Below are 115,343 nucleotides of genomic sequence, written 5' to 3' on the forward strand. Positions count from 1 at the left end.
AAGTTCTGCTCGATGCGGCTCAGCGAATGCTGCGTGGGGAAGTGTTAGTCAATGGAAATTCGACCAGCACCGCAACCTGAACACGATCGATTAATAGCGGCTCAGCATTTGCTGTATGGCATACAGAGCAACCATGTGCCCCGGATAAAACCAGTAGAACCAGCGGGCGCGTTTGCCCTGCTGACTGCTTGCCATTACGAAGAAGACGGGGGCTGCGATCGCCGGAGCTTGAGCAATTCCCCAACTTGGCTCAACCAGTACCAGCCCAAAATGAAGCAGCAGCCAGGCTGTCCACCAGCGGGCGGTTGGCTCAAAGTATCGAATCAGGGCGATTAGCCCAATGCCATAAAAGCTGTAGTCTACCGGAATTGCGCGTGCTAAAGCGGCTCCCCCAATCCAGCAGGGAATCTGGAGATACGGGTTTAATCTAGCGACTCGCAGGCAAACTAAGCCAATCGCCAGGGTAAACAAAATATTCCACTGGTCGTTTGCACCGTTCAGCAGCACCAGATTGTATAAAGGCTGAGTCAGTACTGCCATCACCAGGAGCCGCAGCAAGTATTTCCAGAAGTTGCGCGTGTGTGCCTCGCCCTGCACCAGCAGCCAGCAAAATAATGGAAAGCTATATCGACCGATAAACCTGAGGACATCCACGCCCGGAAAAAAGACCACGCCGACGTGATCGATCACCATGAGCAGGGCTGCTAGCAGCTTGATTTGATAGTTCGTGAGCGATCGATTCATGGGCGAGGGGTTGCAGTTCCCGGTGCAGGGTGAGCGGTGAAAGGTTGCAGTTGCATGACTGTCCTCTGCGTCACTGTCATCCTACTCGATCGCCCCTGATCAGGCGTTAGCCGTGTACTTTTGCCAGGCAAGCTTTGCGGCTCCCACTATCCCTGCCTGATTGCCCAATTCTGCCGGAAGGAGCCGAAGCGCTGCCCGTGACGAAGGCAAAACCCGCCGTTCCAGCTCTGCCTCGATCGTCGGAAAGAAGAATGCTGCGCTGGCACTCACCCCACCCCCAATAATCACCGCTTGAGGCGTGAGAACATAAACCAGGCTGGCAATTCCCGCACCCAAATCGCGCCCGTATTCCTGCCAGAACTGAATCGCCGATCGATCGCCTGCCGCTGCCCTTGCGCCCAGCTCATCTGGTTCTAGTCCGGTTCGGCGACGAATTGCCCGCACCGAAGTATATTGCTCTAGCGAACCGCGATTGCCGCTATTGCATTCAGGTCCATCGGGGTTTAGCGTAATTAGCCCCAGTTCACCTGCTGCGCCGTCGTGACCCACAAACAGCTTACCGTCCAGAATGATTGCGCCACCCACGCCCGTTCCCAGCGTTAGGATGATGACGTTGTGAAATAATTTGCCTGCTCCCAGCCAGAATTCTCCCAGTCCGGCGCAGTTGGCATCGTTTGCCAGAATTGTGGGACGATCGGTTTTGGCTTCCAGCCAGTCGGCTAAAGGAATATCGCGCCACCCGTCTAGATTAATTGCCACTCGTGCAATGCGTCCGGCTGCGTCTGCGGGTCCGGGTGTGCCCAAGCCGATCGCTATCGCCTCACGACTGGGATCGACAGACTCGATCGCCTCCACTAGTGCCAGCAAAACCGCTTCAGGCGTGGCAGGCTGAGGAGTGGGTACGGTAAGCGACTGAAGACAAGTTCCTTTCCAGTCAAATCTACCGAGTTTAATTGCCGTGCCGCCCAGGTCAATACCGATCACCTGATCTGCTGTGGAAATGTCTGTGGATACGTTCATAGAAGAGTACTATTCCTGACGCGATCGTGGGTCAATCAGTTCGTTTAATCCTTCCCCCAGCAGCGACAAGCCAACCACCAGCAGCGTCAACGCCAGTCCCGGAAACAGAGCCGTCCACCAAATTCCGGTGGGCAGGGCATCTAACGCCTGCTGCAAATCACGCCCCCATTCGGGTATATCTTCGGGCAAGCCCAAGCCCAGGAAGCCTAAGCCGCCCAGCACCAGTACTGCATCTGCCGCATTGAGCGTAAACAGCACCGGAACACTTTGAATCACGTTGAGAAACAAATAGCGCGTCAGCACCCGCCAGGTCGAAGCCCCCATCGATCGGGCTGCTTCAATAAACAGTTCTGTTTTGACGCTAACCGTATGATTTCGCACCACTCGGTAATATTGCGGCACATAGGCAATGCTGAGGGCGATCGCCGCATTCCATACGCCCCGCCCAACCACAAACGCCAGCGTCACCGAGAGCAATAATCCAGGCAGGGTGTAGATTGTATCCATTAAAAATAGCAGTGTGCGATCGAGCCTGCCGCCCAGATAGCCGCTCACCATACCCAATGGCACACCAATGAGCAGACTCAGCAAGGTTGCCAGCACCACCACCTGCAACGCCGCCTGAGTGCCAAACAGCGTTCGCGAAAACACATCATAGCCCTGCCGCGATGTGCCAAACCAATGTGCTGCCGAAGGAGCCTGATGAGTCGGATTTGTCAGCCCTTCTAGTGGGTTTTGCAGCCAGCCCCAGGATTGCAAAAGCGGCGCGAACAAAGCTGCCAAAATAAACGCCAGCGTAATCACCAGCCCGATCGCCATAAGCTGAATCGACAGGCGCGGATACTGGGATAACCGCAGGCCAAAGCGGCGGGATTTGGTTAGAGTCATGACACTTGGCGCGATCCAATCAGGATAGAGAGCAGGAAGATTACCCCTTGGGGGAACTGCGAAGCAACCGCAGTATTCCGTATTGTCCCTTATCTCGCTGCAATTTCTGCTTCGATCTCAATTGCGACAAGACTTTCGATCGCTGTGGTTAGCTGCTAACCGCTTCTTGGCTCGTCTTGACTCGTCTTGATTCGTTCTGCCCTCGCCTGAATAGACGCTAATCAGACTCTAATCCCCACTGAAATCGATCGAATTACAGCTCGTCTGGCGTGTCAGGAGCAACTTCAATGCCTCCCGTTTGGATAACCGTCTGCTAATCGGTGATTAGATCGCTTAAAGAAGAAATTTCTACGCCGATTTGACGACAGGCTTGCTCCAATGACTGTTGAAAGCGAGAAATGTTTTGGCCGTAGCCGCAAAGCTCAGCAGCCACCGTAACGCCCTGCTCTGCGTTTGCTTTAGCGCAGTCAATCAGTTCAATTCCGGTAAGGGGTTGGGATGCAGCCATAGTGACTGAAAGGTAAACAGTTCAAACCAATTTAGCAGGGGCATCTGGGAGCGATCGTCTATCTAGCGCGGCATTTATATCGGCACAAATCTACTGGCACAAAAATCTCCGCACCAAATATCCGCGCAAATCATCACTCGTACCAATATTTGTAAGCCGCATACGCCATCGTGACAACCCCAGTGACGATCGCCGCTTCGTTGACCTGAAACTGCGGGTGATGCAGGGGGTAATTAGTGCGATCGGCAAAGCCAACTCCCAGTCGAAACATTGTGCCAGGCGCGTGGTTCAGATAGAGCGCGAAATCTTCTGCTCCTAGTGACGGCTCCATTAAAAGCTGCACTCGATCGCTGCCCCAAGCTTCTTGAGCGGCGTCCTCGACGATTTTGGTCAGGTAAGGGTCGTTTTGCACCGAGGGAACGCCATGACGGTAGCTTATTTCATATTTTGCTCCGTACGTCTGACACACATGTGACACAATGCCCTCGATCCAGCTCGGTAACGCAGCACTGGTTTCGGGATGAAGCGATCGAACCGTTCCCAGCAAGCGTACCTGATCTGCAATCACATTGGGTGCACGTCCGCCGTTAATTTGTCCGATCGTCAGCACCACGGGACGCAGCGGATTTTGGGTACGGCTGATTGCCTGTTGTAAGCTCGTGATGACTTGAGACGCAATCCAAATCGCATCGATCGCCTCGTGCGGACGCGCCCCATGTCCAGATTCGCCAACAATGGTAATTTCCAGATCGTCTGCTGCCGCCGTGAGTGCGCCATAGCGAATGCCAATCGAACCGCCGGGAATCGTCGGAAATACATGAGTTGCCAGAATCGCGTCAATATCTTCCATCACGCGATCGCGAATCATCCAGCTTGCGCCTTGAGCAGTTTCTTCGGCAGGCTGAAACAAAAAGCGAATCGTGCCGGGAAGCAGTTGCCCAAGCTGGGACAAAATCATCGCCGTGCCCAGTCCCACTGTGGTATGGACATCATGACCGCAGGCGTGCATAATTCCGGGTTGATGGGAAGCAAATTCCAGTCCGGTTCGCTCCTGGATCGGCAGGGCATCCATATCTGCCCGAATTCCCAGCAAACGAGAATCGGTTCCATCTCCGCTTAAGTGACCCACAACGCCCGTTTTGCCGACCAGTTCCTGAACGTGCAGCCCGCAGGAAGACAGAACTCCTGCCGCATAAGCTGCTGTCTGATACTCCTGACCGCTTAGCTCTGGATGGCTATGCAGATGCCGACGAATTTCAATCAAGCGAGGAGCAAGGCGATCGGCGATATCTTTAATCCGGCTAAGCATTGATTCAGGCAGGAGGGTGCTTTTACCTTATGATAAACAGTCTTTTACCCTTTACAGAACTTTACACAGGACTTCACGATGGGGAAACAGCTGTAGACAGTCATCGTTCGAAGGTGCCTCAGGGTGTCCTTAAGAGGCGATCGGCTTTAGCCACGCAAGCATTTCAGAAAAATCGCAGTATGGTCAGTCAGACGTGCTATAAAAACTACAGTAAGTACAGCGATAAAGTGGGAATTAATATAATAAATAACAGTTAAATAACATTTCACTGTGGTGCATTGTCCTGAATCTGAGCGGGCTGAATGGGTCGAGCCTGGTGCTGGTCGGTTCGAATCAAAAGCAGTGCGATCGTCGGACAGGCATTGATTGCTTAATTATTTTGCTGGATTGTTTGTTTGCTGGATTGTTTCTGGATTGCTCTCCCCCAATTTCATAACAGAGGTCAGTTGTCGTGGGAATTGTTGTTGAAAAGGTATCCAAAGGATTCGGTGACTTTCAGGCAGTCACGGAAGTGAGTCTGGAAATCAAAACTGGCTCGCTGGTTGCTCTGCTAGGTCCTTCGGGTTCCGGGAAGTCAACGCTGCTCCGGTTGATCGCAGGTTTGGAAATGCCCGACTCCGGGCGAGTTTTTCTCACAGGTCGGGATGCCACTTACCAAACGGTGCAGGAGCGCAATATTGGCTTTGTGTTCCAGCACTATGCCCTGTTTAAGCATATGACCGTCCGCAAGAATATCGCCTTCGGATTGGAGATTCAAAAGTATCCTAAGGCGAAGATTAAGCATCGCGTTGAAGAATTGCTTGATCTAGTGCAGTTGAGCGGATTGGGCGATCGGTATCCCAGTCAGCTTTCCGGGGGGCAGCGGCAGCGGGTCGCTCTCGCACGGGCACTAGCGGTTGAACCAAAAGTGCTGCTGCTAGATGAGCCGTTTGGCGCACTGGATGCACGGGTGCGAAAGGATCTGCGGGTATGGCTGCGCCGTCTGCACGATGAAGTTCACGTCACAACAGTTTTTGTGACCCACGATCAGGAAGAAGCGATGGAAGTTTCTGATGAAATTGTGGTGATGAACGAGGGCAAAGTTGAGCAGGTTGGTACGCCTGCCCAAATCTACGACCATCCGGCTTCTGCATTTGTCATGAGCTTTATTGGTCCGGTCAACGTGCTGCCCAGCACCTCCCGCATTTTTGCAGCGAACGGCTTTGACTCTCCTCATCCCGAAGTCTTTTTACGTCCTCAAGATGTTTTGATCGACGTGAATCCAAACGGCACTTCTACGCCTGCACGAGTCAGCCGCATTATTCATCTGGGTTGGGAGATTCAGGCAGAGCTAACCCTTGACGATGGACAAGTTGTCACGGCTCACTTGACGCGAGAACGATTTGATGAATTAAACCTTGCTCCCAGTCAGCGCGTGTATGTGAAGCCCAAGGAAGCAAAGGCGTTTCCGCTCTACTACTCAATTTAGTCTGTTTCAGACGTCTGTTTCGGCAAGGTTAGGTGTCAGGGGTTCGGTCCCTTTCTTTGAGGGATGGGGATCGGGCAAGCACTTGCACATCCACCGTTTCTTCTCAAATTCTTCTCAAGCCGCCTCTAAGTGCTGCTGCAATTTTTCTCTTGAAGTTAGTTCCTCTTTCTTTAGCGACCGATAAACTTGCGATTGAGTAATTGGACTTCGCATTGTATAAAGTGTGAGTCAGAGGCTGCGATCGATCTCCCTCAGAGGAACTATTGCATCGCGCCCGACTGAACTCAAGGGAAGGGGAAGGATGATGAAACTTGGATTGTGGCGTTCCATTGGGAGAAACATTTTGCAACTGCGGAGCAATCGCCGCCGCTGGCTTCAATTTGCCGGGCTCTTCACCGTTTGCCTGGTGCTGTCGGTGAGTTGTGGACGGACTCAGCCCGTTGCTTCAACTTCGGCAGGCGACAGTGGCAATGGGCGGGTGACAATGGGCACAACCCTGGAGGTGCGGACGATCGATCCTGCTGATGCCTATGAAACGTTTCCCGGCATTTTGCTTTATAACCTGGGCGATCGGCTTTATACCTACAAATCGGGAACGACTGAGCTAGTGCCTCAGCTTGCGTCTGCCCTGCCCGAAGTCAGCAGTGATGGCTTGACCTACACAATTCCCTTGCGCGAAGGGGTCACGTTCCACGACGGCGAACCGTTTAATGCCGAGGCGATGGCATTTTCAATCCAGCGATTCATCGAGAACGGCGGACGACCTGCCTTCCTGATGTCCGACAGAATTGACACCGTTACTGCAACGGGCACGAATGAACTCACGATCAAACTCAAGCAGCCTTTTGCCGCCTTTCCCGCCATGCTGACTTTTTCGGGGATGACTCCGGTTTCTCCTAAAGCCTATGAGCTTGGCTCCGGCAAATTTAAGCCCGATACGTTTGTGGGCACGGGTCCGTATAAGCTGGCGCAGTTCGGCACAGACTCCGTGCGGTTGGACGTGAACGAAAATTACTGGGGCGACAAACCTGCCAATCAGGGCGTTGATATCCAGGTCATCAGCAGTCCGGCGAACCTGTATAACACCTTTCGCACGGGCGGACTCGATGTTGCCTATCAAACCCTTGACCCCGATCAGATCCGCAGTCTGGTGAGCGAAAAAGATAAAGGCGGCTGGCAGGTGATCGAGGCGGGCACGAATACGATCAACTACATGGTGCTCAACCAGAAAGCCAAACCTCTGGACAACGTGAAAGTGCGGCAGGCGATCGCCGCCCTGATCGATCGCAAGCTGTTAGTCGATCGTGTTTTTCAAGGACAGGCAGAACCCCTCTATAGCCTCGTTCCCAACACATTTCCAGTATCCAAGCCTGTATTTGAGACGCAGTACGGCGACGGCAACTACGAGAAAGCTAAAACGCTGCTGCAAGAAGCCGGAATTACTGAAGCAAATCCGCTCGATTTAGAAATCTGGTATTCCTCAACTTCCACCACGCGCAATCTCATTGCATCGACTCTGAAAGCGGCGATCGAGCAAAACCTGCCCGGACTGGTCAACGTCAAGCTGGACAGCGTTGAGTCCGCCACCCTGTTCGACAACCTTGACAAAGGAACCTATCCTACGGTGCTGCTCGACTGGTATCCCGATTTCTACGATGCTGATACCTTCGTCCAGCCCTTCCTTTCCTGCGACAAAGGCTCTGCGGCGGCGGGCTGTCAGGAAGGTCAAAGCCAGGCTGGAGGCTCTTTCTACTTCAGCGATCGAGCAAACAAACTGGTAGAACAGCAGCGCATCGAACAAGACCCTAAAGCCCGCGACCAGCTCTTGGGGCAGCTTCAGGATCTCTCAGCCACCGACGTGCCCTACATCCCCCTCTGGCAAAGCAAGGACTATGTGTTTGCTAAAGGCAATCTCCAGGGCGTTAGCATTCAGCCGACGCAGCAGTTTTTGCTGTGGCAGATCAAGAAGTAGGTGGGGGGATGAGTACCCAGAGCATGTAAAAAGCTGCATTGATTCCTGGCTCCATCCCTAACTTATTCCCCACTCATCACTCCTCTACCCCTTCACTCCTTTACCCCAAAATGTCCCGCTCCACCGCCCTCCGCACCTACGTCTTCTCCCGCCTGCTGCTCGCGCCGCTCATGATCTGGACGATCACCACGCTGATCTTTCTGCTGCTGCGATCGACTCCTGGTGATCCGATCGATGTGCTGCTAGGTCCGCGTGCTTCGGAAGCGGCTAAGCAAGAACTCAGGACAAACCTGGGATTAGATGCTCCTTTGTGGCTTCAGTATTTGCACTATCTGGGGGATTTGCTGCGGCTGGATCTGGGCACTTCGTTGACCAGCCAGGGTCAGTCGGTCTGGAATATTATTGGGGCACATTTTCCGGCAACGGTGGAGCTAACTTTGTTTAGCATGATTGTTTCGGTCGTGGTTGGGGTAACGATCGGGGCACTGGCAGCCTCAAAGCCGAACACGCCGATCGATGTGGGGGGAAGACTCTTTGGCATTTTTACTTATGCCGTGCCGATGTACTGGTTTGGAATGCTGTTGCAGCTTGTGTTTGCGGTGCAGCTTCAATGGTTTCCGATCGGCACTCGCTTTCCCTTATCAATCCAGCCGCCGCCTGCCCTGACGGGACTTTATACGATCGACAGTCTGCTGAGCGGCAGTTTCGCGCAGTTTTTGACTAGCCTTTATTATCTGACTCTACCAAGTCTGACTTTGGGACTGCTGCTAAGCGGCATTTTTGAGCGCATGGTGCGGGTCAACCTGAAGCAAACGTTGAAGGCAGATTATGTCGAGGCGGCACGAGCAAGGGGCATTCCAGAACGACGAATCGTTGTGGCACACGCGCTAAAAAATGCCATGATTCCGGTGATTACAGTTCTGGGGCTGACCTTTGCTTCTCTGTTGGGCGGCGCGATTTTGACTGAAGTAACTTTCTCATGGCCCGGTCTAGCAAATCGGCTATATGAGGCAATTTCCCAGCGCGATTATCCAGTGGTGCAGGGGGTGATGGTGTTCTTCTCGGTGATTGTGGTGTTTGCTAGTATTGCGATCGACATTATCAATGCCTATATTGATCCCCGCATTCGCTATTAATTGATTGCTGGTTTTAATTTTTTAATTAATTGCTTGTTTAGAATGCGATTTGAATTGCAATTATTGCAATTGAGGCAGTGCGAGTTGAATTCTAACGATCGACTGAACTGCAAGCGGGATGAACAGCGAACCCACCGTGAGAAAACTTGAAATTTCTGCAACAGACGGTTAGCGTGCTTGCAAGTTGCGGTAGGCTGCAGTGTGATATCTTGCCGAGTCGATTTCTGCCTGTTGCGGAACAGCTTGATCGGTTGAATGAGTGGCACCCTGCTGGAGGGGTTCTTGCGAAGCTTCTGAGGAATTTTGTGCAGTTTCGGTGCTCGGAGTTAACCAAACAACCTGCCGCTGATTGGGATCAACCCGATAGCTTTGTTCCTGCATAATGCTGCTCGCCTGCTGCGGGTCAAGCTGGCGATCGAGATCTGCCTGCAAGATATCAACGCGCTGTTGAACTTCTGTGACTTCAGCTTGGAGCTGGCTCAACTCTTCTCGCTGCTGAAGGTTGTAGGGAATCAGCTTTGCTAATGCAATGATTGCAACTCCTGCCAGTAGCCCGTTGACTGCTAGCTTCACCGTAATTTCTGTCACCACCGTCTGATGCGATCGGGGGCGAGGACGCTGCCGCAAACGTGGTTTTACTCGACGCTGAGGTGGGGAGGCAGCAGGTGGCAAAGGTTGAAGTGCATTCATACAACGTCGCTATTTCGTAACAGGAGCAGTTCGATCGATTCTGTCGCTTTAACTCAGTCGCTTTAATTAAGCTAATATGCCCCGCTTGCCACGGGCTCTATCAAAGCTCATAAATCAAAGCCCCATTGAAGCGCGAAATTCTAACAGGGTCAATGCCTTTTGATAGATTTAATCTGAGCTTTATTGGCTAGACATTACTAACCAACCAATCGCCTCTTTTCTCGATCGCTCGACCAGGAGAAATAAAGACAGCAGCCTAACTTTAGCTTAGTTCTAGCACTGATTTCGCCAGGAAAAATATTTTTTTGTTCTTTTTCTTTAAACAGCATTAGCTTGAATAATCTAATACGTTTGAACTACTTGTAATTAATACATTTGCACTAAATTCCAGTGATACTCAAAACACAAAATTATCCACGTACTAAGCATACGTATTACACGGATTAAGTGAAGCACAGGCACTAATTATCAGGTGTGGTTAAGTTTCTGGAGCGATGGCGTTTCTAAATATAAGCAGCTGTTTTAACAAGTTATTCCTGAAACCTAAATTGTCTCTCTCACCTGAATTCCAGCGAGTTTCCCTGATTTGTATCTCAAAGTTTCCCGAAGTTGGGAATTTAGGGAACAATGCAGCCCTTTTGTTTGATGCTTTTCAAGCATCGTGTAGAACATTTTCAGTAAGACATTCATGCAAAACTCAGTAAGACACTTCATGCAAAACAGAGAGCTATCCCAAAGCCTCATCCCGAAATCGAAAAAATCGATCGCAGACGAATGCTCGTAGACAACTCTCTGTTGAAGTTTAGATTGAGCTTAGATTTAACCCGAAGTACCAGTGTGCGCTCCAGGCAGGTTGTTCGGCAAGGTAACGATCGTCTAATCGTCCCTGCTTCCCTGTCCCGTTTACTGTCTTATTAAACTGTTCTGTTTACTTGTACAGTTCAGTGGACAGGCGGAATGCCATCACAGCGGGAATGAGGGCAATAACCAGGGCAACATAGACTTGAGTATCCGATAGTGACATAAGCTAAAGGACTCCTGATATGAAGATTGATGGGATGATCAATGCGAAATTGGCGCGGTTTACGAGTGTAAACGCAGACCAACGCTACATTAATGTCGGCTAAATCACTGCATTTCGGAATGATTTGTCACATGATGTAACAGAAACGAGCGTGTAATCCAGCGCAGTCCAGTGCAACCCATCCCTAACAGCAAACCGTATTAGTAAAATACCCCTCTCTAAAGTGGCAAGCCACGAAAAGATGAGGCATCATCAGTTCTAAATATGTTTGACTTTAATTTCACTCTACCCTCCCGGTTAAATCCTCGCTTGGAAAGTGCTAAACCTACCCGACTTCAGTTTGAGCGTCAGCTAAGGCGTGTGCAGCGAGATGTGCTGCGGATGGGTGCTTTAGTGGAAAATTCCTGCTGGCTGGCACGCAGAGCATTGTTCGATCGTGACCTGGAAGCCGCGCAGCAAATTGCAATTCAGGACAAACAAATCGACCAGCTTTATCGCCAGATCGAGCTGGACTGCGTCAACTTAATGGCACTTCAATCTCCGGTGACGCAAGACCTGCGCCTGCTCAGCGCAATGATGCAGCTTGTGCGCGACTTGGAGCGAATTGGAGACTACGCCGAAGATTTGGGCGAGATTGCAATTAAGCTGTTTCCCTATCCGGTGCATTCCTGTATGGAGCGGGTGAAAGTGATGCTCGATCGCTGTCGGGCAATGCTGGCGATGGGGCTGGCTGCGCTATCTGACCTGGATGCTGAGTCTGGGTTAGATATTAAGATGAAAGATGATGCGGTTGATGATGATTATGCTTCGCTCTACAACCTGCTGGCACACCAGACGGATGTACCCGGCATTATTGAGCCGATCGTGCTGCTGGTGCTGGTGATTCGTCATCTAGAGCGAATGGCAGACCACGCCACTAATATTGGTAAGCGGGTTGCTTATATCGTGACGGGGCAGCGTTAAAAATTCTGCTTTCGCTCTATGTTCCGATTGCAAATTGTGCATAGAATAAAGTTGGTGCAAAAAATTGGTCAAGTTTAGCACTCGCTTCAATTCCCGTTTTGCTTTCCATACTCTACTGATACGCCTCCTGAACGATCTGGCTTTACGGCAACTATGACATCTTGCTAGAGGCATCTTGCTAGAAAGCTGGACGGAGTGTAGCAGTGCAAAGGGAAGATGGCTCGGAAAGCAGTCGGTCTGAATGTGAAACTTCGCGACCCAGGGTTTAGTCGAGAAATGAAATCGATCGAAGCTCACGCAGATGAGTTTTTGAGATTTCCTTCCGGCTGAGCAGGTCGATCGGTACAAAATCAGTGCAGAATCTGTGATTCGCTCTAATGTTCAGAGTGGAGAGCAGTGGTTGAAGCGCAACAGGTAATGGCTGAGCCCTCCAGGAAATTCTGATTTCTGAGCTTGGCGCACCAGACCGAGCTACTAAAACCTGCTGCTTGCTGAACGGTCTATGCAGCTAGCCAGGTTGACCCGGTTAGGGAACCCCCCACCCCATTGAGGATCAGTCGCTACATGGAATTCACAATTGCCGAGCTACTCGCAAACTTTACAGACGATAAGCTGGTTGCGCCGAAAGCACTGGAAAAAAAGCTGAACTGCAAGGATGAAGCGAGCATTCGCAGGCTGCAAATCGTGCTAGATGCTTTAGAACGGGTCGGCATCCTGGTGAAGGATCGGGGCAAATATCGCCGCATTTTTGAAGACGATGTGGTCGAGGGCAAACTGCGCTGCTCTAGTAAAGGTTTTTGCTTCGCGATTCAGGATGTGGAAGGATCGGAAGATATCTACATTCGCGAATCTCACCTGAATAGCGCCTGGAATGGCGATCGCGTTCTGGTGAAAGTTACAAAAGAAGGAACCCGTCGTCGCAGTCCCGAAGGCGAAGTGCGGCTGATTCTCGATCGGGCAAATTCTTCGATTCTGGCGCGGGTGAAACAGGCGGAAGAAAGCTTTCGAGCTACGCCGCTCGACGATCGCCTGCTATTTGAGGTCGAGCTAAAAGCCAACGGCACGAATTTAGAGGAAGCGATCGACCAGTTGGCTCACGTGGAAATTGTGCGCTATCCGCTTGGCTCCCATCCACCGTTAGGCAAGCTTGCGCTGGTGCTGGGCAGTGACGCTCAGGCGGCTTCTGAATATGTGATTGTCTGCTGTAAGCACGATCTGCCGCGTGATTTTCCCGAAGCCGTGCTGCAAGCTGCCAAAGGGTTGCCCAACAAACTGCGAAAAGCGGACTTCAAAGGACGGGTTGATTTGCGCGATCTGCCCACGATTACGATCGACGGCAAAACGGCGGGTCATGCGATCGACGACGCGCTGACGCTGGAGAAAATTGGGGATGACGAGTGGCTGGTCGGCATTCATATCGCCGATATCTCCTACTACATCGAGCCAGACACCGAGCTGGACATCGAAGCGCGACGACGGGGCACCTCGATTTATCTGGGCGATGAAGTGATTCGGATGCTGCCAGAGCGGGTGCATCAATCCTGTTCGCTGGCTCCAGAGCAAGACCGATTGGCAGTTTCGGTGCTGATTCGTGTGAATGGTCAGGGTGAGGTGCAGGAGTTTGAGCTTCAGCCCACCGCGATCCGAGTTGATCATCGGCTCGACTATCAGCAAGTGCAGGCGATCGTGCAGCGGCACGACTCTCCCGAAGCGGCGGCTGCCCGTCCTCCTGCCTATCCGCTCCCACCTTTGGAGGAACTAGAGCCATACCAGGCGGTGTTTGAAATGCTCGATCAGCTCTTTAAGCTGAGCCAGGCGATTCGTGCCCAGCGGCACAACCGGGGTGCGTTTGACCTCAATCTGCCGGAAAAAGTCTTTCCTGATGAGGCAAACCCGGAACTGAGCCAGTTTCTTTCGACCAAGTTTCAGTACGACGACGAAGGGGCACTGGGTGCAATGGTGGTGTCTGCCTTTCTGCCTGCCCGATCGATCGTCACAGAACTGATGCTGTTGGCAAATCAGCTTGTTGCCTCCCACCTGATCGAGCTGCAAGTTCCAGCGATCTACCGGGTTCACCGCACTCCCGATCCTAGCGATGTGCAGGAGTTGCTCAAACTAGTCAGCAATATGGGCATTGATGCTCATCTGGCACAGGAGGACGCAGTACATTCGCGGGACTATCAGCGATTAGTGCAGGAATTTGCCGAATCGAAGACCGAAAAAGTGCTGACCTATCTGCTCCTGTCCACCTTCAAGCCTGCGGTCTACAGCACCATGCCGGGCCCTCACTTTGGCTTGGCACTAGAAAAGGGCTATGCCCACTTCACTTCACCCCTGCGTCGCTACCCGGATCTGCTGGTGCATCGCGTTATCCACGCCATCTTTGAACACGGACGCGATCGACGCACCACGCGATCGAAGGATCGGGTTAACCTGAGAAGCAGTTCGTGCCACGGCAAAATTTCCTGGAACGTATTGCCTACCGACCTTCAGGCAGAGCTGGAAGAAAGATTTGCCGCCGTTGTCGTGCATCTGACCGAGCAGGAAAAGCTGGCGCAGGAAGCCGAAGCCGATCTGGAAGGGCTAAAAAAAGCCGAGTTTATGCAGCAGCATACGGGCAAAGTCTTTCACGGGCTGATTACGGGGGTACAGTCCTACGGTTTCTTTGTGGAAATCGAAGAGCTGCTTGTCGAGGGTCTGGTTCACGTCAGTTCGCTGAAGGATGACTGGTACGAATATCGATCGCGACAGCAAAAGCTCGTCGGTCGCAAAAATCGCAAGCAGTATAAGTTGGGCGATCGCGTCGAAGTGCAGGTCAAGAGCGTGGACTACTATCGTCAGCAGATTGACCTGGTGGCTGTGGGTGGCGGTAGTCAGGCAACCGAAGAAGAACTGGATGAGCCTGTGTCTGCTGAAGAAGCCGAGCTACCGGAAGAAATGCTGGAACTGGAAGCAGAGCTAGAAGAAGCAGAGCTAGAAGAAGCAGAGCTAGAAGAGTAAAAGAGAAAAAAAGAGAACAATAGGGCGCGATCGGGCAGAGGATAAAGCATGGATTATATGAATGACGAGGATAAGCATCCCTGGAAGATTCCTCCTCGAACCGCCTGGAAGTGTCAAGATGAAGAAGTGTAACAACTTCTAATTCCTGTGTCTAATTCTTCGTCTTCTCCATCTCTGCCGCTCATTCTGGGCGTAACGGGTGCTTCGGGCTTAATCTATGCGGTGCGTGCCCTCAAGTTTCTCTTGCAGGCAGATTATGCGATCGAGCTAGTCGCATCCAAATCGACCTACATGGTCTGGCAGGCAGAACACCAGATCCGAATGCCCGTTGAGCCAGTTCAGCAAGAGCAGTTTTGGCGACAGCAGGCAGGGATTGAAACCGGAGGCAAACTGCGCTGTCATCCCTGGGGCGATGTGGGAGCCAATATTGCCAGCGGTTCGTTTCGTACCCTGGGCATGGTGATTTTGCCGTGCAGCATGAGTACCGTGGGCAAGCTGGCAGCCGGACTGAGTGCCGATTTGCTGGAACGTGCCGCCGATGTGCAGCTTAAAGAAGGTCGCAAACTCGTGATTGTGCCGCGTGAAACGCCTTTTAGCCTGATTCACCTGCGAAATCTCACCACGGTTGCCGAAGCCGGAGCCAGAATTGTGCCTGCTATTCCTGCCTGGTATCACCATCCGCAGACGATCGAGGATCTGGTGGATTTTGTGATTGCCCGTGCCCTCGATCAGTTCAACCTAGACTGCGTTCCCCTTAAGCGATGGCAGGGACGCGGTGTGGCAGAAGCCGAACCCATCGACTCTTAATGCAGGGAATTTCCTCAAGAAAGATAGACTTGAGACAAAATCGCTCAGCAAAACCCTGCCCATGATTCGACTCCTGCTCCTGCTTGCTATTCTGGGGAGCCTTGCCCTCTTTGCAGTCCAAAACCTGGCTCCTGTGCCGCTGGTCATTTTGGGAGTCCCGACCCTGGCGATTCCGCTTGCCTTTTGGGTGATTGGGGCGATCGGGGCAGGCGCATTGACAACGATTGTAATGGCAGGCTTAATCGAGCTCTCCCGTCCGGTGAAGCGGGTTGCTGCGGCTCCTCGACCGGAGAATCGTCCGATCGGCGATCGTTTTCGCCGCTTTCGCACCGGAGGATGGTCAGCCGCTTCGACAGAAACAGGGCGATCGACTCCTCGTAAGCCCAGCAATCGCAGCGATGATTGGGACGCGCCAGCACAGGATTCTGCTGCCTGGGATGACTGGGAAGAACCCGCCCCTCGCTCTACCCCCTTCCAAGGCGCACAAACTCCCGCGCGCGATCGAGAAGACCCCGCCTGGCAAGACTGGCAGGGCTATGAAGACGCTCCTCGTCGTCAGCCGCCTCCGGATGCCGAGCCAATCCCCTATCGCAAAGGCTTTGAGCCTCGCACTGAGTTTGAAACTGATCAGCAGCCCATGAGCCGATCGCAATCGGGTTCTGTCTATTCTTACAGCTATCGTCCGCCTGAAGAACCGATCGAAGACGAACCGCCCCCATCGCGCAGCAACAGCGTCTACGATGCCGAGTTTCGAGTGATTACCCCACCGTTTCGCCCTGATCCTGAAGAAGTTTCTCCGCCTCCGCCTTCTCGTGCGGCTAATTCAGATGAGGAAGATTGGGATTTCATTGATGAGGATGAAGGAGACTGGAAGCGGAGACGGTGAGGGAATGAGGGGCTTAGTGCAGGAATGGGATTGGGAAGACTTGACGAATTAGCGTTGATCTCTCTAAGGCTCCCCCACAAACCTTTCACCCTTCCCCATCCGCTTAAAAAACAAGCGACTCACCCTAAACTTCCCGTTCCACAACCCTTGCCCCATTTCTCCACTCCCCCTTATGGAACCCCTTCCCTTCATCCTCTGGCTCCTCTTCATCACGCTCATCTTTGCCTTTGGGCTGGGGTCAATGGTGCGGGCATATCGAGGAAGGGGCAGTTTAGAAATCATTTTTGCAGAAGCGATTTGCCCCACGCCGCCGCCCATCCTGAACGAGGAGGCTGCACTCCAGTTTGAAAAAGGCTGTACTGCCTTTGGGGCGAACCAATATCGCCAGGCGATCGACTGCTTTCGGCGGGCGATTCAGCTTGACCCTGGTTTCGCAGAGGCGTACCATAATCGCGGTCGGGCAACGGCAAATCTGCGTCAGCTTAATGAAGCGATCGGGGATTTACTGCAAGCCAGCGAGCAGTATCTAGCGCAAGACAATGTCGCCGGATTCGATCGGGTGCGGCAAGATCTCGAAACGTTGAAAGCCAGGAGCCAGACCAGCGCAAAGTCCAATGAGTAGACATTTCTCCTCTATCGATCGGTTAAGCTAGTGAAGATGATTTCCCGCGTAAACAATTGCAAAGAGGCGCATGACAACAGCCACTCAAGTCAAAAACGACGTTAAAGATTTATCCCTCGCCCCCTTAGGCAAACAGAGAATCGAGTGGGCAGGGCGCGAAATGCCCGTGCTGAAGCAGATTCAGGAGCGATTTGCCCAGGAAAAGCCTTTTGCCGGAATTCGGCTGGTTGCTTGCTGCCATGTCACCACAGAAACAGCTCACCTGGCGATCGCCCTCAAAAACGGCGGAGCGGATGCGCTGCTGATTGCTAGCAATCCGCTTTCGACGCAGGACGATGTAGCGGCGAGTCTAGTCGTGGATCACGGAATTTCTGTGTTTGCAATCAAAGGGGAAGACAACGCAACCTATCATCGCCATGTGCGGACTGCCCTTGACCATCGCCCCAATATCATCATCGATGACGGCAGTGATGTAGTTGCAACGCTGATCCAGGAACGCCAGGAGCAAATTGCTGACCTGATTGGCACAACCGAGGAAACCACGACGGGAATTGTGCGCCTGCGTGCCATGTTCCGGGACGGGGTTCTTACCTTCCCGGCGATGAACGTCAATGACGCAGACACCAAGCACTTCTTTGACAACCGCTACGGCACAGGTCAATCGACCCTTGATGGCATCGTCCGCGCCACCAATATTCTGCTGGCAGGCAAGACCATTGTAGTGGCAGGCTACGGCTGGTGCGGTAAGGGAACGGCACTGCGGGCGCGAGGGATGGGCGCAAACGTGATCGTGACGGAAATTGACCCGATTAAGGCGATCGAAGCGGTAATGGATGGTTTCCGCGTGATGCCGATGAACGAAGCGGCGGCTCAGGGCGATATCTTTATCACCGTTACGGGCAATAAGCACGTCATTCGCGGTGAGCATTTTGCCGCCATGAAAGATGGGGCGATCGTTTGCAACTCCGGTCACTTTGATATTGAAATCGATCTGAAATCGCTTCAGGAGATGGCAAACGAAGTGAAAGTCGTTCGCAACTTCACAGAAGAGTATCGCCTAAAGAGTGGCAAATCGGTCGTTGTGCTGGGCGAAGGTCGTCTGGTGAACCTGGCAGCCGCTGAAGGGCACCCCAGCGCGGTGATGGATATGAGCTTTGCAAACCAGGCACTTGCCTGCGAATATCTGGTCAAGAACAAGGGCAATCTGGAGCCGGGTCTGCACTCGATTCCGACTGAGGTAGATCAGGAAATTGCACGGCTGAAGCTTCAGGCAATGGGCATCTTGATTGATTCGCTCACGCCAGAACAGACGGAGTACATCAACTCCTGGACGTCCGGAACCTAATTTGTGAATGTGAATCGCTAAACAAGGGGTGGGCAGATTGCCTGCCCTTTTTCATACGATCGCTATCGTCGCACCAAAAAGGAACCTGCTCATGGCTGAATGGATTACGAACACTATGAATTCCCTCGGCTATGTGGGAATCGCGCTGCTCATGTTCCTGGAAAATTTGTTTCCGCCAATTCCGTCTGAGCTAATCATGCCGCTTGCCGGATTCACGGTGGCTCAGGGCAAAATGAGCTTTGTTCCCGCTGTGCTTGCCGGAGTCGTGGGCACGATGGTGGGCGCAATTCCCTGGTATTACCTGGGCAAAATCCTGGGCGAAGAGCGAATCAAAGGCTGGCTCGATCGCCACGGCAAATGGCTGGGCATTTCATCAGAGGAAGTAACTAAATCGCAGCACTGGTTTTATCGCCACGGCACAAAGGCAGTCTTCTTCGGGCGGTTGGTTCCCGGGATTCGTACGCTGATTTCCCTGCCCGCAGGCTTTAGCGAAATGCGACTTGCACCGTTCCTAATTTTTTCAACGCTAGGAACGCTGGCATGGGTATCCCTGCTGACCTTTACCGGATATGTGTTGGGCGATAACTATACGCTCGTCGAGGAGTATTTGGCCCCGGTTTCCAAGATTGCGCTGCTTGTAGTTGCGGTAGGGGCGATCGTCTGGTTTATCCGTTATCGCAAAGCTAAGAAAAGAGCCTGATTTTTAGAATTTCTGCTGGAAATCTGGCTGAGTAATCTGGGCGAGCAATCCCTCACAGGCATCGAGCAGCAAATCAATTACATCGTTAAAGCCTGACTCGCCGCCGTAGTAGGGGTCGGGCACTTCGCGATCGCGGTGATGACGGCAAAAGTCGCACATCAGCTTTACCTTGTCGTGATAGGCTCCTTCTGGATCAAGGGACAAAATATCAGCGTAATTGTCCTTATCCATCGCCAAAATTAAATCAAACTCCTCCAGATCCCGCGGCTTGAACTGGCGAGCGCGTCCTTCCAGCACAATCCCACGTCGGGCAGCAGCAGCCGTCATCCGGCGATCGGGCGAACTACCAATGTGATAGCTCGAAGTGCCAGCCGAGTCACAGATTATCTGCTCCTGAAGCCCCCGCTGCCGAATCAGGTAATTCATGACGTTTTCGGCAGAAGGCGATCGACAGATATTTCCTAGGCAAACAAACAGCAGCTTATACGGCTTTTCAGTCATAGCGAATAAAGCGATCGATCTTGTCTATCATGACGGATTTTGCCAACGCCACACTGGATAGGCAAAAGAAGATAAGCAAATTGACAACCTGCCGCATGATAAACCCCCTCGCCTGTGAATCGGAAAGGGGGTATTTAATGTTGATTCTAAGCAATCAATTTTGGAAAAACTGCCAGAATCAATAGAACTAGATTAAAGCAACCCTATTCGTACAGCCAGGGCGTGATCGTCGGCTGCCAAGAAACCAGTTCTTCGTCCTTGAACCAGAGGCTAATCTCCTGCTGTGCAGTTTCGGGTGCATCAGAGCCGTGAATGATATTCCGTCCGATGCTGACGCCGTAGTCGCCGCGAATCGTACCAGGTTCAGCGTTTAGCGGATTGGTTGCGCCGATCAGTTTACGGGCAGCCGCAATCACACCATCGCCTTCCCAAACCATTGCTACAACTGGACCCGAAGTGATGAACTCGACCAGTCCAGCGAAAAAAGGTCTTTCCCGGTGGACACCGTAATGCTGTTCTGCGAGTTCTCGACTGGGTTTCACAAGCTTTAACCCTACTAAGGTAAAGCCTTTGGTTTCAAAACGACGAATGATGTCGCCAACGATCGCACGCTGCACACCGTCGGGTTTTACAGCAAGAAATGTCCGTTCCAAAGGGTGACTCCTCGTTAATGAACGCTCCAGTTTTCAGATTACCTTAGAAGGTTTCCCGCAACGGAAGATTAGCGTTTTTTCAGATCGCGTGCCATATTACGAAACATATCCATGTCGCCATCTGCCCGACGACGCTCAGTATTTGTGGGAGTTTCAGCTGCTTTAGGAGCCGGAGTAGATGCGCCATTGACCGAGCTATTCGTCGCCCCATTCGCGGTTCCATTTGACCTGGGCTGCATCGGCACAGCTTGACCGTTTTGCATTGCCTTTTGCATTTCCAGTGCGGAAATCGTGCGAATCATTTCATTGTCTTCGCCGACTTTCTTTTTCGAAAACGTACGGCGAATCGATTTTACCGATCGCATATATTCCACATTGCCATAGGTTCTGGCGTCATCGGGTGAGAGATAGTACACACCGGCTTTATTTTGCGGTTGAGGGGCATCGGTTGCAGGTAATTCAACGGCTTCAACCTTCGGCTTAGAACGAAATAAGCCCTTAATAAATCCAATAAATCCTGCCACGGAAAAACTCCTGATTCACGGTTACCAATCATTACATTATCCTAAGCAATATTAAAAATAATCAAGTTTAGTAAGAGACTTTTCGACGCCTCTCCTTACTTCCTCCTACCTCCCCACCAACACCACCATCGCTCGCTCTCCCACGAAAATCTGCTTCGGATTCACGATCGGCGGTTCCGTTCCAGGTTCGTAAATGTCCTGCGGTGATTTCGCAAAGGTATTCACAAACGTATGCCACTTAAAGCCGATCGGCAGTTGGGGTAACTCAAAGGAATGGGGTTCCCAATGCGTGTTCATTGCCACATAAATGAAATCATCGGGTTCAGTGCCGCCTTTGGCATATTTACCGCAGAGCAGAAAGGCGAGCGTGCGGCAGTAATCTGCCCAGTCTGGCTTCCAGGCTTCGACACCGTGCCAGCTAACGTCGGGATAGCCATAGCCCATGTAGTCTTCCCCGGTAAAGAACTGCCGATTTCGCAGCATGGGATGGGCGTGGCGAAAGGCAATGCAGTTTTTCACAAAGCGGAAGAACGACAGATTGCTTTTCAGCAGATTCCAGTTGAGCCAGTTCAGCTCTGAGTCGTGACAGTAGGTGTTGTTGTTGCCCTGCTGCGATCGACCCATTTCATCACCCATCAGAATCATGGGAATGCCCTGGCTCATCATCAGGAGGGCGATCGCGTTTCGCATTTGTCGCTGGCGTAGATTGAGAATATCGGGGTCAGCCGTCACGCCTTCCACACCACAGTTCCAGCTTTCGTTGTCGTTTGCGCCGTCCCGGTTGTTTTCGCCGTTTGCCTCGTTGTGTTTCTCGTTATAAGACACCAAATCTACCAGCGTAAACCCATCATGTGCCGTGATGAAATTCACCGAGCTGTCTACCGTCCCGCCAGATTTCGCGTAGAGATCGGGTGAACCTTGCAGCCGCAGCGCAATCTCCCTGACTCCACCGTCTCCCTTAAGAAACTTTCGCATTGCGTCGCGATATTTGCCGTTCCACTCTTCCCAACGCTGGTGATAGCGCGGAAACGACCCCACCTGGTACAAACCGCCTGCGTCCCATGCTTCCGCGATCAGCTTGCACTTTGCCAGCACTGGATCATAAGCCAGGATTTCTAGCAGCGGCGGATTGATCAGCGGCTCCCCGTTTGGTGCACGTCCCAAAATTGAAGCCAGATCAAACCGAAAGCCGTCGATGTGATATTCCGATGCCCAGTAGCGCAAACAGTCCAGCACAAAGTTTCGCACGACCGGATGGTTGCAGTTGAGCGTGTTGCCGCAGCCGCTGAAGTTGTAATAGCTGCCATCGGGAGCCAACATATAGTAGGTTTTGTTGTCCAGCCCGCGAAACGAAATGGTTGCCCCCTGCTCGTTGCCTTCGGCGGTGTGGTTAAACACGACATCCAGAATCACTTCAATGCCGTGATGGTGCAGCGTTTTAATCAGGTTTTTGAGTTCATTGACTTGCTGACCGGGTACTGAGGCGTAGGCTGCCTTGGGTGCATAAAACCCGATCGTGCTATACCCCCAGTAGTTGAATAATCGTTCGCCTGTCAGCGGATTGAGACGGGGATTATCCAGCTCGTCAAATTCAAAAATCGGCATCAGCTCGACGCAGTTTACCCCCAGATCCTTCAGATGGGGAATCTTCTCGATCAGCCCGGCGTAGGTTCCCCGTTTGTCTGCGGTCACACCCGACGAAGCATGGCGCGTAAACCCCCGGACATGCATTTCATAAATCACCAGATCTTCGGTAGGAATTTCGAGCGGGCGATCGTCTTCCCAGTTAAAATCCTCGGTCGCAATCTGGGCGCGATAGGGATAGAGATCCTGGGTTCGCGGCGTTGCACCCCAGACTCCCCGTCCACCGATCGCCTGAGCGTAGGGGTCAAGTAAAATCTTGCTGAAGTCAAACCGATGCCCTTCTCGCGGAATGTAGGGACCATCGATGCGATAGCCGTATTCCAGATCTTCGTAGTCCAGATCCAGCACGACCATACTCACCACGTTGCCCAGCCGAAACTCTCGCAAAAAGGGAATCTCAGCAAAGGGTTCGGCGGCTCCCTTGTGATACAGCACCAGGGTTGCAGCAGTCGCATGATTTGAGTAAATCGAGAAATTCACCCCGCCGGGGACAACCGATGCTCCAAACGGAAACGCTTTGCCATGACAGAGCTGAAAGCTGCCATAGGTGTAGGTATAGCGAACGCCCATAAACTTTTTCTAAACGTGATGCACGAAAACAGCAGGCACTGATGCGAAGATCGCAGGCTCAATGCTTCGAAACAGGAATTGCCAATTCCAGCCTACCCCTCCACGGATTCAATACTTCTAGGGTAAGGTTGGATGGTGTCTGTGCTGCTTGCCAGACACAAGTTGTATTGCTAATTGTAGTGCTAGTTTTTGAACGACTCGATTTTCGTTTTACGAGGAAGCTGAAGAGGGAACCTATGGCATTCGACTATCCTGAAGACCTGAAATATCGCGACTCGCACGAGTACGCCCGCCTTGATGGGGATGTTGCCACGATCGGCATTACTGCCTTTGCAATCGATCAGCTCGGCGACATCGTATTTCTGGAATTGCCGGAAGTTGGAGATGCACTCACCAAGGGCGAAGCATTTGGTACGGTGGAATCGGTCAAAGCGGTTGAAGATCTGGTTGCTCCAGTTTCAGGAACGGTGCTGGAACGCAATGATCCCCTGCTAGATACCCCAGAGCAACTGTCCGATGATCCCTATGGCGAAGCCTGGATGCTGAAAGTGCGAATCAACGATGCCGCTGAGCTAGAAGATGCAATGACCGCCGACGCATATCGCGCCCAGGTTGAGGGCGAGTAGCTCTCTGGCAGACGGCTCCTGGCTCCCTGCGCTATATTTGTTGCAGAATGTTGCAGAAGCGATCGACCTCACTCATCGGTTTGATGAGCCTTTTGGGCAATCTTCCGCACTGCCAGTTTATTCGCCGCTTGTCTATCCCATTCCCTGCCCTATTCTTTGCTATGTCGTCAGCCTTTTATCGCGACCTCCAATCTGCGTCTGAAATCGAGTCCAACGGCAACATTGCAGCGGAGCCTGCCCCTGCGAAGAATGGGAAAGCCCGTACTGCGCTCCCGGATCTGCCTGCGGACTTCGAGACCCGTCACATTGGACCTCGCGATGCTGAAATTCAGCAAATGCTGGCTCTACTTGGATTTGAGTCGCTGGCTCACCTGATTGCTCAGGCAGTTCCCGCCTCGATTCGGCTGGCGCGTCCGCTGCAAATTGGCAAGCCGCGCAGCGAAGCACAAGCACTGTCAAACCTGAAGACGATCGCTTCTAAAAACAAAATTTTTCGATCATTTATCGGCATGGGCTATGCCAACTGCATCACGCCCCCGGTGATTCAGCGCAACATTCTGGAGAATCCCGGCTGGTACACGCAGTACACTCCCTATCAGCCCGAAATTGCTCAGGGACGCTTGGAAGCTTTGCTCAACTTTCAGACGATGGTGATCGATCTGACCGGGCTGGAAATTGCCAACGCCTCGCTGCTTGATGAAGCGACTGCCGCCGCCGAAGCAATGGCAATGAGCTACGGGCTACACAAAGGCAAAGCGAACGCTTTCTGGGTGTCAGAACTCTGCCATCCGCAGACGATCGATGTTGTAAAAACCCGCGCCCTGCCCCTGGGAATCGAAGTGATTGTGGGCGACCACCGCACCTTTGAATTTAATTCCCCTGACTCCCCCATTTTTGGCGTTCTCTTGCAATATCCGGCGACGGACGGCACAATTTTTGATTATCAGGAATTTGTGAATCGTGCTCACGCAGCCGGGGCACTGGTAACGGTCGCTGCTGATCTTGTCAGCCTCACCCTGCTCAAGCCACCTGGTGAATTTGGTGCCGATATCGCGATCGGCAGCACTCAGCGATTTGGCGTACCGCTAGGCTATGGCGGACCTCACGCTGCTTACTTCGCCACAAAAGAAGCACACAAGCGACAAATTCCCGGTAGACTCGTCGGCGTTTCCAAAGATGCCCTCGGACAACCCGCCCTGCGCTTGGCCCTGCAAACCCGTGAGCAGCACATCCGCCGTGACAAAGCCACCAGCAACATTTGCACTGCTCAGGTTCTCCTCGCCGTTATTGCCGGAATGTATGCCGTCTACCACGGAGCCGAAGGGCTGAAGCAAATCGCCGATCGCATTCACACCCTGACCGCTCACCTCGCTACCCAACTTCAGCAGCAGGGCTACATCGTCAGTGAAACCTTCTTCGATACACTTCGCATCGAAGTTGGCAGTCAGCAAGCTGTCATTTTTCAAAACGCGATCGATCATCAAATCAACCTCCGTAAAATTGGTACAGACGCGATCGGCATTACCCTCGACGAAACCACGACCCCCCAAGACCTCACCGATCTCTTGGCTCTCTTCCCCCCCCTCTCGTCGTCCCTGCATCCCCCCGTCTGCCCGTCTGCTCATTCCCCCATCCCCTCCTCTCTCCCTCGCACTACCCCCTACCTCACCCACCCCGTCTTCAGTGCCTATCGATCGGAAACCGAGATGCTGCGGTATCTCTATCGGCTTCAGTCGAAGGATCTGTCGCTGACCACAGCCATGATTCCACTCGGCTCCTGCACGATGAAGCTCAACGCCACTTCGGAAATGATTCCGATTACCTGGGCAGAGTTTGGACAGATTCATCCGTTTGTGCCGATCGATCAGACAGAGGGCTATCAGATCATGTTTCGGCAATTAGAGCAGTGGCTTTCTGAGATCACAGGATTTGCCGGAATTTCGCTTCAGCCCAATGCCGGGTCGCAGGGGGAATATACCGGGCTGCTGGTGATTCGTCAGTATCATGAGTCGCGCGGCGAAGGACACCGCAAAATTTGTCTGATTCCTGAATCGGCGCATGGAACCAATCCGGCAAGCGCAGTCATGGCAGGCATGAAAGTTGTGCCGATCGCCTGCGACAGCGAAGGCAATATCGATATCGGCGACCTCCGCCAGAAAGCGGAGCAGCATGGGGAAAACCTGGCGGCGTTAATGGTGACGTATCCCTCGACTCACGGTGTTTTTGAGGAAGGCATCCGCGAAATTTGCGAGATTGTCCATGCCCACGGCGGACAGGTTTATATGGACGGGGCGAATATGAACGCGCAGGTTGGGCTGTGTCGTCCAGCAGATTTTGGTGCGGATGTGTGTCACCTGAACCTGCATAAAACCTTTTGTATTCCCCACGGCGGCGGCGGTCCGGGCATGGGTCCGATCGGTGTCCAGACGCATCTGGTTCCCTTTTTGCCAGGGCATGCGGTGGTGGAAATGTTCAGCGACTCCCAGCGCAATCCAATCGGCGCAGTCTCGGCAGCACCCTGGGGCAGCGGTAGCATTTTGCCCATTTCCTGGATGTATATTGCCATGATGGGTGATCGGGGGCTGACCCAGGCTACCGAAGTCGCAATTCTCAACGCGAACTACATTGCAAAGCGGCTGGAGGGTCACTATCCGGTGCTTTACAAAGGCAAGAATGGCTTGGTGGCACACGAGTGCATTCTCGATCTACGCCAGTTCAAGAAATCCGCAGGCATTGAAGTGGATGACCTTGCCAAGCGGCTGATTGACTACGGGTTCCACCCACCGACCGTTTCGTGGCCCGTTGCGGGTACAGTCATGGTCGAACCCACCGAAAGCGAGTCTCTGCAAGAACTCGATCGCTTTTGCGATGCCATGATTGCAATCCGGGAAGAAATTCGCGAAATTGAAGCAGGTCAAGTCGATCGCGACAATAATTTGCTTAAAAACGCGCCTCACACTGCCGCAGCTTTGCTAGTGGATACTTGGGAACGTCCTTATTCGCGGGAACGCGCAGCGTACCCAACTGCCTGGACGAAAGCAAACAAATTCTGGGCAGCAGTGGCGCGAATTGATAATGCCTACGGCGATCGAAACCTGGTTTGTTCTTGCCTGCCTATGGAGGCGTATCAAACTCTTTGATCAGGTCCTTTTTGATCAGGTCCTTTGAAGATCAATTGCCTTAAAAAGAGAGCTTAATCAGTGGTATGAGCAAACGAGGGAAGCGTCGCCTCTTCGCTTTGCTTGGCAACCATTTCAACAATCGCCTGGGGTACAGCTTTAGCTTGAGGGGACAGAACCTGAGGAGACCAAACAATTTTTCTCCTGAGGCGAAGTGCTGCTTTGGAACTACGGAGACTGATCCAAAGGCTAGAGCTAGATTTGCTAATCGTAATCACAATCGCTTCCCGCGGCGAGAGCTGAAGAGCATACTGGTATAGCTTATTGCGATCGTCTGCATTCGCCTTGTAAATTCGGTAAAACAATTCGTTGTTGTATTGCAGCCCGTCATGCAGCTCACCATCCATCAGAAACTTAAAGCACTGCAAGCTCTCCTCGTGCAGCACAGGTGGCAAATTGTTCGGTTGATAGAATGGCACGGCAGTACCCTTGTGAATCGCTTAGCTAGTTCAAATTAATTTCAAATTAGCAATCCTCCAGCGAGGGGAACATCCGCCAAACTTATGATGTTTCACTATCACTTAGTAGATAGGCTAAGCACAATGAATAGTCTGAGTAAAAGGGGGTGTAGGCTTCCTCCTTTTAACTTATTTTTGAGCTTACTCAGAAATATCTATCGCTGCATTCTGCCCTAGCTGCGATAGGAATAGCAGCATCAGTTTTTGTTGAATAAGTCAAGTGTTCGATAGCTGAAAAAACAAAAAAGGAAGCGGGATGGCTTCCTTAAATCGAGATATGTCACTGTTGCTATCTGGGCTAGAACAAGAGAGTAGGAACAGTGTCCTTAGGTAAAAGCTTCAGGCTTATCTGCCTTAGTAAATATCTAAATCAAGAGCTTTAGAGCCGCCCTGCTCAAGCTGAATCAGGATTTTGCCGAGCTGCGACCATACTAGCGCAGCGATCAGCACCGTTAAGGGAAACGCAATTCCGTAGGACAAAGACGTAGGAAAACCAAAAACCGTCATGCCCGCCCCTAGAAACATACAAATTCCAATACAGATCCCCAGGAACGGAATGAACAGTGCCCGTCCCTGAAGATTTGCCAGATTGCGAGTCGATCGATCTTTTGCCCAAGCCTGGACAGACTGTTTAAGAACCGCTTCAAAGGCTGCACCGCAGGCGATGCCGATGAATAGCCCCGCGACCAGCAAAAGGTACGGCGGTTCGTAGGAGAAAAACATTGGCTCCATGAGTTCACTGAGGAAAGGACGAGCAAAACAAAAGGATCGCGACGTAGCAGAAACCAGAATCAGTTCGGAGTATGAACTCAAAGCGATGAGTGGTTAAGGCGCGTTGCACTAGTTGACTGAGCTTTTGACTGAGCTTTTGACTGATGGCTGGGAGGTTTAATCAAAGCTGCAACGGAGGGCAGGAGCGAAGTTGCACCCGCAGCTGACAGATCCGTTAAAGCACCGATCGCTGCATTGAAAAGCTGAGCAGGCTTAATGTCATCTTTGATCAGATTCCAGAGCCGCTGCACTTCTTCGGTATGAAGCCGATCGTTCTCTATAAGGGCGAGAATCAACTGCTGACGCAAATAGTGTCCTTCTTCCGATAACAGGTATTGTAAACCGAGTTGTGCCGTAGGCAGGATATCAAAGTGATCGTCGGAGCGGGCGATCGAAATCAGATTTTCCAGCCGCTGCCACTGAAACTTGCCGTCTTTAAGTAGCACCTCGATCAGTCTGCGCCGCAGAGCAGGGGATTCGCCTGTGAGCAGCCGTCGCGCTATGTAGGGGTATGCTACATCTACAATGCGGAAATCGGGGTTGAGGCTGAGGGCAAGTCCTTCTTGTGTCACCAGCGATCGAATGATCAGTGCAAATTGGGCAGGTAGACGGAACGGATAGTTATACATCAGGGTCGCAAACTGATCCGTAATCGTCTTGAAGTTGAAATCGCGGACATTTTGCCCCAGTGCATTGCCTAGAACTGTTTCCAAAGCCGGGACGATCGGCTGAATATCAGTGTCGGGGGTGAGGAAGCCCAGCTTGACGAAATCTTTTGCCAGTTCTACGTAGTCTTTGTTGATCAAATGCACCACGGCATCAACCAGCGTCTCCTTCATTTCCTGGCTGAGCTGATCCATCATGCCAAAGTCGATGTACGCCATCTGCCCGTCGGCTGTGGCAAACAGGTTACCTGGATGGGGGTCAGCGTGGAAAAAGCCGTACTCGAGAAGCTGCCGCAGTCCAGAAGTGACACCAATTTCAATTAGTGCGTCTTGATCGAGATTGGACTCGCGGATTTTTTGCATATCAGTGAGCTTAAAACCGTTGATCCACTCCAGCGTCAGGACGTGCTGGCTGCTGTATCGCCAGTAGATCGAGGGAACTTTTACTGTGGGATCATCCGCAAAATTGGCGGCAAACTTCTCGGCGTTGCGTCCTTCATTCAGGTAGTCAATTTCTTCAAATAACTTTGTGCCGAACTCATCCACAATCAGGGCGAGATTGTGTCCCAGGTTAAGCGGCAGCAGGGGAGCCAGCCAGCCACTTGCCCAGCGCATCAGATATAGGTCGAGCGTCAGAGTCGGCAGCAAATTGGGACGCTGCACCTTCACTGCCACTTCCTGTCCGGTTTTGAGGCGGGCACGGTAAACTTGTCCCAGACTGGCAGCAGCGATCGGCTGAGGCGTGATCTCTGCATAAATCTCATCGATGGTGCGATCGAGTTCCTGCTCCACAATGGCGAAGGCGATCGGCGTGGGAAAGGGCGGCAACTGGTCTTGCAGCTTAGTGAGTTCGTCGAGAAAATCTTTGCGAACGAGGTCAGGACGGGTGGAGAGAGCCTGACCGACTTTAATATAGGTTGGACCTAAGCGGGTCAAGATGTGCCGGAGCTGCGCTGCCCGCTTAGGCTTATAGGTCTCAGATTGCTGAGTCCAGTCGTCCCACTTTAGCCCTAGCAGGAAGCCAATAAACTGCCAAAGAATTGAAACCGTTCGCCAGATAGCTCGCCACGGACGCAAGCGATAATAGCGTGTAATTGCTGCTGAATCGTAACGCCGCATCTGACTGAATGAAGAGTGAATCACGCCTTGCTATGCCTCTCTGTCGCAAATGGGAAGAGCTTGAGCTGCGAATGCAGCCAAATTGATTCAGATGAATCCTTGGAATCATTGAAAATCAAGCAACTGCCCTGAATGCTTACAGTGAGATTACCGCACGCAGTTCGCCTGATTCGGAATGCTCGATACTGAGGTATTGAATGTTTGGTTCTCTTATCTAATTTTAACAGTCGTATAAGAAACTACAACTAAATGGCGGAAAACTTGCACAGTGATTAACTTTTGCATCGATCGGTCACAGGTTGCGAAATAACGTTCTGTTATCATCGCATATTTCTAGGTAATTGTGCCTAGCTCTTGAGTTCGGGCTGCCTGCTGATTGGCTGTTCTGGCTTCTGCACTGTGCCTCAATATTCCCCAATAATATTTCTCAGTGTAGGTACGATCGCTGAACTTCCTAATTGATCTATCGATCGGTTCCAGCTTGGGCACACCAGCGATCGATGCTGAATGTTAGGCGACAAAGAGAACTAGCAAAGAGAATTAGCCAAGAGTAAAAAGAAAGAGCCTAGACTATTGTTAGGCTCTCCTCAAGTTGCTCATGATTAGGTTGACTGGCGTTGGGTTAACGCAGCTTAAAGGATGTTTGAAAAGCGTCCGATGTCCTGCATTTGCCCCCAGCCCCCAATTTTAGGAAACTTCTGAGCCAACTCTCCGGTTCAAAGTCTCCTAAAGTTGACCGATTTAGGGGGCAGTTTGGTAGCAACTTTTACTGCTCAAACATCTACTGCTCAAGCATCCTCTTAGCTCGCAATTATGCCGCCGTCGTTGCGTGTGATCATCACCGTAGCCGATCGAGGACGGGCATTGCCGCCATCCGGCCAGTGGCTTGTGAACTGAGTCGGGTCAGTGGGGGACTTACTATTTTCGCCTGGATGCTGAATATTGACGAAAATCGCTCTGCCGTCGGGCGATTCAGTGATGCCCGTGATTTCGCAGTCACGCGGACCCACCAGAAAACGACGCAGCACGGTTGGGCTGGCAGACTGGCCCACATAGGTTTTGACCATCTGATCCGCATTCGCGTTGAGAGGCACTGTCTTGTTAGCCACCATTTTTTCGGTTCCGTCTCCGACTGACCCCGGCAACGCAGCCAGCATCATACAGTTGGTGGCATCGGTGTAGTAGCCATCATCCGTTTGAATCCACAGTAAACCCGGGACTGACTCGCTAAACCAGATACCGTCTGGGCTAGAGAAATCATTCTCATTGGTCAGACCGGACAGATTAATATCTGACCCGGCATCGGCTTGCGAACCAAAGAGGTAAACATCCCAGTTAAACGTGGCAGCCGCAGGATTACTGTTAGACTCACGCCAGCGAATAATGTGACCGTTGACATTGCCCTGGGCTGTTTCGTCCTCTTTGGCATCGGCATAGTAGCGAGGATTGGCAGCATCAAGCGGTGTTTTTACCCCCCGACCGCTGCTGCTCGACACACTATTGGTCAGGGTAAAGTAAACCTCCCCGTTGCCTGGGTTGACTCCACCCCACTCCGGGCGATCCATCTTGGTTGCTCCGGCTGCATCAGCGGCAAGGCGGGCATTGATCAACACATCAGCTTCATCAGCAAAGGCATAGTTTGCATCATTGGCAATGTTGGGATTGTTCAGGGTAAGGGGCAACCATTCTCCCGTCCCATCATCGTTAAACTTCGCAACATACAGTGTGCCTGCATCCAGGTACTTATCTCCTGCTGCTATACCACCTGATGCGTCTCGGGGGTCCCACTTGGCAGCAGAAACAAACTTGTAGATGTATTCGTTGCGTGCGTCATCCCCCATATAAAAAACGAGGGGTTGACCCGCAACGACTCTGGCAGACCAGGCTCCCTCGTGAGCCATACGGCCCAGAGCAGTCCGCTTTTTGGGGGTGGCGTTGGGGTTAAACGGGTCAATTTCCACCACCCAGCCGAAGGTATTTGCAACATTGCGAAAATCCTGGTCGGCACTGCTGCCCGTCTTGCTTGCATCCCAGCGACGGTAGAGATCGATGTTATCGGATGCGCCCGCCCGCGACCAGTTGTAGCGACCTGAGGTGTCATTGCTGACGCCGTAGCGTTTAAAGGATGCTAATTCTTTTGCATTCAGGACGGAATCTTCTTCTCGACGATGGAAATACCCCGCCCAGTTTTCCTCGCCGCTGAGGTACGTGCCCCAGGGTGTATAGCCATGACCGCAGTTGTTTAAGGTGCCCCGGGTCTGCTCACCGCTGGGAGAAAATGCGGTAGCCATCATGGGGTTGCGACGGGCAGGACCAGAAATCTCGAAAACACTTGCTGCTGTAATCCGGCGGTTGTATTGCGAATCACGGTTGATCTGATAAGTTGTACCCTGTCTGGCAATCTCAACCACGCTGACGCCATGAGCAGCGACTTCCTTATCAATCTCGATCGGCGGACGAGCTGCGGTACTTTCTGGACCATAATCAGTGGGTCCGTTGGGATGCACAAAGCCCAGGTCTTCGCAGACTTCATGGTTGATGCAAAGCAGAGCACGATCGCTGTTGCTCGGGTCCCAACCATTGCCGTCCTGTCTCAGGCCAAAGTAATGTAAGCCATCATGATGATCGCCTGCCCGCACATCAAAGTCGTTATCAGTTCCGTCATTTTTGTAGGGGGTCACGTTGCTTTTGAGCGGATCGCCTGTAGCAAGTAGAACTTTGGCAGTGTAACCTTCGGGAACCGTGAGGGTGTCAGCGATGTTTTTGGCAACAGGCTTGAAACTCAGGGTAAGACCTGATGCAGCTTTAGCCGCTTGCCCCTGGCGCTTGACCGAATCACCCAGAAATGCCAATCCCATACCGAGCATTGAGGCTGCTGCTAGGGACGAACTGCCCTTCAAAAAGCCCCGTCGCCCTATCCGGGCACGGTCTAAAACCTGACCAAACGAGTCATTTGCAGAAGTGTTATGAATGGCATCATCATCAGCCAAAGCTTTTCTGATGGAAGCGCGAATATCTTGTTTTTTCGCCATAGCAGAGCCAGTTGGAAAAATCTCACATAAGGACACTTGGATATCCTATGCGGCCCAGTCAAAGGGATGATTAACAACCCTTTATCTATTCCTTAAGGGGTAATTCATTCCAACGCAAAGCTAATCGTTTCCCAGCATTTGCAGCTTATACAGGCTGGCATAGAGTCCGTTTTGCTCCAGCAGTTCCTCGTGGCTACCTGACTCGGCTAAGTGCCCCTGTTTCAGCACTAAGATGCGATCGACGCTGCGAATCGTAGACAAACGGTGGGCGATGATAATGGCAGTGCGATCGACCAGCAGTGTTTCGAGTGCCTGCTGAATTCGGGCTTCAGTGACCACGTCCAGATTTGCTGTCGCTTCATCCAGGATGAGAATGCTGGGATTGCGAATTGCGGCTCGCGCGAAAGCAAGGAGCTGTTTTTCGCCTGCGGAGAGGTTTGTGCCACGCTGTCGCAGTTCGGTATCGTAACCCTGGGGTAAACCCTCGATGAAATCCGCCACGTTTGTTTGCGCTGCTGCCTGTCGCACCTGATCGATCGAATAGGATTCCCCCAGCGTGATATTGCCTTTGACATCACCTGCAAACAGAAAGCCGTCCTGCAAGATCACCGCCATGCGACGACGCAGTTCTGCCTGGGGCAAATTGCGAATATCTTCTCCGTCTAACAGAATTCTCCCCTCGCTGACCTCATAAAGGCGACAGAGCAAGCGAATAATTGAGCTTTTCCCGGCTCCGGTGGGTCCGACTAACGCCACTTTTTCGCCCGGACGAATCGTGAAATTAAGGTCGCGCAGCACGTATTCATTCGGCTTGTAGCCAAACCAGACGTGATCAAAACAGATTTCGCTCGGCTGCGGTTTAGAACCATTGGTTGAGCCATCCAATGCCGGATAAATTGCACCGTTGGCTGCACCGTTCACCGAGCCAAAGCCGTTCTCTCGGTGGGGGACTCGCGCCGAATGAGCCGCTCCTGCGTACTGTTTTACCTGCTCTGGGTCGCGAATCTCGATCGGCTCTTCAAAAATATCGCTCACGCGTTCCAGTGCCGTCAGCCCTGCCTGAATCGCGGTGAACCGCTCGGCAAACTGGCGTAAAGGGTCGAACAATCGCTGAGCAAAAAGGATAAATGAGGTGAGAATCCCCAAATCCAGCGTTCTTTGCAGCACCAGTAGACTGCCCAGCCACAGCACCCCCGCGATCGCTGCCAGGGCAACCCATTCTAATGTTGCAGACACGGCAGAGTCATAGAAAATCGTGCGATCGACTTCGACAATGTAGCGTTGATTAATGGCGCGAAACTGCTCGGTATTAAACCGCTCTCGCCGGAAAAGCTGCACCACGTTAATACCGACAATATTCTCTTGCAGCGTGGCATTTAGGGCAGACAGTTCATCTCTAGCGCGGTAGTTTGCCTGCCGAAACTGCTGCTGAAAGTAAATCACCAGTCCCGTGACCGGAACCAAAAACACCATCAGCAACGACGCCAACTGCCACTGAAGCTGAAACGCGACCACAATCAGCACCAGAATCGAAATAAAGTCGCTGATAATCCCGATTGCCCCGGTTGAAAACACATCGCCCAGCGCGTCCACATCGCTTGTTAAGCGCGTAATCAGCCTGCCTACTGGAGTGCGATCGAAAAAGCGAGTTGCCAGCGACGTGACGTGAAAAAACAAATCGTTGCGAAGATTCGCCGTAATCCGCTGCCCTACTTTTTGAATCAAATAGCCCTGAATGCCGCTGAGGGACAACTGCACCACCAGCGTCAGCACGAGCAGCCCGATCAAAATTTGTGCCCCGTCTGCCAGCGATCGCCCTTGCAAAAACCCCATCACGGATTCCCGATTTGCCAACGCCACTGCCTGACCAATAATGATCGGCTGCGCCGCGTTCGCCAGTGCCAGAGGAACCATTAGCAGCAGCGCAAAGCTTAAAAGCCGCCAGTCCCGCCGTACGTAGGGAAACAAAATCTTGAATAACCCTAGATCGGTCGGTCTGGAACCGCGACGAGGATTGGCGATCGAATCAGCAGAAGTCATGCAGTCAGCAGAGAAAAACGATCTTCACTGTAGCTTAAGGCACGAATAGGCAACATGAACTAGAAGAGAGATTACTCTCCACCTCCCCATCTCCTCACTCACTCTGCCACTCCTCTACCCGTACTGCCGATACACATCCCCCGCCGCCCGATGTAGCAGCGAATGCCGATACACCAATGCATTCATGTCTTCCGCATAGCCGCCGCCGATCACACAAGCGACCGGATAGCCCAGCGATAGACAGGTGCTTAAAACCTGCATCTCGCGACAAAACACCCCTCGATCGCTCAGTGCCAGCTTCCCCAGCCGATCGCCCAGATGCACATCTACGCCCGCATCGTAAAACACCAGATCGGGCCGCACCTGCGAGAGCAGATCGGGCAAATAGGCTGCCAGAGTTTGCAGATACTCATCGTCCTCCATGGCTTCAGGTAGGGGCACATCCAGGTCACTCTGCTGCTTTGTGCCGGGGAAGTTAACACCGCAGTGCATTGAGAAAGTGAACACCCGCGGATCGTCTTGGAAGATAAAAGCTGTGCCGTCGCCCTGATGCACATCCAGATCGACAATCAGAATTTTCTGCACCAGATTTTCCCGAAGCAAGACTCGTGCGGCGATCGCCAAATCGTTAAAAATGCAAAATCCAGAGCCATAGTTGGGGAAAGCGTGATGGGTTCCGCCTGCGGTCTGGCAGGCTAATCCATGCTGCAAGGCCAGCCGTGCTGTGAGAATTGTGCCGCCGACTGCAATACAGGTGCGATTCACCAGTTCTGGACTCCAGGGCAGACCGATCCGACGCTGCGCTTTAGGGTCAAGGGTTCCCTCCCGGTAGGCCTGCACGTATTGGGGCGTGTGTACAGTTTTAATCCAGTCGATCGGCGGCAGGTTGGGCGCGTGAAATTGGGAAGGATGAGCAACGTTATCGGCTAACAGCGTCTCGTAGAGCAGCCGAAATTTTTGCATTGGGAAGCGGTGTTTGGGGGGAAGGGGGGCGACGTAGTGGGGATGGTAGACGATGGGGAGATCCATTGGGGTAGAGGGGCGGATGAGGGACGGATGAGGGGGATAGGGGGGCTAAGTTTTCCTGGAGATCGGGGAAATGGGGGAGGAGGGATGGTTGAGAAGATTGTTTTACATTCCAGAGCTGATAGAGCGATGATGAGCTGAACCTGCCCGAAGCGGGGGTGTCGCTGTTTATGCAGCCAGCGATTAGGATAGATAATGATTCTGGCAAGGCAAGGTCTAAGAGGCTGTTTGAGAAGTCTTAAATGTGACCCGAACCGTTTCCTCATTAAGGGGAACCTCGCTCTCCTGGGGATTTTCTAAGTTCCTATGGGATGGGAAATTTAGGGGGTGATGTCGGATTGCTGCAACTGCTCAATTGCCCTTATTAGTTAAAACGGTATTAATTAAAACGATCGCGAAATATCAGATTCACCATTTCAAACACGGGGTTGATCGGTTCCTATGGAAATCCTAATTATTGAGGATGAAGCAGAAATTGCTCAGCTGATTCAGCTCTATCTGGAAAAGGAAGGCTTTACCTGCCGGATTTGCCGGGATGGGTTGACCGCGCTCCAGGTTTTCCAGGAACAGCAGCCTGATTTGATTGTGCTGGATTTGATGCTGCCTAGGTTGGATGGGCTGGAGGTTTGCGCTCGCATTCGGCAAAAGCCTGGAAACAAAGACCCCTATATTCTGATGCTGACGGCAAAAGGGGAAGAAATCGATCGCATCATCGGACTCTCTACGGGCGCAGATGACTATCTGGTCAAGCCGTTTAGCCCCAGAGAACTGGTGGCACGAGTGCGAGCACTGCTGCGGCGTACCTTGCGACAGGGTGGACAAACCCGCGCTTATCAAACGCCTCACTTTTCTGCCGATGTGGATCAGCGGGTGGCTCACCGTCAGCTAGACGATCACAGCAGCGAAACCCTAGACCTGACAACGCTGGAGTTTGACTTGCTCACCACCTTTATGAGCCATCCCGGTCGCGTTTGGAATCGAACTCAGCTGATTGAGAAACTCTGGGGCAGTGATTTCTTTGGCGATGAGCGCGTGGTGGATACGCACGTTGCCCGTTTACGAAAGAAGATTGAGCCTGATCCGGCGAATCCCACGTTTCTAAAAACGGTGATCGGCGTGGGCTATAAGTTTGAAGATGTAACCAGCTAGCGGAATTCGGGCACATGGAGGTTTTAGGGCAGGCATGGGCCTATGCGATCGAACACGGGCAGGAATTGGTTGAGGCATTTGGACAACATTTGCTGCTGGTGCTGGTGCCGATGGCGATCGGCTTAGGGCTGGGTTTGCCGCTGGGCTGGTGGAGTTCTCGCTCGCGTTTAGCCGCCACTGCCTTTATCAACGGTTTTAATGCCCTGCGCGTGATTCCCAGCATTGCGGTTCTGTTTCTGGCAATTCCCTATTTTGGGCTGAGTTTTCGCTCTGCAACGATCGCCCTGACGCTGCTGGCAATGCCGCCTATTTTGATTAATACAGACGTGGCGTTTCGAACGATCGATCCTCTAGTGCGGGAAGCGGCAGCAGGCATGGGCATGAGCGGTTCGCAGGTGTTGCGTCGAGTTGAAGTGCCCTTGGCGTTGCCCGGGATTGTGGCGGGAATCAAAACTGCGCTAGTTGAAGTGATTGCCAGTGCTACGCTTGCGGCATTTATTGGGGCAGGCGGACTGGGAACCTTTATTGTGCGAGGATTTTCCCTCTACGACAGTGGAATTTTGCTGGTCGGAGCCATTCCCGTTGCGCTGCTGGCTCTGCTGGCGGAAATTGGCTTTAGTGGGCTTCAGCAGTGGTTACAGCCGCCCAAACCCTAGCATCATGCTCCCGTTTATTCTCTACTCTCTATCCATAGTGGGATTGCTTTTATGCGGCTTGCTGCTATAAGGAGGACCTTTAAGGTAAAGTAAGCTAAATCTGGGATCTTAATGTCTGCGGGCTGGATGACGATCGAACAATTTACTGATCTAGAAGGCTTACTGCATCAATTTGCTAAAACTCAGAGCCAGCTTCAGTCCTTCTTCGGGCTGGGTACTTTGCTGCTGTGTGTTTTACAGCCCAATCACCCCGCAAAAGATAACTCTGCAAAAGAAACGGCTTCCCCACACCCGATCGCCCTGCCTGATGGTCTGCGGCAGAGTGACTTGCTCAAGATTGTCCTGCTCTGTCCTGACTGGCAAGCGGTAATGGGATGGAGTGTGCAGGGGTTAAAGCAGCAGAACTGGTTCGATCTGGTTCATCCTGAGGATGTTTTTGCAACTCAGTCCCAGTTTCGATCGCTCCTGCATTCGCTGCCGCCTCAGCCCCACTGCCAGTTTGAAACTCGGATGCGCCATGCCGACGGAAGCGAGCGACGTTTTTCCTGGCGGTTTGTGCTGGGGAAAGATGGTTTGCTTTATGGCAGTGCAACCCAATTACAGCTCGAACCGCTACAGCCCCAGCCCTCGGCAAAATTGGTACAGCAGAGGCTCGAACGAGAGCGGCTCTTAACGACAATCAGCCAGCGAATTCGGCAGACGCTCGACTTGAGTAAAGTCCTGGAAACTACAGTGGAAGAGGTACGGGACTTTTTGCAAAGCGATCGGGTGGTGATTTTTCAGTTCGCTCCCGATTGGAACGGGCAGGTGGTTGTTGAGTCGGTGCGTCCGGGCTGCTCCTCAATTCTGTATCGCAAAATCTACGACCCCTGCTTTAAGCATTTATGGCATGAGCCGTATTTAGAAGGACGGATTCACCAGATTGAAGACATTGATCGGGCAGATTTGCACCCGTGCTATCGAGAATTGCTCGTTCAGCTTAACGTCCGGGCAAATCTAGTTGTCCCCATTCTGCAAAATAACCTACAACCTGATTTGCAAAATCATGCCCAGCTTCTTCCCCAGCAGAACCGTTTGTGGGGGCTTTTAATCGCCCACCAGTGTGATGCCTCGCGTCAGTGGCAGCAGGAGGATGTTTCCTTGCTCATCCAGCTTGCGTGTCAGGTTGCCGTCGCGATTCAGCAATCGGAGCTGTATCAGCAGGTTAGCCAGCTTAATACAACCCTGGAGTTCCAGGTGCAGCAGCGCACTGCTCAGCTTCAACAGGCATTTGAGTTTGAGGCAACGCTTAAGCGAATTACAGACAAAGTGCGCGATAGCCTTGATGAAGCGCAAATTTTGCAGACTGCTGTACGAGAACTGACCCTGGCAATGGGAATCTCAAGCTGCGATACGGGAATCTATAGCCATCAGCACCAGCTCTCGACGATCGCCTACGAATACATTCAAGGCACGGTTCCCGTCGCCCAGGGCAGAATTGTGTCGGTCGAAGGATTTCCAGAATACTATCAGCCGCTTTTACGCGGAGAATATCTCCAATTTTGCTGGCACAACGCCATTTATGTAATAGGTTCTCCGGTTCGGGCACTCGCTAATCAGTTTGTGGTACTGGCTTGCCCAATTATTGATGACCAGGGCGTTTTGGGAGATCTGTGGCTGTACAAAGAGAGCGATGGAGTTTACGAAGAACAGGAAATTCGACTGGTGCAGCAGGTCGCTAATCAGTGTGCGATCGCCATTCGTCAAGCCCGTCTCTACCAGGCTGCCCAAGCTCAGGTGATAGAGCTAGAACGCCTTAACTACCTGAAAGATGATTTTCTCAGCACTATTTCCCACGAGCTGCGAACGCCTGTTGCCAATATCAAAATGGCAGCCGAACTGCTAGAAATCCATTTGCACCAATTGCAGCTTTTGGGCGAAGGCACAGCGATCGATCGCCATTTTGAAATCTTGAAGCAAGAAACCCATCGAGAGATTAATCTAATTGACGATTTGCTCGACCTGTCGCGGCTAGATGCCAATACCGAACCCCTGCTGCTGACTACGATCGATCCGGGAAGCTGGATTCGCTATGTTGCTGAGCCGTTTATCGAGCGGGCCCAGAGACATCAGCAAACTCTGGAGCTACACATTCCCGACCACTCTGAGGTAAGTGCTTCGCATCGCCTGCCCCCGCTCACAACCGACCTGACCGATCTAGAACGCATCGTCACCGAACTGCTCGATAATGCCTGCAAATACACTCCCCCCCATGAGACGATCGCCCTCTCAGTGAGTCAACTGCTTGACGGACCGGCCCTTCAGATCAGCGTCTGCAATTCAGGCGTTGAAATTCCCCCCGACGAGCAAACGCGAATTTTTGACAAGTTCTACCGCATCCCCAACCATGATCCCTGGAAATATAGCGGCGTGGGGCTAGGACTGGCACTCGTCAAAAGACTGGTGCAGCGATTAGACGCAACAATTCAAATCAAAAGCGGCAATCGTCACACCACATTCCTGCTCACCGTCCCACTCGATCTACAAGTAACAAACGCTTGAATCCCCCCTTACATTCCCCAGAAGTGCCTACCCCAACAACGCAGTGATCGATAATCTACCCTTCGCCCCTTGAGCAATGAAAATAATCACTGAAAACTAATAAAGACAAACCTTCTCTCAATAGCCCCCCATCCACGAATGACCCCCGAAGCTATCCTTCAGCAATACACCACCGGCACAAGGGACTTCCGGCGATTCACTTTGCGCGAAATAGATCTGCTGAATCTAGACCTGGCAAAGATCGACTTCAGTGAGGCGGATTTGCGACAAGCGCGTCTAGGAAAAACCAATCTGCACAATGCCAGTCTGCGGCGGGCAAACCTCAGCGAAGCCCTGCTTTGGGGAACAATTCTGACAGAAGCAAACCTGGATGAGGCGATTTTGCGAGAAGCAGATTTGAGCGGTGCAAAGCTAGAGCGGGCAAGCCTTCGATCGGCAATTTTGTGTAAAGCCAGCTTTGGGGGAGCAAGTCTGATTGCAGCAGATCTCAGGGATGCGAATTTATTTGAGGCTGATTTTCGCCCTCCTGCCGACCAAATTACCGATCTCAGTCAGGCAAGGTTAACCGAGGCAGACTTAAGCTATGCCCAGCTCAGCGGGACGATTCTGACCGGGGCAAACCTCGATCGCGCCAAACTCTGCCGTGCCCAGCTCCAGAGCCGATTAGCGCAAAGCACAATGCCGCAAGAACCGCAGCAGAGCGTTGCGGCAACGGATTTGAGTGGAGCCAGCCTGCGCTATGCCGACCTTAGCTATGCTGATTTAACCGGAGCAATTTTGCGCGATGCCGATCTAAAAGGAGCAGATTTAACCGGCGCAATCCTCACCCATGTGGATTGGACAGGCGCAATCCTACCGGATGGAACAAGACAATCCATTTCAGACTCACCCGATTAGGTAGCCCAGGGGAATGAAGCACTCTTTACCCAAGCGGTTTATGCTAAAAAACAAATCGCAAACCGCTCAACAAGTCTTTCTTAATTTGCGCTAATTGAGGTTCAGGGATCAAAATTTGAACCTGTTTTCTTCTCAAGATGAATTAGACAAATCACCGTAACGCATTGATTCTGGAAAGCTCACAAGTGATACGTTACGATTTGCTAAAAAAATCTACAGAAGGCTAAAGATTTAGTCCCAAATCTAAATCCAGAATCGTTGGCGAATCCAAAAGATCTTTTCACTGAAAAGCAGGAGTCAAATGATTTGCCGGGTTTAACCAGCCCTGATCAAGAAGATGAATGTAGAAGAGACAAAGAAAAATCATTTGATTAATAATTAATCAAGTTTTGAATAAATCCTTCCCAGGAAGTGAGGAACGATTTGACCCGGTGTAACTACCGGGTTTTTGCTATTTGCTTAGATTCACCTTTCTGTCGATCGAGAAAGGGTAGCCAATTCAATATCCGGCGTATGAGGAACTGCCTCGTTATGCTGACAGCGGTTGCCCCTCTGGGCTCTGCTCAACCCTTCTCAAGACGACGATCGCCCAGAAGTCCATTAGTATTTCTTTTTAAATTAATAAAAGAAATCGTTGCAGCCTGGGATTGAGGTTCTTTCCTCTGTTATGTTGACTTCATATACGCTTTCCAGTCTCCACTGAGAAAGTCAATGTAGTTTTTCTATGGCTTTCGCCATTATGAGTGATCAAAATCGCACTCATCCGCTCCAGTCCAATTCTCTGGAAACTGCTTTATTTAAGGGCATCGCGCTTTTTACGCCAGGCGGTGATCTGGTGTATTGCATTGATACCAAAAAGCAGAGTTACTGGCATTTGCAGCTTTGTGCCGTGCTGCAAGAAATGCTAGGTCTACCGGAACCGCCTCATTTTCTCGTACCTGCCTATACCGCCACGATCGATCGCTGGTTTGATTCTCAAAGCCAAACCGTTCGCACCTTTGCAGAAGCGTCTCCGTTTGTGTTGCGGCATCGATCGCTCTTAAACGCCCTGTTTGGCGTAAACGATGTGGTTTGGGACGCTGCCCCCTGCCCTGAAGAACTGTGTGACCCGATCGTGCTGCAAACCTACTGCAAACCGTTTCCACAGCTTTGGGAAGATCACGACCTGCTGGTGCGATTTGAGAAAGCCAAGCTGCTCACGCCCCCTCAAACTGACGGACCGACCCTGTCCTGGTCACCTGCTGAGCCGATCGCCCCAACTCAAGGTTATGTCTTTCGTTTGTTTGTCTCAGGCACCACGCTGGGAACCGAACGCATTCTCAAGGAACTGCATCAACTTTTAGACCAAATGCTTCAGCGATCGTACACGCTCAAAATTGTCGATATTCACCGTCATCCTGAACTGGCAGAAGCAGACCAAATTGCAGCAACGCCGACATTAGTGAGGGTCTGGCCCCGCCCAGTACGGCGGATTGTGGGAGATTTGGCGAGCGCAGATAAACTGCTGCAAACGCTGATCGTCACAAACTGGTCAGAATAAGTTGTGCCTAACTTGCCTAAACAGGTAACTTGCCTAAACAAGCATCAAACAGGCAGGAGCGATCGCTGGCATTCGGGACAGATGGCATGAATCGTAAGCTGACAGTCAAGCAGGTGATAGCCTTCTTTCTGAGCCGTCTTTGCCCCTGTTTTTAGAATCGAATCATTTTTAAATTCGATCGTCTTATTGCAGCGAACGCAGATGAGATGGTGGTGATGATAGGGCGAGGGCTGATTGATCTCATAGTGTTTGTGCCCTTCTGCCAGCTCAAGTTCCCGCAAAATGCCCATCCGCGACATCAGCTTCAGATTGCGGTAAATCGTAGACAGACTAATCGCTTCACCGTCGTCAAGCAGTAGGTTATGCAAATCCTCCGCGCTCAGATGTTGTCCCTTTGGGAGATTTTGAAAAATTTGCAGGATTGTTTCTCGCTGCGGGGTGAGTCGCCAGCCTCGCTCGTTTAATTCGGACTTTAGAGAGGACACGGTATACATAGCCCACTTTCCTTTCTCAACAGTGCAGCCTTAATGGGAAGGATAGCAATTGCACCTTTCAATTTGCAAGAGAAAAGGATTATTGCGAATGATCCCTAGTGAGATGAGCGGCGAATGTCCCTGGTAAAGCAGCTTCAAAATCAGGGCTAAAGGCAGTTCGGAGATCCATTTGTTCTGCAATTCTAGCAACTGGCTCTAGAGGATGTGGGGCTTTTAATAAGACTCGCTTGCAAGAAGCAGAAAAAGTTGATTTGCTGCTGGAGGAAATAAATGGGTCATAAAACGCTAGAAGTAAAGCGCAGCATACATTAACAGCGGAAAGCGATCGAATTAAAAGTTGCAGTTTGTTACGATGAAAAAGTCAGAAATCTGGGAAAAACTGGTGTTTACTGGACTTGTTCGATCGATTGGCAAACTCCGCCCCCTTGGAACCGACCTGATGCAAATCACCTGCAATTTTCCTCACGGGGGGAGTGCTTCGCAACAGGCAGGCGCAGAAGCAATTTTGCACGATTTAGAACTGGGCGATAGTGTTGCTGTTGATGGTGTTTGTCTCACCGTGATGCACCTCTTGCCCCAGGGCTTTACTGCTGCTGTTTCCCCAGAAACCCTCGATCGCACCACGCTGGGCAAAACTTCTGGTGAGATGATCGTTAATCTGGAGCCATCACTGCGGGTTGGCAGTAAGCTCGGCGGGCATTTCGTCACCGGACATATCGATGGCACAGGCTATTTAGACACGGCAGTCCGCACCGAAAACGCCTGGGAAATGAGCTTTCGCGCTGATGAACGAGTCAGCCGCTACATTGTCTCTAAAGGCAGCATCGCGGTCAATGGCGTTAGCCTCACTATTGCAGACTGCAATGCGATCGGCTCCTGGTTTAAGGTTGCGGTCATTCCGGTCACGTATGCCGAAACCAATCTGCGGTTACTGCAACCTGGCGACCCGGTCAATCTAGAAGGGGACGTACTGGGAAAGTATGTGGAAAAGTTTTTGCGGACAGACCAAAATCATCCTGCCGCAAGGTCTTCCGCCGCACCTACCGCCGCAATGTCTCCCCCTGACAGCCTCAGCCCCAGTTTTTTAGCGGAGCATGGCTATTTGTAGCTTGAGCGGCTTTGCGACTTGCAGGAAGCACAGTTTTCCAGTAGTTCCCCCGCATGAACAGCTTTGTACTCACAAGCGATGAAATGAGCCAGCGTGCTTGATGAACCGCCCCAATTCTGGAAAACCCGAAAACTGTTCAAAGTTCTCCAGAATTAAGGAATTTAGAGGGCGGCAAAGCCTGAAACGAAGCTCAGTTCAACAGGTGGATACAGGGTAGCCAGAATTGGAGGGTTAGGTGAGAGTTGAAAGAGGGTTAGCTGCCGTTGCTTAACAATTCCACGATCGCCCGATGCTCAACGGGAGGGGCAGCAGGCAACGTTTGACGAGTATCAGTAATTAGCCAGTCCAGCGCAGCCGCCTGAAGGTCGATCGACGCACCATCCTTATCCACGCAATAGCGACCGAAGACGAGCTTATTCACCAGTCGCACGTTTTCACCCAGACGCGAGTATTCAAAGATCACGCTGTTATCGACCGTTGCATTGCGGCAGATATGACAGCTTGGACCGATCATCGAAGGACCAATAATAGTTGCTCCGTCTTCGATGCGCGTCATGCCGCCAATATAAACCGGACCCTGAATATTGACCTTGTCCCAGTTGACTGCCACATTGAGTCCTGTGTAGATGCCGGGTGCGACCTCATGACCCGGAATGTCCACATTCTTCACCTTACCGGACAGCACATCGCGAATTGCCTGCCAGTAGTCGGGCACTTTGCCGATATCGACCCATTCAAAATCCATCGAGATGCCATAAAAAGGCGCGCCAACCTCGACCAGCTTGGGAAAGAGCTGACCGCCAATATCGTACTCCACGCCCGAAGGAATATAGTTGAAAATTTCTGGCTCAAAGATGTAAATGCCTGTGTTGATGTCGGTGCTCAGTGCCTCTTCAACCGATGGTTTTTCCTGGAATGCTTTGATTCGTCCGGTTTCATCAGTGACCACGACTCCGTAACTGGAGACATCTTCATGTGGAACTGACTTCATAATCACCGTGGCGATCGAGCCTTTTTCCCGATGCCACTTGACTGCCGCCGTCAGATCGAGATCGATCAGGGCATCTCCGCACAGCACAATAAAGGTGTCATCAAAAAACGGAGAAAAGTCCTGAATGCGGCGCATTCCCCCGGCAGAGCCAAGGGCTTTTCCCTTCAGCTCACCGTCAACAATACTGCCCTCAAACGAATAGGCAATCTGAACACCAAACCGCTGTCCATCGCGAAAATAGCTTTCAATCTCGTTTGCCAAATGACTGACATTTACCATGATTTCGTCAAAGCCATGCTGTCTCAGAAGTTCCAGCAGGAATTCCATCACGGGCTTTTGCAGAATCGGAATCATCGGTTTGGGAATGGTGTAAGTGATGGGGCGAACCCTTGTACCCTTTCCCGCCGCCAAAATCATGGCTTTCATATAACGTCTATCCCTCTATACCTGGGCTATAAACTGCTGGACAGAAGTGAGCAAGCATCTCTCCAGTCTTTCACAACTTATTCCCGATCAGCGGCGATCGGTTTAAGATTTGCAGAAAATCTATAGACTGATGAAATTAACGTTGACAGAATCTCGCAAGTCCCTCGAGGAAGACAGTTTTGCAAAACAATAAAGGCTCCTGAGTCGCTCAGGGGATATGTTTGCTAAAGACTGTTCAAGCCTATCGGATTGCCTTTCCCATCATCCTACTTTTTCAGGTCAGGCGAAAGGGTGGCGGAGGACGGGTCATGCAGCAGAAGGTGGATTTCACAAGGCTATGCCAGTGGTTGACCAGTCCGGCAGAATAGGATTCCAGCAGAACATCAGTCCGGCAAAACAAAGGCAGGCAGCGTTCCTTCGCTCAGCAGGGCAGGGGTAAGGCTGCGAACGTTTAGATCCTCGTAAAAGACCTGCTGCGATAGCTCCACCTTGGACTGGGCAGACAGCAGCAGCAGTGCCCAAAATACGCCAACGCGATCGCTTGTTTCAGAGTGAGCCACATGGGAAGCATTTGGAGCTGATTCTTCTGCCGATCGATCGGGCTGAACCTCGCGCCACCAGTAGAGCAACTGCTCAAAATTAAGCCATTCATCACCCTGACTGAGTTCCTGCCAGCGTTCGGTCAAAAACTGCTCCAGAATTGCCGCCACCTCAGAAAGGTTTTCCTGGTGGGCAAGCTGGGCGATCGTGCGAATTGCCTGCTTTTGGGAATGGGGCCGGGCACGGCGGGCAACCACACGACGAGTTTTTGGCTCTGCTATCGCTGCCGCGATCAAATTAAGCTGGGTGATCAGTTCAGGCAGCGTCACTCGCCGAGAAGGAATGGGTGGGGCAGTGGCTCGGCGGCGAATGCGTCGTTCCAAGTGCGGCGGCAAGCCCGGATTCACACACGGTTCAAAATCATCTGCCAGCTCTTCTTCGGGCGGTGGCTCGGCACTGGCTTCGCGGGCAAGACTGTCTGCCTTGAGCAGCAGCAGCATCGAAGCATAGAGAAACGCCTGTCCCGACTGAGACAAATCCGCTTCGTAGGGGGCGCGTCCGTTAGCTGCGATCGTTCCTGGGGAAGCCGTGCCTCCGTCAGGCTTGAGTTTGCTGAGAAAGCGATCGATCACCTCGATCACCTGCACATCCCAAGGATTGATCTCTCCCCGTTCCGCCAGCTCAATCAGGAAGGAAATTGCGTTCTGCGCCAGGGAAAGGGACATGACAAGTTAGGGAAAAAGAAAGTTTATCTAAGGCTAGCGCGAACAAAATAAATTGCAGCAACCACGATACAAATTAACAGGAGCAGCGGAACCCACAGACTCCACTTGTTAAGCGGGTCGATTAAAGCAGAAGCTTCTGTCATGTCTGTTGTTCTGGCAGGGAGCAGCAGTTCCATCGGGAGGATGACCAGAGCCACTTTAATTAGATCCTTAACGAATTAGCTCCTTAACGTGAAAATGAGCGGCTATAGCCTTTTTCTTGCCATTGCCTGCAACCGCTCCAAAGGAAACTCAGCGGTAAAATGATCCAAGGGCTTAAGCTGCCCTGCAACTGTGTAAACGTAGAGGATGCCGCCAACCATACGGCTTGATGAAATTAAATCAAGGGCTTTTGCCAGGTGAAGGCACTGAGTAACCTCATGAGGTGTGATCATTACTGCGGTTTAGTTTCCGGTGAATTAAAACAAAAAAGTAGAGTGTGGCTGCGAAATCTGGTAGCGATAACAGCCATTTCCTGCTGTAGCATGATCTGCCACACCAGGGTGAAACTTGAAGGAAGTATGCCGTAGGACAGATGCACCTATTAACAGAAGACAACTCATCCAAAGGAGTACCACAGTGGTTATGCGTTGCCCTGTGCAAGCAAGTTAACCGCTAGTTTAGTTGACAATTCTGTTGAATGTAAACGTTTTCATTCCGTTAAGTTTTAAAGTTGTAAATGAACTCTCTCTTAAGAAATAGAGACGAGAAAGAGAGGCAAGGACTACAGATTTGACTTATGCCTTTATTCCGGTTGCGGCAATCCCGCGAATAAACTGTCTCTGACAGACGAGAAACAGCAGTCCTACGGGCAGAGTGACCAGCACCACGGCTGCCATCAGCAGCGACCAGCGATCGGTAAACTGTTCTTGAAATGCGGCAAGGGCAAGCTGGACGGTTTGCAGTTCGGGACGGGTGGTAAAAACAAGCGGCTTAAACAGGTCATTCCACTCACCGATAAACGAAAACAGAAAGAGGGTGACGATCGCCGGACGTGCCAGAGGCAAGATAACGTGCCAGAGGATTTGCAGCCGCGTTGCCCCATCCAGTGCCGCTGCTTCTTCTAGCTCGATCGGAATTGTCTCAAAATATTGTTTCAGCAGCACAATGCCAAAGCCATTTACCGCAGTAGGCAAAATGAGCGCGCCGTAGGTGTTGATCAAATGCCCCCATTTCAAAATTAGAAAGACCGGAATCACCAGAATTTGAAACGGGATCACCAGCGTTGCCAGGATCAGCACCAGCATGAGCGATCGTCCTCGAAACTGAAACCGCGCCAGTCCATAGCCTGCTAGAGCCGAAGTGATACTCTGGGCAAGCGTGACACTCAACGCGACCAGCGTCGAATTGGCAAACGCTCGCAAAAAGTCGCCCTGCTGCCAAACGGCGCGATAGTTTTCCCATGTCCAGCCAATCTTCCCAGTGGGTAAAGTAGGCAGGCTTTCAGGAGGCGCAAAGGTAGCTAGCAGCACGATCGCCAGCGGCAGCAGCACCAGCGCAGCTCCAATTAGAAGCAGGAAACGATTCAGCCAGGGCAAGAGGCGAGCGGTGATTCGGGTAGCCAAAGGCAAAAACGGAAGGGCAGATTGATCTGAAACAATCGATGGCATCGGCAAAGCTTTGGGTATTCAATGCATCCATAAGCTATGCTACAAACTTAGCTGCCTTTCAGAAGAATCTTCCTATTGGCTCAACGGTCTGCTTGTAAATTGCAGCGGCAAACCAGTAGGGTGGAGGTTAGGATTGGATATCTGTTTCACCGAGGAGACGACGAACCCATGCAGCAGCTTGACTACTCCCCTGAGCTTGACTTTGAGAGTGAGTCTTATAAAGACGCGTATAGCCGCATCAATGCGATCGTCATTGAGGGTGAGCAAGAGGCATTTGACAATTACCAGAGGCTCGCCGAGCTGCTTCCAGAGTCCAAAGAGCGGCTGGTTGGTTTGGCGAAAATGGAAAGCCGTCACATGAAAGGGTTTCAGGCTTGTGGACGCAATCTACAAGTTACTCCTGACATGAAGTTTGCTCAAGAATTTTTCGCAGGTTTGCACAGCAACTTCCAGAAGGCAGCCGCTGAAGGCAAGATTGTTACCTGTTTGCTGATTCAATCTCTCATCATTGAGTGCTTTGCCATTTCTGCCTACAACATCTATATTCCGGTCGCAGATGATTTTGCCCGCAAGATCACCGAAGGTGTGGTCAAGGATGAATATACCCACCTGAACTTTGGCGAAGAGTGGCTGAAAGCAAACTTTGAAACTTCAAAAGCAGAACTCCAGGAAGCCAATCGTGAAAATCTGCCGATTGTCTGGCGAATGCTCAATCAGGTCGAAAATGATGCTCACGAACTGGGCATGGAAAAAGAGGCACTGGTAGAAGATTTCATGATTAGCTACGGAGAGGCACTAAGCAATATCGGTTTTACGACTGGCGAAATTATGCGGATGTCCGCTTATGGCTTGACTGCTGCTTAGGAATCTCAATCCCATTATTTGATCGGGGTGGGCATCTAGCTCGCCCTTTTTGTTGGGAATTTGGCTGAAGGTTTTTGCCGAGAATTTGGCTGGGAATTCGATTAGAAATTACATGGACAGACGTGCCGGGAGCAGCGTCAGCAACACGATCGCCAGAAACAGCAGGGCTGAACCCGTTTCCAGCAGGGTAACGCGCTGGATCTTAGTCGTGCAATACCAGTCTTGCTGCCCCAGAATCAGTCCATATTTCAGTAGCGCAACGGTAAAAGCGGCGATCGTAAAAGGAGAAAGGTTAGAAAGGACACGAACAGCATGACATAAACGCCATGCTCGGAAGAGAAAACGGACGATACCAAGCTTGAGGATTGCGCTAAGCAGGACTGCTTGTGGAATTTGCCTGTGGCATTGTACCCGCTCAAGTTCACTTTTTTTAGCTTGACGTATTCCCGCTAAAACGCCTACAGCTTTCCTAAAAGCATTAATAAAAGTGCAAAGTTTGTATTCCTCTGCAAGATGTGTCGTGTGTAAATCGGTAAGGATATAAAGGCTTATAGCAAGAGAAAAAGATTGTCCTTTTCAGCGCTCCTGCTTTTGTTCTGTTAATTGTGGAATTACTGTTCCTAAAGTAATAGGGAAGTAAGAGGTTGTCTGACGAGTGTTTGGTTTCCTGTGTTGCCCCCATTACCCCCTCAAGGAGTCAACCTAGGCAAGCTTTGAATCCCAAAAAGTTCAACCAAGGAAATCTTCCCCAATCTCTGTAATCCGACAGAACGATCGCCTGATCAGGTTGTTTAGGATCGTTCGCACGATGACAATCACTCGATACATTATTCAGGAGAACGGACTATGCCTGAAATGCAAAAACAGGGAAAACCTACGGACGCGAAGCAGGACGAATTCGATCAGGATCTGCATCCCCACAGCATGGCAGGACAGAATCAGGGATTGCGGGTGACTGGGAGCCAGAGTGGTGAATTTCCCACCGCATACGACATCAAGGATTTGCACAACGTGCTGACTAGCTTCACTGACGAAGAGCTAAAGCAAATTTCAGTCGTTCCTCATGGAATGCGCTTAGAGCAAGGTGCAACCTATGTGGATCTGCTCGACCCCGATCGCGAAGAGTTCACAGCAATGGGTCATATGGAGGCGATCGAAGGAAGCTGGTACTGTCCTAAAAATGAGGTGCATTACGAGCTGTGGAACCGCCTGACTCACGTGCAAAATTCGCAGCAGACCGGAACGGGAGTTGATCAGCCGTCGATCGGTTCGGTTTAAGCGCCTGTTCGACCCGCATCCAGGGTGCTACACAATCGCTCTGCGGGCAGTATTCTGGGGGAGCTATTCCGGGTGAAATGGTTAAGGTAGAAAACTCGCTTTCAACTCATTCATAAGCTGGGTTTCTGCCTGACCAATTTGTTCTCCCCGGATTGCCCGATTGCGAGGAAACCAAGCCGATGGATCGATTCAATTTCAGCGTCTTTCAGCAGTTCTGGACGATCGCCAAGTCCTATTGGTCAAGCGATGAGAAATGGCAGGCGCGGGGATTGCTGCTGGGCGTGGTGCTGTTTTTGCTGGCTTACACCGGGCTGAGTGTTTTGCTCAACAACAAGCGGGGGGTACTCATTTCTGCCCTTTCTGCCCAGGATGAGCCGCGATTCTGGCAAACGGTGATTATTTTTATTGGTGTACTGGTAGTTTATGCGCCTTTGCTGGCAGGGTACACCTATCTGCGTGATCGCCTCAGTTTACAGTGGCGACGGTGGCTGACCCATCGGTTTGTCGATCGCTATTTTGCCAATCGCGCCTATTACAATCTGCAGGTTTTTGGCACAGAAATAGACAACCCCGATCAGCGCATTGCGGAAGACGTGCGGAGCTTTACGCAGGAATCGCTTACCTTTTTGCTGGTGCTGGTGGAATCTGTTTTGTCAGTGATTGCCTTTAGCAGTGTGCTGTGGGGCATTTCCAAGCCGCTGGTGTTTTTTCTGGTGCTGTATGCCCTCGTGGGGACAGTCGTAACCACTGGGGTGTTTGGCAAACCGCTGGTGCGGTTAAATTTTGAGCAGCTTAAGAAAGAAGCCAATTTCCGCTTTAGCCTGGTGCGAATTCGAGAAAATGCCGAGTCGATCGCCTTTTATCGGGGAGAAGAGCGGGAATCCGATCAGGTGAGCGATCGGTTTCAGGCTGTGTTCGACAACGTGAAGCGGCTGCTGGTGTGGGAACTGAACCTGAATATTCTCACCAATGCCTACGAGTTCATTCCATTTATTCTGCCTGCCCTGGTTGTTGCGCCTGCAATTTTTGCGGGAGAAATGGAAGTCGGTAAAGTTTCTGAGGCACAGGGCGCATTTGTTCGCGTCTTTTTCTCGCTCAATGTGGTGGTTGCCCGCTTCCAAGCATTGACCACCTTTGGAGCCGGAATCAATCGTCTCTATACGTTTGCTGCCTTTTTAGAGCAGATTGAAGCCCAAGCAGACGACAGAACCGACCAAAAGCCCAAGATTCAGACCGTCACAGCCGATCGCCTCGCCGTTCAACACCTCACCCTGCAAACGCCCAACTATCAGCGAACACTGATTGAAGATCTGACAATCGAACTGCCCAGCGGGTCAGGATTGCTGGTCATGGGTCCAAGCGGCTGCGGCAAAAGTTCATTGCTGAGGGCGATCGCGGGACTATGGAATTCGGGTAAGGGAACGATCGTATGTCCTGAACCGAAGGAAATTTTGTTTTTACCACAGCGTCCCTATATGGTGTTGGGAACGTTGCGCGACCAGTTGCTTTACCCCAACACCGAGCTTGAGCTAGATGACGATCGCCTGAAGCAAGTTTTAGAACAAGTCAACCTGGGTGGACTGGAGGAGCGATTTGACGGCTTTGATACTGAGCAAGATTGGGGAGATGTCCTCTCGCTGGGCGAACAGCAACGACTCACCTTTGCCCGCCTGCTGTTAAATAAACCGAGGTACGTCATTCTCGATGAAGCAACCAGTGCCCTTGACCTGGAAAACGAGGAACGACTGTATCAACACCTGAAAGCGTTACAGGGTAACTCTGCTAACGAGACGGGCACAACGTTTCTCAGCGTTGGACATCGAGCAACCCTGGCGAACTATCATCAGTCGGTTTTGCAGTTGGCGATCGATCAAACCTGGAAGATTAAGCCATCGCCCGAATTTGAGAAGCAGCCAGAACTCTCAGAACTGGCATAGTTTCTCTGGCATCGTTTCTAAGGCTCATTCCTTTGAGACCACCCAAACCAGAACTGCACTATCGACCGCATCGGTAAATTGACGAATAGTGGTGTACTGGTTAATTACGATCGTCGCTTTTCCGGTTGTGCCGATCGTGCCCAGCTGCTGAATTGCGGCTTCCTGGTTTTCAAAGCAGAACCAGACTTTGCGATCGTCATTCAAAAATCGGGGCAGTTGGGTAGCTGAGGCAGCGTCTCCATCAAAGCAAACAGACTGAACATCAGGGGATTGCGGATGGGGTCTATAAGTGCCCGTCAGCAGGACCTCACCCTGAAAGGCAACGGTTCCAACCATCGAGCCATCAAAGGCTTTTTGCACATCAACCTGCCTGACTTCCAATCCTTGAATTCGATCGCCTACTTGCAGCGTTGTAGGGTCAAACTGATTGGAGCGGGTGGGAGTTGGCAAAGCAATCGAGGCACTCGGCGGGGTTTCCACTTGCTTTGGAAGCTGCTGATCCGCACAGCCCCATCCGGCGATCGTCAGAGTAGAACAGAGCGCAATCAATTTGTAAGATTTCATAACCGCGAACAAAGACACAGCGAGGGTTCAAATCGATCGACACTCAGAGATATTGAAAAGTTGCTGAGTCTAAACTGCTGATTCTAAATGCTGTAAAAAAACGGGTAGAAAGTCGATCACCTTCAGCTTATTTACTTCTGCCAACGATCCCGATTGCGGGAAGCGACATGAGTAAACTGGCTGTTAGGGACAAACTTCTACCCGATGTGGGATTGAGAATTGAAACTTAGAAACTAAGCCACCGGAACCGCTGAGTATTTATAAATGGTTTCGCGATACTGGCTCTTGGGCTTCACGCCTTTTAGCTCAGCTACCAGTGCCTTATCCCGGAAAAATTGCACCGTGGGCGTACCAACGACTCCGGCAGACTCTGCGATATCGGGGTCTTGCTCAATGTCAATCTCGACATAGTGAATCTGACCTTCGAACTCATCCACAATCTTGCTGAGAATTGGCTTCAGCGTGTGGCAGGGTCCGCAGGTGGGCGAAGCGTACTTCACCATGATCAGACGATCGCTTTCGTGATAGAGCTTCCGCAGGGCGTAGCCCCCTTCATGGTGCGTCCGGGCAACGTCAAATTCAACCGCTTCTTCAGCCTCTGTTTTGTGATGCGGTGCTTCGACTGCTTTTTCTTCTTCTTCAGGCTGGTGGAACTCCTGCGCCAGTCCGTTTACTGAGAGCCAGCGTTCTGCCAGCATTGCTGCCTGACAGCCTGAACCCGCAGCGGTAATCGCCTGCCGATATTCGTGATCCTGCACGTCGCCGCACGCATACACGCCTTCGATATTGGTTTCAACATCGTTGCGCGTCACGATATAGCCGACATCATCCAGCTCAATTTGTCCCCGGAACAGAGAAGTATTGGGCGTGTGACCGATCGCATAAAATAGCCCTTTAACGTGCAGACTATCTTCTTTGCCCGTCTGAGTATTGCGGATCTTGATGCCGTTCATGTGCGTTTCGTCGCCAAAGATATCGATCGCCTCTGTATTGCGGTGAACGGTAATTTTAGGATTGATCAGCACCCGATCCTGCATGGCTTTGCTGGCACGCATCGTTTCGCCGCGAATCAGCAGATGTACGTGGGAGCCATACTTTGTTAGATAAACGGCTTCTTCTGCCGCCGAGTCGCCGCCGCCGATCACTGCCAGTTCCGCCTGACGGAAAATTGGGGTCGCGCCATCGCAAATCGCACAGGCAGAAATTCCCCGGCTCCAGAACTCATGCTCACAGGGTAAACCCAGCCGCTTTGCGGTGGCTCCAGTGGCAATAATGACGCTATGTGCCCGCACTTCTCTTTCTTCTGAGCGAATCACAAACGGACGCTGGCTAAAATCTACTTCGGTGACATCTTCTGTCACCAGCTCTGCGCCCCAGCGAATTGCCTGCGCCTTCATCCGGTCCATAAGCTGCGGACCTGTGATTCCGTCAGGAAAGCCAGGAAAGTTTTCTACTTCCGTCGTGGTCATGAGTTGCCCACCCGGTAGCCCTCCTGCCTGATAGCCTTCGAACACAAAGGGTTTCAGGTTCGCCCGTGCTGCATAAATCGCTGCCGTATATCCTGCCGGACCAGAACCGATAATGACAACGTTTTCTACCGTAGGGTTTGCCATAGCTATTTATATGAACTCATAACGACTACGCTTAGTATAGCTTAATTTTTCGAAATGGGTATAGCAAAAGGAAAAATACGCCAAACGGTTACTTCCCCTCATCCCCCAGCCCCTTCTTACACCAGCGGCGCAGAGGAGACGAATTGGAAGTCCTGCGATCGTTTTAGGAAAGGGATCTAGGGAAAAGGGATCTAGGGGAAGGGTCAGCATTCCTCCCAAGCCCATAGTGCTATGAATGCCCAGAACTCTAATGAATCAAGGAATGAATCAAGGAATGGGTCAAGGAATGGGTCAAGCTGTGCTAGTTATCGCTTTTGAATAAAACCGATCGATCGCCTGATTAGCTCTCAGTTTGCTGTGCGATGAAGCGTGGTTTAACAGCGGATTTTGCAACGAAGGCGTGTCAAAGCAATGTGAAGTAGTTTCCTCTCCAGGGTCGTCAGATTATCGCTTGAAGTTAACTATCGCTGGGGTTTTGGCATCGGGATTCGCAGTGCGTGGGTTAGTTTTGTTCGCTCATTCCAGTTTGTCTGCTGGCTTCACCGCCGCCACGAACTCGTCTTCTTTTCTTTGCGATCGTCCTTCTCTTTCTTATTAAAGTCCCGCTTTCCAGATCGATTAAACGAATCCTCTGGCTTTTCCTTTTCCACTGCCCATTCTTCTTCGCTGATCCAGGTGGAAACCGATCGCAGCACAGGCGGAACCTCAGTGCCTTGGGGAAATTCGAGAATCGTTTCGCTTAAGCCCAGATAGCCCGATTCGCTAAACGACATCAGCATTCGCTGCACTGCAAACCAGACTTCTGCTTCGTATTCCCAGTTTTCGCCATAAGAGCATCTGCCTGCGATCGATTTGAGTGCCCAGAAATAGCTGTTTCGCACAATCGATCCGTTCTTTTTATACTGGGGAAGATCGTCAGTGTGGATCAATAAAACTTCATTTTCAATTTTGGCTCGCACGCGCTCTGCCCCTGGATGTGACATAAAATTAGCTTTCATGGTAACAATTTCAGAATGTCATCAGAGGGATAGCGGTTGAAACGACGTTCGCTTCAAGTTGGGCTGCGGTGTTTATTGATCAGCGTACTGGTGCTGGGAATTGGCTTTCGATTTCTGAATCTCGATCGCAAGATTCTTTGGCACGACGAAGTTTATACCTCTATGCGATCGGCAGGCTATACACGTCATGAAATTGACAGCAGCCTATTTCGCGATCGGTTTATTCCCGCGCCCAATTTGCAGTGGTATCAGCAGCCAAAGCCGGGCAGCACCTTTCCCGATACGATTTATTCTTTAGCAGTCGAAGATCCGCAGCATCCACCGCTCTACTTTGTGCTATCCCGGTTCTGGATGAAGCTTTTCGGCAGTGGAATTGCAGAAACTCGCCTCTTTCCTGCACTGCTGAGCCTGCCCGGAATCATCATGATGTATTGGCTGGCGATCGAGCTATTTGGCTCCCGCTTGGCGGCACTGGTAGCAGCGGCTCTGCTGGCTCTTTCCCCCTATGACATTTTGTTTGCTCAGACGAATCGGCAATACAGCCTGCTAACGACGATCGTGATTGGAAGTAGCTGGCTGCTGCTGCAGGCAATCCGGCTGCCTACCTGGTGGAACTGGGGGCTGTATATGCTGAGCCTGTCACTTGGGCTGTATGCCCATCCATTCTTCGCACTGACGATCGCAGCTCATGGAGTTTATGTGTTGTTGGTGGGTAGACCGGAGCCGAACAAAGACAAACCAGACCTGGCTCAGCGCGAATCCCTCAATTCCGAAGAAAAATCGGCGGCTCCGCGCCGGCGGCTCAAGTTTAATTTCCCGATCAGGAGGCTGGTTTCCGATCGCCCACCGTTTGGCAATTTGCGCCTTTATTTGCAGTTTGGCATCGCCGTCCTGGAAGCTCTGATTCTCTATAGTCCCTGGATTGCGGTGATGTACTTTAATCGTCAGCAGGCATTAGCAACAACAGATTGGGCGCAAGTGCCTACTGATTTTGGTTATTTGATCAAGCTGTGGCTACTTAGTTTTACGTCGCTGTTTGTCGATCTTGACTTTGGCTTTAATAATCCTGTCACCTATCTAGTGCGAATTCCTTTTCTGCTGCTGGTGATTGTGGGAATGGTGCTGCTGTATCGAACCGCTCCGCGCAAGACCTGGCTATTTGTGCTGCTGAACTTCCTGGTTCCCTTTCTGCTGTTGGTGCTGGCAGATGTGCTGTTGGGTGGAAAGCGATCGGCAGTGAGTCGCTATCTGGTTTCGTGCTATCCGGCGATTCAGCTCGCAGTGGCTTATTTATTTGGCGTTGCGCTGTTTAGTAAGCCTGCTTTTTGGCAGAAGGCGATGGGGCGATCGAGCCCGCTTTCTGCTCGTTTGGCGCAAGGGTTGGGAAAGCAATCAATCTGGTTTGGCATTTTAACCGCTGTGTTTACGGCAAGCCTGATCTCTTGCAGTCTGAGCGCGGCAGCACAAACCTGGTGGAGCAAGGATTTGAGCTATTCAAACGCCGAAGTTGCCCAAATTGTGAATCGAGAAGCAGAAACGAGCAATCCAGTTCTGGTTAGCGATATCGGCGACGACTACACCAACACAGGTGATCTGATTTCACTGAGCTTTCGACTGACCGACAAAGTAAGGCTTTACACCGCCAGCGAAACGCCCAATCTCGATCCACTCGCTCCTGAATCCAACGTTATTTTCTTTCGTCCCTCCCAAAAACTGCGATCGGCGATCGAGCAAAAAGGCTGGTCGTTGCAGTCTTTCTATCGAGAAGGTCGGCTCTGGCAGCTCAAGCGGTAAATCCGATCGGTCAACCCGATCAAAGATTCGATTCGGCATTCCCTACTCCGTCAACGAGAATCGATCGCACTACACTAGATCAAGGCTTGCTCATTGTGGTCATTCGATCGAAAGAATTGTTCATTCTTTTCCCTATTCCGCTTCCTGAACTATTTTCTGAACTTTTCCTGAACTATGTATACTGTTCCAACCTCGGCTGAAAATTTAGCAGCACTCGATAATAAACTTTCTAATCGTTACATTGAACTCGACCCAGCAGGATACTTTGTCATTTATGTTGATCGCGAAGCAAGGTTAGTCTGCGCTAAGCACTACACCAATACGATTAACGAGAAAGGTTTAGCCTGCGATCCCGAAACAGGTGAACCCCTGCCTTGCAATGTCAAGGTCGAGCGCACCCCCACAGTTTTGTTTACAGGCAGAACGGCAAAAGAACTCTGCATCAAAATTTTTGAAGAAACGAAACCTGCACCCATTACCTACCTGGATCACGCTGCCTATTTGGGACGTGAGTTTGTCCGAGCAGAAGCCGCGCTGATCAGCGGACAGGACTATATTCAGGACTAAATTCAGGACGAAGAGGCTTTTGGAGAAGTTACGCTGTTGCCCGAACCGCCCCTTGCGAGCCAATTTGGGGAGGAACCCTGCTCTCTTGAAGGTTTTCAAAGTTACCCGGCATTGGGGAATTTGGGGGCAATGTCGAATCTCTGACACTTCTCAAACACCCCATCAACATGTTTCCCTTCTGTCTCGCCCAAAATTGTCTAGCATTAACTCAGAGCTAATTTTCAGGACAAACCGCCATGTCTAGCCCACTCTATAGCCCGGAAGACGCGCAGCAAATTCTGCATCTGGCGATCGTTCGTCAGGTGGAAGCCGGAGACGTGACCCGCGATCAGTTGCTTGAGATTGCGGCAGAGCTGAATATCGCTCCGGGAGAACTGGCGGCAGCAGAGCGGGAATGGATGACCCAGCGCGGAGAGGCGATCGATCGAGTGGCATTCGATCGGCATCGGCAGCAGCAGTTTCGGCATCGACTGGGGCGGTTCTTGATTGTGAGTTCGTTTCTGGTTGCGCTCAATGCTCTAACCGGAGGCGCGGTGGGCTGGTTGCTCTACATTCTGTTTCCCTGGGCCTTAGCAGTTACGCTGGATGGATGGAAAACTTTTCAGCTTCAGGGGGAATCCTACGAAGGCGCGTTCAAACGGTGGCAGCAAAAACGCAGGCTTAAAACTTCTGTCACTCGCTTGCTCGATCGCTGGTTAAGCGTGTAACTCCAGGAAAACTCTCGTCTCCATTCTCTAGTGCAGCATTCTTCTCTGCCTGCTAAACGCCGCTGTGTGCTGATTTGTCAGCATCGTTCCTGTACGCGTCAGGGTTCTGCCGAGGTGCTGGCTGCGTTTCAAGCCACGGTTCCCGCAGGGGTCATGGCAACAGCAAGCGGCTGCATGGGGCAGTGTGCCTCTGGTCCTACAGTGCGAATCATGCCCGACGGCGAGTGGTACTGCCGCATTCAGCGATCGGACGTAGAAACCATTGTAAAGGAACACCTGGAAGGCGATCGCCCCGTCAGAAATTTGCTTCACCCCCGCTTTCACCCGCTAGAGGAAGCATAAGCCTAGCTGGTTGTGCTGTTGCGTGTTTGCCAAGCTAGCTCGAGCAGGGCAACCCACCGCTTCTGAACTTGTTTCAGCGTACAGCGTAGGGCTTTAGCAATTTCCTGATCGCTGTGCTTCTGGGTTTTAAGCCGCAAAAGCTGGTGCTGGTCTGGGGTCAACTGCTGAAGAAATGCTTCCCACTGCTGGAGCGGCATTCCGAGATTTTGATCAAGGTCTGCGCCGAGCCACTGATGCACCAACTGCCAGCGATGCGATCGAGCAAACTTCTCGACATGATATTTAAATCGCTGTTGCAGATAGTCGCGCTGCCGGGGCGAAAGATTGAGAATCTCATCGATTTCCGGGGCGGAGAGATCCTGAAGCTTAAGGGTGAGATAGTCGACACAGTCGGGCTGTCCCTGCGCTTCGAGGTAGCTGATCAACTCGGTGATGACTCGATCGCGCAACACAAAATCGGTTGGATCAGTCGTTTCCGCCGTCATTTGTTCCCGCACCTGCTGCACCAGAGGCGATCGGCTGTGCTGTTCAGCTTCTTCGCTTTTTGCGCTCTCAATCGCCATTTCTAAGTCGATCGCGGTTTCGGGAGGCTGACGGTGAGCAAATCCCTGAGCGCGGAGAACAATGAGCTGCTGGGTGCGCCGTCCGGGAAGAGCAATTCTGCGCTTGGCATAGTGTTCGGTAAATGCCATATATTCTGCTAGTTCCAGTCGTGTGCGCGGTGAGTAATCCTCTGGCAGGGTGTTCTCGCGCCGAAACGCCTTGAGCACTTCGATGTAAAATCCCTGCAAAAAGTCTTCAATCAGCCCATAGCGGGCACTAAAGCCCATCTGGGTTTGGGTTGCCACAATGTGACGGTAAACCATCGTGCTGAGATGGCTATGCAGTTCGACCCGACCTCGCTTTGAGCCTAGCTTGTAGTAGCTCAGGCACTTTTTCAGCCGATGCTGTGCCAGCGTCATTAGCCAGGTTTGCTGCTGCCCAGAACTGCGGATGCGATCGCTTTTGTCGCAGATACGTTCTACTTCGGTGAGGATGCGATCGATCAGGATACGGATCGAGGGAAGGTGAGATATTGCTTCAGTTTCAAGCTCACTCAGTAATTTCGCTGTCAATTCTTCCCGAAGCTGCAAGTCTGCCGCTGAATATTCAGAAGTAGGGTTGACTGGGGCAGCATTGACCCCGACAGGAGAATGAGGAGTGGAGGAATTGGTCTGGATGGGGGCATCCGGTAGATCACCGACAGATGAAAAGGGGTTGGGAATCACGCAAGGAAACTCACTCGCCACAGAAAGGAAACAGGAGGAATTCACAGGTTCAGAGTTCATAAATGAATTGCAGGGTGATGCACAACGACAACAGCGCAGAACGGGAGTTCCAGAATTTTGAGCTTCACGACTCAGGTTCTTAGAACTCAAAACCGTCTGAGATGTTTCTGCCCGATTGCCGATGTCTACATCTAAAGTTTGGGAAACTCCGGCTCTTGCCCGTTTTTAGCAGCCACTTTTTTTTGTGGTTTCCGGATGGGAACAAATTCGATTGATATGCCGCAGGCTTGAGCAACCCAAAATGTTGGATTCACCCTAGGCGCAAACAAGGCTGGAGTGCTGCTCCTGCTGATTTTTACCTGCCGATCGCCCTGTGAGGCTATAACCTGGGAGATCTGTCCTTTCGCTCCACCTTAGGAGGACAATTCTGCAACTGGATCGCTTGCAGCAATCAGGAAATTTTTCACAAATTTTTGTCGTTGTTGGTCAACTGCCTTTCCGCGATTGTCCAGATAAATCATCCAGATGAATTGTCCAGATAAAGGGATAAGTGCTGCGAATCTAGCTTCTGTTTCGCTCCCCTCGCGAGTCAATTCCAGTACCCCCTCAGCGTGCTTCCTGCGATGAGAGAGTGACTTTCAGATCTGAAACCGCTTCCCAGCCCAATCCTTTGCGAAGGACGATCGGTTCTGCCTGGGTCAGGTCGAGGATGGTAGACACTTGAGTACGAATCGGAGACTGATCATCAATAATGATGTCAACCCGCTGATCAAGCTGATCAAACAGTTCAGCCGAATCAATGAACTGATCTTCCGCATGAACCACCGTCGGTGCAGACGTAGAGATGATCGGATTTCCCAAACTCTGCAAAAGTGCCTGACAAATCGCATGATTAGGAACCCGAATTCCGGTCGTTTTGCGCTTCGGATCTTGCACCAGTCGCGGCACAAGCTTGGTTGCCGGAAGCAAAAACGTATAGGGCCCAGGGATCAGGTGACGAATTAGCCGATAGGAAGCATCACTCACGATCGCATACTGAGCAATATTTGACAGCGAAGGACACAAGAAGGTCAGCGGCTTATCGTTTGAGAGCTGCTTCAGTTTTCGGACGCGCTCGATCGCCGATTTTGCATTGAGGTCACAGCCGATCGCATACACTGTATCAGTGGGATATAGGACGACTGCCCCATCGCGCAGCGCATCGCGAATTTTTTCAATCCGTCGCATCTGGGGTGTTTCTGAATGCAATTTATAAACGATCGCCATCGGAACTCCTGATTCTCCTCACACTGCTTGCTTCATTTTGCCTTATGACGAAACTAGCTTATCTGGATTGCCCCACGGGTCTGTCTGGGGATATGTGCCTGGGTGCACTGGTTGATGCCGGCGTTCCCCTGACTTATCTGATTGAGACGTTAGAAAAGTTGGGCATCTCGGACGAATACAAACTCTGGGCAGATCGGGTACAGCGCAACGGACAGCAGGCAACCAAGGTTTTTGTCGAACTGGTTTCAAACTCCGATCGAACACATAGAGATCATGCCGGGCAGGCAGCAGCCCCTTCAGCGCATCAACCCGAAGCACACCTTCATAGAGACGATCGCGATCCTCCTCGTCGCTCCACTCACGCCGAAGATCACCGTCATTCCGATCATCCCGCTCCTCACAATCATCCCCTGCATCATCATGCCGAGCGAAACTTACCCGAAATCGAAGCGTTGATTCGATCGGCTCAGTTGGCCCCCCGCACCGAAGCCTGGAGCCTGGCAGTCTTTCGTCGGCTAGCTGAAGCAGAAGCAGCAGTGCATGGCATTCCGCCAGAGTCAGTTCACTTTCACGAAGTGGGCGCAACGGATGCGATCGTTGATATTGTGGGAACCTGTGCCGGGCTGGACTGGCTGGGGGTCGATCAAATTTACTGTTCTGCTTTACCGATCGGTGGAGGAACAGTTCGCGCAGCCCACGGTCGTCTACCCGTTCCGGCTCCGGCAGTTCTGAAGCTGTGGGAAATGCGTCAGGTTCCTATCTACAGCAACGGGATCGATCGCGAACTCGTAACGCCCACAGGTGCAGCTCTAGTGACAACGCTGGCAGATCAATTTGGTGCACCGCCACCGATGACGCTTCAAAAAGTAGGGCTGGGCGCGGGATCAATTCATCTACCGCTCCCCAACATTCTGCGGCTGTGGATTGGTACTGCTGAAGCTGGGCCAGCCAAGAAACTGCATCAAGCCAATTCCCCTTCAAAGCAAACTGTTCTTCATTGCAACGCAGCCCCGCTTGCAACAAGCCATCTGCTTCCTTCAGAGAAAAAACCGCTTCAGAGGATTCATTCTGCCCATCACTCATCTGAAGCTGCGGGGATCAAGGAAACGGTCGGTCAGCAGGAAACTGTCACGGTGTTAGAAACGCAAATTGATGATCTCAATCCCCAGGCGATTGGCTACGTAATGGATGCGCTGCTTCGGGCAGGGGCACTGGATGTCTTTACCCAGCCCATCGGTATGAAGAAATCGCGGCCGGGGCTATTGTTAACGGTAATTTGTCGTCCAGAGCAGATCGAAATCTGTGAAGCGATTATGTTTCGGGAAACAACTACCCTGGGCATCCGGCGATCCCAGCAGGCAAGAACCGTGCTCTACCGGGAAATTGAAACGGTGCAAACGGTTTACGGAGCAATTCGCGTCAAGGTTGCGCGGCAATCAAAATTGGGTGCAGTGGTGAATGTGCAGCCAGAGTATGAAGATTGTGCTGAAATTGCCCGAAAAACTCAACAACCCTGGCGTGAAGCTCATCGAGTTGCGATCGCAGCGTGGTATCATCAATTCCGTGAATCTAACCAATAAACTGAAAAACTATAAGCTACAGAGGGAGAGCAGCCGGGAGCGGCTCTTTACCTGCTTACAAAGCCGTAACTCTGTGCCGGACTGGTTCCAGTTCACCTGGTCGAAAATCTGGTGAAGAATATACAGCCCACGACCGCACTCATCAAAGTCACTGATGTTGTACTGGTTAAAATCTGAGCTACCGCAACAGCAGTCCGGCACAAAACCTGTTCCCTGATCGGAAATGACCCACCAGTACTGATCTTCTAAAACAAAAAACTCGACCAGAATAATCTTACTGGGATCAAGGTTATTTCCATGTTTCGCAGCATTAACCAAAGCTTCCTGCAAACCCAAACGTAGCTCTGGCTGCCATTTGGGAGGAATATCTGCCAATAGCAGATCCAAAATAGGGCATAAGTGAAGAGTCGAGGCAAAACTGACTGTGCCCCACTTGCGACCGCTTGGACGCGGTGAGATGGAAATCACCGAAGAACCCTCTCAGCTTTCAAGTGGATGACTTGCACCGCTTTTGAGTTCACAAATATCTTGCGACTCAAAAACCTATCAGACTCAGCCATTGCATATCCTAAAAGAATCATTGAAGACACACAACAGCACTTGAGATTTGACTTGATACTTAGCTATCCAACCGCGTATGACGGCATAGACACTTCCATCGGACTAAGTTCATCCTAGCATAGCCCTACCACCTTTATAGAACCCTCTCAGTATCCGACTGCGACGGATAGATAAACCGATAGCTTAAGTGAGGCGATCGGGTGAAGCTTGAGGAAAACACAGTTTACTTTACCCTGAAGCTTGCCCTTAATTCGTTGCATTGATCGCCTTATCAGCCTAGGGAGAGGTGGTATACAGAGGTAAATTTGTTTTACTACAGGGGCTTCACATCAGTTTTACTATAGGTGCTTCAGACTCTATCTTTACATAAGGAAAATACGGTACGGAGTTGCAGGCTCAGTTGCAGACAGGGATGTAATGTTTCAATGAACTCTCAGTGAAAGCACTAGCCTTCAGTAAAAAAAGATGGCAAGCTAGTGTTCACCACGAGGGTTTCAACTTAAACCGATATACGAATAGATGCGTTAGCCCCCAGATAGGAAGATTCGATTGTTAGTAAAAGTTTCAATCTGACTTCTTAACTGCATCAATCCGGCGAACAAAAATTTTCTCTCTATTTTTGAGTAACAGAATGGTGAGCGTGATGTGGAGGAGAAGCTCCAGATGAGCCAGGTAAAACTACTGAATGTTGATATTGATAATCTCTCAATGACGGAGCTGCTTGAGAAGCTGAATCGCGGCACGGTATTTACGCCGAATGTCGATCATCTTGTAAAGCTGCAAGCCGATCGCGAATTCTTTGAGGCTTACCAGGACGCAGACTTCAGAACTTGCGATAGTAAAATTTTATACTATATAGCAAAGCTGCTGGGTTGCCCGGTTAAGGAAAAAGTTTCCGGGTCGGATCTATTCCCTGCCTTCTGCGAATACCATAAGCGCAGCGAAGACATCTCTATCTTTCTGCTTGGAGCGCGAGAAGGAGTTGCGGCTGAGGCTCAGCGTCGGATTAATGCAAGAATTGGCAGAGCCATTGTCACCGCTGTGAATTCTCCCTCCTTCGGGTTTGAGCGGAGCGAAGAGGAATGCGAACAAATTATTGACCTAGTCAATCAATCTGGAGCAACAGTCCTCGCGGTGGGAGTTGGTGCACCAAAACAGGAAAAGTTTATCCATAAGTACAAGCACCGCTTTAAGCACGTCAAGATCTTTATGGCGGTCGGTGCAACGATCGACTTTGAGGCAGGAAACGTGCTGCGTGCACCCAAATGGGTTAGCGAAACGGGTCTAGAATGGCTTTACCGCCTGCTTTCGGAGCCACGTCGTCTCTGGCGACGCTATTTAGTCGAGGGACCATCTTTCTTTTGGCTAACCTTTTTGCAAATGTGCAATCTCTACCGAGATCCGTTTAAGGAAAAAGGCTCTGAAGCATCCACGGCAACCCGGATTACCGCCTGAGCAAAATATTGCAATTGTTCAGTAATCGAAGACGGAGGCAGGACTTTTACCCTGCCCCATTTTTTTGCCTTAATTTTTTGCCTTAATATAAAATACCTTAGGAAAATCCCTTAGAGGGATGTCTGAGCAAACTGCCAGCAAACTGCCAAAAGCAGCATGAAACTGGCTGAAAGTGCTGCTACGATAGGGGCACATTCGGGAAGCCTGACGACAACCGATCGATCCAGCAGTCGTCATTGAGTCGTCGTTGAAGGGAGAGTCTGCAATGGGATTGTTTGAGGATTTAAGCGGCTTTTTGGAAAGCAGACTGGAGGAATTTCTGCGAAATAACCCTCATCTCGAATTGCAGGCACTTGCTGACAAGCTTGCGGAACAGGAGGAAGAAGCCATTCGCCTGCTGGGAAACTTGCGCCTGCGCGAAAAACAGCTTCAGGACGAAATCCTGAATACGGCTCAGGAAATTCAACGCTGGCATGTGCGAATCGAAAAGGCAAAGAATGCTAATCGGCTCGATCTCGTAAAGCCTGCCGAAGAACGAGAAGCTGCACTGCTGCGCCAAGGCAATCAGCTTTGGGGGCAAATGGAACTTGTCAAGGAGCGTGTCAAGCAGGCGATCGAGCTTCAGAGCCAAATTAAGGTGCGCCGTCAGGAAATCAAGGTTAAATTAACCGAAGCAGAGGCGGCTGCTCGTGCCACCGCACAGTCAGAGCAGTTTCAAACTGACCAGCAGTGGCAAACAATCGGCTGGAACCAGGGCTTTAGTTCCAACACTGCCGCCGATCCGCTTGAGCAGTCCTTCCGGCGCTGGGAGATGGATGAGGAGCTAGAAAATCTAAAGCGGCAGATGGGTCGCTAACCGAAACGGGAGCGAATTAAAAAATCGTTCCCCTGGCGTTTTCCACAGGAGTGGCGAAGTTTTCCACAGACTTTGCGGGGGTTTTCCACAGGCTTGGGGATTTTCTGGACTGCTGAACCTATTCCCACTCGATCGTCCCAGGTGGCTTTGAGGTAATGTCATAAACAATGCGATTCACCCCACGTACTTCATTCACAATCCGGTTAGAAATGGTTTCCAGCAGATCGTAAGGCACTCTTGCCCAATCTGCTGTCATGCCATCCTCACTGCGAACAAACCGGAGCACGATCGGGTAGGCATAGGTGCGCTGGTCGCCCATCACGCCTACACTGCGGATCGGCAGCAGCACGGCAAACGCCTGCCACAGCTCATGATACATACCGGCACGGTTGATTTCCTGCCGCACAATCAGATCAGCATCGCGGAGAATGTTGAGCCGCTCGGCGGTTACTTCGCCCAGAATCCGAATTGCCAGTCCGGGACCGGGGAACGGCTGCCGCTGCACAATTTCTTCGGGTAGCCCGATCGATCGTCCCACTTTTCGCACTTCGTCTTTAAACAGCTTGCGAAGCGGCTCGATCAGCTTGAACTGCAAATCTTTGGGCAATCCGCCGACGTTGTGGTGGCTCTTGATTTTGACTGCTACTCGTTCGCCCGTTTGAGGATCAACGTTGGTGTCTGCCGATTCGATCACATCCGGGTAAAGCGTACCCTGTGCCAAATAGTCAAACGGACCCAGCCGCCGCGATTCTTCTTCAAATACATGAATGAACTCATGTCCGATCCGCTTGCGCTTTTCTTCGGGATCGGTCACGCCTTCCATTTGCGCCAGGAATCGATCGCGAGCGTTGATATATTCCACCGGAATGTGAAACTGCTCCTGGAAGAGTTTGAGTAGCCGCTCTGGTTCTCCCTTTCGCATAAAGCCCTGATCGATAAACATACAGGTCAACTGTTCACCGATCGCCTTATAGAGCAAAAACGCCAGTGTCGAGGAATCCACTCCACCGGAAAGTGCCAGCAGCACTCGTCTATCGCCAACTCTGGCACGGATCTCGCGAATCGATTCTTCCACAAAAGCCGCTGTCGTCCACGTGGGTTCACAGTCGCAGATGTGATAGACGAAGTTGCGAATCAGCGCGATCCCACCGATCGAATGCACCACTTCGGGATGGAACTGCACGCCGTACAGCTTTTTATCGTGGTGGGCGATCGCCGCGCAGGAGGTATTTTCGGTGTGGGCAAGCGTTTCAAACCCAGTGGGCAGATGAGTGACTGAATCCCCATGGCTCATCCACATCGTGGTGCCGTCTTCCACGTTGGTCAACAGGTCAGTTGGGTCATCAATATACAGCGACGCTTTGCCATATTCTCCTCGCTCTGCTCGCTCGACCCCGCCGCCCAACTGCTGCACCATAAGCTGCATTCCATAGCACACGCCCAGGATGGGAACGCCCAAATTCCAAATTTCGGGATCGCAGTGGGGCGCGTAGTCGTCGTAGACCGAGCTGGGTCCGCCAGAAAGAATAATGCCTTTGGGGTTAAGCTGGCGCAGTTGTTCGATCGTAGTGCGGTACGACAGCACTTCAGAGTAAACCTGGGTTTCCCGAATACGTCGGGCAATGAGCTCAGAGTATTGTGAACCGAAGTCTAGAATCACAATGATCTGGCGATTGAGCTTTTCCGCAGACGATGCGGTTGGGGGTTGTTCGGTTTGAAGAGTCACCGCTTAATCCTGCTGTTACATCCTTAATTGATTAACCAAGATAACTTGCTAAACCGCTCTGAAGAGCGCGAAGTAAAACCCTTTCGTTAAACGTAATAATTTTTGAATATTTAATCCAGATTAACAAACCTGTGCAGCAATGTTGCGCCAATTTTGCTCTGTACTAGAATTTGCCGATCGCGATCGAACAGGACTGATCCCACCTGTACTAGCTGACTGCAGTGGATCTGGATATAGGCAGCAGCGCGGCGATCGATTTGCTCTGCGATCGAACCATAAACCTGATTAACCCAGTGACTTCCCTCCACCGCATCCAGCTTTCGCAGATATTGTAAAGCAGCCTCAGTCGTTGGACTGGAAAACACTGCCTGCACATCGAGAGTCGGCAGTCCCGAATTGGCACAGTGCGCTGCTAAGATTTCCTGCCGTCCGTCAGCGACATGATGATGCGTGTGAAAAATGCCGCCTGCCAGTTTAATCAGCTTGCCGTGATAGCCAAACAGCAGCACCGATCGCGCCCCCTGTAAGCCTGCTTCCACCAGCATCGATCCCAGCCAGTTTGCCGTTTTAATTAGCCGATCGGCACTGATGCCCTGCTGCTCTGCCAGATCCAGCCCATTCTCACCAATACAAAAGACCAGCCCGTCATTTCGGTTGGCTCGCTGCTGAAGCTCCTGCCGAAACAGTTCAAGTTGTCCAGGTGCGCTGAGCGGTTGAGCGATCCCCGATGTTCCCAGCAGCGATAAACCCTCAACAACGCCAAAAGCCGCATTAGAAGTTCGCGTTGCCAGCGACCGACCCTGCGGCAAAATGATCGTCACTTGAATAGCGGTTTCTGGGGGTAGCCATGCTGCCAGATTGTAGTGCAGTAATCGCTGAGCATAGTCATAAATGGCAGGCTGATGGTTAGCGTAGATTTGTTTGCCGATTCCTTCGCCGCCTCGAATCACGATTAAATCTGATCCTTCGGGCATCAGCTCAACCAGTGCCCAGACGGGTGTATCTCGTGTCAGATCCAGATTGTCTCCGGGATCACTGCGGCTAATTGCTAAAGCAGCAGTGTCAGACAAAAGGGCAATTTGCTCGATCGCAATCTCAGCCGTTTCATCAGGTTCGATTAAATCGATCGATACTGAAGTCAGCGGAAATCGATCCTCTTCAAGCCATCGCAGAGCTGCAACTGCCGCAGCACAGGCAAAGACGGGTAGAGTATAGCCTGATTGAGGGGGAGAAACAGGGTCAAACAAGGGAGAGTAACAGATATTAATCAAGTAAAGTTGGGGGCACAGAATTAGGAAGACTAGGGATGCTCCCCACCTAGCTCAGCAAAAACAAGGGTTGCCATTCGTTAAGATAGGTCTATCTTCCCGTTTCATTTCTAAACATTAACCCAAGTTGCGCCTGTGAATCCTGTTGTTGATTACCTTCGCATTAGTCTGATCGATCGCTGTAATTTTCAGTGTCAGTACTGTATGCCGGAAGGAGCGGAACTGGAGTACATCCGCAAGCAGGAAGTTTTAACCGATGCAGAACTGCTGACACTGCTGCGCGAAGTGTTTATTCCCTGCGGCTTTAGCCGATTTCGCCTGACCGGGGGTGAGCCGTTGCTGCGTCCGCAGGTGGTGAGTCTGGTGCAGCAAATTGCCGCGCTGCCAGAAACTCAGGATCTCTCGATGACCACAAACGGCTTTTTGTTAGCAGACCTTGCACAAGGACTTTACGATGCTGGGCTGCGCCGCATTAACATCAGCCTCGACTCCCTGGAACCTGAAGTATTCAATCGGATCATTGGCAACCGGGGCAGAACCCGCTGGCAGCAGGTCTGGAGCGGTATTCAGGCGGCGCATCGAGTTGGCTTTGATCCGCTCAAGCTGAATGTGGTGGTAATTCCAGGCGTGAATGACCATGAAGTGCTGGACTTGGCGGCACTGACGATCGATCGCCATTGGCACGTTCGCTTTATCGAGTTTATGCCGATCGGCAATGGGAATCTGTTTGGGGACAAAGGTTGGATTGATTCTGAAACCCTCCGGCAGCAGATTCACCAGCGGTGGGGCCTGGTTGAGGCACGGGTGCGGGGCAATGGTCCTGCGGATGTGTTTCAGATTCCAGGCGCAAAAGGAACGCTCGGCTTTATTAGTCAAATGTCAGAATGCTTTTGCGATCGCTGTAACCGGATGCGGCTCTCGGCGGATGGCTGGTTGCGCCCCTGCCTGCTAAATGAAACTGGACAAATTGATTTGAAAACCGCTTTGCGATCGGGGGTTTCCACCCGTGAGCTTTGTGCTCAGGTGCAGGTACTGCTTGACCTTAAGCCTGCAATTAACTTCAAACAGCGGGAGTCGGGCACAGTCGGAACCTATACCCGCACCATGTCCCAAATCGGCGGCTAAACGGCTAAAAATCAAACAAGCCCCCGGACTGACGGTGTCCAGAGGGCTTGCAGAAAACTTGTCTTGTCTCGATGAACCGACTCCGCAGCCGCACGGAGACGATCGCTGACGACAATTTCGCCAAGAATTGCGATGGGAGAATCTAAGCCTGACGCGAGTAGTACTCAACCACCAGCAGTTCGTTGACCTGAAGCGCAACCCATTCGCGCTCTACGACGCCATTGACTTTACCTGTCATCTTGCCTTTATCAAATTCCAGGTGGCTGGGCAAGTGCGCCAAGCCAGGGAACTGTAAATTTGCCTCAACGAGCTTGCGAGAACGCTCTGTATCGCGCACTGCAATCACTTCACCCGGTCTGCACTGATAGCTGGCAATATTGACCACGCGACCGTTAACCGTGACGTGACCGTGATTCACCAGCTGACGCGCACTAGGAATCGTCGGAGCCATGCCTAACCGAAAAACGGTATTATCCAGCCGCATTTCCAGCAGTTGCAGCAGCACCAAACCTGTTGAACCCGCCGCACGACGTGCCTTACGCACATAGCGAAGGAGCTGTCGCTCAGAAACACCGTAGTTAAAGCGGAGTTTTTGCTTTTCTTCCAGTCGTACCGCGTATTCAGAACGCTTCTTGCGTGCTTGCCCGTGCTGTCCGGGGGGATATGCTCGTCGGGCACTCTTGCGGGTTAAACCGGGTAACTCGCCCAAACGACGCACAACTCTGAGGCGCGGCCCTCGATATCGTGACATCTAGCTTCCTCTCTGTGTAAAACTTACCCAAAAGTATTATTTTAGCGGCTTTATGCAAAAGAGAACAGATCTGTTTGTAATTAATTCAGTCAACTTTGGTTTGGTCTCGTTAATTTTGGACGGCTTCTCGCAGAATCAACTTGTTCAGGGCAGGCTACAGGCGTTAGTTCTTGGTGTTAGTTCTTAAAGATTGCTTTTATCTCAAATATCGCTTTTAAGCGATCGCCTCTTTGCGCGATTGCTCCAATCTAGCTTCTTTGGTTGCTTCTTGATGATTAGTCTCGCTTACTGCTGACGGTCACTTTCATTGTAATAAGCAATAATTCGCGAAAAATGCAGTGTGCGCCATCACAAAAATAGATTTGTGCTAGTATATGAAACTGGATAGAGGCTCCTGCTCTCACAAAACTGTGCGGCATGACACGCTCAACCGGAGCGGCACTGAGTTAATCAGCAGGGGTATAGCCAGAAAAAATTAGAACATTTCAATAACAATAACCATGACAAAAGGTGTTATGAACCAGCAGGTTGCTCACCCGATGGAAAAATTGCAGCGACACGTTCGCTCGCTTGTTCAGTCAAATGTGCTGAAATCGACCGATCGCATCTGGAAAATTGCTTTTCTTTATGGCGACGAGTGGGCGTTCTGGAAGCGTGAGCTAGAGGACTTTGACTTTTCAATGCAGGACACGATCGAATCCCTGCTGGCTGTTGAAACTTGGGAAGATGACGAATAAAACGCCCGGTTTTCTCTGGTTTTTCAATGTGCAGCTTCAGTTTCTGAACGCCCAGATAGACCTGTTAGGGCTGAGGTGAGTGGGCTTGCTCCAGCTTTTGCCCGAATAGCTCAACGTCGGGACGAACTTTAGCGCGAATCACCAGCGCAGTTACGTTATCGTGCCCGTTTTGCTCATTTGCTAGATTAATCAGTTGCGTCACCCCCTCTTCGAGCGAAGCCTGGGTTCGCAGCATTGGCTCCAGACAAGTTTGCCATTGCCGTTCGAGCAAATTGTTATCGGATAAGCCGTCAGAGCAAAGCAGCAATAGCAGGTCTTCTGTTAGTTCGAGGAACTTGACATCTGGATTAATGAAGTTCTCGTCTCGGGGACCGAGTGCCTGAGTAAGCTGATAAGCATCGGGACGGGCATAGGCGATCGACGGTTCAACGCCGCGCTGGATCTCACGCTGCCCGACTTCGTGATCGGTTGTAAGCTGCTCTAGTCCACGCGATCGACTGAGGCGATAAAGGCGACTGTCTCCCACATGGGCAATCGCCATCTCGGTGTTTTGGATCAGCACCAGCACCAGGGTCGTTCCCATGCGTCCGCTGCCCGATCGCTCGTCCTCTTGATTACGCTCGTAAATTGCCCGATTGGCTTGCATAATACCTTCCCGAATGCAGGCTTCGCTGGGGAGGTTATCCTGCCACTGGGCTGCAAAATACTGACTAAGCGTTTCAACCGCCAGCGCACTTGCCACTTCTCCGCCTGCATGACCGCCCATTCCGTCACAGAGAATGTAGAGTCCTTTTGCGTCCAGACTGCGACCCTGAGGCGTTTCGACTTTGCGGAACTCTGTCTGGATATTAAAGCAGTCTTCGTTGTGGTTCCGCTGCCGCCCGACATCGGTACTCGCTGCGTCTTCTAGACTAATTAGCTGCATTGGAAGGATGATCGTGGGCAATTCATCGTTTTCTGACTCCCCTTCCTCGTGGAGTGGAGGGTCAAATTGTGCTGCGCCTGGGACAGAGTTCAGGGCAGGCAGGCTAAACGGAACTGTGCTGTCTTCTGCGTCTGCGTCTGGCATGGCATTGGCGGGGAACGGTGGAGCCGTGTCATCCTCAGGGGAACTGTATGAATCGAGCGGTTCAGTTCGATCAGAGCTACTGGTCATATTGTCGTTGGTTTGCAGCAGAATGGCGATCGCTTCGATACGGGTACGTAACGCCTCAGCAGACGTGATTTTGCTGAGCATCAGCTCATGGTGTAACAGTGCCAGTTCTGTCCGATAGGTGTGCTGCGACTCCTGGAACAGCTGCTGCCACAGATCTGCCAGCATTTTGATCTCAGTAGTCTGGTGAGGTGGATCAAAATAAAGCCGTTGCAGACAAAGCAAATAGTCTTCGTCTACATACAGGTTTGCTAGCTCTAGAAGACTGCGGCAAGCTTGATGAGGTTCCAGCAAAGACCAGAGAGTTGCCATTTCGTGCAGCCAGTGCAGCATTTGCAGTGGCAAAACGGTTTCTTCTGCCCAGACTGTCTGGAGCTGAGGCAGGTGCGATCGATCGGCAAGCAGAATCACCAAAACCCCATTGGTTTGCCAGGCATCGTGAATATCAGGCAGTGCCAGAGAATGATAGTCGGTCTGCAGTTCCAGATAAGCGTTCACTTCAGGCGTAATGTGATCGCGTTGCAGCAGTTGGAGCGGGGTGGGTTGCAGGGGCTGACAGTCTAACACCCGCATGGTGAACTCTTGAGGTACGATTTGAGCCGCGATTGCTACATCAGAGCATTTTTCGAGAATGCGATAGCGCTGCTGCTGATCCAGGTACTCGGCGGTTAGGTTTGGGGCGATCGAGGCAGTGGCAGTTTCCTCTGCGAATGCTTCCCGCGTACAAACGGCATACCAAGTCGTACCTGTAGAGGTTTGACAGACAGGACATCGTTCAAGCTGAACTGAAACAAGTGTGCCACAGCCAGGACAGGACTGCTCAGCCAGCAAATGCCCACAAGCCTGACAGAATCGATGCGTGTCTGGGTTTTCGGAAGAACAATTGGGACAAATCAGCATCAGAGCCATTCCTCTAATCCTGCGACGGTTGCTGAAAGAAGTTGCCTGTTGCGCCAGATGCTTCTCTAGAACGGAAACTGGAAAAGCATGACGAGAAAAAGCGCAACTTGATCCAGGTGATGCGATCGATGACCTGTGCCAGAGAGCTGATCGCCCTTCAGAATAGGTTTCCCGCCGGGACGGCTTCAGTTACTGCTTGCTGCACCGACTTATTGCACATTCTGCTGATTGCACATTCTGCACATGTTGATCGGTTGCAGGGCTGTAATTCCTGTCAACCATCAGCTTAACTTGCCATCGGGTCCACATTCGTTTAACTTCAACATTACAGCAATTGCCGCCATCGTCTCCGGTTCCGCCTGCCTTTGCTGTGATCTGAGGCGAGTCAGCCCAATTTTAGAGAATTTATGCCTGCCGCATGGACGTTGAGAGGTCAGCCCTGGGTGTGGGGCGATCGAACCTATCTTATGGGAATTTTGAACGTCACACCCGATAGCTTTAGCGATGGGGGACAGTTTAACGCGCTCGATCAGGCCCTGAAACAAGCAGATCATCTCGCTCGATCGGGGGCAGATATTTTGGATATTGGCGGACAGTCTACCCGTCCCCAGGCAGAAATCGTTTCGCTTCAGGAAGAACTCGATCGCGTCATTCCTGTGGTTCGCGCCATCCGCACCGTTCAACCCACCTCTGCTGATTTAGCATCACCTGTTTTGAAGGAGATTCCAATTTCAGTCGATACAACGCGAGCAGAAGTTGCCCGGTCTGCCGTTGAAGCGGGAGCCGATTTGATTAACGATGTTTCTGGCGCAACTTATGATCCTGCTATGCTGCCGACCGTAGCTGAATTGGGTGTTCCGATCGTGCTGATGCACCTGCGCGGTACGCCGAAAACGATGCAGCAGTTAACCAAATATCATGACCTGCTGGGAGAAATCTACGAGTTTTTAGCCCACCGGATCGAGGCTGCGGTCAGTGCAGGAATTTCGCCCGATCGCATCATGATTGATCCGGGTATTGGGTTTGCAAAGACTTATGCTCAGAATCTAGAGCTGTTACGCGGTCTACCTCACCTTCGGTCGCTGGGCTGCCCAATGCTGGTTGGGACTTCTCGCAAAAGTTTTATCGGACATCTGCTGAACCAGCCCGATCCACAGCAGCGCGTTTGGGGAACTGCCGCGACCTGCTGTGCCGCGATCGAAGGCGGAGCCGATGTGTTGCGGGTGCATGATGTTCGCGAGATGCATGATGTCTGTCGCGTCGCAGATGCCATTTGGCGATCGAATTAAGCGATTCCGATCATGCGCCCTTGCCGGAGTCACCATTGTTGGAACGCTGTTCTGGCGTAGAAATGAGTTCAGATACCCCTTCGCTCAGGTCTCTGGGATTCATAAAGACCACTTTTGCGTTTGCACTTTGACCTAACTGAAGGTTGGCATCGACATATCTTTGAGCAACCAGGTAGCGCAGAATCTCTTCTCCTCTGGGCGTTCCTTGGACTGCCTCTGAAATGCGCTGCACTGACTCTGCGATCGCCGTTGCATTTTCGATCGCCGCCTTTTTGCGTCCGGCTGCCTCCGCTTCCATTGCCCGCTGTTCACTCTGGGATGCCCGCTCTCGCTCCAGCGCAGTTTTGATACTTTCGGGAAGCTGAATATCTTGCACTTCTACCCGCGTCACCTTCACGCCCCAGGGGTCAGTGGCTTCGTCCAGACTTTCAGACAAAGAACGGTTGATGGACGCTCGCGAGGAATAAATCTCTTGCAGATCCATGCTGCCAATCTGCGATCGCAGGGTGGTGACGACCAGATTTTTCAGGGCTTCTTCAATATCTGTAATTTTGTAGTATGCCTGACGCAGCTCAAGAATTTGCCAGAAGATCACCGCATCAATCTTAATCGTTACGTTGTCTTTGGTGATAACGTTGCTGGGATCGATGTCGAGAATTTGCTCACGCATCGAAGCTTCGATCACCAGCTCATCAACGATCGGCAGCACCCAGAAGTTTAATCCTGCCGTCAGTGTGCGGTGATAGCGTCCCAGCCGTTCGACCAATGCCTGATTGCCTTCGTTAACACGCTTGACCGAACCAACCGTTGCCCCCAACACTGTCAGCACAACGGCAAAAACCCAAATCAAAGGAGAATACATAACCCTATTGGCGATTGAGCCAGCTACAACATTGTGCCTTCTAGTTCAAATATACCGTTAGCGATCGGTTTTAGTCCTGGTTTTCGTCCTTCAGAGGGCTCTGTCCTGAGGCAATCTAGCTTTTGATTCGGGGACGATTGGAAAAGTCTTCAATCTCCTCTAGAAACGTGGTTGGAAGCACCATGAGCGTAAGTCCCTGCCGCCCCACCACATAAACCATTTGCCCTGGCGCAATGCTGATGTCAGAAATCTGGCAGCGCGCCCGCCACAGTGCCCCTTCATAAGACACTAGCCCAATGCCGCTTGGGGGAATCGTTTCCGTCACCGTTGCTTCCTGCGCCGGACTCAAATCAATCGATGCCTTTGGAACCATACCGCGCAGCACCACAATAAGGGCGATCGAGAGGATTCCCCAGAGGATGACTTGTACTGTTGCCGAAGCGAGGGAGAGTGCAGCAATGCCCGTGATTAACGCTGCAATTCCTATTGCCGCTGCGCTCGGTTCACCTGCCAGCGTCCCTGCCATCAGACACAGAAAGCCGACAAATAGCCATAGAGTAGAGGGAGGCAGGCTCATGATAAGAAATGAAGCGAGAAGACCTATTCGCTCACCTGGAAATGATTCTCTTGGAAATGATTTTCCAAGGCGATCGAACTTTTAGATCTCTGGAGAATGCTTCAAATTTAGCTGAAACTAAGGGCAATCGGGGGAAAAGTACGGTGATACTTAATTATTCAGAAAATCATGCCAAAAAGATCATTTACGAAGATATGAGTCTTTAGAGAGCTTGTCAGAGGAGGGTCGATCGGCATTTCACACGGCTACCTTTCACCCCTGGTTTCCCCTATTTAGGAAAAACTGAGCCTGGTTCAGTCAAACTCCTCCAAAATTGGGGAATTGAGGCGGCTGAAAAGAATAGAACGAGGCTGATTCGACAGGTGTACCCCGTAGCCCACTCTGGGGAAAGGGCAATTCGAGTCACAAATATGCCTTTTCAAGATGCCTTTTCAAACCTACTTTTCAGACTTGCTTAGGCTTCTGAAGTTTCTTTAGTCAGCGGCGGCTTCCGGCGTTGTCTGCGTCTGAGCAGTTGCGTGGCTGCAAGCGGTAAGCCTCCGGGCAGGATAAACATGACGAGCGGCAGGTTATTCAGCAAGCAGTCGGGGTTCAGGTCGCACAGGTTTTGCTGCGCCGCCTGCTGACGCTGAGCTAGGGTGCCTGAGACGAGCTGCTCCATTGGCAGGGCAGCCACTTTCAGCCAGTTTGTAAAGTTTGGCGGCAGCGTAGCGTTTAGCCGCAGCTTCAGGTTTGCGGTCGAAAAAGATTGGGCATAGGCAGACGAGAGAAACGGCTTGTAGCGTTCTGCTTCGGGCGTGAGCTGTTTGATAAACGCGAGGCTGACCCCCTGCAAAAGCTGCCGCAGTGCCTTGGTTTCTTCATCGGGGCGTTCACGAACAAAAATGCTTTGGGTCAGAGAGTGGTTGAGATTTGCCGGATCGCCTACGCTAAGATGGGTTGCGCCGATCGCCGTCAACAGATACTTCTTGTCCGTCTTCAACTCGGTAAACGGCAAAAACTGCTGACTCACCGCAGGCGTAATCGCATCGTCTGTGCTGGCAAGCATCAGCGTTGGAACTGCCACCTGTGCCAAGCTTTTTGCATCAAACAATCGCCCGATCACCGGATTCAGCAAAATGGTTTGAGCAATTCTGCCATCGCGGAGCTTGCCGACCTGTTCGGGTAAATCTGCTGCATTGCACTGAAGCAGATCCGCAGGCGAAAAGGCGACTGGGTTTGGGTCATTGCAGAACTCGCGCAGGTGCTTAAGGTTAGGCTGTGCCCCTGCCAGTGCCAGTGCCGTATAGCCGCCCAGCGAATGACCAACAATTGTGACCTGTTCGGTGTTGAGCTTGTCTCGCAGCCGACTGGAAAAGCGATTCATCTGCTGCAAGCGATCGAGCACAAAGCTGACATCCTTGGGACGATCGACAAATTCCGAGGCAGGCAGGATGGTACTCATCGCATTTACCCCAGCGTTATTCAGTGAGCTGCTGGTGAGCCAGGCAACGTTGCTGCCCGGATGCTCGACTGCGACAACCGTGATGCCATTCGATGCGAGATGATATGCCAGATAGCTGAGAAACCGCCGATCGGCTCCAAACCCGTGGGACAGCACGACCAATGGGCCCTGAGTGCGGCGACTCCAGTAGAGGTCAATGGGAATTGATCGATCGCGTTGATAGTCGCGCAGCGTCAGCGATTGCTTCCAGACCCACTGCTGCCCCATCTGAGCCGGATCAAGTTGTGAGCGGAAGGGCGAACTTTTCACCGTCAGCTCCCGTTCCAGCATTGAACTCAGGGTTTGGCTTTGCCAGTAGGGTAAGTTGACCTGCGAAGCAAGTGCCACCGCTGAAGCCGCATCCACCGTAACGGTCTTTTCCGGGAACGATCGCAGCAGCCCCAGGAGACTCATGCCATCCCGATGGCGAGCCGCTTGCATCAAAGTCGATCGAAGCTGCGCCGGATTCGCGCTGGGAATTGCCACTTGGAGGGTGTTGAGAAACCGCTCGCCCGAAGAGGAATACAGCAGGTCTTCCACGAGCTTATCGCCCACGTTTCGGTCTAGCTGCAGCCGACTGCGAAGGGCATAGCGCACCTGATCCGTCAGTAGCGGCGCGTAAAGGCGCAGGGTGGGGGGAACCTGTCCGGTTTGGGAAAACTGCTCTAGGTCAGAGATTTGAATTGACTGCTGAAAAGGACCAATCCGAATGGCAAGCTGTTCGGCGGCAAGTACGGGAGTTGTCATTCCACAGCCTAGCCCTAATCCTAAACCCCAGACCAGTCCTTTCATTCGCTGCCAGAAACGATAGCGGCGAGGGGCAACACAAGGCTGGAGCAGCGATGGGCACGGTCTAAATGGGAGGGGCTGATAGTCGGTCATGTTGGGGCAATGGAAAACAGCACGCGCTTTGAAAACTCAAACTGTTTAGAGTTGGAGCAAATAGAACAAGCCGCCCAGCCATTGGGAATTTTGAGCGCAAACCCCCTTGCAAAGGGATGGCTGGTGTGAGGCAGACCACCGACATCGACTTCTAGTATTTCTTGATCCTGCCGACCTCATCTCTATCTGTAACATTTTTGTAACAGGCTTTTTGATATTTTGATAACTGCGTCAGTTTTTCCTAAAGGTTTTAAAGGTTCTGTACGGTGGCAGTTTGAGGAAACCACTCGACCTGACAGGCGGCTTCAGGAAGGGCAGACTCCTGCTGTCCGATCGTGCGCCAGTGGCGGCACAGCAAGCCGATCGGTGTATCCATCACCGCATCAATCCAGGATTCTCCCTGCGATCGCTTCAGGCTTGAAAAACCCTGCTCAGTTACCGTCTGCCGCAGGACGATCGGAATCTCCTTGAGCAGCCATCGACTGAGTCGGTAAAAGGTTTCGCGCCGGGTTAAAGGCTGAGCCAGAGCTACACCGTGCAGCTCGTGCAAATAGCAATTCGATCGCCCGTAGCGCGTCCACTGATGCCGCAGCTCGCGCCAGGTTGAACGATGACGATGCTGGACGATCGCCTGTTCCGCAAACTGAAGCTGCCAAAAGCCCTGCTGCTGAATTCGCCAGCACAGATCCGCATCCCCCCCTGTGGTGAGCCAGGGACGGAATAATCCTGCTTGTTCTAAAGCTTGCCGCCGGACAGCTAAATTTGCCGTCTGCCCATAGGAATAAAACGAATGGGAGAGGGTATGACACTGAGACAGAATTTGATGGCGATCGGCGTACCGCTCAAGTAAGGAAGTTCCAGGAAGCGGTAAAATCTCGCCTGCGACAATGCCAATTTTTTCACTGCCAGCTTGTTGAAAAGGCTGAACCAGATGCAGCAGCCAATCCGGCTGGGGACGACAATCAGCATCGGTAAAGGCAAGAATTTCTCCGATCGCTGCCCGAATGCCGCAGTTGCGTGCCGCGTAGGAGCTTTGAATTTGAGTTTCAGATAGCACCCGGAGTTGAATCCGGCGATGCCAAGCAGGTTCCTCTATGGGATGAGCGGGATGATCGGTTTGGGAATCGATCGCGGGTACGGCGGGCGCGATTTCTGTCTGAGAAAACTGCGAAGCTGCTAATTCAAGTAGTTCCAGGGTGCGATCGCTGCTGCCGTTGTCAACCAGCAAATATTCGACGCGAGCGGCTGGATAAGTTTGTGCCTGTAGGCACTGGAGCAATCCGGGCAAATCTGCCTCGCCGTTGTAGATGGGCACAATCACGGAGACGAGCGGGAGCCGAGCTAGGGAAGTGTCAGGCAGCTTTGCATTCGCCAGAGCCATAACGTATAGCAGGATTGCGATAGGGTTGAATTCTGAATTCTCACAGAATGCCCAGATCGATTGGGCCTGGGATCAAATGAAGTAGAAATCTGTTGCGTAATGCGAAGAACAATCGTTGGAGTGATGGGACCAGGCGAAACGGCAACCGATCGCGATTGCCAGACTGCCTTTACCTTAGGTGAGCAGATTGCCCAGCGAGGCTGGATTTTGCTGACAGGCGGACGCGCGGTGGGCGTGATGGAAGCTGCCAGCCGTGGGGCGAAGCAAGCAGGCGGACTGACGATCGGCATTTTACCGGGAACCACTGATTATGGGATGTCTGAAGCGATTGATATCCCGATTGTGACTGGCATGGGCAGTGCCCGCAATCACATCAATATTCTCACCAGCAACGTGATTATTGCCTGTGGCATGGGAGCCGGAACGGCTTCAGAAGTTGCGCTGGCTCTGAAAGCCCAAAAGCCTGTGATTCTGATGAATGTCGATCGCCTCACAGCTCAGTTTTTTTGGCAGCTTTCAAGCAATGATCCAGCAGGAGGAACGACTCCCCATCGAATTTGGGTGGCAGAGCGTGTGGAAGAGGCGATCGAGCAAGTAGCAGCCATTCTAAAGAATCGAATCTAAAGAAATGTATCGAGTTATCTAGAACAAACCTAAAGAAATATATCAACTCGTTAAAAACAACCTTTAAAAACAATGAGTTATCTCCCATTTCGCCCGTCTGCACTCTACCCTAAGAGGTTATAGACACATTGCTAGGGTAGCTTTATGGAAGCGCAGAAGTACCGTTTGGTTTGCACCCTTACCTTTGGCGACATTTATGGTCAGATTATTGTGTGGTTACTGGTGCTATTTATTAGTCTGGCAGCAGCAATGGCATTAATGGGAGCGAGCCGTCCTGTTTACGCCCTTGCAACCGTGGGCTTAATTTTGGTGTTATCGCTGCCGTTCTTACTCTTTGCGTTTGTCACAACTTTGTTAAACCACATTGAGTTTTACCCGTTCGATGCATTAGCAGATTCGCGTCGCGGTCGCTCAAACACAGTGCAGAGCCAAAAACCCGTTCAAGCTGCAAGTTAATCTAATTCCGATCGCAGTTTTATTCACTAGCCCTTTTCGATTTTTCATAACACATCTGAATTCAATACTACGTTCTGTAACGTGTTCAACGGCGTAGACTAACCCTCCTGGTAGAAGGCATTCCACGGGTAGTCTGCGCTATTGTTTAGGAACTGTTGGGGCTTTGTTTCCCTGCATCATTTTCTGATCGTCCATCTTGGCTGCTTTATGCTTACGGTTGAAGGTACAATCTGGCGTTCCCATCTCGATCGCTGGACGCTGGTTTCTCGCCAGGGAAAAGATTACGAAATTCACAAAGGCGCACCGCAAGGATTGCTTCAAATGGGGCTGAAGGTGCGAATCAAGGGGCAGGTGCGAGACGATGTGTTTTCTTTAGCCGGAATTGGTCCAGTGCTGGAGGTTCAAAGCTTTGAGCTACTCGAACCGTGACAAAACGGCAGAATTGCGCTGCGAATTGTGCGATCGGGCTGTTCCTGCGCTGACGGCACATCACCTTACCCCACGGCAAAACACCAAGCGCAAAAAACTAGATTCCGGTCCAACGATTCAGATTTGTTCTGCCTGTCATCGACAGATTCATGCCTTTTACAACAATGCCCATCTTGCAAAAGAACTCAATTCTTTAGAGAAATTGCAGCAGGACCCGAAAATGCAAAATTTTATTGCCTGGGTTAAAAAGCAATATCCGGGTAAGCGGGTTCAGGTCGATCGTCGCTAATTCCTGAGTTTCAACGCTGTAATGATGCGGCAGAAGGCATCTGCTTTAGTGCGAGATCTGCTTTAGCGCGAGAGCTTTAGTACAAGAGCTTTAGTGCGCCATGGGTTGCCGAATTGGAATTCGGATTATGAACTCGGTTCCTGCGCCAGGCCTGGAGAAGCATTCTAATTTGCCGCTGTGTCTCTCAGTGATAATCTGGTAGCTAATCGACATCCCCATTCCAGTGCCCTTTCCGAGCGGTTTGGTGGTGAAGAATGGATCAAAGATGTGCTGTTGAATTGCTTCGGGAATGCCGCTTCCGTTATCAGCGATCGTGACTTCGATCCATCCTGCATCCATTACTGAAGTGCGGATTGTGATTCGACCTGGATGATTCAAAAGCTCCTGATAAGTGTGCTTCGTCCGATTCTCTTCGATCGCATCAATCGAATTCACCAGGATATTCATAAAGACCTGATTAAGCTGTCCGGCATAGCATTCGATGAGCGGTAGCGCGTCATAGTCCTTGATAATCTCAATTTCGGGTCGCTCTGGTGTAGCTTTGAGCCGGTGTTGCAGAATTAACAGAGTGCTGTCAATGCCTTCGTGAATATCGACTGCTTTGCATTCTGCTTCATCCATGCGGGAGAAGGTCCGCAGCGACAAAATGATCTGACGAATGCGATCGGTTCCCATTTTCATTGAAGTCAGCATTTTGGGCAGATCGTCCTGCAAAAACTCCAGATCGATCTTTTCGGCAGCCGTTTGAATTTCAGAGGCAGGATGGGGATAGTGCTGTTGATACAACTGCAAAAAACCTAATAAATCCTTAGAGTATTCCTGCACATGGGCAAGATTGCCGTGAATAAAGTTAACCGGGTTATTGATCTCATGAGCAATTCCGGCAACCAATTGTCCCAAACTCGACATTTTTTCGCTTTGAACCACTTGAGCCTGAGTTCGCTGCAACTCTGTTAACGTATTTTTGAGTTCAGCCGTGCGTTCTTCGACTCGTTCCTCTAATTCTTCTTTGCTTTGCTCCAGTGCAGTAAACGATCGGCGCATTTGCCCTGCCATGTGGTTAAAGGAGTGAGACAGGGTGTTGAGTTCTTGAATACTGCTGGTTTCTACGCTTTGATCTAGATCGCCCGATGCCATTGCTTCACTCGCTTGATTCAGGCGAAGAACGGGACGAGTAATCCATTGCGAGGTGAGTACGCCCAGCATTGAGGCAACGGCGAATGCACCAAAACAAAGCGCGATCGTGGTGCGTGTGTTCTGATTGATTTGCGCCATAAATGTGTTTTCAGGCACGCTCACGATTAGAAGCCAGTCTAATCCATACTCGTCGCGCCAAGGTGCAACATTAACAAAGTGCTGGTTTCCCTGGATTTCAAGTTGAAACTCCGCGTCCTGATTTTGAGCGATCGACTGAAAACCGCTGGAGATTTGAATGTGTCTGGCAATCATCTGAATAATCGGGTTGGGGCTATCGACAGCGTGCAATCGCTGAACTTTTTGATTGACGAGCGTAAAGGGATTTTCTTGACCAGATGTTGCAATCAAATTGCCATCCCGCTCGACCAGAAACACTTGTCCCGATTCGCTAATACTCAGATTTTGTAAGAAGTTGTTGAGTCTCAGCAAGTGGATATCTATCCCAATCATGCCTAACAGATGATTTTGTGAATCGTAGATCGGGCGGCTAGCAGAAGCAGCAATGTAAGGGCCAGAAGGCAAGCTTGTTGTGATAATTTTTGCCCAAATCGGTTTACCAGCAGCGATCGGTTCGGTGTACCAGGGTTCGGCAAAATTGCTCCAGGTTGCTTGGAAATTAACTTTAGTTCGATTGCCCAGGGCGTCTGTCGCATAGTTGGTGTTGTTATTTTGCTGTTCCGCAGTCCAATCCTCGATTGTGGTGTTTTTACCATCAAAACGAGCGGCTCCGATTCCCTCCCCTGTCGTTAGCCCAATTCCAAGATATGTCAGGTCATACGCCTGTAGCTGATCCCAAAAGTACTTGCCTAAGGCTTGCCGATCGCTCACATCCAGTACTCCTCGACGGATTGCATCTGCGTTGATCTGGTTCAGCTTTTGAGGGACGGCAAGATATGCCTCTAAATGTTCCTGAACAACATCGCTTGTGCGATCGATCAACTGCTCTGCCAGATCATTGACTGCTTGCTGCCCATTTTTAAAGGACAAATAACCGACTAAACCAACGGCTCCAAAAATCTGGAGCACGAACGGGACAATCAGGACAATTTGTAATGGAAACGCCTTATTTCTAAGGAATTGCTGGGCTTTCATGATGGGAAGAGGGGAGGGATAGTGATTCTATTGCTGTAAGATTCCCACGATGCCCACATAGGTAACTTCTGAAGGCTGCAAGGCTCAATCGATTATCCCAGAAGGATTGCTGAAGCGTTACGGAAGCATCACGATCGTTATTTGCTACCCACTAATAGAAATCAAAAAAAAGGTGAGCAATTGCCCACCCTGCGAAACTGCTACAAATACAAAATGTACAAAACGACCAAACTATTTGAACAAACGATTGGACAGCGAATAGACGACTTCCTTAAGAGATTCCCCTGCCTCATTAAGGCTTTGCCCGATCGACCATTGTTGCTGTTGCAGGAAAATGCGAGCGGCGTTGCGCCCGGGCATTCCAGAGATAGAGCCGCCGGGGTGTGTGCCTGCGCCTGTAAGGTAGAGTCCTTCAATCGGGGTGGTGTAGTTTGCCAGTTCCGGTAAGGGACGGAAGAAAATCATTTGCTCGAAGGTCATATCCAGATGATAGTAGTTGCCCTTCATCACCCCAATTCGCTCGGTGAGTTCGGGCGGGGACTCGATATGGCGATCGATAATGGCATTTTTGAGATTAGGGGCGTAGTCTGCCAGCTTATCGAGCACACGATCGGCAACCCGACCTTTCAGCTCATCTGTCCAGCCTGTGCCTTTGTAGCCGATTCCTTCAGCCCCCGCAATTTGGTAAGGCACAAAGTATTCGATCCAGAGCGTGTGCTTGCCTTCGGGAGCCAGCGATGGATCGCGCACTGACGGAATCGCCAGATACATGGAGGGATCTTCGAGCGGAATTTTGCCCACCATTGGGTCGGTATGCGCCACTTCCACCTGATTCACCGAATCAGCAATCAGCACCGATCCCATGAGAAATTCGTCTTGATGATTGTGGTTTTCAAATCGGGGCAGTTCTGAAAGGGCACAGTCAATTTTGAGAATCGCTTCGTTGTGCATCACAATCCGGCGATCGACCCGTTCCCGCAGTTCTGGATCTGCCCGATCGACATCGCCTGGATCCATATGGTGCAGGAATAATCGCTTCGCATCGAGACTGGAAATCACGCCCCGTTTTGCCCGATATTCCGTGCCGTTTTGCGTCCGCACGCCCGCTGCCCGACCGTTATCGACTAAAACGCGATCGACAGGCTGTTCGGTTAGAATCTTGCCGCCTTTACTACGAACTAGCCGCACGAGTGCATCGACCAGCGCCCCAGTTCCGCCTTTGGGTCTTGCCATTCCCGGATCATGGCGCATCGTCATCATCATTGCCCCGACCGCCATGGTTTTCTGGGAAGGTGGCGTACTCAGCTCAGCCGCTAGTCGTGCCAGGGGAGCTTTGAGAAATTCGCTGTCAAAAAACTCGTCGAGCTGGTCACGTGGGCTGCTGAACATGGTGCGGAACAAATCCAGCGTTTTATTCGGTGCGCCCAGCAGCGAAAGCGACTTGCGGATCTGATCCAGGTCAAAATTTCCGGCAATATCTCCGATCGATTTAGGCGGCGCATTAAATACGGGCGTGAGCATCGCAACCACTCGCTGCCAGAAATCCACATACTCTGCATATTTTTCGGCATCGCGTGGGCTGTAGCGGGCAATTTCGGCACAGGTTTTTTCAACTGATTTATGCGCCAGAAAATATTTGCCGTCAGGATGGGGACAGAAGATGACCGGGTCGCAAACGAGATACTCTAAGCCATACTTTTGCAGTTCCAGTTCACCCACTACCGGACCCAGATGGATAAAGATATGATCGATCGCGCAAGGATTGAACTTGAAGCCCGGAGCGGTTTCGGGCAGCAGTTCCTCAGTGGTGCAAGCTCCGCCGGGAAATTCGCCTCTTTCCAGTAAAAGGACGCTGTAGCCTGCTTTCAATAAATAAGCAGCACAAACAAGGGCATTGTGACCTGCCCCGATCAAAATTACGTCGTAGGTTTCCACTTCGGTCACTCCAGATTCATTAACCGTATGCCACTAACCGCATAAATAACGTTCCTCCGATTGCATAGGAGGGTGACAATTCCTATGTTTTACGCGTTGTTTTTGCTTTGTATTGGTGCAATTAAGACCTTTTTTCAATCTAAAAGGGCGAACGATCGTCCGCCCCTGTCTAATGGTCTATTTTTGTTATCAACTCAGTTTTTGCCAGGAAGTAGTCGGAGTTTTGTTCAGACTGTTATTCAGATTGTTCCGAGTTCTGTTCTTCGGTTGGAGTTTCGCCGCGCTCCAGTGCAGCCGGATTAACGCTCTCTTCACCGTGATCGTTGTAGGGGTATCCGGTTTCAGTCGGAATTTGCTCCTGGTCTACGTTCAACTCTTCTACCGAATTTTTATTGCCTGTACCTTTGTGACTTGCCTTTGCCATTGTCGTATCCTCAGAATAGTTGGGTTATGGTGTCAGATTTGGGAGGTGAAATTTGAAGACCCTGCATGGGAGAGGGGGTTGAAGGGGCTTCGCTTTGATTTAATGCTGGTTGCTTTAATCTTGACTGCTTTGATGCTGGCAGTTTTGATGTTGGCCATTAACCTGATATTGATAACCTAATACTGACCTAATGTCCCCGAGTTGAGTTCTCGTGAAGCTTCGATCGATTCATTCGAGAGGATCGAATTTTGAGAATAAGGTTCGCTCATCGAATCGTTCCAAACAGGTCGCTGTAGCAATTTGAATTGAGAAGATTGGAATTGAGAAGCGATTTGATTCAGTGTTATGGGTTCTACATCGTCCCCTAAATCTCTCAATATTGAAAGACAATATTGGGTGACTTTGAGCGTAAGCATGATTGGCTCGGTTCCCCCTAAAATTGGAGGGTAGGGGGGCGAGCCCGATCACAATCGGAACTTTTCAAATCGTCTTTATCTCTCTATTCTTTATCTCTTTAAGAGATGTGTCAGTGCGAAACTTGGTTCCGGCACTGCCGCAAAACCTTTTCAATCTGTTTTCAATTTGCTTTCAACCTTTATTTTCAATCTGTCGTGCGAACGTTCTACTCAATTCCATTCAAATTGGTTATCCCGCCCGCACGGTAGGATAAATTGGATCGATGGAAATTACTTTAGACCGAAGGAGAATTGGTGATATCCATCGCTTTTGCAGGCTTGATGAAGCCATAGTAGTAAGCGATCGCACCCGTCAGCGCATTAAACCAAACGTTGTTGCCCCAGATTGGCATCAAACCAAACGTATTGTTGGTAAAAGGCAGAATTCCCATCAGCGCGATCACGATGTAGGAAATTGCAAACAGGCGGTTATAAGTCAAAGAACCACCAAAGCTCGTTGCAGCAGCGATGCCAAGAATACCAACGACAATGTGGACGGCATTGTGTACAAAGTTTGTGGGAAACAGACCCAGCACATAGCCGTAGCCATCATCGAAGAACAGGCGAGGAGCATCTACCGCAACGTCAGGTGCACCCACAGGCAGCGATACAAACCCGGGCAAAAAGCCCGCAATTCCAACAAACAAGAAAATGATTCCCAGAGCTAGCGCGAGGATGCGCTCGATCGATTCCAGACTCTTAAAAGAATTGGATTGGCTTTGCATATTGAAACCTCTGCTGAATATATCGAGATACGGTTAGAACTCTACTTTCTATTCAAGCGAGGTCGCTATAAGTTCACTCTGTCAAAAGGTGGTACTATGCAAGGTTTTGCTCCTTACCGGGGAAGGATCGTGTCGCCGATCGCTGCTTACACTGCTGCTGATAGGACTGTTAACGCTCTTGCTTTCTTCCAGCCTGTAGGGATGTCGGGACTTGATGCAATGTGAAAGCGTAAGCTGCTGCACAAGACGCTCAAACTCATGATTGAGCCAGTGAATACCCTGGCTAATGCAGTCAGGACAGACCTCGCCGTATCTATCGCCCTGATCATCACATAGAATCACCCGTCCTTCTTTCATCTCAAACGACTGTTCACAGAGTGAGCAGGGCTGAGCAAGACCAGGGAAACCACACTCAACTTGCAGTTGCATATTAACCTCCTTAACGTGATGAGTACAGCGATGGATAAAGCATAAGGGTGAACGCAAGCAGGACAGGGAAAGCAAGGCGGGAGATAAGCTACTCGGTTCCCCTATTGCAAAATTCCCCAAGGCAGCGTGAAAACAAAAGCTAACCTTACTCCTTGGGAAGAAAACTGCTTCCGCCTATCAATTCTGTGCTAACACCGCTTCTAAGTCTGTATAAAAGGCGATCGTGCGATAATCCAGAGTGCTTCACTTCTCACCTATGCTTGAAGATACAGACCTAGCCTGATTAAGCTTTATTTACGAAAGTATAAATTTGTTATAGTGCTCATTCTTCTACCGAGAGAAGGAAATTAAATCTACTCTAGATGGGTTTGCTTTCTTTAAGCTCCGTCTAAAGGCGTTTTCATTAGAAACATAAACAGTTATTTTGGATACAAATTAGTAGGATCGTTAATCTAAAAAATGCAAAAAAAACCCCTGAACTCGATCAGGGGCAGGATTACAATTAGGGGAAAGTTTTTTAGCTTGTTCCTTAAACATACATTAGTTGAACTCGAAATCTCCTCGCTCGTAGGACAGAGAAGCATGAATAAAAGAACCAATTTAGAATTTGTACAAGACATATAAATACAAAGCATAGGAATACAAAGCATGAAGATAAAAGCATAGAAATACAAGCATAAAAGCAGAAAAAGTATCGCTTGAATGAGTTCTAGAAAAAAGACTTCTAGAAAAAACAGAGCAAACTTCTAGTATTTTTCCTGAAGAAATTATTTGATAAATCTATAAATAGACAATATGTACTAGTCAAGCTATCTCGTTAGCTTTCTTTGTTTCGCTTTTATTTTTTAATTATTTTTTAAGGAAAGTAAGCATTATTCTGGTTTCAAAGTTCTTCACAATCGGAAAGTGAATGCCAGCTTTAAGCAGGGCCATATCTTACCGTGGGTGATAAAAGGAATTGCTCCTCCGCATCCTCTCTTACTCCTCCGTAAGAGACAGCAAAAGCCTAATGCCTAAAGTAGAGTGCTGAAACGGCTCGAATCCGCCTGTAGAAGCGAGATCTCTCAATCTTTGAGAAGAGTACAACAGCTCGTTGTTGCACGAGTATTAAAGAATATTGTGAGCTGTGCTACTGCTCTTAAAGTCTTTTTGAAATTCACTGTGAAAAAAATGGGAACGCAGCTAACGCTTATGGAAAGCCAACGGGGGGAGGACAACTTAAGCCAGCATCTAGACATCGTGCATCAGCAAGCCGATCGTCTCTATAGCACTGCTAGCAAGCTTCCCAATGCTCAAGATCAGCAGTTTGGGAAACAACTGGTCGAGCTGCGTCAGGTGTTGAGCGAACTTCGGAGTACGGAAGAGCGGCTCATTCAAGAGCATCAGGCTTTAAGTTCAGCTTACGAGTCGGTGCAGGATCTTTGTAAGCAGTATCAGGAGACCTTTGACCTGGCTCCGGACGCTTATTTGATCACAGACTGTAGCGGCACGATCGAAGCGGCAAATCCTACGGCAACCGCAGTTTTTCGCTGTCATCGAAATGACTTAGTAGGTCGGTCGCTAAGCAGCTTGATCGCCCCTCATCACCAGCCATTCTTTCGAACCAAGCTGAACCAGGTCAATCCTATGCGGCGGGAGCGGGAGTGGGAGGTGTGCTTGCAGCGTCCGACCGGAGAATGGTTTGATGCCGCAGTGACGATCGCCGCAAACCAGGATGGGGCGGGGCAGGTCAATCGGCTGTATTGGCTCGTGCGCGATATCACAGTGCGGAAAGAAGCCGAAGAACACATGCGACAGGTGCAAGTTCAAAACGTGGAGCTGGTCGAATCCGATCGCATTAAACAGCAGTTTATGGCAACGGTTTCCCATGAGCTTCGCACCCCGATGAACGCAATCTTAGGATTTTCTGATTTGCTGCTGCGCCGATTTCATCAGCAGTATGATCCACAGCAGATCAACATGATTGAGCGGATTTTTAACAACGGTAAACACCTGCTTTCCCTGATTGAAAACCTGCTGGATGTTTCAAAACTGCGGGAAAACAATCTCCAGCTTCGCAATCAGGAATTTGATCTGGTTGAGCTGGTTTTAGAAGCAGGAAAAGAAATTCGTCCGCTGGCAACGCGCAAAAACCTGGATCTTCAGGTTGAAGTTGGGCAGGTTCCCATTCCGGTAACAAACGATCGCGTTCGGCTGCGTCAAGTGATGATGAACCTGCTCTCGAATGCCGTGAAGTTCTCCGATCAAGGCGTGATTCGGATTGAAGTACAGCAGGTTGCAGACGATCGCATTTCGATTACCGTAAGTGATACTGGAATCGGCATTGATCCCGCACATCATTCGCAAGTTTTTCGAGAGTTTTGGCAGGTTGAACAATCGCTGAATCGAGCGTACGGCGGCACAGGGCTGGGGCTGGCAATTTCCGCCGGACTGGTGAAATTGATGGATGGCACGATTACCGTTGAAAGTGATTTGGGTCAGGGGGCGGTCTTTCGGGTAGAGCTACCCGCTCAGCTACAATCTCCGCAATCTCCCCAATCTCCCCAAACTAAAGTAGAAGTCCTCTAAAAAGGTCATTACAATCAACGTGAGAGGGAAGTGCAATCGATCGCGCCTGTTAACTCACTATGAAATTTGTTACCGACCCGTCCATTCCAAGCAAGATTGAAAAAATGAAGCAGCGCGTTCGCTGGCGTGAATCAGCAATCGTGCAGCGCAAAATTGATCAAACGCGACTGGTGCTGGAAGACGGACAGGACGATCGATCGGAGTTTTCGTTTTTGGTGCTGGGTGATAGCGGAACTGGGGCACATCGGGGCTACGATCCCCAGCGTCGCATTGCTGAAATGATGGCTGAGCAGCGAGAAGACTGCCGCTTTGTGCTGCATACCGGGGATGTCGTCTATCTGGTGGGTTCTAGCGAGTATTACCCGCAGAATTTCGTACTGCCTTATCGAGAGTTTTTAGTGGACGGCGATCGAGCAGAAAAAATTCGCTACGATCAGATGCGCTTTAACCTGCCGTTTCTGCCTGTGCTGGGCAACCATGATTATTACGATTTGCCGATTCTGTTTGGAGCGTTAGCGCAATCGTTCTATCCAGTGCGGCGGCTCCTGCGATCGAGGATTGATTTTGATATTGGCTGGCACGGTTCCTATCAGGGTGGAGCCTATGCGAAAGCGTTTATCGACTGTTTAAGCGACCTCAGATCCGGGCAGACCCTAGCTCAGCACCTCGATCAACACTACACGGCTCAGTGGGGCAGCGATCGCTGTTTGTCTTATCAGCCTAAGCTATTTACCCGTTTGCCCAATCGCTACTATCGTTTTCGGGTGGGCGGCATTGATTTTTTTGCGCTGGATTCCAATACGTTTAACGCTCCGGCTCCTTTACCCGATACCCCAGCAGGACAAGCCTATCGAGAGGTTTTGGAGCAGCGACGCAAAGAAGTCAATGCCGAACAGCAGATGATTGTTGAACGGCTTTCAGGCTTTCGCGCCGATCTGCCCCATGATTCCGAACTGATCGACGACCAGCGCACTAAATTAGAGCAGCTTGAAGAAGTCGAACGCGATATTGATCAACAGCTTGAAACCCGCACCCCGCCGCTGGTGGATGACGAGCAATTAAAGTGGCTTGAGCAAGGCTTGATCGAATCCTGGAATACCGATGACGTGCGAGGAAGAGTGCTGTTCTTTCACCATCCGCCCTATGTCACTGAAGCCACAAAATGGCATCAAGCGCAAACGCTAGCAGTGCGTCAACGAATGCGGCAGGTGTTTGAAAATGTGGCAAAATCAATCGCAGAACGAGCGGCAAATCGATCGATTGTGGATTTAATTCTGAACGGACACGCCCACTGTTTAGAACATTTGAAAACCGAATCAAACGGGCTGGCAGACGCAGGAATTAACTGCATTGTGTGCGGCGGCAGCGGCTACAGCCTACGGCGGCAGCGCATTGAAGGCACGATGCTTAACGAAACTCTGGTGGTGGATGGCAAAGTTAAAAATTTGAACGTTGCCCAATCGCATCTCTATGTCGGACGCACCGGGCAGGGTTTAGAAAAGCGTCGCCCGTATTCTTTCCTCCGAATTGATGTGCAGGAGGGCAATCCGCCGCGCTTTGTGGTTCGTCCTTTTGTCGCGGAGCGATATCGCAAACAGTGGGAAAGTTACCCGCTTCAGCCGTTTACGATCTAACCTGCAAAAGTCTTTCCTGCGAAGGGTGTCGATCGCCTGGCAACTCTTAACAATAGAAATTAGAGACAGTAGAAAAATTAGGTAATCATTGCAGTTTAAAATCTGCCCTCTGCTTTGAATTGAGCGGAGGAATTCTGGTATTTTAGCCAATCAAAAGTTTCGACAATTAATTTGGATTCTGGAGTAGAAACAATGCCGAACTCGGTAGAACAGAACAATATTAAAGAACAAATTAAGGCAGATCTGGACAAAGCACGGCAGGAAGGACAGCTTAGAAGCGATCGCATTCGAGAAATTGTGCGAAATGCGGTTGTGGAAATGCGCCAGGAAGTAAAAGCCGGATCGGGAGAAGCTCGATCGCTGATCAAAGATGTAATTTCAACCGTGTTTGAAAGCCTGCAAAGCAGAGGCAAAGAAGTCAAAGAAGAAGTTACTGCGTCGATCGAAGGCGTAATTGACGGCATTAGCGAAAGTCGCCGCGCTGCCATTGCAAAAACAGAAGCGGAGATTCAAAAGCTGCAAGCCCAGGTTTCTCAAGAAGAAAACGAACTGCACACCGACGTTGAGCAAACGCTGCAAGAAATTGAAACGACCAGCAAGAGCAGTCCGGGTATGCTGCAAGAAGCCGTGAATACGGCAGTGAACGCACTCAAGAACACGGAAGAAGGCGAAATGCTGCAAAAGCGATACGCTCAGCTTCAAGCACAGTTGGCGATCGTAAAAGCCAATCTTGCAGCGCGGTATGGCGATCAATTTGATGAAGTGCAAAAGCATCTCGATAATGCAAAAGAATGGTACGAAAGCGCACGCGAATCGCAGCCCGAAGGCACAACACTGGTTCAGCAAAAACAGTCCGACGTTGAAGAAAAACTGGGCGAAGCGGGGTCTGCCCTGGCACGCGGCGAAAAGCGAGTGAAACAACTGTTGCGCGAACTGCTGCATACCGCAACGACTGCTTTTGAAGAGCGATCGAATCGCTCGAAGTAAAAGAACCCTTGCGGAATTGCGATCGTGACTTGAACTGTCTTCCTAAGAGGTGTTTTGAAACTGAACTCCTCAAAGTCGCTCCTAAGCAGGATCGATCGCGAACTCCAGCAGACTAAAACTGGGGTAGGGCATCTTCACCCTGCCCCTTTTGAGTGCATGGCATTTTGAGTGAATGACCTTTTTAATAGCAAATGACATTCGTTGACCCAGCTTAAATGACAAATCTTTTTCTGCTCATCACAGCCGTTTTGACCGAACGGCATTCCCTCCAGATAAGCTAGAGAAACAGGTTTGTCTTGAGACTATGAAATCCCACCGGACCCGCAACCAGGACAAGATTCTAGACTTGCTTAAAGCACTGAATCGGTCAGTTTCCGCACAAGATCTCTACATCGAGCTGCGAAGTCGCAGTCACAGTATGGGACTGGCAACTGTTTATCGATCGCTTGAGGCATTGAAACTCGAAGGCGTGATACAGGTGCGAACCCTGGCAAATGGCGAATCGCTCTACAGCTTGGCCCAGGAAGACCGTCATCACCTGACCTGCCTTCAGTGCGGCACTTCGATCGCGATCGACGAATGCCCGGTACATGAGCTAGAAGCAGAGCTGCACCAGTCCTATCGGTTCAAAATTTTTTATCACACGCTGGAGTTTTTCGGACTCTGCGATCGCTGTCAGTTGCCCCAGGCAGCCGGACAGGAATAAGCCAAGGTTCAAAAATCTAGAAGTTTCTAAAAAGTTTCTAAGCCCTTCTGCCAAACCGGTCTCGCAGCCTCACCCGACTGGCAATGTAAATTGGAATCTGGTAATGCTCTGCCAGCAGCCAGCTCACCATCAGTAAATGAATTCCAAACGTGCAGCCCAGCCACGCGCCCGGCAACCACTCCCAGCGACTTCCCGGCAGCGGCGGAAACACATAGGTAGAGAGCCAAACGATTCCGGTGGGCAGCGTCACCAGCACCATACCAATTAGCCAGACCACAAGCGTCAAACTTGGATCGTCGTGATAGGCAGTCTGCCAGTTGCGCCCTGTCCATTTCCAGGTCATCAGCTGGGAGCTATCGACTACCTGCACGGTTCGCATTGCCAGGTTTGCAGTGAAAATATGCCGACAGAAATTGCAGGCAAAGGCATCCATCAGGGGCAGCCCGGTAATTTGCCCGTGACGACAAATCGGACAAAGATAGCTCTCTTGATAGCTAAGGTTGTGAGGTTCTAGCAGGGGTGGATTTTTACGATCGGGCTGCATCATGGACGTTTCGGGGCACTTTCGCGGTAGAGGCACGATGAGACATGGGACAAAGTGTATCGCCAATCGGAGAAGAACTGTTCCCGCTCATGGTAGATTCGAGTGCCCTTTAGCGAATCGCCAGACTATAGATTAAGCAGATGCAATCCAGCAGGCTTAGAGCAGCCCCATCAGCGTACCCGAACCCACCGATCGCGTCACTTCTCTGCCATTTTGCTCCAGCACAACAATCGGCTCCATACCCATCTCGACCCGCTTGACTCGCACTTGTCCGTTTGCCAGAGAGTCACCCACTCGTACCGATCGACTGGTTCCCTCCTCTGGAACTTTCACAATAATATTGGTCTTGCCGCCAACCTCCAGCACGCCACTAATTTCGATCGCTTCTGCCAGTCCAGTTGGAGAAACAGGACGAGGCGCAGGTGGCACAAGCAAAGGACCAGGCATCGCAGGCTGGACGATCGGCAAAGGTGGGGCAATGGTCACAGGAGGTAAAGGAATCACCGTGGCAGGCGCATTGGCGGCTACCGTCGCAGGTGGAGCTGACTCTGCTGGGGTGGCTTTGGAAATCAGCGTCGGTGTTACAGGCAGCGCAGCAAAGGGATCAGAACGTCCGACTTCAATCTGCGGCAATCGCTGAATACCAGCCGTGGGCGGAATCAGTTCAGGGACAGGAATCGGCGCAAGCCCTTTTGCAGCAGCCTGAGCGTTTGCGGGAGCGTTTGGCGCAGTTTGAGACGTTGCGATCGGGGCTGTCCCTACTTCTGGGACGTTGGGCGATGGCAGCGTTGCGCTAGGGGTCTGACGATCGCAGGCAGTTGTTCCGCCGATTGCACTAATCAGCAGCAGCATGAACCAATGAATTTTCATACACTCACTCCTCAGTAAAACCTCACATTGCGTTCAACATTGCGTTCAATCGTTGTTCTTAACGATTGTGTTTTCAACGATTCTGTTCAAGCGCTCAATTCATGCCATGCCCGATACTCAATCATACTGAGCCTTACTGGAAATGAGATAGAAATTTTGATAGACAAGGAGAGATTAATCAGAATGGGATTTTATTCGCGCCGAATTTTGCCTTACCTGCTGGATTGGTCAATGTCCTCGGCAGAGCTAGCCCAGTATCGACAATCGGTTTTAGCCGAAGTGACCGGAACCGTGCTAGAAATCGGGTTTGGCACAGGCTTAAATCTGTCCTACTACCCGGAAGCGATTCAGCAGCTTGTGGCGATCGATGCCAATCCGGGCGTTCATGCCCTGGCAGAAAAACGGATCGCAGCATCCTCAATCACTGTAGACCATCGGGTCTTAAACGGTGAACGACTGCCAATGGCGGATCAAACCTTTGATAGTGTGGTGAGCACCTGGACACTGTGCAGCATTGCCAATGTAGAACAGGCACTCGCGGAGATTCATCGAGTCCTGAAACCAGGCGGCAAGTTCTTTTTTGTGGAGCATGGTCTGAGCCGCGATGCCGCCGTGCAGGTCTGGCAAAATCGGCTGACCCCTCTGCAAAAGGTAATTGCTGATGGCTGTCATCTCAATCGCAATATTCGACAGCTGGTTGAGCAACGGTTTGGCGAAGTTCGCATCGAAGAATTTTACGGCGAGGGACTGCCAAAGCCCCTGGGGTATCTCTACAAAGGCAAGGCAACGCGATCGTCTTAACCACTGATCAAAATCGCGATTGGCTCAGGCGACAACACTGCCGCCCAAAAATTGTACGAGTCGCGAGGCTACGTCAAAGACACCGAGCAGCAATGCCGAAAAAGCACATCCGCAATCCAAACACCCCAGACCAGAAAATCGCTTCCCCCAATCCAGTAAAATCACTTTGAGCGATTTATTCTGAGGGGAATTCCGGGGCGGGCTTATGACAAAAGCATCGATCGGCGTAGCGGTCATTGGCACGGGGTTCGGGCAAAAAATTCATATTCCCGGACTGCAAATTTATCACCGAACCGACGTGAAAGCGGTCTATCATCGCGAGCGAGACAAAGCTCAGTCGATAGCCCAGACCTTTGAAATTCCCCAGGCTTGCGGCACGATCGATGAAGTCTTATCTCGATCAGACGTGCAGGCAGTCACGATCGCCACGCCGCCTTTTTTGCACTACGAAACGGCAAAGCAAGTCTTGCAGGCGGGAAAGCATCTGCTGCTAGAAAAGCCAACGACGTTGACCGTTCAAGAGGCGATCGAGCTGTATCATCTGGCGCGATCGAACCATTTGACCGTGACGATGGACTTTGAGTTTCGGTTTATTCCCGCCTGGCAGCGATTGGCAGAGCTTTTGGCAGAAGGCTATGTCGGCGAAAAGCGATTGATCAAAGTAGACTGGCTGGCATCGAGTCGGGCAGATGCGTCGCGTCCCTGGAACTGGTATGCCCAAAAGGAATTGGGCGGTGGTGCGCTGGGGTCGATCGGTTCTCATTTGTTTGATTACCTATTCTGGCTATTTCCGCCCGTGACGCGGCTTTGCGGCTGGTTGACCACTTCGATTCCGCAGCGTCCTGACCCCGTCAGCGGTAACCTTAAGCCCGTCGATGCGGATGACACCTGTTCGCTAATGCTGGAGCTGGCAGACGGAACTCCCTGTCAGGCAGTGCTGAGCGCAGTCACCCCCCAGGGACGGGGACATTTTGTGGAGATCTATGGCGATCGCGGCACCCTGATTTTGGGCAACGACAACCAGAAAGACTATATCCACGGCTTCAAGCTGTGGGGCAGTCAAAACGGTGCGCCCCTGACCGAACTGGAAATTCCCGATCGCCTCGCGTTTCCCACGACCTATCCTGATGGGCGACTGGCTCCGTTTTTGCGAGTGATCGATCGCTGGGTGCAGGGCATCGATCAGGGCGAATCGCTCACTCCCTCGCTTTACGAAGGCGTGTATGCCCAGCTTTTAATGGATTTAACGCACCAGTCTAACGAAACCAGAACCTGGATCACGGTTCCCCGCCTGGAAAGCGTTTTAGGATAAGACAATGCTAAAAGCTGTTCTATTTGACTTTAACGGAGTCATCATCAACGATGAGCCGCTGCACGATCGCCTGCTGGAACAAGTTCTGCTGGAAGAGAACCTGCGAATCAAGCCAGAAGAATATCGTGAAGTGTGCTTGGGACGAAGCGATCGAGTTTGCTTAAACGATTTGCTGGCGCGGCGGGGTCGAGTTCCTGGCGATGACTATCTCGATAAACTGGTTGCCCGGAAATCAAGCCTGTATCAGGTTCAAATTCAATCGATGGAGAAGCTGCCCATTTATCCCGGCTTGAACGATCTGCTATTTCAAATTCGGGCTGCCAGGTTGCCTCTCGCCGTTGTCAGTGGTGCAGTGCGGGCAGAAATTGAGCAGGTGCTAAAGCAGGCAGACCTGGCACAGTATTTTTCCGTGATTGTTGCCGGAGACGAAATCAAAACCAGCAAGCCTGACCCGGAAGGTTATTTGCTTGCAGTCGATTGTCTCAATCAGCAGTTTTCCGAACTCCAACTTCAGCCGCAGAATTGTTTGGCGATCGAAGATACATTTGCCGGGATTGAAGCCGCCAAAAAAGCAGGAATGCAGGTTGTGGGCGTCGCCAATTCATACCCGTTTCATATGATGCAGCGATGCTCCAATTGGGCAGTAGATTATTTGAATGATTTGGAATTTGATCGAGTGAAGGAAGTGTTTGCGAAAAAGCAGGTGGGGTAGCGTATTAATCAACCTGATCAGCTTGATCACCCCTGATCACCCCTAATCACCACTTAGGGCGATGGCATAGAGGGAAAGCGAACTGTCAAAATAGTAGTATCTGCTTCAGCTTCCCACCAGTGTTCAACGCCAGGGAGCCACATCGCATAATCGCCCTGCTGCGCCAGAAGCACTGACCGTTCCGAAAACTCCAGCCGAAAGCGTCCACTGATCAGAATTGAAAGACTGGTGACTCGAGTGTCCTTTGTCCAGTCCTCTCGACGATCGCCCTGCCGATGCGTTCCCCACTTCAGTTCCACAGTGTTGGTCGATCGAGGGTCACTGGAGGGAGAGATAAAGTGTCCCATAAACCAGCCTTGGTAATCTTTTCCTTCTGCAATGGAATTTCCAATAATGACGCCTGAAGACATGATTTAATCCTCTAGAGGGATAGACTGCTGGTATATCGCCTGTACGGGTGATTTAAATTACAGGCGGAAGTGTTTTCAACAAACTAATATCTCTTCAACGCCTGATTTAAACCCGTTAGAAAGCCATTTCAGCGATACGTGTAGTTTTATTTGCTGAAGAAAATACTGTGTAAATTCATTTATGAAATCTCCCAGTATTTGAGGTTGTCATCTAACTTAAGAATGATTCAGTATGAAGAGGTTAAGGGCAGATTCGTTTTTGCTGAGAGTCTGTTTTTAGAAGCGGATTAATTGCAAGAAACTGTCGCGGTCTCTCTTCTTTTCGTTTCGTTAAAGAAATCACCCCCAGATCTTCTTTTTCTCCCAACGCACAGCAGATCTTTAGAGTTACTAGGATTCAAGTTTGATGCAATTACTGGGTAGAGATTTAGAGAATCAGCACCCCTCTGGTTCCGTTCCGATATCATCAATGTTCCGACAGCTTGAAACGGGGTATCCGCGTCCACAGCTCCAGCGCTCGAATTGGATTAACCTGAATGGTACCTGGCGATTCGCCTTTGATGATACCGAACAGTGGCACAAGCCCGAAGATGTGACCGAGTGGACGCACGCGATCGAGGTGCCTTTTGCGCCCGAAGCTCCGCAGAGCGGCATTGGCGATACGGGCTTTCATCCTAACTGCTGGTATGAGCGCGAGTTTGCTGTCGTCATTCAAGAACACTGCGATATTCCAGAGCAAGGGTCTGATCAGAATCATCAGCCTGCCTGCCTGACCCTTCGCCCCGGTGGTCGGGTGCTGCTGCACCTTGGTGCAGTAGACTATTACACCCGCGTCTGGGTGAACGGTCACTACATGGGCGAACACGAAGGCGGACACACTCCCTTTAGCTTTGACATCACTGCAGTTCTGAATCCGGGAGAGATTCAGCGCGTCACCGTTTGGGCACAAGATGATCCGCATGAGCTGGCAAAGCCTAGAGGCAAGCAGGACTGGCTGCTGGATGCACACAGCATTTGGTATCCCCGCACCAGCGGTATCTGGCAAACCGTCTGGCTAGAGAGCCTGCCGGAAACCTATGTCAAGCAGCTTCGCTGGACGCCTCACTTTGAACGCTGGGAGATTGGGTTTGAAGCATTCCTGGCAGGCACGATTCAGGAAAATCTTCAGCTCAAGGTGCGGCTGACCGTAGACAATCGCCTGCTGGTGAATGACATCTATGAGGTGATTAACAGCGAAGTGCATCGCCGCATTGCCCTGTCTGATCCGGGAATTGACGACTATCGCAACGCGCTGCTGTGGAGTCCTGAAAAGCCGACGCTGATCGATGCTCAGGTGCAGCTCTGGCATAACGGCGAAATGATCGATGAGGTCAAGTCCTACACGGCAATGCGAACAGTGGGCATTCAGCGCGATCGTTTCATGCTGAACGGGCATCCCTACTATCTGCGGCTCGTTCTGGATCAGGGCTACTGGACCGAAACACTAATGACCCCGCCCTCGGACGAAGCCTTGCGTCGTGATATTGAACTGACCAAGCGCATGGGCTTCAACGGCGTTCGAAAGCACCAGAAAATCGAGGACCCGCGTTTTCTCTACTGGGCAGACGTGATGGGACTGCTGGTGTGGGAAGAAATGCCGAGTGCTTATCGCTTTACCCAAAAGGCAGTCGAGCGAATCACCAAAGAATGGATCGAAGTGATTGAGCGCGACAGTAGCCATCCCTGTATTGTGGCGTGGGTTCCGATCAACGAATCCTGGGGCGTGCCGAACCTGACCGAAAACGCTGCTCATCGCTACTACGTGCAGGCACTCTACTACCTGACCAAAACCCTTGATCCGACTCGTCCGGTGATTGGCAACGACGGTTGGGAAAGTGCAACGACGGATATTCTGGCAATTCACGACTACGACAATCAGCCGCAGCGACTCGCCAACCGATATGGCTCGGATGTCAAACTGTCCGATTTGTTTCAAAATCAGCGTCCGGGTGGGCGAATCCTGACCCTCGACGGCTACCCGCATCAGGGACAGCCCATTATGCTGACTGAGTTTGGCGGCATTGCCTACACGCGCCCCGAAGAGTCTGCTCATACCTGGGGCTACGCCCGGTCGCAGGATGCCTCGGAACTGCAAGTGCAATACACTGCGCTACTTTCAGCGGTCAACCGCACCGAGATGTTTGCTGGATTCTGCTACACCCAGCTCACCGACACTTTCCAGGAAGCCAACGGTTTGCTGTACACCGATCGCACCCCTAAGTTTCCGCTAGAGGCGATCGCGGCGGCAACCCTGGCAAGAGAAGAACTCCCGGTTGCAGGGATGATTTCCTCTAATTCCGATGGATACGGCGGCACTCCTAGCTGGCAAGACCCGAATCAGGTTCAGCAAGCCCCGCACTGTAGCGGGCATCCGGGGCAGCCCTGGTAGGAAATCATCTGGAATTTGGAATTCGCACTGATGGGTTGGGGGCGAAAGTCCCCTTCTTTGTGCTGTTGCCAGGAGACAGGAACCCTACCTATTTACCCAGTGCCAGCACCAGATCAATGCTTCAGATAAATGCTTCAAGACGATCGTTCAGCTTTCAAAATTGCGAATTCTGAATTCGTATTACGCTTGCCTCTTTAGATAGGGGCTTCGATTCCCTGCTGAACGTTATGCTCTGGCTATCTGCTCAACCAACAGACATATCTTCCGGGGTTGTAGACGCAGCGCATGGCTCCTCAAATGTATTCCCAAGAGTTCACGAAGCCCGACGGTCGCAGGTTGACCCTTTACAGTCGTCAGCCCATCGATGCAGGAATTCAAGCCCCCAGTCCGGGCAATGATCCGATTCAGGCAAATCCTCATCTGCGCTGGCATCCTTTGCGGGGTGAGTGGGTGGCGTATGCAAGCCATCGTCAAGGACGCACCTTTATGCCGCCGCCGGAATATAATCCGCTCGCGCCGACGATCGATCCCAGCGTGCCCACCGAGCTGCCCCAGGGACACTATGACGTGGCGGTATTTGAAAATCGCTTTCCGTCGATGGCTCCCTCGGCACATGATGCCCCCCCAGCGATCGTCGAAACGGTGCCTGCGAACGGGGCCTGCGAGGTCGTTGTGTTTACCCAAGACCCCAATACCTCGCTGAGTCAGTTACCGCTTGATCACCTTGATCTGCTGCTGCAAGTGTGGGGCGATCGAACTCGGGCCTTGGGCGATCAGGCTCAGATTCAGTATGTGCTGCCGTTTGAGAATAAGGGCGTGGAAGTTGGGGTAACGCTGCACCATCCCCACGGACAAATTTATGCGTATCCATTTGTGCCGCCTGTTCCAGCTCGCATGCTAGAGCAGCAGCAGCTTTACTACCAGAAGCATCAGCGTGGCTTGCTGCAAGATCTGATTCAAACCGAAATTGAAGATGCTCAGCGCATTCTTTATCAGGATCAAGCAGCCGTTGCGTTTGTCCCGGTGTGTGCCCGCTATCCCTACGAGGTCTGGGTTGCGCCAATTCAGCCCGTGGCAACCTTTATGGATCTGTCGCCCTCACAGCGATCGAGTCTGGCAAAAGCTCTCAAAACCGTAACGCTTAAGTTTGACGGGCTGTGGCAGCGTCCTTTCCCGTATCTAATGGCGTGGTTTCAGGCTCCGACCGATGGGCGATCGCACCCAGAAGCACACCTGCACGCTGAGTTTTATCCGCCCTACCGCACCCGCGACAGGCTTAAATATCTGGCAGGAACCGAACTCGCCGCCGGAATGTTTGCCAACGATGCCTTGCCCGAAGAGAAAGCCAAAGACCTGCAAGCCGTTGTAGTGACGCTGGAAGAACCGAGCCTCAGCGTATAGCAAGGGGTTTCCACTGGTAGATGCGTTCCGTGCAGGGTAATACGTGCTTTCAGGGATTGATGCATTGCCGCTCTGCCTAACCTATCCTGCGATCTCCAGTCGTTTCCTGCGACCTACAGTTATTTGATTGATTAGGCTATCTGATTGACCAAGCTCGTTTCAGAAATGCTTTTAGAAATTCTTATTTGAGGACAGTCTGATGGTGACAGCACTCCCCTCGGCGATCGATCAACATGCAGCAACGGCTTCAGAAATTGCTGATAAATTGGGTAAACTGCGGCAGGCTTTGCAGGAAACGGGCGCGTCGGGCGTTCGCTTGCGGGGCACAGACTGGTTTGCCTGGGCGACAGCGGGAGGTTCCCATACCGTTTTACTGGCGGCAGAAGCGGGTGTTGCGGATGTGCTGATCACGCAAAATGGCGCGTACATTCTCACCAACGAAATTGAAGCGCAGCGACTCAAAGACGAGGAACTGTCTGGAAATATCTACCAGGTTGAGGCAAGTCCCTGGGCAGATGAGGAACCGCAAAAAGCCTTTATCCAGGAGGTGACTGGAGGCGGCAAAGTTATTAGCGATTGTCCCGCGTCGGGCGAGTTTCCCTTACCCCATTCCCTGATTCAGCAAAAGCGGATTTTATTGCCCGGTGAGATCGATCGCTATCGTCAAGTCGGACGACTCGCCAGCGAAGCGATGACCGAAGCAATGCAGCAGGCACAGCCCGACTGGACTGAGTATGAATTAGCAGGCGCAGGCGCAAAAGCAATGTGGGCAAGAGGACTTCACCCCACCCTGACGCTGGTTGCCGGAGAGCGACGCTTGCCGCTGTATCGCCATGCCGTTCCCACCGGAGAAGCGATCGGACACCGGGCAATGATGGTTTTTTGTGCGCGAGGCTTTGGGCTATACGCCAACCTCACCCGCTTTATTTCCTTCGGAAAACTATCTGAGGAAGAGCAAAACCGCCATCGCCAAGTGCGCGAAATTGAAGCTGTCGCCCTCGATCTGTCTAAGCCCGAGACCCCTCTGAATCAGGTTTACCAGACGCTCAAGCAAACCTACGAACAGCACGGCTATCCCGACGGTATTTTGAAACACCACCAGGGCGGCACCACAGGCTATCTCTCCCGCGAAGTTGTCGCCACCCCAACGACTACTGACCAACTCGCTGCCAATATGACGATCGCCTGGAACCCAAGCCTCCCTGCTGCCAAAGTCGAAGACACCTTCCTGATCCACCCTGATGGAACTCTGGAAAACCTCACCCTTGACCCTCGTTGGGTAAGCATCCCAGTCCACGATCGCTCCAGACCCCTTCCCTTAGAACTCTAACCCCCTTATCCCCTCACTCATCCCCTCATCCACCCCTCTATGTCCGATTTCAAATCCATTTTCTCTACCCCTCTTGAAGTCGAAGCGGCTGCCCCCGGACGAGTCAACCTGCTGGGAGAGCATACTGACTATAACGATGGCTTTGTCCTGCCGACGGCAATCCCGCAGCAGACGATCGTGCAGTTAGGATACAGCGCAGACCAGGCGTTTCATTTTTATTCTCATGAGCTGAAAGAGCAGGTTGATTGGCAGCCTTCAGGCACGACGCCTGCTGAATTTGCTCGCTATCTGGTGGGTTGTATTCGATCGCTCGAAGAAACCGGAATCTCCGTGCCGCCGCTCAATGTGTTTGTTGCCTCGGATGTGCCGATCGGCTCTGGACTTTCTAGCAGTGCGGCTTTGGAAGTAGCGATGCTGCGCGGACTGCGATCGCTCCTGAATCTGAAACTCGATGACGTGCAAATTGCCCAGCTCGGCCAGCAAGCCGAAATTCACTATGCCGGGGTGCAGTGCGGCATTATGGATCAAATGGCGTCTAGCCTTGCCGATCCGGTTCACATGCTGTTTCTGGATACGCGCAGCCTCGATCGCCAGATTCTCGATTTACCCGAAAACAGCGAAATCCTGGTAATCGATAGCGGCATTCCCCGAACGCTAGCAGGCAGCGGCTACAATCAGCGACGGGCAGAATGCGAAGCAGCGGCTAAACAGCTTGGTGTTAAAGCACTCCGCGATATTAGCGACCCCGCAACTGTAGAATCCTTACCAGAACCGCTGCGCCGTCGTGCCCGCCATGTGGTGACGGAAAACAATCGCGTTCTGGAAGCTAAACAGGGTGTTTCTGCCGATCGCTTTGGAGAACTGATGAATGCCTCTCACGCCAGTTTGCGGGATGACTACGAGGTGTCGGTTCCGGGACTGGATCAGCTTGTGGCAATCCTTCAGCAAACGCCAGGAGTTTTTGGTGCACGTCTGACTGGAGCCGGATTTGGCGGAGCCTGTGTTGCCCTGGTGCAGCCGGGACAGGCTGAGACGATCGCTCACCAAACCCTCGAAAAATACCAGCAGCAGGGATTTCAAGGAAAGATCCTGGTTCCTGAAAGCGATCGATCGATTCGGTAATGGAATGCAGGCGACTACGCAGATGTCTGTTCAACAGATAAGTTTAAGAGATTAAGTTCAACAGACAAACAGAGCTGTCTATCACCTTAGAACACGGCTAGGACAGCTCTGGAAAAAGCTCGAGCCTCGCTTAGATAGGAGCAGCTTCGGGCAAGGTTGGCGGCTCGCTGCCGAACCACTTCTGGTAGATCTCGTTGTACTTACCGTTTGTAAGCAACGTGTTCAGTGCCGTATTTATCTTTTCTGCGTTAGGCGAGTTTTTGGGCAAAGCAATGCCGTAATACTCCTCAGTCAGCAGCGTACCTGCGACCTTGATACCGGGAATATTGCCGCTCTTGATCGCGTATAGGGTGACTGGCGCATCGTTGATCACTGCATCTACGTTTCCGTTTGCAAGTTCCTGAAGGGCAAGCGGAGCAGAGTCAAAGCTGCGAACCTGTGCGCCCTCAATCTTTTGTGCCTCCTGTGCGCCCGTTGTGCCGAGCTGAACTGCAATTTTCTTATTGCGAAGTGAATCAAGCGAAGTGACATCGCTGCTATCGTCTTGAACTGCGATCGCCAGCCCTGCCTTAAAGTAGGGACGCGAGAAAGAAATTGCCTGCGCCCGTTCTGCAGTAATGGTCATTGAGCTAATGGCAGCATCAATGGTTCCTGCTTGCAGTGCCGGAACTAGCCCGTCAAAAGGAAGGCTTTGAAACTCTACCTGAACGCCTGCTTCCTCGGCGACTGCATTCATCAGGTCGATCGAGAATCCTTCCAGGTTGCCATCGGTTCCCTGAGACTCAAATGGAGGAAAGGCTGGCTCCGTGCCAACGCGCAGGGTGGTTGCTGCTTCCCCTGTTCCGCCTGCTGGATTGCCCACCGTTGCCGTTGGTGATTCGCCGCCGCAAGCTGCAAAGGTCAGGGCACAAACCAAGCCTAAAATGCCCAGAGTAAGCTGTCGCAAAAAACGTGATCGCGTAATGCGTACTATCATCAAATTTTCTCCTAAACCCGAACTGATGAGAATGAAAAGAATTCAGGGAATTGAATGCCGGAACTATCGCTAAGTCAATTGTTTACCAAGCGATACATTCGATAAGAACAAAAGTGTATCGACTTTGTTGAAATTGGGCGACCAGCAATCGGGGGATTATTAAAAATATCAACCTTTTGGTAGAGCTTTAGTCTATCTCTGGTGATAGAAATTCGGCTGTTTGATCTTTATCCTGGTAACTGCATTCGATCGCTTTTAGTAGCTAATCATGCTGTTCTGAGCATTCAATTGTGCTGCTTATTCCGTACAGTACTCTCTACAGCTTTGACGAACCGAAAAATAAATTGCTGCTTTAGAAAAGGTTTGCAAACAGAATTTTTCGCTGCTTTTTGAGAGGAGAAAAAGTTTGTAAACTGCTTACATTGTGTGTCAGAAGATGTGAGTTAGCAAGGTAGAGCGTCTACTGGCAGAAGCTTGGATAAAGCTTAAATAAAGTTTGATATTCTGCTTATTTTGGATGCAGTGTCACTTCAACTTCACTTCTTGTTTGCGCTTCGTGGGGAGAGAAGTGCTTGCCACCCTACGGTAGCGACCCGAAGCAGGCATGACGATGGTGATGATAACGCGAGGCAGAGCTCAGGTGCATGAGTTTTGCTAATACCTGAGCCGCGCTTTCTATCCTGGTGATTTTTCCTAAAGCTGAATTCTAAAGCTGAGTCGGCGGATGGTGCTGATGCCAGTGACGCGCAATCTCGATGCGACGACAAATCCAGACGCGATCGTGCTTTTGCACATAGTCCAGGAATCTTGCCAGCGCAGCCGCCCGTCCGGGCCTACCGACTAATCGACAGTGAAGCCCAACGCTCATCATTTTGGGAGCAGTTTCGCCTTCAGCATAAAGGGTGTCAAAGGCATCGCGCAGGTAGGCAAAAAACTGATCGCCAGAATTAAAGCCCTGATACGTCCCAAAGCGCATATCGTTGGTATCCAACGTGTAGGGAATAACCAGATGCGGTTTGCCGTAGTCATTGTTCCAGTAGGGCAAATCGTCGGCGTAGCTGTCTGCATCGTAGAGAAAACCACCTTCTTCCACGACGAGTCGGCGCGTGTTGGGGCTGATGCGACCCGTGTACCAGCCGAGAGGACGACTGCCTGTGACGCGAGTGTGAATCTCGATCGCCTTTTTGAGATGTTCTCGCTCGGTTTCCTCTCCAAAATACTGATAGTCGATCCAGCGATAGCCGTGGCTGGCAATTTCCCAGTCTGCTTCCAGCATTGCCGCGACCGCTTCGAGATTTCGCTCCAGTGCCATTGCTACTCCATAAACCGTGACCGGAAGCTGGCGATCGGTAAATAGCCGATGCAGCCGCCAAAAGCCCGCCCGACTGCCGTACTCATAGACCGACTCCATATTCATATTGCGAACTCCCATCAGCGGTGCTGCGCCGATCGTTTCAGACAGAAAGGCTTCTGAAGCCGGATCACCGTGCAAAATGCAGTTTTCGCCGCCTTCTTCGTAGTTGATCACAAACTGAACGGCAATTCGCGCCTGATTTTGCCATTGGGGATGGGGAGCAGTGCGCCCGTAACCCACCATATCTCTGGGATAGGAGTTGCTGGGATAAAAATTTTGCATATCGAGTCAGGCAATCCCTTGAGTGATGTCTTGAGCCGTTTACTGTTACGCCGATCCGAAGATACTTTGACAGCCTTTCAACTGCAAGAGAACCAAATTTCCTCGTCATCAAAAAGCAATAATTCGACCCCTGAGCAACGTGATAGACTTCCAGCAGATTTTCTGTGTTAGAGGAGTGTATTAAAATGCGCTTGACGAAAAAAGCCTTCAGAAGAGCCGGGATTGTGCTTTCGCTTGCTGCCACCGGAGGACTCACTGCTCCAGTTGCCCAGGCAACAACGATCGAGCTAGGTAGCGTTACTCCAGCAGCGGTCAGCTCTGTTCCAGCCAGTGAAGCGACGATCGCTCAGACTTCTACTCCGGCTCCCACTCCGGCTCCTGCCCCATCTCCGGCTCCTGCCCCGGCTCAAACTCCCGCTCCGGCTCAAACCCGCCCTGCCCCGGCTCCCGCTCCGGCTCAAACTCGTCCGGCTCCCGCTCAGGCTCCGGCTCCAACCCCATCTCCGGCTCCAGTAGCCCCCGCAGCAGCTCCCCGTGCAGGCGAACCTCAGCTTTATGAGCGTGCCAGTTTCATTGGAGTTTGTCGATCGAGCGGTTCCCAACCGATCAATCTCTCTGCGGACGTGACCCGCAATACGTTTGTTAGAACAATTCAACCCTTTACCCGAATTACGCTCACAGGAGTCATTGCTTACAACAGTTCCGGAGGAGTACAGTATGTGCAGATTAGCGCACCCCAGCTTGGCTACGTGCCAACCTCAACTCTATTAACCGACTGTAATGCAGGTCCGTCTCCCAGCCCCACCCCGGCTCCCACCGGACGTTCCTACCGGGTTGTACCGTCTACAGGTTTGGCTGCCCGCACATCCCCAGGCGGAGAATTTCAGACGATAAACGGTCAAATAGATGGTCCAGCAGGGGGTTCAACGGTTACAGATGTCGCCCCACCTCGCCAGCAGAACTTTAACACTCGCTCTTGGCGGCTAGTGCGCTACACCAGCATTAACGGATCATCCCGCGAAGGCTGGGTAACAGAAACCGGGGCAAACTTCCAGGGACAGAACCTCCTTCCGTTGCCTTAACCAGCGCATCTAGTAGAAGTCGATTAAAAGTCGATCGGGGGTTTAGCTGGATTTCATCAGGCAGTTCCTAAGGCAAGGGTAAGTTTGCCTGCTGCGGTTAGGAAACGCCTCAGAATTTTGGCAGGGCGAGCACGCCGAGGAGATGTTGAATGTCAGATTTATGAGATCCATCTTCACGAATGCTCAATCTGCCAAGGAACCAGAACGCCTCCGATCGACCGATCCTATTCGCCTATCTACCGACCTCTTTACACCTCCGCCTGATACTTTGCCACCTGTGGGGCAGCCTTGTACTCAATCAGCGTTGCCTGTTTCCCCTGCCACCGTTGCAGCCAGTACTTGAATTGCCCGATCGCCTGAGGAAACTTGGATAGCACACAGAACCTGCTATAGATTCGCGCTGCCGCGGGTTGATCTCCAAAATTGCGCCGATAGCGATAAATGCGCCACATCTGGTAGGGATAGCCCAGCAGCAGCATGAGACTAAAGCCCTGCGTGATAGGAACAAGCCCGATCGCCAGACTCGGCACAATTGCGCCCCAGAGCCAGCCACTACGGCATTCTCTGACTCGAAACTTTTCTGGTGAGCGACCGTGCATGGCTGCCCCCGCTGCTGCCGCCCAGCCTCCCCGCACCGATCGCTTCCACCACTGGCTAAAGCGGGTCATAGCCGCATCGTGCAGCGTCATCTTCACATCAATCCGCCAGATTTTCCATCCCTTTTGCCGCAGCCGCATACACATATCCGGCTCTTCTCCGGCAATCAGACTTTCGTTATAGCCATTCACTTCTCGAATTGCACTGGCTCGTGCCAGAATATCGCCGCCGCATTCAGTTGCTTCCCCGACGGGTGTATTCCACTCCAGATCTGCCAGCAGGTTATAAATCGAAGCTTCTGGATATCGCTCTATCCGCCGTCCCGTGACGATCGCAAGCTGCGGATTGCTATCGAGAAAAGAAACGGCTTGCTCGATCCAGCCTTCGATCAGTTCGCAGTCGCCGTCAATAAACTGCACGTACTGAATCTCAGGACAGTGCTCGATCAAATAGCGAAATCCAGCATTGCGCCCGCGTGCCATCGTGAAGGGAATCGTCATATCCAGTTCGACCACCTGCACGCCCAGAGCTTGAGCGGCTGCTACACTGCCGTCTGTAGAACCTGAGTCAACATAGACGATCGGCGTGCCTGCGGGAAGTTGGGCAATCAAGGAATTGAGACAGCGTATCAGCCGTTCTCCCTCATTACGACCGATCGCCACAACGCCAATACTGTTCATGTGCGCCTGATCCTGCTGCATTTAAGCGGAAAATTCCACTGAAATTGTAAGCATTTCTACTGGAAATTCGTGATGCGATCGATCCGGACTCGTCGAGTCTTTACGGAGTGGCGCGGGTTGATTAAGATTCGCTGAGGGTCAGGGAATCTCTATCGATCGGTTCATGCAGGGAAGTAGAAGGCAGAAAAGGGAAGTCGGGAATTTGAAGGCGGTTTGAGCAGTGGCAAAACTCCGAACACCTGCTCAGGAACTGATAGGTACTAATAACCAATGGGTACCAATAACCAGAATTGAGGAGTCAGGCGTTTTCAGGGGATCAATACAGACTTTCAAACATCCTGTTCAATCTTTATCAATTAAGCAGTCTGAAGGAGGGGTAAACTTGCTGCCTCGACCGCGCTTTCTCGGTGCTTGATTAGCGTTGCCAGCGGGAGCGGACCCTGAAGATGCTGCCAGGGAAGGATCTGCTCAGTTGACCAATCTGCATGAACGTAAAAACTCAGGTCGGGCAACTGTCCTTTCATTTCCTTAAACACCCGTCGGTAGCTGCCCAAAGAATCGCCATAGTGCCGCGCTCGCTCTAGCAAGCCCGATAGCCGCCGATCGCCCCTTGAAATCAGAGCTTGAATTACTGACCAGTTATAGCTTTCAGGACGAAAATCAATCCCGTGAGGACGAAGCTGTTTTTGCAGCAGTTTGAGCCGCTTTTCTGCATCAGGATTTACCCCGTGCCACTGAAACGGCGTGTGTGACTTGGGCACAAAGGTACTACATCCCAGGGTGAGCCGCAATCCGGGCGTGGATTTTTGCAGGGTTCGCATCAAGGAAACGGTCTGCTCCAGGTCTTCGGGTTCCTCGGTGGGAATGCCGACCATGCCGTAAAGCTTCATTGCGCTCAGTCCTCCAGCTTTGGCGTTTTGCGCCGCCTGAAGAATTTCGTCGGTTTCTAGCTTTTTGTTGATCACGCGTCGAATACGATCGCTGCCGCTTTCGACGGCAATGGTGATCGAGCGCGTATCGTGCTTCACCAGGGTTTGTGCCAGTTTGGGTGTCACCGTATTCGTACGCACCGAGGAAATGCTGACCCGTACCGAATCGTACTGAGGCTGATCCAGGTGGTTTAACAACGCTTCAAATTCCGGGTGCTGCGTGACTGAGGCTCCCAGTAAGCCCAGACGATCGGTGACTTGTAGCCCACGATCGATCGCCGGAATCAGTGATTCTTCCAGATTTGCCGTTCGGAAGGGCAGGGTTAAATAGCTGGCAAGGCAGAAGCGGCACATCTCCGGGCAACTCCGCACCACTTCCACCATGTAAATATTTTCCCAGGCGGCTTTCTCAGTAACGATCGTTGAGGCAGACAGTGTATTGCCCCGATAGGTCTGCTTCTGGACGATCGCCGGAATATTAGCGGCAATTGGCTCGATTGCTTGAATTAGTCCATCTGGAGATTCATAGGTGACGTGATACAGGCTAGGAACGTAAATTCCCGGAACCTGCGCCAAATGATGTAACTGGGTAGCGCGATCGGCAGTACGGACTTGCTGATAGGCGTCGATAAACGCCTCTAGCAACAGCTCCCCATCGCCCAGCAGCACCACATCAAAAAAGTCAGCAAAGGGTTCTGGGTTCGCAGTTAGCACGGGTCCGCCGCCAAAAATCAGCGGATCGGCATCGGTGCGATCGGCAGCGCGAATCGGAACTTGCAGCGACTCCAGCAGCCCTAGAATATTCACATAATCTAGCTCCCAGGATACTGAGAATCCCAGCAGTTCTGGGTCAGAGGGCAGGGGTTCGTGCAGGTCGGTAAATAGCCGCGCCACTGCCAGATCAGAACGCGCCGCCAGTGTTGCCCAGACCACCTGATAGCCCAGGCTGGTGATACCAACACTATATTCGTTTGGAAAAGCAAAAATGAGCGGAATCGCATCCAGGGCAGGAGTCGCAGGCGTAAACAGGAGCCGTTCAGCAGCAAAAACAGTCACAGGTTGATTTGACAATTGGGCATTAGTTCCTTTCAGCCTAACATTTCAGCCGAGTCGATCGCTTTCATCCGTATTTATGCTTAGCCCAATTCCTCCGCTTCATGAAAGAGGACGGGAAATTCAGAACATCCACCGTGGGTTTTTTGAGGTCTTCTTATTTAGATCAAAGATAGTTGTGAGTTGTGCAAGATCATCCTTTCAAGCCGTTCTGCTGACAGGATCTCTGCTAAACCCTCTTGCGGACAATCTTCTGTTCCCTGGCTCTGTTTTAGTCTTTGCTGCATCTACGAGCGACAGGTTGTTTATTTCGGCAGTGAATCTGCTATCTCTTGAGCGTGAAGGGCAATTTCAATGAAACTATTTGATGAGCAGCACGGGACTTACGTTCCCTTATCCGAACGGGTTTTAAACGTTCAGTCAACATTTGCCCAATCGCTTGACTCGTGTAAAACCGGAGCCGACTGCCTGCTTGAAAAAGGCATCGAGCAATACCAGCTTCGCGAGTTTCAGCCAGCCCTCAAAACCTTCCAGCAAGCTCTGGGGATGTATCGTGCCCTTCAAGATCTCCAGGGAGAAGGGCGCGTATTGGGAGGCATGGGCTTGACCTATTACGGACTCAGCAACTATCCAGAGGCGATCGCCTGTTCCCACCAGAGCTTAGCCATTGCTCGCCAGATCGAAGACCGCCCGACGGAGCGGCAAGCACTCGCAAGCCTCGGAAACGCTTACCGCCACCTGGAAGACTATAGCAGAGCGATTTTCTACAAGCATCAAAGCCTGGATGTCGCGAAAGAAATCGGCGATCGGCGCGGCGAAATGGCAGCCCTGAACAATCTCGGTATGGCATACAAAGCGGCGGGGGACTATGCTCGCGCCATCGACTCCTACGAGCAGGGTTTAGCGATCGCCCGCGAGCTTCAGGATTTGCAGGTCGAAGGACAGGTACTCCGCAACATGGGCAATGCTCACCATGCCGTCGGCAACTTTGTGGAAACCGTCATTTGCTACGAGCATTTACTCACGATCGCCCGCCAGCTTCCGAATCGCCATACCGAAGTGCAAATTCTTCGCAATCTTGCCAGTGCCTGCTACCGCATGGGCGATGCTCTCAAAGCGATTGCTTATCATCATCAGCGGCTTGCGATCGCCCGCAGCCTGAGCGATTTAGATCTCGAAGAGCAAACCCTTGATAGTCTTGCCATTATTCACGACAGCCTGGGACATCATCGCCTCGCGATCGAGTTTTATGAGCAGCGCATCACCATTTTAGGAGTGCTAAAAAATAGCCGCCAGCAGCAGCAGGCAATTCTCAGCTTCAAAGCCGCCTGTCAGGCAGTCGGGGATTATGAAAAAGCAAACCGCTATCCTAACGCTACCCTTCTAGCTCCTTAGCGACGGTTCAAACCCGTAACGGCTCAAACACTCGTTGAGGGCAACTGGCAAAATCCACAGATTGCCTTCCAGATCTCGTCGGTCACATTGCCCAGGGCATGGTTGCTGTCCAGTTCGATCAGCCGCACTTTCGATCGCCTTTTGGCATAGTCTCGGCTTGCCTGAATCGAAATCACGTCGTCCTGGGTTCCGTGCAGGAGCAGAGTGGGAACCGATCGCTGAAGCTGAGCATCGTCATACTGTTTGAGATCGGCAACAAACGAATACGTTAGGGGCAGCATTTTTTGTTCGGCATGGTGGTAGACCCTGAGGAAATTTTGCGCCTGCCACTGCTGCACGGTAGACTCGCCCAGTCGGGGAAGCCACTGCGCCAAAAACTGAAACGCTGGAGCCAGCAAAATTAATCGCTCAATCTGCGGATGTCGTTCGGCAAGCCAGGCAGCCGTAAGTCCACCAAAGCTGGAACCAATGATTGTGACGGGCTGATCGATCGGCAAAAGGGCGGCAACCTGCTCAAGCTGGCGGCTTAGGGTAAGCTGGGCAAAGTCAGGCTGATTCAGGTCAGGTGTGATCAGCGCAATGCCGAATGCCTGAAATCGATCGCGCAAATCCTGAGCCTTTGCCGATCGGGGACTGGATGCAAAACCATGCAAGTAAATAAAGGGGCTGCTCACGCGATCGTTTCTTCCTGGTTGTTATTTTTCTGATTGTGATTTTGCGGATCGTTATTTTGCTTATGACGATGGGCTTATATCAGTTGAAAGACGGTTTTTAAAGCTTCAGCGGCTATAGTCAATTAATCTCATTTTTGATTCCTTTTGTTTCATTTTTGATTTCTGCCTTTTATTTCTTTATTTATCATCCCTACCATGACTTTTCCTCTCGCCCAACAAGTTGTCCTGATTACTGGTGCGTCGGCTGGCATTGGTGCAGCTCTGGCGATCGTCCTGGCAGAGAGACATCCGGGAATTCGTCTGGCGATCGCAGCTCGCAGTAAAGACAAGCTGGAGGAAGTTGCCGATCGTGGTCGAGCTGCAGGCGCAGAAGTGCTAACCGTTCCAACCGACATTCAGGTAACCGAGCAAGTCACCGCATTAGCCGAAACGGTACTGGCTCACTATGGACGAGTGGATGCGCTGGTCAACAATGCCGGATATGGACAAATGGGACCGAGCGAGCTAATTCCGGCAGCAGCAGCCAAGCGACAGTTTGAGGTCAATGTTCTCGGTCCTCTGGCACTGACCCGAACGCTGATTCCCACGATGCGCGAGCAGGGCGGCGGCAGAATTGTGAATATCAGCTCCCTTGGCGGACGCATTACCTTTCCCTTTGGTGGGCTCTACAGCGCATCAAAATTTGCTCTGGAGGCATTGAGCGACGCGCTGCGAATGGAACTGGAGCCGTTTAATATTCAGGTCAGCGTAGTTGAGCCTGGACCCGTTCGCACTGAGTTTTTTGGCGTAATTAATCAGGGCGTGCTGGAAACGATCGCTAACCCGCTCGACACCCCCTACCGTGCGGCTTTTCAGAAACTTGAACAGCTCGATCAACAGGTCGATCGCCGCGCTTGGACTTCCGAACAGGTTGCCGAAGTAATTATTCGTGCGCTGACCGATCGCCAGCCCCAGCCCCGCTACATTGCCGCTACGGGCGGTCACTTTCTGGTGAATCTGATGACTAAGGTGCTGTCGACGAAGCAGGTCGATCGCTTCTGGCAGCGGTTTT

The 115,343-nt window shown here is 51.4% G+C and carries 100 protein-coding genes and 1 pseudogene (2 of these 101 cut by a window edge); 51 read left to right on the plus strand and 50 right to left on the minus strand.

Features of this window, described 5'->3' with window-relative positions:
• Positions 1-80, plus strand: partial view of a response regulator gene (locus NDI45_RS09740; RefSeq protein ID WP_348247180.1) — the final stretch only. It extends 4,969 nt beyond the left edge of the window; only the last 80 of its 5,049 coding nucleotides appear in the window; the start codon falls outside the window, past its left edge; it ends in the stop codon at positions 78-80.
• Positions 81-90: 10 nt separating this feature from the next.
• Here the strand turns inward: NDI45_RS09740 and NDI45_RS09745 are convergent, their stop codons facing one another.
• The 5 genes from NDI45_RS09745 to NDI45_RS09765 form a co-directional block, all read right to left on the minus strand.
• Entirely contained in the window at positions 91-744 is a 654-nt protein-coding gene (locus tag NDI45_RS09745; RefSeq protein ID WP_348247181.1) for a TraX family protein, read from the minus strand.
• Positions 745-843: 99 nt separating this feature from the next.
• Complete coding sequence (locus tag NDI45_RS09750; protein ID WP_348247182.1) at positions 844-1,764, minus strand: ROK family protein; 921 nt, start codon at positions 1,762-1,764, stop codon at positions 844-846.
• A gap of 9 nt (positions 1,765-1,773) precedes the next feature.
• A complete protein-coding gene (locus tag NDI45_RS09755) occupies positions 1,774-2,652 on the minus strand; it encodes an ABC transporter permease (protein ID WP_190790672.1) in 879 nt (292 codons plus the stop codon).
• A gap of 313 nt (positions 2,653-2,965) precedes the next feature.
• Positions 2,966-3,160 (minus strand): hypothetical protein, encoded by a 195-nt coding sequence (locus NDI45_RS09760; protein ID WP_348247183.1) that lies wholly within the window; start codon positions 3,158-3,160, stop codon positions 2,966-2,968.
• 133 nt (positions 3,161-3,293) lie between these two features.
• Positions 3,294-4,469 (minus strand): M20 family metallopeptidase, encoded by a 1,176-nt coding sequence (locus tag NDI45_RS09765; protein ID WP_190790674.1) that lies wholly within the window; start codon positions 4,467-4,469, stop codon positions 3,294-3,296.
• Positions 4,470-4,920: 451 nt separating this feature from the next.
• On the opposite strand from NDI45_RS09765, the gene NDI45_RS09770 reads away from it, so the two are divergent.
• The 3 genes from NDI45_RS09770 (at position 4,921) to NDI45_RS09780 (ending at position 9,045) form a co-directional block, all read left to right on the plus strand.
• Positions 4,921-5,937 carry a TOBE-like domain-containing protein gene (locus tag NDI45_RS09770; RefSeq protein WP_348247184.1) on the plus strand — a complete coding sequence of 339 codons (1,017 nt, stop codon included), beginning with the start codon at positions 4,921-4,923 and terminating at the stop codon, positions 5,935-5,937.
• A 304-nt stretch (positions 5,938-6,241) separates the two neighbouring features.
• The gene (locus NDI45_RS09775) at positions 6,242-7,909 is read left to right on the plus strand and encodes an ABC transporter substrate-binding protein (protein ID WP_348247279.1); all 1,668 of its coding nucleotides are present in this window, start codon (positions 6,242-6,244) and stop codon (positions 7,907-7,909) included.
• 110 nt (positions 7,910-8,019) lie between these two features.
• Complete coding sequence (locus NDI45_RS09780; RefSeq protein WP_190793416.1) at positions 8,020-9,045, plus strand: ABC transporter permease; 1,026 nt, start codon at positions 8,020-8,022, stop codon at positions 9,043-9,045.
• A gap of 168 nt (positions 9,046-9,213) precedes the next feature.
• Here NDI45_RS09780 and NDI45_RS09785 read toward each other — a convergent pair whose 3' ends face one another.
• Together NDI45_RS09785 and psaM are read right to left on the minus strand one after the other, a co-directional pair.
• Complete coding sequence (locus tag NDI45_RS09785; RefSeq protein ID WP_348247185.1) at positions 9,214-9,735, minus strand: hypothetical protein; 522 nt, start codon at positions 9,733-9,735, stop codon at positions 9,214-9,216.
• Positions 9,736-10,663: 928 nt separating this feature from the next.
• Positions 10,664-10,759, minus strand: coding sequence for a photosystem I reaction center subunit XII (gene psaM / locus NDI45_RS09790; protein WP_190793414.1), 96 nt, complete (start codon positions 10,757-10,759; stop codon positions 10,664-10,666).
• A gap of 264 nt (positions 10,760-11,023) precedes the next feature.
• Between psaM and phoU the strand changes: the two genes are divergently transcribed.
• The 7 genes from phoU (at position 11,024) to NDI45_RS09825 (ending at position 19,082) form a co-directional block, all read left to right on the plus strand.
• Entirely contained in the window at positions 11,024-11,722 is a 699-nt protein-coding gene (gene phoU, locus NDI45_RS09795) for a phosphate signaling complex protein PhoU (protein WP_348247186.1), read from the plus strand.
• 564 nt (positions 11,723-12,286) lie between these two features.
• Positions 12,287-14,722: a ribonuclease R family protein gene (locus tag NDI45_RS09800; protein WP_190793412.1), complete on the plus strand. Its 2,436-nt coding sequence runs from the start codon at positions 12,287-12,289 to the stop codon at positions 14,720-14,722.
• A 147-nt stretch (positions 14,723-14,869) separates the two neighbouring features.
• Complete coding sequence (locus NDI45_RS09805; RefSeq protein ID WP_348247187.1) at positions 14,870-15,529, plus strand: flavin prenyltransferase UbiX; 660 nt, start codon at positions 14,870-14,872, stop codon at positions 15,527-15,529.
• Between the two features lie 61 nt (positions 15,530-15,590).
• On the plus strand, positions 15,591-16,415 hold the full coding sequence (locus NDI45_RS09810) for a hypothetical protein (RefSeq protein ID WP_190793410.1): 825 nt from the start codon (positions 15,591-15,593) through the stop codon (positions 16,413-16,415).
• A gap of 172 nt (positions 16,416-16,587) precedes the next feature.
• Entirely contained in the window at positions 16,588-17,037 is a 450-nt protein-coding gene (locus NDI45_RS09815) for a tetratricopeptide repeat protein (RefSeq protein WP_348247188.1), read from the plus strand.
• Positions 17,038-17,107: 70 nt separating this feature from the next.
• The gene (gene ahcY / locus NDI45_RS09820; protein ID WP_190793408.1) at positions 17,108-18,382 is read left to right on the plus strand and encodes an adenosylhomocysteinase; all 1,275 of its coding nucleotides are present in this window, start codon (positions 17,108-17,110) and stop codon (positions 18,380-18,382) included.
• 91 nt (positions 18,383-18,473) lie between these two features.
• Positions 18,474-19,082 (plus strand): DedA family protein, encoded by a 609-nt coding sequence (locus tag NDI45_RS09825; protein ID WP_190793407.1) that lies wholly within the window; start codon positions 18,474-18,476, stop codon positions 19,080-19,082.
• A 3-nt stretch (positions 19,083-19,085) separates the two neighbouring features.
• Here NDI45_RS09825 and NDI45_RS09830 read toward each other — a convergent pair whose 3' ends face one another.
• From NDI45_RS09830 to glgX, 4 genes are all read right to left on the minus strand, one after another.
• Complete coding sequence (locus NDI45_RS09830; RefSeq protein ID WP_348247189.1) at positions 19,086-19,583, minus strand: low molecular weight protein-tyrosine-phosphatase; 498 nt, start codon at positions 19,581-19,583, stop codon at positions 19,086-19,088.
• A 203-nt stretch (positions 19,584-19,786) separates the two neighbouring features.
• Positions 19,787-20,236 carry a nucleoside-diphosphate kinase gene (gene ndk, locus NDI45_RS09835; RefSeq protein WP_190793405.1) on the minus strand — a complete coding sequence of 150 codons (450 nt, stop codon included), beginning with the start codon at positions 20,234-20,236 and terminating at the stop codon, positions 19,787-19,789.
• Between the two features lie 68 nt (positions 20,237-20,304).
• The gene (locus NDI45_RS09840) at positions 20,305-20,760 is read right to left on the minus strand and encodes a hypothetical protein (RefSeq protein WP_199296717.1); all 456 of its coding nucleotides are present in this window, start codon (positions 20,758-20,760) and stop codon (positions 20,305-20,307) included.
• Positions 20,761-20,865: 105 nt separating this feature from the next.
• Complete coding sequence (gene glgX, locus NDI45_RS09845; RefSeq protein WP_190793404.1) at positions 20,866-22,974, minus strand: glycogen debranching protein GlgX; 2,109 nt, start codon at positions 22,972-22,974, stop codon at positions 20,866-20,868.
• A gap of 236 nt (positions 22,975-23,210) precedes the next feature.
• Between glgX and gcvH the strand changes: the two genes are divergently transcribed.
• Both gcvH and gcvP read left to right on the plus strand, forming a co-directional pair.
• On the plus strand, positions 23,211-23,600 hold the full coding sequence (gene gcvH, locus NDI45_RS09850; RefSeq protein WP_190793403.1) for a glycine cleavage system protein GcvH: 390 nt from the start codon (positions 23,211-23,213) through the stop codon (positions 23,598-23,600).
• Positions 23,601-23,761: 161 nt separating this feature from the next.
• Positions 23,762-26,740 carry an aminomethyl-transferring glycine dehydrogenase gene (gene gcvP / locus NDI45_RS09855; protein ID WP_348247190.1) on the plus strand — a complete coding sequence of 993 codons (2,979 nt, stop codon included), beginning with the start codon at positions 23,762-23,764 and terminating at the stop codon, positions 26,738-26,740.
• 53 nt (positions 26,741-26,793) lie between these two features.
• On the opposite strand, the gene NDI45_RS09860 is transcribed toward gcvP, so the two are convergent.
• The 6 genes from NDI45_RS09860 to NDI45_RS09885 all read right to left on the minus strand — a co-directional run bounded on the left by NDI45_RS09860 (position 26,794) and on the right by NDI45_RS09885 (position 35,893).
• The gene (locus NDI45_RS09860; protein ID WP_190793401.1) at positions 26,794-27,198 is read right to left on the minus strand and encodes a hypothetical protein; all 405 of its coding nucleotides are present in this window, start codon (positions 27,196-27,198) and stop codon (positions 26,794-26,796) included.
• A gap of 393 nt (positions 27,199-27,591) precedes the next feature.
• The gene (locus NDI45_RS09865; protein WP_348247191.1) at positions 27,592-28,050 is read right to left on the minus strand and encodes a hypothetical protein; all 459 of its coding nucleotides are present in this window, start codon (positions 28,048-28,050) and stop codon (positions 27,592-27,594) included.
• Positions 28,047-29,792, minus strand: a complete 1,746-nt coding sequence (locus NDI45_RS09870; RefSeq protein WP_348247192.1) for an AarF/ABC1/UbiB kinase family protein — start codon at positions 29,790-29,792, stop codon at positions 28,047-28,049. The genes NDI45_RS09865 and NDI45_RS09870 overlap by 4 nt, the downstream gene beginning before the upstream one ends.
• 800 nt (positions 29,793-30,592) lie before the next feature.
• Positions 30,593-32,824 carry a PhoX family phosphatase gene (locus NDI45_RS09875; RefSeq protein ID WP_348247193.1) on the minus strand — a complete coding sequence of 744 codons (2,232 nt, stop codon included), beginning with the start codon at positions 32,822-32,824 and terminating at the stop codon, positions 30,593-30,595.
• 120 nt (positions 32,825-32,944) lie between these two features.
• Positions 32,945-34,864 carry an ABC transporter ATP-binding protein gene (locus tag NDI45_RS09880; RefSeq protein WP_190793398.1) on the minus strand — a complete coding sequence of 640 codons (1,920 nt, stop codon included), beginning with the start codon at positions 34,862-34,864 and terminating at the stop codon, positions 32,945-32,947.
• A 114-nt stretch (positions 34,865-34,978) separates the two neighbouring features.
• Positions 34,979-35,893 carry a histone deacetylase gene (locus tag NDI45_RS09885; protein ID WP_348247194.1) on the minus strand — a complete coding sequence of 305 codons (915 nt, stop codon included), beginning with the start codon at positions 35,891-35,893 and terminating at the stop codon, positions 34,979-34,981.
• Positions 35,894-36,331: 438 nt separating this feature from the next.
• Between NDI45_RS09885 and NDI45_RS09890 the strand changes: the two genes are divergently transcribed.
• From NDI45_RS09890 to NDI45_RS09910, 5 genes are all read left to right on the plus strand, one after another.
• Entirely contained in the window at positions 36,332-37,039 is a 708-nt protein-coding gene (locus NDI45_RS09890) for a response regulator transcription factor (protein ID WP_348247195.1), read from the plus strand.
• A gap of 14 nt (positions 37,040-37,053) precedes the next feature.
• A complete protein-coding gene (locus tag NDI45_RS09895) occupies positions 37,054-37,695 on the plus strand; it encodes an ABC transporter permease (protein WP_190793395.1) in 642 nt (213 codons plus the stop codon).
• A 111-nt stretch (positions 37,696-37,806) separates the two neighbouring features.
• Positions 37,807-40,236 (plus strand): GAF domain-containing protein, encoded by a 2,430-nt coding sequence (locus NDI45_RS09900; RefSeq protein ID WP_348247196.1) that lies wholly within the window; start codon positions 37,807-37,809, stop codon positions 40,234-40,236.
• Positions 40,237-40,374: 138 nt separating this feature from the next.
• Positions 40,375-41,133, plus strand: coding sequence for a pentapeptide repeat-containing protein (locus NDI45_RS09905; RefSeq protein WP_190793393.1), 759 nt, complete (start codon positions 40,375-40,377; stop codon positions 41,131-41,133).
• A 739-nt stretch (positions 41,134-41,872) separates the two neighbouring features.
• The gene (locus NDI45_RS09910) at positions 41,873-42,673 is read left to right on the plus strand and encodes a circadian clock KaiB family protein (RefSeq protein WP_348247280.1); all 801 of its coding nucleotides are present in this window, start codon (positions 41,873-41,875) and stop codon (positions 42,671-42,673) included.
• A gap of 44 nt (positions 42,674-42,717) precedes the next feature.
• On the opposite strand, the gene NDI45_RS09915 is transcribed toward NDI45_RS09910, so the two are convergent.
• Positions 42,718-43,167, minus strand: coding sequence for a transcriptional repressor (locus NDI45_RS09915; protein ID WP_190793392.1), 450 nt, complete (start codon positions 43,165-43,167; stop codon positions 42,718-42,720).
• A 382-nt stretch (positions 43,168-43,549) separates the two neighbouring features.
• Between NDI45_RS09915 and NDI45_RS09920 the strand changes: the two genes are divergently transcribed.
• Positions 43,550-44,275 (plus strand): riboflavin synthase, encoded by a 726-nt coding sequence (locus NDI45_RS09920; RefSeq protein ID WP_190793419.1) that lies wholly within the window; start codon positions 43,550-43,552, stop codon positions 44,273-44,275.
• 253 nt (positions 44,276-44,528) lie between these two features.
• Here the strand turns inward: NDI45_RS09920 and NDI45_RS09925 are convergent, their stop codons facing one another.
• The gene (locus NDI45_RS09925; protein WP_190793391.1) at positions 44,529-45,692 is read right to left on the minus strand and encodes an NDP-sugar synthase; all 1,164 of its coding nucleotides are present in this window, start codon (positions 45,690-45,692) and stop codon (positions 44,529-44,531) included.
• A gap of 221 nt (positions 45,693-45,913) precedes the next feature.
• On the opposite strand from NDI45_RS09925, the gene NDI45_RS09930 reads away from it, so the two are divergent.
• The gene (locus NDI45_RS09930; protein ID WP_190793390.1) at positions 45,914-46,060 is read left to right on the plus strand and encodes a hypothetical protein; all 147 of its coding nucleotides are present in this window, start codon (positions 45,914-45,916) and stop codon (positions 46,058-46,060) included.
• Between the two features lie 15 nt (positions 46,061-46,075).
• Here the strand turns inward: NDI45_RS09930 and NDI45_RS09935 are convergent, their stop codons facing one another.
• The 4 genes from NDI45_RS09935 to NDI45_RS09950 all read right to left on the minus strand — a co-directional run bounded on the left by NDI45_RS09935 (position 46,076) and on the right by NDI45_RS09950 (position 48,606).
• Positions 46,076-46,957: a segregation/condensation protein A gene (locus NDI45_RS09935; RefSeq protein WP_348247197.1), complete on the minus strand. Its 882-nt coding sequence runs from the start codon at positions 46,955-46,957 to the stop codon at positions 46,076-46,078.
• A 23-nt stretch (positions 46,958-46,980) separates the two neighbouring features.
• On the minus strand, positions 46,981-47,154 hold the full coding sequence (locus tag NDI45_RS09940) for a hypothetical protein (RefSeq protein ID WP_348247198.1): 174 nt from the start codon (positions 47,152-47,154) through the stop codon (positions 46,981-46,983).
• Positions 47,155-47,202: 48 nt separating this feature from the next.
• Positions 47,203-47,391 carry a hypothetical protein gene (locus NDI45_RS09945; protein ID WP_190793387.1) on the minus strand — a complete coding sequence of 63 codons (189 nt, stop codon included), beginning with the start codon at positions 47,389-47,391 and terminating at the stop codon, positions 47,203-47,205.
• A 342-nt stretch (positions 47,392-47,733) separates the two neighbouring features.
• On the minus strand, positions 47,734-48,606 hold the full coding sequence (locus tag NDI45_RS09950) for a carbohydrate ABC transporter permease (RefSeq protein ID WP_190793386.1): 873 nt from the start codon (positions 48,604-48,606) through the stop codon (positions 47,734-47,736).
• Between the two features lie 168 nt (positions 48,607-48,774).
• On the opposite strand from NDI45_RS09950, the gene NDI45_RS09955 reads away from it, so the two are divergent.
• The 3 genes from NDI45_RS09955 to NDI45_RS09965 all read left to right on the plus strand — a co-directional run bounded on the left by NDI45_RS09955 (position 48,775) and on the right by NDI45_RS09965 (position 52,685).
• A complete protein-coding gene (locus NDI45_RS09955; protein WP_348247199.1) occupies positions 48,775-49,470 on the plus strand; it encodes an aldehyde oxygenase (deformylating) in 696 nt (231 codons plus the stop codon).
• 846 nt (positions 49,471-50,316) lie between these two features.
• Positions 50,317-50,748 (plus strand): hypothetical protein, encoded by a 432-nt coding sequence (locus NDI45_RS09960; RefSeq protein ID WP_348247200.1) that lies wholly within the window; start codon positions 50,317-50,319, stop codon positions 50,746-50,748.
• A 179-nt stretch (positions 50,749-50,927) separates the two neighbouring features.
• Positions 50,928-52,685, plus strand: a complete 1,758-nt coding sequence (locus tag NDI45_RS09965) for an ABC transporter ATP-binding protein/permease (RefSeq protein WP_348247201.1) — start codon at positions 50,928-50,930, stop codon at positions 52,683-52,685.
• 24 nt (positions 52,686-52,709) lie between these two features.
• Here NDI45_RS09965 and NDI45_RS09970 read toward each other — a convergent pair whose 3' ends face one another.
• The 3 genes and pseudogenes from NDI45_RS09970 to NDI45_RS09980 form a co-directional block, all read right to left on the minus strand.
• Positions 52,710-53,249, minus strand: coding sequence for a hypothetical protein (locus NDI45_RS09970; protein WP_348247202.1), 540 nt, complete (start codon positions 53,247-53,249; stop codon positions 52,710-52,712).
• Positions 53,250-53,482: 233 nt separating this feature from the next.
• Positions 53,483-54,862, minus strand: coding sequence for a thioredoxin-disulfide reductase (gene trxB, locus NDI45_RS09975; RefSeq protein ID WP_190793950.1), 1,380 nt, complete (start codon positions 54,860-54,862; stop codon positions 53,483-53,485).
• A 671-nt stretch (positions 54,863-55,533) separates the two neighbouring features.
• Positions 55,534-55,821, minus strand: a pseudogene (locus tag NDI45_RS09980) (hypothetical protein); the annotation flags it as partial.
• Between the two features lie 75 nt (positions 55,822-55,896).
• Between NDI45_RS09980 and NDI45_RS09985 the strand changes: the two are divergent.
• The 4 genes from NDI45_RS09985 (at position 55,897) to NDI45_RS10000 (ending at position 59,270) form a co-directional block, all read left to right on the plus strand.
• Complete coding sequence (locus tag NDI45_RS09985; RefSeq protein WP_348247203.1) at positions 55,897-57,654, plus strand: glycosyltransferase family 39 protein; 1,758 nt, start codon at positions 55,897-55,899, stop codon at positions 57,652-57,654.
• A gap of 174 nt (positions 57,655-57,828) precedes the next feature.
• Entirely contained in the window at positions 57,829-58,221 is a 393-nt protein-coding gene (locus NDI45_RS09990) for a DUF4346 domain-containing protein (RefSeq protein ID WP_348247204.1), read from the plus strand.
• A 236-nt stretch (positions 58,222-58,457) separates the two neighbouring features.
• Positions 58,458-58,928, plus strand: coding sequence for a 2TM domain-containing protein (locus tag NDI45_RS09995; protein WP_348247205.1), 471 nt, complete (start codon positions 58,458-58,460; stop codon positions 58,926-58,928).
• A gap of 30 nt (positions 58,929-58,958) precedes the next feature.
• Positions 58,959-59,270 carry a (2Fe-2S) ferredoxin domain-containing protein gene (locus tag NDI45_RS10000; protein WP_348247206.1) on the plus strand — a complete coding sequence of 104 codons (312 nt, stop codon included), beginning with the start codon at positions 58,959-58,961 and terminating at the stop codon, positions 59,268-59,270.
• Positions 59,271-59,272: 2 nt separating this feature from the next.
• Here the strand turns inward: NDI45_RS10000 and NDI45_RS10005 are convergent, their stop codons facing one another.
• Both NDI45_RS10005 and NDI45_RS10010 read right to left on the minus strand, forming a co-directional pair.
• Positions 59,273-60,598 carry a HetZ-related protein gene (locus tag NDI45_RS10005; RefSeq protein ID WP_348247207.1) on the minus strand — a complete coding sequence of 442 codons (1,326 nt, stop codon included), beginning with the start codon at positions 60,596-60,598 and terminating at the stop codon, positions 59,273-59,275.
• A gap of 546 nt (positions 60,599-61,144) precedes the next feature.
• Positions 61,145-61,804 (minus strand): L-threonylcarbamoyladenylate synthase, encoded by a 660-nt coding sequence (locus NDI45_RS10010; protein ID WP_348247208.1) that lies wholly within the window; start codon positions 61,802-61,804, stop codon positions 61,145-61,147.
• A gap of 44 nt (positions 61,805-61,848) precedes the next feature.
• Between NDI45_RS10010 and larC the strand changes: the two genes are divergently transcribed.
• Positions 61,849-63,384: a nickel pincer cofactor biosynthesis protein LarC gene (larC, locus tag NDI45_RS10015; protein WP_348247209.1), complete on the plus strand. Its 1,536-nt coding sequence runs from the start codon at positions 61,849-61,851 to the stop codon at positions 63,382-63,384.
• Between the two features lie 9 nt (positions 63,385-63,393).
• Here larC and NDI45_RS10020 read toward each other — a convergent pair whose 3' ends face one another.
• On the minus strand, positions 63,394-63,852 hold the full coding sequence (locus NDI45_RS10020; protein WP_190793943.1) for an ATP-binding protein: 459 nt from the start codon (positions 63,850-63,852) through the stop codon (positions 63,394-63,396).
• A gap of 756 nt (positions 63,853-64,608) precedes the next feature.
• Between NDI45_RS10020 and NDI45_RS10025 the strand changes: the two genes are divergently transcribed.
• Positions 64,609-65,400 (plus strand): WecB/TagA/CpsF family glycosyltransferase, encoded by a 792-nt coding sequence (locus NDI45_RS10025; protein WP_348247210.1) that lies wholly within the window; start codon positions 64,609-64,611, stop codon positions 65,398-65,400.
• Between the two features lie 265 nt (positions 65,401-65,665).
• Positions 65,666-66,256: a TIGR04376 family protein gene (locus tag NDI45_RS10030; RefSeq protein ID WP_190793941.1), complete on the plus strand. Its 591-nt coding sequence runs from the start codon at positions 65,666-65,668 to the stop codon at positions 66,254-66,256.
• Between the two features lie 118 nt (positions 66,257-66,374).
• Here NDI45_RS10030 and guaA read toward each other — a convergent pair whose 3' ends face one another.
• Both guaA and cbiD read right to left on the minus strand, forming a co-directional pair.
• On the minus strand, positions 66,375-67,982 hold the full coding sequence (guaA, locus tag NDI45_RS10035) for a glutamine-hydrolyzing GMP synthase (RefSeq protein ID WP_190793940.1): 1,608 nt from the start codon (positions 67,980-67,982) through the stop codon (positions 66,375-66,377).
• Between the two features lie 110 nt (positions 67,983-68,092).
• Positions 68,093-69,229, minus strand: a complete 1,137-nt coding sequence (cbiD, locus tag NDI45_RS10040) for a cobalt-precorrin-5B (C(1))-methyltransferase CbiD (protein ID WP_348247211.1) — start codon at positions 69,227-69,229, stop codon at positions 68,093-68,095.
• 156 nt (positions 69,230-69,385) lie between these two features.
• Between cbiD and moaA the strand changes: the two genes are divergently transcribed.
• A complete protein-coding gene (gene moaA / locus NDI45_RS10045; RefSeq protein WP_348247212.1) occupies positions 69,386-70,375 on the plus strand; it encodes a GTP 3',8-cyclase MoaA in 990 nt (329 codons plus the stop codon).
• Between the two features lie 142 nt (positions 70,376-70,517).
• Here the strand turns inward: moaA and rpsD are convergent, their stop codons facing one another.
• Complete coding sequence (gene rpsD, locus NDI45_RS10050; protein ID WP_348247213.1) at positions 70,518-71,126, minus strand: 30S ribosomal protein S4; 609 nt, start codon at positions 71,124-71,126, stop codon at positions 70,518-70,520.
• Between the two features lie 515 nt (positions 71,127-71,641).
• Here rpsD and NDI45_RS10055 point away from each other — a divergent pair.
• Positions 71,642-71,863 carry a DUF4327 family protein gene (locus tag NDI45_RS10055; RefSeq protein WP_348247281.1) on the plus strand — a complete coding sequence of 74 codons (222 nt, stop codon included), beginning with the start codon at positions 71,642-71,644 and terminating at the stop codon, positions 71,861-71,863.
• 64 nt (positions 71,864-71,927) lie between these two features.
• Here the strand turns inward: NDI45_RS10055 and NDI45_RS10060 are convergent, their stop codons facing one another.
• Positions 71,928-73,925 carry a serine/threonine phosphatase gene (locus NDI45_RS10060; protein WP_348247214.1) on the minus strand — a complete coding sequence of 666 codons (1,998 nt, stop codon included), beginning with the start codon at positions 73,923-73,925 and terminating at the stop codon, positions 71,928-71,930.
• 398 nt (positions 73,926-74,323) lie between these two features.
• Between NDI45_RS10060 and folP the strand changes: the two genes are divergently transcribed.
• Entirely contained in the window at positions 74,324-75,205 is an 882-nt protein-coding gene (folP, locus tag NDI45_RS10065) for a dihydropteroate synthase (RefSeq protein ID WP_348247215.1), read from the plus strand.
• Between the two features lie 10 nt (positions 75,206-75,215).
• Here the strand turns inward: folP and NDI45_RS10070 are convergent, their stop codons facing one another.
• The 4 genes from NDI45_RS10070 to NDI45_RS10085 all read right to left on the minus strand — a co-directional run bounded on the left by NDI45_RS10070 (position 75,216) and on the right by NDI45_RS10085 (position 80,390).
• Positions 75,216-76,067, minus strand: coding sequence for a stomatin-like protein (locus NDI45_RS10070; protein ID WP_190793934.1), 852 nt, complete (start codon positions 76,065-76,067; stop codon positions 75,216-75,218).
• A 115-nt stretch (positions 76,068-76,182) separates the two neighbouring features.
• Positions 76,183-76,644 carry an NfeD family protein gene (locus NDI45_RS10075; RefSeq protein ID WP_190793933.1) on the minus strand — a complete coding sequence of 154 codons (462 nt, stop codon included), beginning with the start codon at positions 76,642-76,644 and terminating at the stop codon, positions 76,183-76,185.
• A 454-nt stretch (positions 76,645-77,098) separates the two neighbouring features.
• Positions 77,099-79,009 (minus strand): alpha/beta fold hydrolase, encoded by a 1,911-nt coding sequence (locus NDI45_RS10080; protein ID WP_348247216.1) that lies wholly within the window; start codon positions 79,007-79,009, stop codon positions 77,099-77,101.
• A 250-nt stretch (positions 79,010-79,259) separates the two neighbouring features.
• On the minus strand, positions 79,260-80,390 hold the full coding sequence (locus tag NDI45_RS10085; protein ID WP_190790585.1) for a glycosyltransferase: 1,131 nt from the start codon (positions 80,388-80,390) through the stop codon (positions 79,260-79,262).
• A gap of 99 nt (positions 80,391-80,489) precedes the next feature.
• Here NDI45_RS10085 and NDI45_RS10090 point away from each other — a divergent pair, with 99 nt between their 5' ends.
• The 4 genes from NDI45_RS10090 (at position 80,490) to NDI45_RS10105 (ending at position 82,188) form a co-directional block, all read left to right on the plus strand.
• Positions 80,490-81,014: a TIGR00725 family protein gene (locus NDI45_RS10090; protein WP_348247217.1), complete on the plus strand. Its 525-nt coding sequence runs from the start codon at positions 80,490-80,492 to the stop codon at positions 81,012-81,014.
• A gap of 144 nt (positions 81,015-81,158) precedes the next feature.
• On the plus strand, positions 81,159-81,470 hold the full coding sequence (locus tag NDI45_RS10095) for a hypothetical protein (protein ID WP_190790587.1): 312 nt from the start codon (positions 81,159-81,161) through the stop codon (positions 81,468-81,470).
• A gap of 207 nt (positions 81,471-81,677) precedes the next feature.
• A complete protein-coding gene (locus NDI45_RS10100; protein WP_190790588.1) occupies positions 81,678-81,899 on the plus strand; it encodes a hypothetical protein in 222 nt (73 codons plus the stop codon).
• Positions 81,880-82,188, plus strand: coding sequence for an HNH endonuclease (locus tag NDI45_RS10105; RefSeq protein WP_242067180.1), 309 nt, complete (start codon positions 81,880-81,882; stop codon positions 82,186-82,188). The genes NDI45_RS10100 and NDI45_RS10105 overlap by 20 nt, the downstream gene beginning before the upstream one ends.
• A gap of 90 nt (positions 82,189-82,278) precedes the next feature.
• Here NDI45_RS10105 and NDI45_RS10110 read toward each other — a convergent pair whose 3' ends face one another.
• The 5 genes from NDI45_RS10110 to NDI45_RS10130 form a co-directional block, all read right to left on the minus strand.
• The gene (locus tag NDI45_RS10110) at positions 82,279-84,477 is read right to left on the minus strand and encodes an ATP-binding protein (protein ID WP_348247218.1); all 2,199 of its coding nucleotides are present in this window, start codon (positions 84,475-84,477) and stop codon (positions 82,279-82,281) included.
• A 231-nt stretch (positions 84,478-84,708) separates the two neighbouring features.
• On the minus strand, positions 84,709-86,412 hold the full coding sequence (gene crtO / locus NDI45_RS10115) for a beta-carotene ketolase CrtO (protein WP_348247282.1): 1,704 nt from the start codon (positions 86,410-86,412) through the stop codon (positions 84,709-84,711).
• A gap of 235 nt (positions 86,413-86,647) precedes the next feature.
• Positions 86,648-86,836 carry a hypothetical protein gene (locus tag NDI45_RS10120; protein WP_190790590.1) on the minus strand — a complete coding sequence of 63 codons (189 nt, stop codon included), beginning with the start codon at positions 86,834-86,836 and terminating at the stop codon, positions 86,648-86,650.
• Positions 86,837-87,527: 691 nt separating this feature from the next.
• Positions 87,528-88,016, minus strand: coding sequence for a DUF4383 domain-containing protein (locus NDI45_RS10125; protein WP_190790591.1), 489 nt, complete (start codon positions 88,014-88,016; stop codon positions 87,528-87,530).
• Between the two features lie 81 nt (positions 88,017-88,097).
• The gene (locus tag NDI45_RS10130; protein ID WP_348247219.1) at positions 88,098-88,445 is read right to left on the minus strand and encodes a hypothetical protein; all 348 of its coding nucleotides are present in this window, start codon (positions 88,443-88,445) and stop codon (positions 88,098-88,100) included.
• 1,191 nt (positions 88,446-89,636) lie between these two features.
• On the opposite strand from NDI45_RS10130, the gene NDI45_RS10135 reads away from it, so the two are divergent.
• From NDI45_RS10135 to NDI45_RS10150, 4 genes are all read left to right on the plus strand, one after another.
• On the plus strand, positions 89,637-91,013 hold the full coding sequence (locus NDI45_RS10135) for a PAS domain-containing sensor histidine kinase (protein WP_348247220.1): 1,377 nt from the start codon (positions 89,637-89,639) through the stop codon (positions 91,011-91,013).
• Between the two features lie 59 nt (positions 91,014-91,072).
• Positions 91,073-92,647: a metallophosphoesterase gene (locus NDI45_RS10140; protein ID WP_348247221.1), complete on the plus strand. Its 1,575-nt coding sequence runs from the start codon at positions 91,073-91,075 to the stop codon at positions 92,645-92,647.
• A gap of 192 nt (positions 92,648-92,839) precedes the next feature.
• A complete protein-coding gene (locus tag NDI45_RS10145; RefSeq protein ID WP_190790595.1) occupies positions 92,840-93,634 on the plus strand; it encodes a histidine kinase in 795 nt (264 codons plus the stop codon).
• A 304-nt stretch (positions 93,635-93,938) separates the two neighbouring features.
• Entirely contained in the window at positions 93,939-94,340 is a 402-nt protein-coding gene (locus tag NDI45_RS10150) for a Fur family transcriptional regulator (RefSeq protein WP_348247222.1), read from the plus strand.
• A 37-nt stretch (positions 94,341-94,377) separates the two neighbouring features.
• Here the strand turns inward: NDI45_RS10150 and NDI45_RS10155 are convergent, their stop codons facing one another.
• Together NDI45_RS10155 and NDI45_RS10160 are read right to left on the minus strand one after the other, a co-directional pair.
• The gene (locus tag NDI45_RS10155; protein ID WP_348247223.1) at positions 94,378-94,887 is read right to left on the minus strand and encodes a hypothetical protein; all 510 of its coding nucleotides are present in this window, start codon (positions 94,885-94,887) and stop codon (positions 94,378-94,380) included.
• A 153-nt stretch (positions 94,888-95,040) separates the two neighbouring features.
• Complete coding sequence (locus NDI45_RS10160) at positions 95,041-95,754, minus strand: hypothetical protein (protein WP_190790434.1); 714 nt, start codon at positions 95,752-95,754, stop codon at positions 95,041-95,043.
• Positions 95,755-95,937: 183 nt separating this feature from the next.
• Between NDI45_RS10160 and NDI45_RS10165 the strand changes: the two genes are divergently transcribed.
• The 3 genes from NDI45_RS10165 to NDI45_RS10175 all read left to right on the plus strand — a co-directional run bounded on the left by NDI45_RS10165 (position 95,938) and on the right by NDI45_RS10175 (position 98,579).
• Positions 95,938-96,555 (plus strand): class I SAM-dependent methyltransferase, encoded by a 618-nt coding sequence (locus tag NDI45_RS10165; RefSeq protein WP_348247224.1) that lies wholly within the window; start codon positions 95,938-95,940, stop codon positions 96,553-96,555.
• A gap of 205 nt (positions 96,556-96,760) precedes the next feature.
• Positions 96,761-97,867, plus strand: a complete 1,107-nt coding sequence (locus NDI45_RS10170; RefSeq protein WP_348247225.1) for a Gfo/Idh/MocA family oxidoreductase — start codon at positions 96,761-96,763, stop codon at positions 97,865-97,867.
• 4 nt (positions 97,868-97,871) lie between these two features.
• Positions 97,872-98,579, plus strand: coding sequence for an HAD family phosphatase (locus NDI45_RS10175; protein ID WP_348247226.1), 708 nt, complete (start codon positions 97,872-97,874; stop codon positions 98,577-98,579).
• Positions 98,580-98,632: 53 nt separating this feature from the next.
• Here NDI45_RS10175 and NDI45_RS10180 read toward each other — a convergent pair whose 3' ends face one another.
• Positions 98,633-98,989 carry a signal peptidase I gene (locus NDI45_RS10180; RefSeq protein ID WP_190790430.1) on the minus strand — a complete coding sequence of 119 codons (357 nt, stop codon included), beginning with the start codon at positions 98,987-98,989 and terminating at the stop codon, positions 98,633-98,635.
• Between the two features lie 469 nt (positions 98,990-99,458).
• On the opposite strand from NDI45_RS10180, the gene NDI45_RS10185 reads away from it, so the two are divergent.
• From NDI45_RS10185 to galK, 4 genes are all read left to right on the plus strand, one after another.
• Positions 99,459-101,417 (plus strand): glycoside hydrolase family 2 TIM barrel-domain containing protein, encoded by a 1,959-nt coding sequence (locus tag NDI45_RS10185; RefSeq protein WP_348247227.1) that lies wholly within the window; start codon positions 99,459-99,461, stop codon positions 101,415-101,417.
• Between the two features lie 297 nt (positions 101,418-101,714).
• Positions 101,715-102,818: a galactose-1-phosphate uridylyltransferase gene (galT, locus tag NDI45_RS10190; protein WP_348247283.1), complete on the plus strand. Its 1,104-nt coding sequence runs from the start codon at positions 101,715-101,717 to the stop codon at positions 102,816-102,818.
• A gap of 199 nt (positions 102,819-103,017) precedes the next feature.
• The gene (locus NDI45_RS10195) at positions 103,018-104,148 is read left to right on the plus strand and encodes a M24 family metallopeptidase (RefSeq protein ID WP_348247228.1); all 1,131 of its coding nucleotides are present in this window, start codon (positions 103,018-103,020) and stop codon (positions 104,146-104,148) included.
• Positions 104,149-104,187: 39 nt separating this feature from the next.
• The gene (gene galK / locus NDI45_RS10200) at positions 104,188-105,270 is read left to right on the plus strand and encodes a galactokinase (protein WP_348247229.1); all 1,083 of its coding nucleotides are present in this window, start codon (positions 104,188-104,190) and stop codon (positions 105,268-105,270) included.
• Positions 105,271-105,400: 130 nt separating this feature from the next.
• Here galK and NDI45_RS10205 read toward each other — a convergent pair whose 3' ends face one another.
• Together NDI45_RS10205 and puuE are read right to left on the minus strand one after the other, a co-directional pair.
• The gene (locus NDI45_RS10205; protein ID WP_348247230.1) at positions 105,401-106,246 is read right to left on the minus strand and encodes a basic amino acid ABC transporter substrate-binding protein; all 846 of its coding nucleotides are present in this window, start codon (positions 106,244-106,246) and stop codon (positions 105,401-105,403) included.
• 706 nt (positions 106,247-106,952) lie between these two features.
• On the minus strand, positions 106,953-107,882 hold the full coding sequence (gene puuE, locus NDI45_RS10210; RefSeq protein WP_348247231.1) for an allantoinase PuuE: 930 nt from the start codon (positions 107,880-107,882) through the stop codon (positions 106,953-106,955).
• Between the two features lie 185 nt (positions 107,883-108,067).
• On the opposite strand from puuE, the gene NDI45_RS10215 reads away from it, so the two are divergent.
• Positions 108,068-108,964 (plus strand): hypothetical protein, encoded by an 897-nt coding sequence (locus NDI45_RS10215; protein WP_348247232.1) that lies wholly within the window; start codon positions 108,068-108,070, stop codon positions 108,962-108,964.
• 248 nt (positions 108,965-109,212) lie between these two features.
• On the opposite strand, the gene NDI45_RS10220 is transcribed toward NDI45_RS10215, so the two are convergent.
• Positions 109,213-110,241, minus strand: a complete 1,029-nt coding sequence (locus NDI45_RS10220) for a glycosyltransferase (RefSeq protein ID WP_348247284.1) — start codon at positions 110,239-110,241, stop codon at positions 109,213-109,215.
• Between the two features lie 356 nt (positions 110,242-110,597).
• Positions 110,598-112,226, minus strand: a complete 1,629-nt coding sequence (locus tag NDI45_RS10225) for a radical SAM protein (RefSeq protein ID WP_348247233.1) — start codon at positions 112,224-112,226, stop codon at positions 110,598-110,600.
• A 351-nt stretch (positions 112,227-112,577) separates the two neighbouring features.
• Between NDI45_RS10225 and NDI45_RS10230 the strand changes: the two genes are divergently transcribed.
• Positions 112,578-113,618: a tetratricopeptide repeat protein gene (locus NDI45_RS10230; protein WP_348247234.1), complete on the plus strand. Its 1,041-nt coding sequence runs from the start codon at positions 112,578-112,580 to the stop codon at positions 113,616-113,618.
• Between the two features lie 23 nt (positions 113,619-113,641).
• On the opposite strand, the gene NDI45_RS10235 is transcribed toward NDI45_RS10230, so the two are convergent.
• Positions 113,642-114,292, minus strand: coding sequence for a YqiA/YcfP family alpha/beta fold hydrolase (locus NDI45_RS10235; RefSeq protein WP_348247235.1), 651 nt, complete (start codon positions 114,290-114,292; stop codon positions 113,642-113,644).
• Positions 114,293-114,487: 195 nt separating this feature from the next.
• Here NDI45_RS10235 and NDI45_RS10240 point away from each other — a divergent pair, with 195 nt between their 5' ends.
• Positions 114,488-115,343, plus strand: partial view of an SDR family oxidoreductase gene (locus tag NDI45_RS10240; protein WP_348247236.1) — the 5' portion only. Its footprint extends 47 nt past the window's final position; 856 of the gene's 903 nt are visible here — the first part of the coding sequence; it begins with the start codon at positions 114,488-114,490; its stop codon lies off the right edge, out of view.

The organism is Leptolyngbya sp. GB1-A1, assembly GCF_039962475.1.
Classification (GTDB): Bacteria; Cyanobacteriota; Cyanobacteriia; order Elainellales; family Elainellaceae; genus Leptolyngbya_A.

Excerpts from the sequence above, each read along its gene's own strand:
- NDI45_RS09745 (WP_348247181.1), bottom strand. The coding sequence starts at position 744 with ATGAATCGATCGCTCACGAACTATCAAATCAAGCTGCTAGCAGCCCTG.
- NDI45_RS09750 (WP_348247182.1), bottom strand. The coding sequence starts at position 1,764 with ATGAACGTATCCACAGACATTTCCACAGCAGATCAGGTGATCGGTATT.
- NDI45_RS09755 (WP_190790672.1), bottom strand. The coding sequence starts at position 2,652 with ATGACTCTAACCAAATCCCGCCGCTTTGGCCTGCGGTTATCCCAGTAT.
- NDI45_RS09760 (WP_348247183.1), bottom strand. The coding sequence starts at position 3,160 with ATGGCTGCATCCCAACCCCTTACCGGAATTGAACTGATTGACTGCGCT.
- NDI45_RS09765 (WP_190790674.1), bottom strand. The coding sequence starts at position 4,469 with ATGCTTAGCCGGATTAAAGATATCGCCGATCGCCTTGCTCCTCGCTTG.
- NDI45_RS09775 (WP_348247279.1), top strand. The coding sequence starts at position 6,242 with ATGAAACTTGGATTGTGGCGTTCCATTGGGAGAAACATTTTGCAACTG.
- NDI45_RS09780 (WP_190793416.1), top strand. The coding sequence starts at position 8,020 with ATGTCCCGCTCCACCGCCCTCCGCACCTACGTCTTCTCCCGCCTGCTG.
- NDI45_RS09785 (WP_348247185.1), bottom strand. The coding sequence starts at position 9,735 with ATGAATGCACTTCAACCTTTGCCACCTGCTGCCTCCCCACCTCAGCGT.
- psaM (WP_190793414.1), bottom strand. The coding sequence starts at position 10,759 with ATGTCACTATCGGATACTCAAGTCTATGTTGCCCTGGTTATTGCCCTC.
- phoU (WP_348247186.1), top strand. The coding sequence starts at position 11,024 with ATGTTTGACTTTAATTTCACTCTACCCTCCCGGTTAAATCCTCGCTTG.
- NDI45_RS09800 (WP_190793412.1), top strand. The coding sequence starts at position 12,287 with ATGGAATTCACAATTGCCGAGCTACTCGCAAACTTTACAGACGATAAG.
- NDI45_RS09810 (WP_190793410.1), top strand. The coding sequence starts at position 15,591 with ATGATTCGACTCCTGCTCCTGCTTGCTATTCTGGGGAGCCTTGCCCTC.
- NDI45_RS09815 (WP_348247188.1), top strand. The coding sequence starts at position 16,588 with ATGGAACCCCTTCCCTTCATCCTCTGGCTCCTCTTCATCACGCTCATC.
- ahcY (WP_190793408.1), top strand. The coding sequence starts at position 17,108 with ATGACAACAGCCACTCAAGTCAAAAACGACGTTAAAGATTTATCCCTC.
- NDI45_RS09825 (WP_190793407.1), top strand. The coding sequence starts at position 18,474 with ATGGCTGAATGGATTACGAACACTATGAATTCCCTCGGCTATGTGGGA.
- NDI45_RS09830 (WP_348247189.1), bottom strand. The coding sequence starts at position 19,583 with ATGACTGAAAAGCCGTATAAGCTGCTGTTTGTTTGCCTAGGAAATATC.
- glgX (WP_190793404.1), bottom strand. The coding sequence starts at position 22,974 with ATGGGCGTTCGCTATACCTACACCTATGGCAGCTTTCAGCTCTGTCAT.
- gcvH (WP_190793403.1), top strand. The coding sequence starts at position 23,211 with ATGGCATTCGACTATCCTGAAGACCTGAAATATCGCGACTCGCACGAG.
- gcvP (WP_348247190.1), top strand. The coding sequence starts at position 23,762 with ATGTCGTCAGCCTTTTATCGCGACCTCCAATCTGCGTCTGAAATCGAG.
- NDI45_RS09870 (WP_348247192.1), bottom strand. The coding sequence starts at position 29,792 with ATGCGGCGTTACGATTCAGCAGCAATTACACGCTATTATCGCTTGCGT.
- NDI45_RS09875 (WP_348247193.1), bottom strand. The coding sequence starts at position 32,824 with ATGGCGAAAAAACAAGATATTCGCGCTTCCATCAGAAAAGCTTTGGCT.
- NDI45_RS09880 (WP_190793398.1), bottom strand. The coding sequence starts at position 34,864 with ATGACTTCTGCTGATTCGATCGCCAATCCTCGTCGCGGTTCCAGACCG.
- NDI45_RS09885 (WP_348247194.1), bottom strand. The coding sequence starts at position 35,893 with ATGGATCTCCCCATCGTCTACCATCCCCACTACGTCGCCCCCCTTCCC.
- NDI45_RS09890 (WP_348247195.1), top strand. The coding sequence starts at position 36,332 with ATGGAAATCCTAATTATTGAGGATGAAGCAGAAATTGCTCAGCTGATT.
- NDI45_RS09895 (WP_190793395.1), top strand. The coding sequence starts at position 37,054 with ATGGAGGTTTTAGGGCAGGCATGGGCCTATGCGATCGAACACGGGCAG.
- NDI45_RS09900 (WP_348247196.1), top strand. The coding sequence starts at position 37,807 with ATGTCTGCGGGCTGGATGACGATCGAACAATTTACTGATCTAGAAGGC.
- NDI45_RS09905 (WP_190793393.1), top strand. The coding sequence starts at position 40,375 with ATGACCCCCGAAGCTATCCTTCAGCAATACACCACCGGCACAAGGGAC.
- NDI45_RS09910 (WP_348247280.1), top strand. The coding sequence starts at position 41,873 with ATGAGTGATCAAAATCGCACTCATCCGCTCCAGTCCAATTCTCTGGAA.
- NDI45_RS09915 (WP_190793392.1), bottom strand. The coding sequence starts at position 43,167 with ATGTATACCGTGTCCTCTCTAAAGTCCGAATTAAACGAGCGAGGCTGG.
- NDI45_RS09925 (WP_190793391.1), bottom strand. The coding sequence starts at position 45,692 with ATGAAAGCCATGATTTTGGCGGCGGGAAAGGGTACAAGGGTTCGCCCC.
- NDI45_RS09935 (WP_348247197.1), bottom strand. The coding sequence starts at position 46,957 with ATGTCCCTTTCCCTGGCGCAGAACGCAATTTCCTTCCTGATTGAGCTG.
- NDI45_RS09945 (WP_190793387.1), bottom strand. The coding sequence starts at position 47,391 with ATGATCACACCTCATGAGGTTACTCAGTGCCTTCACCTGGCAAAAGCC.
- NDI45_RS09950 (WP_190793386.1), bottom strand. The coding sequence starts at position 48,606 with ATGCCATCGATTGTTTCAGATCAATCTGCCCTTCCGTTTTTGCCTTTG.
- NDI45_RS09955 (WP_348247199.1), top strand. The coding sequence starts at position 48,775 with ATGCAGCAGCTTGACTACTCCCCTGAGCTTGACTTTGAGAGTGAGTCT.
- NDI45_RS09960 (WP_348247200.1), top strand. The coding sequence starts at position 50,317 with ATGCCTGAAATGCAAAAACAGGGAAAACCTACGGACGCGAAGCAGGAC.
- NDI45_RS09965 (WP_348247201.1), top strand. The coding sequence starts at position 50,928 with ATGGATCGATTCAATTTCAGCGTCTTTCAGCAGTTCTGGACGATCGCC.
- NDI45_RS09970 (WP_348247202.1), bottom strand. The coding sequence starts at position 53,249 with ATGAAATCTTACAAATTGATTGCGCTCTGTTCTACTCTGACGATCGCC.
- trxB (WP_190793950.1), bottom strand. The coding sequence starts at position 54,862 with ATGGCAAACCCTACGGTAGAAAACGTTGTCATTATCGGTTCTGGTCCG.
- NDI45_RS09990 (WP_348247204.1), top strand. The coding sequence starts at position 57,829 with ATGTATACTGTTCCAACCTCGGCTGAAAATTTAGCAGCACTCGATAAT.
- NDI45_RS09995 (WP_348247205.1), top strand. The coding sequence starts at position 58,458 with ATGTCTAGCCCACTCTATAGCCCGGAAGACGCGCAGCAAATTCTGCAT.
- NDI45_RS10005 (WP_348247207.1), bottom strand. The coding sequence starts at position 60,598 with ATGAACTCTGAACCTGTGAATTCCTCCTGTTTCCTTTCTGTGGCGAGT.
- NDI45_RS10010 (WP_348247208.1), bottom strand. The coding sequence starts at position 61,804 with ATGGCGATCGTTTATAAATTGCATTCAGAAACACCCCAGATGCGACGG.
- larC (WP_348247209.1), top strand. The coding sequence starts at position 61,849 with ATGACGAAACTAGCTTATCTGGATTGCCCCACGGGTCTGTCTGGGGAT.
- NDI45_RS10025 (WP_348247210.1), top strand. The coding sequence starts at position 64,609 with ATGAGCCAGGTAAAACTACTGAATGTTGATATTGATAATCTCTCAATG.
- NDI45_RS10030 (WP_190793941.1), top strand. The coding sequence starts at position 65,666 with ATGGGATTGTTTGAGGATTTAAGCGGCTTTTTGGAAAGCAGACTGGAG.
- rpsD (WP_348247213.1), bottom strand. The coding sequence starts at position 71,126 with ATGTCACGATATCGAGGGCCGCGCCTCAGAGTTGTGCGTCGTTTGGGC.
- NDI45_RS10055 (WP_348247281.1), top strand. The coding sequence starts at position 71,642 with ATGAACCAGCAGGTTGCTCACCCGATGGAAAAATTGCAGCGACACGTT.
- NDI45_RS10060 (WP_348247214.1), bottom strand. The coding sequence starts at position 73,925 with ATGGCTCTGATGCTGATTTGTCCCAATTGTTCTTCCGAAAACCCAGAC.
- folP (WP_348247215.1), top strand. The coding sequence starts at position 74,324 with ATGCCTGCCGCATGGACGTTGAGAGGTCAGCCCTGGGTGTGGGGCGAT.
- NDI45_RS10070 (WP_190793934.1), bottom strand. The coding sequence starts at position 76,067 with ATGTATTCTCCTTTGATTTGGGTTTTTGCCGTTGTGCTGACAGTGTTG.
- NDI45_RS10075 (WP_190793933.1), bottom strand. The coding sequence starts at position 76,644 with ATGAGCCTGCCTCCCTCTACTCTATGGCTATTTGTCGGCTTTCTGTGT.
- NDI45_RS10080 (WP_348247216.1), bottom strand. The coding sequence starts at position 79,009 with ATGACCGACTATCAGCCCCTCCCATTTAGACCGTGCCCATCGCTGCTC.
- NDI45_RS10085 (WP_190790585.1), bottom strand. The coding sequence starts at position 80,390 with ATGGCTCTGGCGAATGCAAAGCTGCCTGACACTTCCCTAGCTCGGCTC.
- NDI45_RS10090 (WP_348247217.1), top strand. The coding sequence starts at position 80,490 with ATGCGAAGAACAATCGTTGGAGTGATGGGACCAGGCGAAACGGCAACC.
- NDI45_RS10095 (WP_190790587.1), top strand. The coding sequence starts at position 81,159 with ATGGAAGCGCAGAAGTACCGTTTGGTTTGCACCCTTACCTTTGGCGAC.
- NDI45_RS10100 (WP_190790588.1), top strand. The coding sequence starts at position 81,678 with ATGCTTACGGTTGAAGGTACAATCTGGCGTTCCCATCTCGATCGCTGG.
- NDI45_RS10110 (WP_348247218.1), bottom strand. The coding sequence starts at position 84,477 with ATGAAAGCCCAGCAATTCCTTAGAAATAAGGCGTTTCCATTACAAATT.
- NDI45_RS10120 (WP_190790590.1), bottom strand. The coding sequence starts at position 86,836 with ATGGCAAAGGCAAGTCACAAAGGTACAGGCAATAAAAATTCGGTAGAA.
- NDI45_RS10125 (WP_190790591.1), bottom strand. The coding sequence starts at position 88,016 with ATGCAAAGCCAATCCAATTCTTTTAAGAGTCTGGAATCGATCGAGCGC.
- NDI45_RS10130 (WP_348247219.1), bottom strand. The coding sequence starts at position 88,445 with ATGCAACTGCAAGTTGAGTGTGGTTTCCCTGGTCTTGCTCAGCCCTGC.
- NDI45_RS10135 (WP_348247220.1), top strand. The coding sequence starts at position 89,637 with ATGGAAAGCCAACGGGGGGAGGACAACTTAAGCCAGCATCTAGACATC.
- NDI45_RS10140 (WP_348247221.1), top strand. The coding sequence starts at position 91,073 with ATGAAATTTGTTACCGACCCGTCCATTCCAAGCAAGATTGAAAAAATG.
- NDI45_RS10145 (WP_190790595.1), top strand. The coding sequence starts at position 92,840 with ATGCCGAACTCGGTAGAACAGAACAATATTAAAGAACAAATTAAGGCA.
- NDI45_RS10150 (WP_348247222.1), top strand. The coding sequence starts at position 93,939 with ATGAAATCCCACCGGACCCGCAACCAGGACAAGATTCTAGACTTGCTT.
- NDI45_RS10155 (WP_348247223.1), bottom strand. The coding sequence starts at position 94,887 with ATGATGCAGCCCGATCGTAAAAATCCACCCCTGCTAGAACCTCACAAC.
- NDI45_RS10160 (WP_190790434.1), bottom strand. The coding sequence starts at position 95,754 with ATGAAAATTCATTGGTTCATGCTGCTGCTGATTAGTGCAATCGGCGGA.
- NDI45_RS10165 (WP_348247224.1), top strand. The coding sequence starts at position 95,938 with ATGGGATTTTATTCGCGCCGAATTTTGCCTTACCTGCTGGATTGGTCA.
- NDI45_RS10170 (WP_348247225.1), top strand. The coding sequence starts at position 96,761 with ATGACAAAAGCATCGATCGGCGTAGCGGTCATTGGCACGGGGTTCGGG.
- NDI45_RS10175 (WP_348247226.1), top strand. The coding sequence starts at position 97,872 with ATGCTAAAAGCTGTTCTATTTGACTTTAACGGAGTCATCATCAACGAT.
- NDI45_RS10180 (WP_190790430.1), bottom strand. The coding sequence starts at position 98,989 with ATGTCTTCAGGCGTCATTATTGGAAATTCCATTGCAGAAGGAAAAGAT.
- NDI45_RS10185 (WP_348247227.1), top strand. The coding sequence starts at position 99,459 with ATGTTCCGACAGCTTGAAACGGGGTATCCGCGTCCACAGCTCCAGCGC.
- galT (WP_348247283.1), top strand. The coding sequence starts at position 101,715 with ATGTATTCCCAAGAGTTCACGAAGCCCGACGGTCGCAGGTTGACCCTT.
- NDI45_RS10195 (WP_348247228.1), top strand. The coding sequence starts at position 103,018 with ATGGTGACAGCACTCCCCTCGGCGATCGATCAACATGCAGCAACGGCT.
- galK (WP_348247229.1), top strand. The coding sequence starts at position 104,188 with ATGTCCGATTTCAAATCCATTTTCTCTACCCCTCTTGAAGTCGAAGCG.
- NDI45_RS10205 (WP_348247230.1), bottom strand. The coding sequence starts at position 106,246 with ATGATAGTACGCATTACGCGATCACGTTTTTTGCGACAGCTTACTCTG.
- puuE (WP_348247231.1), bottom strand. The coding sequence starts at position 107,882 with ATGCAAAATTTTTATCCCAGCAACTCCTATCCCAGAGATATGGTGGGT.
- NDI45_RS10215 (WP_348247232.1), top strand. The coding sequence starts at position 108,068 with ATGCGCTTGACGAAAAAAGCCTTCAGAAGAGCCGGGATTGTGCTTTCG.
- NDI45_RS10220 (WP_348247284.1), bottom strand. The coding sequence starts at position 110,241 with ATGAACAGTATTGGCGTTGTGGCGATCGGTCGTAATGAGGGAGAACGG.
- NDI45_RS10230 (WP_348247234.1), top strand. The coding sequence starts at position 112,578 with ATGAAACTATTTGATGAGCAGCACGGGACTTACGTTCCCTTATCCGAA.